The organism is Pseudarthrobacter sp. MDT1-56, assembly GCF_059383555.1.
This window is the reverse complement of record NZ_JBWZCK010000009.1, coordinates 114,426-229,768: the sequence shown is the minus strand read 5'-3', so window position 1 is coordinate 229,768 and position 115,343 is coordinate 114,426. Positions and strand designations below refer to the sequence as shown.

The 115,343-nt window shown below is 68.4% G+C and carries 87 protein-coding genes and 1 tRNA gene (2 of these 88 cut by a window edge); 44 read left to right on the top strand and 44 right to left on the bottom strand.

Features of this window, described 5'->3' with window-relative positions:
- A protein-coding gene (locus AC50YC_RS14205; RefSeq protein ID WP_494954137.1) for a DUF885 domain-containing protein crosses the window boundary here: on the top strand, positions 1–901 show its 3' portion. 809 nt of this gene lie to the left of the window's left edge; the window shows 901 of its 1,710 coding nt (coding positions 810–1,710); its start codon lies beyond the left edge, outside the window; the stop codon is at positions 899–901.
- Between the two features lie 169 nt (positions 902–1,070).
- A complete protein-coding gene (locus AC50YC_RS14200; protein WP_354173185.1) occupies positions 1,071–2,513 on the top strand; it encodes a dicarboxylate/amino acid:cation symporter in 1,443 nt (480 codons plus the stop codon).
- A gap of 76 nt (positions 2,514–2,589) precedes the next feature.
- Here the strand turns inward: AC50YC_RS14200 and AC50YC_RS14195 are convergent, their stop codons facing one another.
- Entirely contained in the window at positions 2,590–3,156 is a 567-nt protein-coding gene (locus tag AC50YC_RS14195) for a hypothetical protein (protein WP_494954136.1), read from the bottom strand.
- Between the two features lie 236 nt (positions 3,157–3,392).
- On the opposite strand from AC50YC_RS14195, the gene AC50YC_RS14190 reads away from it, so the two are divergent.
- Complete coding sequence (locus tag AC50YC_RS14190) at positions 3,393–4,148, top strand: TetR/AcrR family transcriptional regulator (protein WP_494954135.1); 756 nt, start codon at positions 3,393–3,395, stop codon at positions 4,146–4,148.
- Between the two features lies 1 nt (position 4,149).
- Positions 4,150–6,690: an MMPL family transporter gene (locus tag AC50YC_RS14185; RefSeq protein ID WP_494954134.1), complete on the top strand. Its 2,541-nt coding sequence runs from the start codon at positions 4,150–4,152 to the stop codon at positions 6,688–6,690.
- 202 nt (positions 6,691–6,892) lie between these two features.
- Here the strand turns inward: AC50YC_RS14185 and AC50YC_RS14180 are convergent, their stop codons facing one another.
- Positions 6,893–8,452 (bottom strand): HNH endonuclease, encoded by a 1,560-nt coding sequence (locus AC50YC_RS14180; protein ID WP_494954133.1) that lies wholly within the window; start codon positions 8,450–8,452, stop codon positions 6,893–6,895.
- A 342-nt stretch (positions 8,453–8,794) separates the two neighbouring features.
- Here AC50YC_RS14180 and AC50YC_RS14175 point away from each other — a divergent pair, with 342 nt between their 5' ends.
- From AC50YC_RS14175 to AC50YC_RS14165, 3 genes are all read left to right on the top strand, one after another.
- Complete coding sequence (locus AC50YC_RS14175; protein WP_494954132.1) at positions 8,795–9,472, top strand: Maf family protein; 678 nt, start codon at positions 8,795–8,797, stop codon at positions 9,470–9,472.
- Positions 9,473–9,629: 157 nt separating this feature from the next.
- On the top strand, positions 9,630–11,450 hold the full coding sequence (locus tag AC50YC_RS14170; protein ID WP_494954157.1) for an acetyl/propionyl/methylcrotonyl-CoA carboxylase subunit alpha: 1,821 nt from the start codon (positions 9,630–9,632) through the stop codon (positions 11,448–11,450).
- 67 nt (positions 11,451–11,517) lie between these two features.
- Entirely contained in the window at positions 11,518–12,249 is a 732-nt protein-coding gene (locus tag AC50YC_RS14165; RefSeq protein WP_494954131.1) for a glutamine amidotransferase, read from the top strand.
- 155 nt (positions 12,250–12,404) lie between these two features.
- Here AC50YC_RS14165 and AC50YC_RS14160 read toward each other — a convergent pair whose 3' ends face one another.
- The gene (locus AC50YC_RS14160) at positions 12,405–13,817 is read right to left on the bottom strand and encodes an MFS transporter (RefSeq protein WP_494954130.1); all 1,413 of its coding nucleotides are present in this window, start codon (positions 13,815–13,817) and stop codon (positions 12,405–12,407) included.
- Positions 13,818–14,105: 288 nt separating this feature from the next.
- Here AC50YC_RS14160 and AC50YC_RS14155 point away from each other — a divergent pair, with 288 nt between their 5' ends.
- Genes AC50YC_RS14155 through AC50YC_RS14145 form a run of 3 tightly spaced genes read left to right on the top strand, consistent with a single transcriptional unit; the run spans position 14,106 to position 19,304 of the window.
- Positions 14,106–15,542 carry an MFS transporter gene (locus AC50YC_RS14155; protein ID WP_494954129.1) on the top strand — a complete coding sequence of 479 codons (1,437 nt, stop codon included), beginning with the start codon at positions 14,106–14,108 and terminating at the stop codon, positions 15,540–15,542.
- A 1-nt stretch (position 15,543) separates the two neighbouring features.
- Positions 15,544–17,751, top strand: a complete 2,208-nt coding sequence (locus tag AC50YC_RS14150) for a molybdopterin oxidoreductase family protein (RefSeq protein WP_494954128.1) — start codon at positions 15,544–15,546, stop codon at positions 17,749–17,751.
- Positions 17,748–19,304: an FAD-dependent oxidoreductase gene (locus AC50YC_RS14145; protein ID WP_494954127.1), complete on the top strand. Its 1,557-nt coding sequence runs from the start codon at positions 17,748–17,750 to the stop codon at positions 19,302–19,304. The genes AC50YC_RS14150 and AC50YC_RS14145 overlap by 4 nt, the downstream gene beginning before the upstream one ends.
- Positions 19,305–19,341: 37 nt before the next feature.
- Here the strand turns inward: AC50YC_RS14145 and AC50YC_RS14140 are convergent, their stop codons facing one another.
- Both AC50YC_RS14140 and AC50YC_RS14135 read right to left on the bottom strand, forming a co-directional pair.
- Positions 19,342–19,605, bottom strand: coding sequence for a hypothetical protein (locus AC50YC_RS14140; protein WP_494954126.1), 264 nt, complete (start codon positions 19,603–19,605; stop codon positions 19,342–19,344).
- A 172-nt stretch (positions 19,606–19,777) separates the two neighbouring features.
- Positions 19,778–20,038, bottom strand: coding sequence for a hypothetical protein (locus AC50YC_RS14135; protein WP_494954125.1), 261 nt, complete (start codon positions 20,036–20,038; stop codon positions 19,778–19,780).
- A gap of 276 nt (positions 20,039–20,314) precedes the next feature.
- Between AC50YC_RS14135 and AC50YC_RS14130 the strand changes: the two genes are divergently transcribed.
- The 3 genes from AC50YC_RS14130 (at position 20,315) to AC50YC_RS14120 (ending at position 21,542) form a co-directional block, all read left to right on the top strand.
- Entirely contained in the window at positions 20,315–20,503 is a 189-nt protein-coding gene (locus AC50YC_RS14130) for a hypothetical protein (protein WP_494954124.1), read from the top strand.
- On the top strand, positions 20,469–20,783 hold the full coding sequence (locus tag AC50YC_RS14125; protein WP_494954123.1) for a hypothetical protein: 315 nt from the start codon (positions 20,469–20,471) through the stop codon (positions 20,781–20,783). The genes AC50YC_RS14130 and AC50YC_RS14125 overlap by 35 nt, the downstream gene beginning before the upstream one ends.
- Positions 20,784–20,849: 66 nt before the next feature.
- Positions 20,850–21,542: a hypothetical protein gene (locus tag AC50YC_RS14120; RefSeq protein WP_494954122.1), complete on the top strand. Its 693-nt coding sequence runs from the start codon at positions 20,850–20,852 to the stop codon at positions 21,540–21,542.
- 21 nt (positions 21,543–21,563) lie between these two features.
- Here AC50YC_RS14120 and AC50YC_RS14115 read toward each other — a convergent pair whose 3' ends face one another.
- Positions 21,564–22,103, bottom strand: coding sequence for a flavodoxin domain-containing protein (locus AC50YC_RS14115; RefSeq protein ID WP_494954121.1), 540 nt, complete (start codon positions 22,101–22,103; stop codon positions 21,564–21,566).
- 179 nt (positions 22,104–22,282) lie between these two features.
- On the opposite strand from AC50YC_RS14115, the gene AC50YC_RS14110 reads away from it, so the two are divergent.
- Complete coding sequence (locus AC50YC_RS14110) at positions 22,283–23,740, top strand: benzaldehyde dehydrogenase (RefSeq protein ID WP_494954120.1); 1,458 nt, start codon at positions 22,283–22,285, stop codon at positions 23,738–23,740.
- Between the two features lie 54 nt (positions 23,741–23,794).
- On the opposite strand, the gene AC50YC_RS14105 is transcribed toward AC50YC_RS14110, so the two are convergent.
- Both AC50YC_RS14105 and AC50YC_RS14100 read right to left on the bottom strand, forming a co-directional pair.
- Positions 23,795–24,520 (bottom strand): hypothetical protein, encoded by a 726-nt coding sequence (locus AC50YC_RS14105; RefSeq protein WP_494954119.1) that lies wholly within the window; start codon positions 24,518–24,520, stop codon positions 23,795–23,797.
- A 19-nt stretch (positions 24,521–24,539) separates the two neighbouring features.
- Positions 24,540–25,955, bottom strand: a complete 1,416-nt coding sequence (locus AC50YC_RS14100; RefSeq protein WP_494954118.1) for an NAD(P)H-quinone dehydrogenase — start codon at positions 25,953–25,955, stop codon at positions 24,540–24,542.
- 117 nt (positions 25,956–26,072) lie between these two features.
- Between AC50YC_RS14100 and AC50YC_RS14095 the strand changes: the two genes are divergently transcribed.
- Positions 26,073–26,891 (top strand): purine-nucleoside phosphorylase, encoded by an 819-nt coding sequence (locus AC50YC_RS14095; RefSeq protein ID WP_494954117.1) that lies wholly within the window; start codon positions 26,073–26,075, stop codon positions 26,889–26,891.
- A gap of 4 nt (positions 26,892–26,895) precedes the next feature.
- Here the strand turns inward: AC50YC_RS14095 and AC50YC_RS14090 are convergent, their stop codons facing one another.
- Positions 26,896–27,372: an RrF2 family transcriptional regulator gene (locus AC50YC_RS14090; RefSeq protein ID WP_494954156.1), complete on the bottom strand. Its 477-nt coding sequence runs from the start codon at positions 27,370–27,372 to the stop codon at positions 26,896–26,898.
- A 137-nt stretch (positions 27,373–27,509) separates the two neighbouring features.
- Here AC50YC_RS14090 and AC50YC_RS14085 point away from each other — a divergent pair, with 137 nt between their 5' ends.
- Complete coding sequence (locus AC50YC_RS14085; RefSeq protein WP_494954116.1) at positions 27,510–29,255, top strand: phospho-sugar mutase; 1,746 nt, start codon at positions 27,510–27,512, stop codon at positions 29,253–29,255.
- Between the two features lie 16 nt (positions 29,256–29,271).
- Here AC50YC_RS14085 and nirD read toward each other — a convergent pair whose 3' ends face one another.
- Positions 29,272–29,649, bottom strand: coding sequence for a nitrite reductase small subunit NirD (gene nirD / locus AC50YC_RS14080; RefSeq protein WP_494954115.1), 378 nt, complete (start codon positions 29,647–29,649; stop codon positions 29,272–29,274).
- A 269-nt stretch (positions 29,650–29,918) separates the two neighbouring features.
- Between nirD and nirB the strand changes: the two genes are divergently transcribed.
- The 6 genes from nirB (at position 29,919) to AC50YC_RS14050 (ending at position 36,974) form a co-directional block, all read left to right on the top strand.
- The gene (nirB, locus tag AC50YC_RS14075) at positions 29,919–32,618 is read left to right on the top strand and encodes a nitrite reductase large subunit NirB (RefSeq protein WP_494954114.1); all 2,700 of its coding nucleotides are present in this window, start codon (positions 29,919–29,921) and stop codon (positions 32,616–32,618) included.
- A gap of 2 nt (positions 32,619–32,620) precedes the next feature.
- A complete protein-coding gene (gene cobA / locus AC50YC_RS14070) occupies positions 32,621–33,655 on the top strand; it encodes a uroporphyrinogen-III C-methyltransferase (RefSeq protein ID WP_494954113.1) in 1,035 nt (344 codons plus the stop codon).
- Between the two features lie 5 nt (positions 33,656–33,660).
- Positions 33,661–34,860 carry a uroporphyrinogen-III synthase gene (locus AC50YC_RS14065; protein ID WP_494954112.1) on the top strand — a complete coding sequence of 400 codons (1,200 nt, stop codon included), beginning with the start codon at positions 33,661–33,663 and terminating at the stop codon, positions 34,858–34,860.
- Between the two features lie 148 nt (positions 34,861–35,008).
- Complete coding sequence (locus AC50YC_RS14060) at positions 35,009–35,869, top strand: FAD-dependent oxidoreductase (protein ID WP_494954111.1); 861 nt, start codon at positions 35,009–35,011, stop codon at positions 35,867–35,869.
- A gap of 74 nt (positions 35,870–35,943) precedes the next feature.
- On the top strand, positions 35,944–36,654 hold the full coding sequence (deoC, locus tag AC50YC_RS14055) for a deoxyribose-phosphate aldolase (protein ID WP_494954110.1): 711 nt from the start codon (positions 35,944–35,946) through the stop codon (positions 36,652–36,654).
- Between the two features lie 62 nt (positions 36,655–36,716).
- Positions 36,717–36,974, top strand: a complete 258-nt coding sequence (locus AC50YC_RS14050) for a hypothetical protein (protein ID WP_494954109.1) — start codon at positions 36,717–36,719, stop codon at positions 36,972–36,974.
- Positions 36,975–37,039: 65 nt separating this feature from the next.
- Here the strand turns inward: AC50YC_RS14050 and AC50YC_RS14045 are convergent, their stop codons facing one another.
- The 3 genes from AC50YC_RS14045 to AC50YC_RS14035 form a co-directional block, all read right to left on the bottom strand.
- Positions 37,040–37,870, bottom strand: coding sequence for a metal-dependent hydrolase (locus tag AC50YC_RS14045; protein ID WP_494954108.1), 831 nt, complete (start codon positions 37,868–37,870; stop codon positions 37,040–37,042).
- 6 nt (positions 37,871–37,876) lie between these two features.
- Positions 37,877–41,569 carry a transcription-repair coupling factor gene (mfd, locus tag AC50YC_RS14040; protein ID WP_494954107.1) on the bottom strand — a complete coding sequence of 1,231 codons (3,693 nt, stop codon included), beginning with the start codon at positions 41,567–41,569 and terminating at the stop codon, positions 37,877–37,879.
- 192 nt (positions 41,570–41,761) lie between these two features.
- Positions 41,762–46,807 carry a peroxidase family protein gene (locus AC50YC_RS14035; RefSeq protein ID WP_494954106.1) on the bottom strand — a complete coding sequence of 1,682 codons (5,046 nt, stop codon included), beginning with the start codon at positions 46,805–46,807 and terminating at the stop codon, positions 41,762–41,764.
- A gap of 331 nt (positions 46,808–47,138) precedes the next feature.
- Here AC50YC_RS14035 and AC50YC_RS14030 point away from each other — a divergent pair, with 331 nt between their 5' ends.
- From AC50YC_RS14030 to AC50YC_RS14020, 3 genes are read left to right on the top strand one after another with little or no spacing between them, the layout of a single operon-like run.
- Positions 47,139–48,674 carry an SDR family oxidoreductase gene (locus AC50YC_RS14030; protein WP_494954105.1) on the top strand — a complete coding sequence of 512 codons (1,536 nt, stop codon included), beginning with the start codon at positions 47,139–47,141 and terminating at the stop codon, positions 48,672–48,674.
- 48 nt (positions 48,675–48,722) lie between these two features.
- Complete coding sequence (locus AC50YC_RS14025; RefSeq protein WP_307459001.1) at positions 48,723–49,220, top strand: DUF2505 domain-containing protein; 498 nt, start codon at positions 48,723–48,725, stop codon at positions 49,218–49,220.
- 3 nt (positions 49,221–49,223) lie between these two features.
- Complete coding sequence (locus tag AC50YC_RS14020; RefSeq protein ID WP_494954104.1) at positions 49,224–49,445, top strand: SCO4848 family membrane protein; 222 nt, start codon at positions 49,224–49,226, stop codon at positions 49,443–49,445.
- Here AC50YC_RS14020 and sufU read toward each other — a convergent pair.
- The 11 genes from sufU to AC50YC_RS13965 all read right to left on the bottom strand — a co-directional run bounded on the left by sufU (position 49,442) and on the right by AC50YC_RS13965 (position 67,736).
- Positions 49,442–49,909: a Fe-S cluster assembly sulfur transfer protein SufU gene (gene sufU / locus AC50YC_RS14015; RefSeq protein WP_494954103.1), complete on the bottom strand. Its 468-nt coding sequence runs from the start codon at positions 49,907–49,909 to the stop codon at positions 49,442–49,444. The two genes, AC50YC_RS14020 and sufU, sit on opposite strands and share 4 nt — an antisense overlap.
- A 12-nt stretch (positions 49,910–49,921) precedes the next feature.
- Complete coding sequence (locus AC50YC_RS14010) at positions 49,922–51,274, bottom strand: SufS family cysteine desulfurase (RefSeq protein ID WP_494954102.1); 1,353 nt, start codon at positions 51,272–51,274, stop codon at positions 49,922–49,924.
- A gap of 59 nt (positions 51,275–51,333) precedes the next feature.
- Positions 51,334–54,006 carry a LuxR C-terminal-related transcriptional regulator gene (locus tag AC50YC_RS14005; RefSeq protein WP_494954101.1) on the bottom strand — a complete coding sequence of 891 codons (2,673 nt, stop codon included), beginning with the start codon at positions 54,004–54,006 and terminating at the stop codon, positions 51,334–51,336.
- A gap of 117 nt (positions 54,007–54,123) precedes the next feature.
- Positions 54,124–56,859 carry a LuxR C-terminal-related transcriptional regulator gene (locus AC50YC_RS14000; protein WP_494954100.1) on the bottom strand — a complete coding sequence of 912 codons (2,736 nt, stop codon included), beginning with the start codon at positions 56,857–56,859 and terminating at the stop codon, positions 54,124–54,126.
- A gap of 911 nt (positions 56,860–57,770) precedes the next feature.
- Positions 57,771–60,485, bottom strand: coding sequence for a LuxR C-terminal-related transcriptional regulator (locus AC50YC_RS13995; RefSeq protein ID WP_494954099.1), 2,715 nt, complete (start codon positions 60,483–60,485; stop codon positions 57,771–57,773).
- Positions 60,472–63,216, bottom strand: a complete 2,745-nt coding sequence (locus AC50YC_RS13990; protein ID WP_494954098.1) for a helix-turn-helix transcriptional regulator — start codon at positions 63,214–63,216, stop codon at positions 60,472–60,474. Before AC50YC_RS13990 ends, AC50YC_RS13995 begins: the two co-directional genes overlap by 14 nt.
- Positions 63,217–63,405: 189 nt before the next feature.
- Complete coding sequence (gene pth / locus AC50YC_RS13985) at positions 63,406–63,993, bottom strand: aminoacyl-tRNA hydrolase (RefSeq protein WP_494954097.1); 588 nt, start codon at positions 63,991–63,993, stop codon at positions 63,406–63,408.
- Between the two features lie 118 nt (positions 63,994–64,111).
- A complete protein-coding gene (locus AC50YC_RS13980) occupies positions 64,112–64,714 on the bottom strand; it encodes a 50S ribosomal protein L25/general stress protein Ctc (RefSeq protein ID WP_494954096.1) in 603 nt (200 codons plus the stop codon).
- Positions 64,715–64,975: 261 nt separating this feature from the next.
- Positions 64,976–65,956 carry a ribose-phosphate diphosphokinase gene (locus AC50YC_RS13975; RefSeq protein WP_479827123.1) on the bottom strand — a complete coding sequence of 327 codons (981 nt, stop codon included), beginning with the start codon at positions 65,954–65,956 and terminating at the stop codon, positions 64,976–64,978.
- A gap of 5 nt (positions 65,957–65,961) precedes the next feature.
- Entirely contained in the window at positions 65,962–67,452 is a 1,491-nt protein-coding gene (gene glmU, locus AC50YC_RS13970; RefSeq protein WP_494954095.1) for a bifunctional UDP-N-acetylglucosamine diphosphorylase/glucosamine-1-phosphate N-acetyltransferase GlmU, read from the bottom strand.
- A 212-nt stretch (positions 67,453–67,664) separates the two neighbouring features.
- Positions 67,665–67,736 (bottom strand) — tRNA-Gln (locus tag AC50YC_RS13965).
- Positions 67,737–67,952: 216 nt separating this feature from the next.
- Here AC50YC_RS13965 and AC50YC_RS13960 point away from each other — a divergent pair.
- Positions 67,953–68,552: a TetR/AcrR family transcriptional regulator gene (locus tag AC50YC_RS13960; RefSeq protein ID WP_494954155.1), complete on the top strand. Its 600-nt coding sequence runs from the start codon at positions 67,953–67,955 to the stop codon at positions 68,550–68,552.
- Between the two features lie 399 nt (positions 68,553–68,951).
- Here AC50YC_RS13960 and AC50YC_RS13955 read toward each other — a convergent pair whose 3' ends face one another.
- From AC50YC_RS13955 to AC50YC_RS13935, 5 genes are all read right to left on the bottom strand, one after another.
- Positions 68,952–70,781: an ABC-F family ATP-binding cassette domain-containing protein gene (locus AC50YC_RS13955; RefSeq protein ID WP_494954094.1), complete on the bottom strand. Its 1,830-nt coding sequence runs from the start codon at positions 70,779–70,781 to the stop codon at positions 68,952–68,954.
- Between the two features lie 95 nt (positions 70,782–70,876).
- The gene (locus tag AC50YC_RS13950) at positions 70,877–71,839 is read right to left on the bottom strand and encodes a 4-(cytidine 5'-diphospho)-2-C-methyl-D-erythritol kinase (RefSeq protein ID WP_494954093.1); all 963 of its coding nucleotides are present in this window, start codon (positions 71,837–71,839) and stop codon (positions 70,877–70,879) included.
- Positions 71,840–71,920: 81 nt separating this feature from the next.
- Entirely contained in the window at positions 71,921–72,832 is a 912-nt protein-coding gene (rsmA, locus tag AC50YC_RS13945; protein WP_494954092.1) for a 16S rRNA (adenine(1518)-N(6)/adenine(1519)-N(6))-dimethyltransferase RsmA, read from the bottom strand.
- 172 nt (positions 72,833–73,004) lie between these two features.
- Complete coding sequence (locus AC50YC_RS13940; RefSeq protein WP_494954091.1) at positions 73,005–74,165, bottom strand: resuscitation-promoting factor; 1,161 nt, start codon at positions 74,163–74,165, stop codon at positions 73,005–73,007.
- 305 nt (positions 74,166–74,470) lie between these two features.
- Positions 74,471–75,364 (bottom strand): TatD family hydrolase, encoded by an 894-nt coding sequence (locus AC50YC_RS13935; RefSeq protein WP_494954090.1) that lies wholly within the window; start codon positions 75,362–75,364, stop codon positions 74,471–74,473.
- A 296-nt stretch (positions 75,365–75,660) separates the two neighbouring features.
- Between AC50YC_RS13935 and AC50YC_RS13930 the strand changes: the two genes are divergently transcribed.
- From AC50YC_RS13930 to AC50YC_RS13920, 3 genes are read left to right on the top strand one after another with little or no spacing between them, the layout of a single operon-like run.
- Positions 75,661–76,761, top strand: coding sequence for an AAA family ATPase (locus AC50YC_RS13930; protein WP_494954089.1), 1,101 nt, complete (start codon positions 75,661–75,663; stop codon positions 76,759–76,761).
- Positions 76,762–76,774: 13 nt separating this feature from the next.
- Positions 76,775–78,280: a DUF58 domain-containing protein gene (locus tag AC50YC_RS13925; protein ID WP_494954088.1), complete on the top strand. Its 1,506-nt coding sequence runs from the start codon at positions 76,775–76,777 to the stop codon at positions 78,278–78,280.
- Positions 78,277–80,802 (top strand): transglutaminase TgpA family protein, encoded by a 2,526-nt coding sequence (locus tag AC50YC_RS13920; RefSeq protein ID WP_494954087.1) that lies wholly within the window; start codon positions 78,277–78,279, stop codon positions 80,800–80,802. Before AC50YC_RS13925 ends, AC50YC_RS13920 begins: the two co-directional genes overlap by 4 nt.
- 27 nt (positions 80,803–80,829) lie before the next feature.
- Here AC50YC_RS13920 and AC50YC_RS13915 read toward each other — a convergent pair whose 3' ends face one another.
- Positions 80,830–82,329 (bottom strand): NAD-dependent succinate-semialdehyde dehydrogenase, encoded by a 1,500-nt coding sequence (locus tag AC50YC_RS13915; protein WP_494954086.1) that lies wholly within the window; start codon positions 82,327–82,329, stop codon positions 80,830–80,832.
- 204 nt (positions 82,330–82,533) lie between these two features.
- The gene (gene rsmI, locus AC50YC_RS13910) at positions 82,534–83,355 is read right to left on the bottom strand and encodes a 16S rRNA (cytidine(1402)-2'-O)-methyltransferase (RefSeq protein WP_494954154.1); all 822 of its coding nucleotides are present in this window, start codon (positions 83,353–83,355) and stop codon (positions 82,534–82,536) included.
- A 266-nt stretch (positions 83,356–83,621) separates the two neighbouring features.
- On the opposite strand from rsmI, the gene AC50YC_RS13905 reads away from it, so the two are divergent.
- The gene (locus AC50YC_RS13905) at positions 83,622–85,334 is read left to right on the top strand and encodes a dolichyl-phosphate-mannose--protein mannosyltransferase (RefSeq protein WP_494954085.1); all 1,713 of its coding nucleotides are present in this window, start codon (positions 83,622–83,624) and stop codon (positions 85,332–85,334) included.
- Between the two features lie 58 nt (positions 85,335–85,392).
- A complete protein-coding gene (locus tag AC50YC_RS13900; protein WP_494954084.1) occupies positions 85,393–87,222 on the top strand; it encodes an AMP-dependent synthetase/ligase in 1,830 nt (609 codons plus the stop codon).
- An 87-nt stretch (positions 87,223–87,309) separates the two neighbouring features.
- On the opposite strand, the gene AC50YC_RS13895 is transcribed toward AC50YC_RS13900, so the two are convergent.
- From AC50YC_RS13895 to AC50YC_RS13875, 5 genes are all read right to left on the bottom strand, one after another.
- Positions 87,310–88,710, bottom strand: a complete 1,401-nt coding sequence (locus tag AC50YC_RS13895) for a TIGR01906 family membrane protein (RefSeq protein WP_494954083.1) — start codon at positions 88,708–88,710, stop codon at positions 87,310–87,312.
- 192 nt (positions 88,711–88,902) lie between these two features.
- Positions 88,903–90,165: a L,D-transpeptidase gene (locus AC50YC_RS13890; protein WP_494954082.1), complete on the bottom strand. Its 1,263-nt coding sequence runs from the start codon at positions 90,163–90,165 to the stop codon at positions 88,903–88,905.
- Between the two features lie 211 nt (positions 90,166–90,376).
- Complete coding sequence (gene ahcY, locus AC50YC_RS13885; protein WP_494954081.1) at positions 90,377–91,864, bottom strand: adenosylhomocysteinase; 1,488 nt, start codon at positions 91,862–91,864, stop codon at positions 90,377–90,379.
- Positions 91,865–91,987: 123 nt separating this feature from the next.
- The gene (locus tag AC50YC_RS13880) at positions 91,988–92,260 is read right to left on the bottom strand and encodes a Trm112 family protein (protein ID WP_494954080.1); all 273 of its coding nucleotides are present in this window, start codon (positions 92,258–92,260) and stop codon (positions 91,988–91,990) included.
- An 82-nt stretch (positions 92,261–92,342) separates the two neighbouring features.
- Positions 92,343–92,732: a DUF3499 domain-containing protein gene (locus AC50YC_RS13875; RefSeq protein ID WP_494954079.1), complete on the bottom strand. Its 390-nt coding sequence runs from the start codon at positions 92,730–92,732 to the stop codon at positions 92,343–92,345.
- A gap of 106 nt (positions 92,733–92,838) precedes the next feature.
- Between AC50YC_RS13875 and AC50YC_RS13870 the strand changes: the two genes are divergently transcribed.
- Positions 92,839–93,375: a metallopeptidase family protein gene (locus tag AC50YC_RS13870; protein ID WP_494954078.1), complete on the top strand. Its 537-nt coding sequence runs from the start codon at positions 92,839–92,841 to the stop codon at positions 93,373–93,375.
- A gap of 19 nt (positions 93,376–93,394) precedes the next feature.
- On the opposite strand, the gene AC50YC_RS13865 is transcribed toward AC50YC_RS13870, so the two are convergent.
- From AC50YC_RS13865 to AC50YC_RS13855, 3 genes are read right to left on the bottom strand one after another with little or no spacing between them, the layout of a single operon-like run.
- The gene (locus tag AC50YC_RS13865; RefSeq protein ID WP_494954077.1) at positions 93,395–95,053 is read right to left on the bottom strand and encodes a DUF5719 family protein; all 1,659 of its coding nucleotides are present in this window, start codon (positions 95,051–95,053) and stop codon (positions 93,395–93,397) included.
- On the bottom strand, positions 95,046–98,423 hold the full coding sequence (locus tag AC50YC_RS13860; protein WP_494954153.1) for a glycosyltransferase: 3,378 nt from the start codon (positions 98,421–98,423) through the stop codon (positions 95,046–95,048). Before AC50YC_RS13860 ends, AC50YC_RS13865 begins: the two co-directional genes overlap by 8 nt.
- The gene (locus AC50YC_RS13855; RefSeq protein WP_494954076.1) at positions 98,423–98,965 is read right to left on the bottom strand and encodes a WhiB family transcriptional regulator; all 543 of its coding nucleotides are present in this window, start codon (positions 98,963–98,965) and stop codon (positions 98,423–98,425) included. Before AC50YC_RS13855 ends, AC50YC_RS13860 begins: the two co-directional genes overlap by 1 nt.
- Before the next feature lie 349 nt (positions 98,966–99,314).
- On the opposite strand from AC50YC_RS13855, the gene AC50YC_RS13850 reads away from it, so the two are divergent.
- A complete protein-coding gene (locus AC50YC_RS13850; RefSeq protein WP_494954075.1) occupies positions 99,315–100,019 on the top strand; it encodes a TIGR03089 family protein in 705 nt (234 codons plus the stop codon).
- Between the two features lie 43 nt (positions 100,020–100,062).
- Here the strand turns inward: AC50YC_RS13850 and AC50YC_RS13845 are convergent, their stop codons facing one another.
- On the bottom strand, positions 100,063–100,644 hold the full coding sequence (locus AC50YC_RS13845) for a GtrA family protein (protein ID WP_494954074.1): 582 nt from the start codon (positions 100,642–100,644) through the stop codon (positions 100,063–100,065).
- Between the two features lie 299 nt (positions 100,645–100,943).
- Between AC50YC_RS13845 and AC50YC_RS13840 the strand changes: the two genes are divergently transcribed.
- From AC50YC_RS13840 to AC50YC_RS13820, 5 genes are all read left to right on the top strand, one after another.
- Positions 100,944–102,092 carry a 5-(carboxyamino)imidazole ribonucleotide synthase gene (locus AC50YC_RS13840; protein ID WP_494954152.1) on the top strand — a complete coding sequence of 383 codons (1,149 nt, stop codon included), beginning with the start codon at positions 100,944–100,946 and terminating at the stop codon, positions 102,090–102,092.
- Between the two features lie 95 nt (positions 102,093–102,187).
- Positions 102,188–102,712, top strand: coding sequence for a 5-(carboxyamino)imidazole ribonucleotide mutase (purE, locus tag AC50YC_RS13835; RefSeq protein WP_307459415.1), 525 nt, complete (start codon positions 102,188–102,190; stop codon positions 102,710–102,712).
- A gap of 10 nt (positions 102,713–102,722) precedes the next feature.
- Positions 102,723–104,369 carry an LCP family protein gene (locus AC50YC_RS13830; RefSeq protein WP_494954073.1) on the top strand — a complete coding sequence of 549 codons (1,647 nt, stop codon included), beginning with the start codon at positions 102,723–102,725 and terminating at the stop codon, positions 104,367–104,369.
- Between the two features lie 56 nt (positions 104,370–104,425).
- Complete coding sequence (gene manA / locus AC50YC_RS13825; protein WP_494954072.1) at positions 104,426–105,718, top strand: mannose-6-phosphate isomerase, class I; 1,293 nt, start codon at positions 104,426–104,428, stop codon at positions 105,716–105,718.
- Between the two features lie 4 nt (positions 105,719–105,722).
- Complete coding sequence (locus tag AC50YC_RS13820) at positions 105,723–106,715, top strand: lipid II:glycine glycyltransferase FemX (RefSeq protein ID WP_494954071.1); 993 nt, start codon at positions 105,723–105,725, stop codon at positions 106,713–106,715.
- Positions 106,716–106,932: 217 nt separating this feature from the next.
- Here the strand turns inward: AC50YC_RS13820 and galE are convergent, their stop codons facing one another.
- Together galE and glpX are read right to left on the bottom strand one after the other, a co-directional pair.
- The gene (galE, locus tag AC50YC_RS13815) at positions 106,933–107,907 is read right to left on the bottom strand and encodes a UDP-glucose 4-epimerase GalE (protein WP_494954070.1); all 975 of its coding nucleotides are present in this window, start codon (positions 107,905–107,907) and stop codon (positions 106,933–106,935) included.
- A 103-nt stretch (positions 107,908–108,010) separates the two neighbouring features.
- A complete protein-coding gene (gene glpX / locus AC50YC_RS13810; RefSeq protein ID WP_354173350.1) occupies positions 108,011–109,033 on the bottom strand; it encodes a class II fructose-bisphosphatase in 1,023 nt (340 codons plus the stop codon).
- A gap of 206 nt (positions 109,034–109,239) precedes the next feature.
- Here glpX and AC50YC_RS13805 point away from each other — a divergent pair, with 206 nt between their 5' ends.
- The 3 genes from AC50YC_RS13805 to AC50YC_RS13795 all read left to right on the top strand — a co-directional run bounded on the left by AC50YC_RS13805 (position 109,240) and on the right by AC50YC_RS13795 (position 112,110).
- Entirely contained in the window at positions 109,240–109,977 is a 738-nt protein-coding gene (locus AC50YC_RS13805) for a DUF4245 domain-containing protein (RefSeq protein ID WP_494954069.1), read from the top strand.
- Positions 109,978–109,986: 9 nt separating this feature from the next.
- Positions 109,987–110,601 (top strand): carbonic anhydrase, encoded by a 615-nt coding sequence (locus AC50YC_RS13800; protein ID WP_494954068.1) that lies wholly within the window; start codon positions 109,987–109,989, stop codon positions 110,599–110,601.
- A 72-nt stretch (positions 110,602–110,673) separates the two neighbouring features.
- Positions 110,674–112,110 (top strand): class II fumarate hydratase, encoded by a 1,437-nt coding sequence (locus AC50YC_RS13795; RefSeq protein WP_307459110.1) that lies wholly within the window; start codon positions 110,674–110,676, stop codon positions 112,108–112,110.
- A 105-nt stretch (positions 112,111–112,215) separates the two neighbouring features.
- Here AC50YC_RS13795 and AC50YC_RS13790 read toward each other — a convergent pair whose 3' ends face one another.
- Positions 112,216–112,884 carry a vWA domain-containing protein gene (locus tag AC50YC_RS13790; protein WP_494954067.1) on the bottom strand — a complete coding sequence of 223 codons (669 nt, stop codon included), beginning with the start codon at positions 112,882–112,884 and terminating at the stop codon, positions 112,216–112,218.
- Between the two features lie 150 nt (positions 112,885–113,034).
- The gene (locus tag AC50YC_RS13785; RefSeq protein WP_494954066.1) at positions 113,035–113,595 is read right to left on the bottom strand and encodes a prepilin peptidase; all 561 of its coding nucleotides are present in this window, start codon (positions 113,593–113,595) and stop codon (positions 113,035–113,037) included.
- A 59-nt stretch (positions 113,596–113,654) separates the two neighbouring features.
- Here AC50YC_RS13785 and AC50YC_RS13780 point away from each other — a divergent pair, with 59 nt between their 5' ends.
- The 3 genes in view from AC50YC_RS13780 to AC50YC_RS13770 are tightly spaced (at most 48 nt apart) and all read left to right on the top strand, a layout consistent with a single transcriptional unit that may run on beyond the window.
- Positions 113,655–114,497 (top strand): hypothetical protein, encoded by an 843-nt coding sequence (locus AC50YC_RS13780; protein WP_494954065.1) that lies wholly within the window; start codon positions 113,655–113,657, stop codon positions 114,495–114,497.
- Between the two features lie 48 nt (positions 114,498–114,545).
- Complete coding sequence (locus AC50YC_RS13775) at positions 114,546–115,196, top strand: GNAT family N-acetyltransferase (protein WP_494954064.1); 651 nt, start codon at positions 114,546–114,548, stop codon at positions 115,194–115,196.
- A 48-nt stretch (positions 115,197–115,244) separates the two neighbouring features.
- Positions 115,245–115,343, top strand: partial view of a hypothetical protein gene (locus AC50YC_RS13770; RefSeq protein WP_494954063.1) — the start only. The gene runs 432 nt beyond the window's last position; 99 of the gene's 531 nt are visible here — the first part of the coding sequence; the start codon lies at positions 115,245–115,247; its stop codon lies off the right edge, out of view.

The following is a 115,343-nucleotide window of genomic DNA, read 5'->3' as shown; positions in this document are numbered from 1 at the left end:
GGGTGTACAGGAACTCGACCGCCTGATCGCCGAACAGGAGCGGGTGGCCGAGGAAATCCGCCCCGGCGCCACGATCGAGGAAGCCAAGGAGATCCTAAACAACGACCCCGCCCGGCAGCTTAAGGGCACCGACGCCCTCCGGGTATGGATGCAGGAGCTCTCCGACCGGGCCGTGGCCGACCTCGCGGGTGTGCACTTCGACATCCCGGACGTGATGAAGACCCTGGAATGCAAGATTGCCCCGACCGACGAGGGCGGCATCTACTACACCGGCCCCTCGGACGACTTCAGCCGGCCGGGCCGCATGTGGTGGTCCGTCCCGCCGGGCGAGGACACCTTCACCACCTGGGCCGAGACCACCACGGTTTATCACGAAGGTGTCCCGGGCCATCACCTGCAGGTAGCGACCGCCACCTACCGCCGCGAGTTGCTGAACAAGTGGCGCCGGAATGTCTGCTGGACCTCCGGGCACGGCGAAGGCTGGGCACTCTACGCCGAGAAGCTGATGCAGGAGCTGGGCTACCTCAAGGATCCGGGCGACCACATGGGCATGCTGGACATGCAGCGGATGCGGGCCGCCCGCGTGGTGTTCGACATCGGTGTCCACCTTGAGCTGGAGGTGCCCGAGCGTTGGGGGTCGGGCACCTGGACTCCGGACAAGGGGTACGGGTTCCTCCAGCAGAACCTCGCTATCAGCGAGGGCCAGCTGAGTTTCGAGTTCACCCGCTACCTCGGCTGGCCGGGCCAGGCGCCGTCGTACAAGGTGGGCCAGCGGCTCTGGGAGCAGATCCGCGCCGAGCTCGAATCCCGCCCCGGCTTCGAGCTGAAGGCCTTCCACACCAAGGCGCTCAATATCGGCTCCGTCGGCCTCGACACCCTCAAGCGCGCGTTGCTGGGGTAAGGCGGGCCCCGAGGGAGACAATTGCCACACCGAGGGCTGGAATAACTTCACAATCGGGCTATTTTTCCGCGGATTCCCGGTGGTCCAACGCCCGGGGCCGAAATGGTGCCGCGTCTTATTTCTCAACATGCGTTCGCCGTGATAGGCCCCCCGGACCTAGCGTGATCCGGTGAGCACTCAGACAAGCACCCCCGCACCCGCCGGAAAGACCGGCTTCCAGCTGCCCAAATGGGCCGGCTCGTTCGGCTTCCAGATCATCGCCGCCCTGATCGTGGGCCTGGGACTGGGCCTGCTGGCCAAGTACACGGGCAGCACCAAGGCGAGCCCCAACGCCCTCGGCGCCACCCTGCAGACCATCGGCTCGAGCTACGTCTCGCTGCTGCAGACCGCAGTGGTGCCCCTCATCTTCACCGCCGTCGTCAGCTCCATCTCCAACCTGCGCGCCGTCTCCAACGCCGCCCGGCTGGCCTGGAACACGCTGCTCTGGTTCGCCATCACGGCACTGATCTCCGTACTGATCGGCATCGGACTGGGCGTGTTCCTGCAGCCCGGCGCCAACACCGGCATCACCCAGGAAGCCAAGTACGCCGGCAAGTCCGGTGACTGGTGGGCGTTCCTTACCGGCCTGTTCCCGAAGAACTTCCTGGGCCTCGGCGCCAGCACCACCGTCACCGAAGGCGTCGCCACCACCGCGGTGAGCTTCAACGTCCTGCAGATCCTGGTGATCGCGATCGCCGTCGGCATGGCAGCACTCAAGGTGGGCAAGGCGGCCGAGCCGTTCCTTAACCTCAACGCCTCCGCCCTCGCCGTGATCCAGAAGGTCCTCTGGTGGATCATCCGGATCGCCCCGATCGGCACCGTCGGCCTGATCGGCAACGCTGTGGCGATCTACGGCTGGGACACCATCGGCTCCCTGGGCAAGTTCACCTTCGCCATCTATGTGGGCCTGGCCCTCGTGCTGTTCGTCGTCTACCCCGTCCTGGTCCGCGCCCACGGCCTGTCCATCAAGCAGTACTTCTCCGGCGTCTGGCCGGCCGTGCAGCTGGCCTTTGTCTCCCGCTCCTCGGTGGGCACCCTGCCGTTGACCCAGCGCGTGACCGAGCGCAGCCTGGGTGTCCCCCGCGCCTACGCCTCCTTTGCCGTCCCGCTGGGCGCCACCACCAAGATGGATGGCTGCGCCGCGATCTACCCCGCCATCTCGGCAATCTTTGTGGCCCAGTTCTTCGGCATCCAGCTGGACTTCACACAGTACCTGCTGATCGCCCTCGTCTCCGTGCTCGGCTCCGCCGCGACCGCCGGCACCACCGGCGCCGTCGTGATGCTGACCCTGACGCTCTCCACGCTGGGACTGCCGCTGGCCGGCGTCGGGCTGCTGCTGGCGATCGACCCGATCCTGGACATGGGCCGCACCGCGGTCAACGTGGCCGGGCAGGCCCTGATCCCCACGATCGTGGCCAAGCGCCAGGGCATCCTCGACGAGTCGCTGTACAACGCACCGCGCACCGGTGACCCGTTCGTGGACGACGCCGACACCGCCGCCGTCGACCCATCCGCTGCCGCTGCCCCCGCGGCGTCCCCAGACGGCCGCGAGCTGGCCGACGCCAGAGCGTAACGCCAGAAACCAAAGCAGAAGTCCCCGGGAGGCTCCCGGGGACTTCTGTGGTTTTTACCGCGTCAGGCGGCGGGGCCTACCGTCCGCCTCCGCCGATCACACCCTTTTCGACGGCTTTGGCGACGGCCTCTGCCTCGGCCTGGGTCAGGGTTCCGTCAGCGACCGCCGTGTCGAGTTTGGTCTTCAGCGCCGCAGCGCGGTCAGCCTGGGCCGCGGTCCGCAGCTCCTCCAAGGCCGCGGTGACCTTGGATTCCTCAATCCCCAACGACTCCGCCAGCGACTTCGCCAGTGCCGCGTCCCTGGTGGCGTGGTCCGGCTTGGTGCCCTCAGCCGGCGGGGTGGTCGGCTTGTTCGCTTCGCGGAAGGCCTGCAGGGCCTCGGTCACCTTGGCCTCGTCGACGCCGAGCTTGGCAGCCAGCTCGGCAGCCTGGGCGGTGCCGCGCTCTCCGCCACGGCCGTGGCCATGGCCGCCGCGCATGCCCTGACCATCGGTGGTTCCGGGCGTTGCCTCTGCCGAAGCGCTGGAGCTGGGGGTGGGGGTCGGAGTAGTGGCAGCTGAGGCCATCCCGGTCACTCCAAGTCCGGCGCCCAGGGCCAGAGCCCCGGCCGAGATGGCGAGCGTCATTCTCTTCGTACGTGACATATGCTGTCTCCTGGTCTGCAGCCTGGTGACCGCTGCGATTAGTGGTTGTCTCTTCCAAGACGTAGTTCAAGTCTCGGCCGGACCGTTCTGCGGGAGCTGTTCGGAACCTTTCATCTTCCTGTGAAGGCTGGGCGGCGGCCACCGGGCAGGGATGTGGGGCGGCTTGTCTGCTTCTCTACCGGACCGGCCGCCGGTAAAAGTTGCCCGGAGTGCAAACATGCACGTAGTGTAATTGTGTGCCCACATCCCCCGCTTCCGGCGCGGCCGCGCCCCCGGCGTCCCACCCGCCAGCCGACGGACCGTCGCGCCGCGAACTGAACAAAGCCGCCACGCGCCAGGCCATCACCGACGCCGCCCTGGCGCTGCTCCGGTCCAACGGCCCCGGCAATTTCACCGTCGAGGACATCGCCGACGCCGCCGGCATCTCCCGCCGCACCTTCTTTAATTACTTCAGCAGCACCGAAGCGGCCATTGCTGCCGTCACCTTCGGCTTCCTGGACAAAGCACTCAAGCAGTTCCGGCGGCGCCCGGTCGGGGAACCGTTCCTGGAATCGGCCCGGGCAGCCCTTGTGGAACTCGCAGACCCGATGACGGTGGCGCCGCTGGCCGAGCTGTACAGCCTCGGCCAGGCCAATCCGCAGCTCAGCCGGTCCGAGCTGGAAGCCTGGGACCACTGCACCGCCCAGATCATCACCGCGGCCCGCGAGCGCCGCGCCAACGGCGTCGAACTCGACGAACTGTACCTCCGTGCCCTGGCCGGGTCAGTCATCTCCTGCGGCAAAGCCGCCATGGACGTCTGGTTCCTGCGGTGCGGCGGGTCCCTCACACCGGAATCCCTGTCCACCCTCCGGCAGCTGCTGATTGATTCCATGGGCCTGCTGGGCTCCGGGTTCGCCCGCCCCGACGCCGCCCCCTCAACCGCCCAGGCCACCACCCCGGCCGACGACTCCACGCCCACCTCCACCGCCACCCCTTCCCCAGATCGGCACTGACATGGCCCAATTGCTCTACCGCCTCGGCAAGTTCTCCTACCGCCACCGCTGGCTCGTCATCTCCCTGTGGCTCGCAGTCATGGTGGCCGTCGGTGGAGCGGCAGCCGCCTTCCACGGCACCCTGTCCAATAACTTCCAGATCCCCGGCACCGAAACCCAGCAAATGGCGGACAAGCTCAAGACCGAGCTTCCCTCGTCCTCCGGCGGCTCCGCCAGCGTGGTGTTCGAAGCCAACGACGCCCAGTTCAGCCAGGCGGGCAAGGACGCCGTCAGCGCAGCGCTGACCAAGCTCGAAACCCTCCCGGACGTCCAGGGCACGGTAGACCCGTTCGCCACCCAGGCACAGCTGGACCAGGCCGCCACCGACCTCGCCGCCGGCAAGGAGCAGTCCGCGGCCGGCAAGGCCCAGCTGGAGGCATCCGCTGCCGAACTCGCCGCCGGAAAAGCCCAGCTGGACGCTGCCGAACAGCAGATGGCGGCCGCCGGTATGCCGGCCGCTGCGATCCAGGCACGGCTCGGCCAGCAGAAGGCAGCCCTCGCCGAAGGTCAGGCGAAGCTCGACGCCGGCACTAAGGAACTGCAATCCGGCGAGGCGAAGCTGGCCCTCGGCGCCCGCCAACTGGAAGCCTCGCAGGGCCTCCGCTTCGTCTCCGAGGACGGCAAGGCCGCGATCGCCCAGGTCCAGTTCAAGACCTCCATCAACGGCCTCAACCCCGAGGTCCGCCAGGAAGTCCAGGACATCGTCAAGGAGGTGTCCGCCGCCAACGTCACCGCGCTGCCCAGCAAGGAAATCAGCGAGGACATCTCCGAGCTCTTTGGCACCGCCGAGATTATCGGCATCGCGGTTGCCGCCCTGGTCCTGATCATCATGCTCGGGACCCTGATCGCCGCCGGACTTCCGCTGCTGATGGCCGTCGTTGGCGTCGCCGTTGGTGTGGGCGGCACGTTCGCCCTCAGTGGCGCCGTGGACATGAGCTCCATCTCCCCGATGCTGGCGCTGATGCTCGGCCTCGCCGTCGGGATCGACTACTCGCTGTTCATCGTCAACCGGCACCGCGGCCAGCTGCTCTCCGGCATGGACCCCGAGGAGTCCGTGGCGCTGGCCACCGGCACCTCCGGCAACGCTGTGCTCTTCGCCGGGCTGACCGTCATCATCGCCCTCGCCGCCCTCGTGGTCCCGGGCCTTCCGTTCCTGGCCGTAATGGGCCTCTCGGCTGCCGCCACGGTGGCCGTCGCCGTCGTCGTGGCCCTGACCCTCACGCCGGCCGTGCTCTCCCTGATAGGCCGGAAACTGATTTCCAAGCGGGCCTGGGCCAAGGCAGAGCAGCACAACGCCGCCCCCGGCCACGAAACCGAGGACAGAGCCAAGGACGAATACCGCAGCATCCACGGCTGGGGCGGCATCGTCACCAAGCACCCGTGGCTGGCACTGCTGGCCGGAGTGGTCCTGCTCGGTGTCGTGGCCCTGCCCGCCAGCCAGCTGCGGCTCGCACTGCCGGACGCCAGCTCCGAGCCGGTCGCCTCGCAGGCCTTCAGGGCCTACGACGTCACCAAGCGGAGCTTCGGTGAGGGAATGACCGGTCCGATCATCGTGGTGGGCGACCTCCCCGAGGGACTCAGCGAAGCCGAGGCGCAGGCTACGCAGTTCGACGTCGCGGACATCCTGCGCGAGACCGAGAATGTCACCGCCGCCGTGCCGCTGGCCCTGAGCGAAGACCGCCGCACCGCGGTGTTCCAGGTCATCCCGAACGAAGGCCCGGCCAGCGCCAGCACCGTCCAGGTGGTCTCGGAACTCCGCGCCGAAAAGGCCCAGATCAAGGACACCACCGGCGTCAGCATCGGACTCACCGGACAGACCGCGGGCAACGTCGATGTGTCCACCAAACTCGGTGACGCACTGCCGCCGTATCTGGCGATCGTGGTCGGCCTCTCGCTGATCCTGCTGCTGCTGGTCTTCCGGTCCATCTGGGTTCCACTCCTGGCCACCGGCGGGTTCCTGCTCTCACTCGCCGCCGCCTTCGGTGCCGTCGTCGCCGTCTACCAGTGGGGCTGGCTCGGAGCCATCTTCGGCGTCGAGAACCCGGGCGCCGTGCTGAGCTTCCTGCCGATCATCCTGATCGGTGTGCTGTTCGGCCTGGCCATGGACTACCAGGTATTCATCGCCTCCGGCATGCGCGAGTCGTACATGCACGGCGAATCGGCCAAGCACGCGGTCCGCTCGGGCTTCAGCCACGCAGCTGCCGTGGTGACGGCAGCCGCGATCATTATGGTCAGCGTGTTCTCGGGCTTCATTTTCTCCCACTTGAACATGGTCCGGCCGCTCGGTTTCGCCATGGCCTTCGGTGTGCTGATTGACGCCTTCGTGGTCCGGATGACGATCGTCCCGGCCGTGATGTACCTGCTCGGCGAAAAGGCCTGGTGGCTGCCGCGCTGGCTGGACCGCATCCTGCCCGACGTAGACGTTGAAGGCGCCAAACTGCGCAAACACGAGGCTGCCGTCCCCGGTCCCGTGGCGGAAGCCGCCGAGGCCGCCGTGCGGTAGCCGTCACCGGCTGCCCGTAAAGGTTCGACAAGCCGCCCGCTGATCATTTTGATCGGCGGGCGGCTTTGTTGTGGCGCAGGTTCGGCGAGAACGGCGGCCGACGACGACGGCACCGCCGCGGACTAGTCGGAGGCCGACGGCTGGACCGTCCAGGCAGACCAGCGGCGCTCCACCGTTGTTTGTTCAGGCTGCGGGTGTTTGTTCAGGCAGCACGTTGCCTTTGCCTTCGGGCGCGGTGGAGGTCCTTGGCTCTTTGGCGGCGGTGGCGGCGTTGGCTCGGGCTCTTTGCCACGGCAATGTCCAGGTCCAAGTCCAGGTCCAAGTCCAGGTCCAGGTCCAGGGCCGGTTCCGCGTGGCGGGCAGGGGTTCCCGGCAGTGGCGGGGCGGTGGATTGGTAGCTGTGGCCGGTGGGGGTGGTGACGTCGAGGGTGTGTCGGGGGCCGGGGCGTGGCCGGGAACTCCAGCCGGGGGTTTCTTTGGTGTGGTTGCAGGCTTCGCAGAGCCCGGCGCCGTTGCCGTGGGTGGTGGTGCCGTTGTGGTGCCAGGGGACGATGTGGTCGTAGTGGCGGATCGGGGCGTCGCAGTAGGGCGTGCGGCAGGTGTCGTCGCGGGCGGAGAGGAAGCGGCGGAGTCCGGGCGGGAAGAACCGGGCCCGAGAATCCAGCGCGGTCAGCTCGCCGGTGCCCGGGGCGGTGTAGAGCCGGCGCAGCCAGATATTCATGACCTGGTCCCCGGTGCTGTCGCCGGTCTGGCCGCCCGTTTCCGCCGCACCCGCGACCGCTCCCGCACCCGGGACGGCTCCCGCACCCGTTGCCGCATTGCCCGTTCCCGTGCCCGTTTCCGTGCCGGGGTTTGTGAGTAGTGCGCGGGCCCAGCCGGCGGGGACGATGCCGTAGCCGGGAAGGCGGGCCGGTTCGCTGTGGCCCTGGAGGAGGGTGCGGTCGGTCATGACGAGCTGGATCTCGATCCCGCTGATCCCGCCGGGGGTTCCGGTGGTGCGTTCGACCAGGGCGTCGGCCATGAGCTGGCCCCGGGTCCCGGGGTCCCCGGCGGCCCGGAGGGTGCCGGCGTGCCGGGTCAGGGCGGCGTAGACGGCGACACCGGCGGCGACGGGGAGCAGGGCAGTGAGGTAGCACATGGTGTCCGGGGCCGGGCGGAGGCTGACGTGCCGTTCGGTCGCGGCGTGGGAGGCGCGCTGGGTCACGGTGCGCGGGTCCCGGCGGTACGCGGCGGCCCGGGCCGCGGCAATGATTCCCCGGTCCCCGGCGCCGTCGAACGTCCCCGTATCGGGCGCGAGCTCTTCGTCGACCGCGGCCCGTTCCTCCGCGGACAGGCACGCGGTTTCCCGCACGAGGAGGGTGGCGCGCCATTCGTTGAGCTGCCCGGCCTCCAGGGCCGCGAGGGTGTGGGGCATCTCGGTGACGAGGGCTTTGGCCAGGCCCAGGAGCCGGCCGCCACGGGCCGGTGATTCCCGCCGGGCCAGGGCGATCTGCGCACCGACCCCGGCACCCAGCTCCGCCACCGGCACCCCGGCGTCGGCCTGTTCGCGGCGCTGGATCACATCGAAGGCCACGGACAGGCGGGCCTGGCGGGCAGCCAGGGCAGACTTTCGGTCTTCCAGGGCCCGGATTTCAGCAATCAAACGCGCACCATCCAGCTCAGGCACGTCCCCGGACGGCCGGACAGCGGCCAGCGACCGGGCCACATCCATGACCGTCACGTCTCCTGGCTGAGCCACTTCGGGCCCCTGATTGCCGTCCATGGAAACACACTTTCGGGCACCTCGGACAATAAGACGCCGGCTGATCCGCACAAGGCATTTCCACGATTTGCCCGCCCGATTGCCACCGCTGGGACGCCCGCTACAGCAACGCGGGGTCACCTAGCGCCCATAATCCGCCGTCGGATGGGCCGGAAATGACCCCGCGTTGGCGAAGGCGGAGCTCTTGGGCAAAGTAACCTCCTCAAGCGCGCGGCCGCACATCGCTATCACGCTGCGGAGTTCGTCTTTCGGTCCTTGGTTCCCGTCCATGTACCAACGCTCCCATCGACCTCTGACAAAAAGGGCACGGCAACGACGGGCCCCAGGAACTAGGCTGGAGCGGTGACCCGCCTTATTCTTGCCTCCCAGTCCCCCGCCCGCACCAAGCTGCTCACCGACGCCGGCATCCGGCACGAAATTCTCGTTTCGGACGTCGACGAGGACGCCGTCCAGGCCCGCTACGGCGTCACCGACCCGCACGACACCGCCCTGCTGCTCGCCCGGGCCAAGGCCGAGGCCGTCGCCTCCCTGCCCGAGGCCGACGGCGCCCTGGTGATCGGCTGCGACTCGGTCTTCGAGTTCGACGGCGAGGCGCACGGCAAGCCGTACACGGCCGAGGTCGCCAGGGAACGGATGCTCCGGATGAGCGGCAGCAAGGGCGTGCTGCACACCGGCCACTGGCTCGTCGACTGCCGCGACACCGAGGACTCCGATGAATCCGGGACAGCCGGCTCCGGCGCAACCCTCGGGCACGTCACCTCGGCCGAGGTCCACTTCATGGAGATGAGCGCTGAAGAAATCAACGCCTACATCGCCACCGGTGAGCCGCTGCAGTGCGCCGGCTCGTTCACGATCGACGGCTACGGCGGGGCCTTCATCCGCAAGGTCGACGGCGACCCGCACGCCGTCGTCGGGCTGTCCATTTCCACCCTCCGCGGGCTGCTGGGCCAGGCGCAGGTGGGCATCACGGAACTGTGGACCACCGGCGCCGCGGATCCCGCACTGCTCCGGGCCGAGTGAGCCAATTCGCAGGCCTTTGTAGCAACCCTACAAAGGTGGGGCGCTTTACCCGCGGAATCCGCAAGTAATATCGGCGGAACCCACAAAACCGCGCTAGGCTCCCTGAAGGAAAGAAGGAGACGCCTTGTCAGCAAATTCGGAGCAGTCCGCAAATCCCGTGCAGCGATCGGCCCAAGAAGGCACCGCAGCAGTCACCCATCCGCTGAGCAAGGTGCTGATCGCCAACCGTGGCGAAATCGCCGTGCGCATCATCCGTGCCGCACGCGACGAAGGCATCTCCTCCGTGGCGGTCTACGCGGATCCGGACCGCGACGCCCTGCACGTCAAGCTCGCTGACGAGGCCTACGCCCTGGGCGGCAACACCGCCGCCGAGTCCTACCTCGTGATGGACAAACTGATTGAGGTGGCCCACCGCTCCGGTGCCGATGCCATCCACCCCGGCTACGGCTTCCTGGCCGAGAACGCCGAGTTCGCCGCCAAGGTGATCGACGCCGGTATCACTTGGATCGGGCCCTCCCCCGCCGCGATCTCCGCCCTGGGCGACAAGGTCCAGGCCCGCCACATCGCCGAAAAGGTCGGCGCCCCGCAGGTTCCCGGCACCGCCGACCCGGTCGAGTCCGCGGAGGAAATCCTCGAGTTCGTGGACAAGTTCGGCCTGCCGGTCGCCATCAAGGCAGCCTTCGGCGGCGGCGGACGCGGCATCAAGGTAGCCCGCACCCGCGAGGAAATCCCCGAACTGTTCGAATCGGCCGTCCGGGAAGCCGTCGCCGCCTTCGGACGCGGCGAGTGCTTTATCGAGCGCTTCCTGGACGCCCCGCGCCACGTCGAGACCCAGTGCCTCGCCGACGCGTACGGCAACGTTGTGGTCGTCTCCACCCGCGACTGCTCGCTGCAGCGCCGCAACCAGAAGCTCGTCGAAGAAGCACCGGCCCCGTTCCTCACCGAGGAGCAGAACCGCCGACTCTACGAATCCTCCAAGGCCATCCTCAAGGAGGCCGGCTACCTCGGCGCCGGTACCTGCGAGTTCCTCGTGGGCCAGGACGGCACCATCTCCTTCCTGGAGGTCAACACCCGGCTCCAGGTGGAGCACTGCGTCTCCGAGGAAGTCACCGGAATCGACCTGGTCCGCGAGCAGTTCCGGCTGGCCCGCGGCGAGGAACTCGGCTACGGGGACCCGGAAGTCCGCGGCCACTCGATCGAATTCCGCATCACCGGCGAGGACCCGGGCCGGAACTTCATGCCCGCGCCGGGCACCATCACCCTGTTGAAGAACCCGACCGGCCCCGGCGTCCGGATCGATTCCGGCGTGGAGCAGGGCGACGTCATCAGCGGCAACTTCGACTCGATGCTCTCCAAGCTGATCGTCACCGGTGCCACCCGCCCGCAGGCCCTGCAGCGCGCCCGCCGCGCCCTCGAGGAGATGGTGGTGGAGGGCATCCCCACCGTCATTCCGTTCGACCTCGCCGTCGTCACCAACCCCGACTTCGCCCCCGCCGATGGCCCGTTCAAGGTCCACACCCGCTGGATCGAGACGGCCTTCGTCAACGACATTCCCGCCTGGACGCCGACCGGCACCGAGGCTGAAACGCCCGACGCAGGCGAACGCCAGCGCGTCGTCGTCGAGGTCGGCGGCAAGCGCCTTGAAGTCGTCCTCCCGGCGTCTCTCGGCACCGGAGGCGGCGCGGGCGCCGTCAAGCCGGCCAAGGCCAAGAAGCGGGCCCGCGGCGGCGCCGCCGCGACGGCAGCCAGCGGCAACGCCCTGACCTCCCCCATGCAGGGAACCATCGTGAAGGTGGCGGTGGGCGAGGGTGACCTCGTTGCCGAAGGCGACCTTGTGGTGGTGCTCGAGGCGATGAAGATGGAACAGCCCCTCACCGCGCACCGCGCCGGAATCGTGATCGGACTGTCCGCCTCGGCCGGCGAGACCGTCTCCGCCGGCGCCATCATCGCGCTGATCGAGGACAACGCCGCCGAGTAACAGCACGAAGGGTGGGACACAGGCGCGCCTCTGGCGCCCCCGTGTCCCGCCCGTGCAGACTTGGTCTGTGAAACCATTTCTGCTCCTCGCCTCCCGGGCCGAGGACGCCGCCGCCGAGGACGAATACGAAGCCTACCTGCGCTACGGCGGGCTAGAACCCTCGCAGCTGCGGCGGATCCGGATGGAAGCCGCTCCGCTGCCCCAACTGGACCTCTCCGAGTACTCCGGGGTGATTGTGGGCGGCAGCCCGTTCACGTCCAGCGACCCCGCCGAGCAGAAAAGCGACGTCCAGCACCGGGTGGAGCACGAGCTCGCGGCCTTGCTGGACCGGATCGTACCTGCGGACTTCCCCTTTTTCGGTGCCTGCTACGGGGTCGGCACCCTGGGCCGGCACCAGGGCGCCGTGATCGACCGGACCTACGGCGAAGGGCTGGGCGGTGTGACCATCAAGCTGACCGAAGAAGGGCTGGTGGATCCCCTGCTGCGGGGGCTACCGGAGAGCTTCACGGCCTTCACCGGCCACAAGGAGGCCTGCACGCTGCTCCCCCCGCACGCGGTGCTGCTGGCCAGTTCTGCTGCCTGCCCGGTGCATATGTTCCGGATCAAGTCCAACCTGTACGCCACGCAGTTCCACCCCGAGCTCGATGCGCAAGGGTTGGTCACCAGGATCGATATTTACCGCCATGCCGGTTACTTCCCGCCGGAATCCGCCGAAAGGCTGATGGAGGATGCCCGGCGGTTCACGGCCACGGAATCGATGAAGATCCTGCGGAACTTCGTGGAACTTTACGCGCGCTAATCCCGGGCCGTTGCCAGGTGTTCCGACGCTCCTGCCCGGTTCCTTTCCCCGCACCCTCCCGCAGACATGGAAATGCCCGGTGTGTTCAGTGAACACACCGGGCATTTTTCGTCGGTAACCGGGCTGGAGCGTCAGCCCCAGCCCGGGAACGGGCGTCAGGCGACGTTGTTGGTGTACTCCAGGTCGCGGGTTTCCTTGCTGACGAACAGTGCGATCAGCGTCAGCACCGCCATGGAGGCGAGGTAGACGCCGACCAGCACGGGGCTGCCCTTGCCGATTTCCCAGAGCCAGACCGCGATGAACGGGGCCACGGCCGCACCGAGGATGCTGGAGAAGTTGTAGCTGATGGCGGAGCCGGTGTACCGGACGTTCGTCGGGAACAGCTCCGGCAGCAGCGCACCCATGGGCCCGAAGGTCAGCCCCATCAGGGAGAAACCGATGATCAGCAGGGCCATCGTGCCGACGAAACCGGCGCTGAACAGCGGAACGAAGAGCAGTCCGAAGGCGAAGATGCCGAGGGTCACGGCGATCAGCATCTTGCGGCGGCCGTACTTTTCCGCCAGCGGGCCGGAGACCAGGGTGAAGATGCCGAAGAACACGACGCCGGCAATCAGCATCCAGAGGAAGTCGTTGCGGGTGTAGCCCAGGCCGGGGACGAACGCGGCGGCCGCGGCCTCGGTCATCGGCTTGCCGGCCTTCTCCGCTGCGGCCTTCGCGGCGTCCAGGCTGGAGGCCCGGGTGCCGTAGGTCAGCGTGAAGGTGGTCATCAGGTAGAACAGCACGTAGGTGGCGAGCATGATGAACGTGCCCAGGATCAGGTTGCGCCAGCTGGACTTGAAGACGCGGGCCAGCGGCAGCTTGGCGACCTCATTGGACTCCAGGACCTTGGTGAAGGCCGGGGTCTCGATCAGCTTGAGCCGGACGTAGAGGCCGATGATGACCATCACGGCACTGAGCAGGAACGGCACACGCCAGCCCCATTCCATGAAGGCCGTCGGCGACAGGGCGTAGCTGAAGACCAGGAAGATCACGTTGGCGATGATGAAGCCGATCGGCGCACCCAGCTGCGGGAACGTGCCGTAGATGGCGCGCTTGTTCGCCGGGGCGTTCTCGGTGGCCAGCAGGGCGGCACCGCTCCATTCCCCGCCGAGGGCAAGGCCCTGGGCGAAGCGCATGACGACCAGCAGCGCCGGCGCCCAGAACTCCCAGCCCGGGACGAGCGCCGTCGGGAGGCAGCCGATGAGGAAGGTGGCAATACCCATGGTCAGCAGCGACGCCACCAGGGTGCCCTTGCGGCCGAACTTGTCACCGAAGTGGCCAAAGATGATGGACCCGAGCGGACGGGCGATGAACGCGACGCCAAACACGGCGAACGAGCTCAGCAGCTGGGTGGTCTCGTTCTGGCCGGGGAAGAACAGCCGGGGGAAAACGAGCACTGCGGCGGTGGCGTACACGTAGAAGTCGTAGAACTCAACGGTGGTGCCGACCAGGCTGGCGACGATGACTCGGCCGCGCGAGTTCACCGGCTGGGCGGACCCCTGCTCTGCGGAAGTGGCGGTGGATGACATGTAATAGCGCTTTCATGAAGACCGGACCGGGGCTGAAGAAAAACCGTCCGGATGGGGATAAGTAGGATTACATATTAGTTCCCGAAGTCCACTCGTTGGACAAGCGGTCCACTATTTGGACGTTTGATTTCGTCTCACGTGGTGGTCATCACACTACGCCCCGCTGGGGCCCTCACCCCGCCACCAACGCGCCGATAGGCAAACGTCACAGCACGTTAACAAACGGCGAGGGTCCCGGAAACGCGGATTACCTACTTTTGAGGGACAACATCCCCCAAGGAGGTCCCCGTGACTGCTGAACGCACTGCAGATGCCCCAACCGGCATTTCCCCCGGCATTTCCCCCACTCCCAACGCCGGCACCACCCTCGGCGGTCCCGCCCTTGAGTACCGTCCCGGCCGCTGGATTGCCAACTGGGATGCCGAGAACAAGGAACAGTGGGAGTCCCAGGGACGCACCATTGCCCGCCGCAACCTGAACTGGTCCATCTTCGCCGAGTTCCTCGGCTTCGTCGTCTGGCAGCTCTGGTCGATCGTGGTGGTCCAGCTGCCCGCGGCCGGCTTCACCTTCACCACCTCGGAAATCTTCTGGCTGATCTCCATGCCCAGCCTGGTCGGCGCCACCCTCCGGATCCCGTACACCTTTATGGTCCCCCGCTTCGGCGGCCGCAACTGGACCATCGTCTCGGCCCTGCTGCTGCTGATCCCCTCGATCGGCCTGGCCCTGTGCGTCTCCAACCCGGAGACCCCGTTCGGCACCATGCTGTTCGTGGCCGCGCTGGCCGGCTTCGGCGGCGGCAACTTCGCCAGCTCGATGGCCAACATCACCTTCTTCTACCCGGCCCGCGAGAAGGGCTGGGCGCTGGGGCTGAACGCCGCCGGCGGAAACCTCGGCGCCGCCGTCGCACAGCTTGCCGTCCCGATTGCCATCACCCTGCTGGCCGCCGGCACCGTGAACCTGCCCATGGCCGGCTGGATGTGGGTCCCCTTCATCCTGATCGCCGCGTTCGGCGCCTGGAAGTACATGGACAACCTCACCAGTGCCAAGGGCGACGTCGCGGGCTCGCTCGCCGCGCTCAAGGAACCACACCTGTGGATCATGGCGCTGCTGTACATCGGCACCTTCGGCTCGTTCATCGGCTTCGCCGGGGTGTTCCCCAAGCTCATCAAGGACTACTTCCCGGCGTTCTCCTCCATCGGAGTCGGCACCGTGGCCCTGTCCCTCGCCTTCCTGGGCCCGCTGGTCGGCTCGCTGGCCCGCCCCTACGGCGGACGCATGGCGGACCGCATGGGCGGCGCCCGGATGACCGTCGCAGCCTTCGCCGCGATGGCCGTCATCACCCTGACCATGGTCTGGACCCTGCCGCTGAAGAACTTCTGGCTCTTCCTGGGCCTGTTCCTGCTGCTCTTCACCGCCAGCGGCTTCGGAAACGGTGCGACCTACCGGATGATCCCGATCATCTTCGCCACCTCCAGCCGGGCAGCAAAGTCCGGCGCCAGCACGGTCACCACCCAGCGCCTCGCCTCCTCGGCCCTCGGCCTGATCTCGGCCATCGGCGCCTACGGCGGCTTCGTCATCCCGCAGGTCCTCAATGCCTCCAACAGCGCCAGCGGCTCCTACACCCCCGCGTTCTACGGCTTCGTCGGGGCCTATGTCCTGATGCTGGCCGTGTGCTGGTTCTGCTACATCCGCAACGCCAACCGAAACGCGATGGGACACGTCTAACATGACCAACGGCGCCGACACGCACTGCCCCTACTGCGCTCTGCAGTGCGCCATGACGCTCACCACCCCAGCGGCTCTGACCCCGGCTCCCCAGCCGGGGTCAGACCCCGTGCCGGAGCAGCCCGCCGCCGCACTCCTGGACGTCGCCGGGCGGGATTTCCCCACCAACCGCGGCGGGCTGTGCCGCAAGGGCTGGACCTCGGCGTCGCTGCTGAACCACCCCGGCCGCGTCACCGAACCGCTGCTCAGGGGCGCCGACGGTGTCCACCGCCCGATCGGCTGGGACGAAGCGCTGGAGCGCATCACCGCCGCGGTGAAGTCCACCCGCGCCCGCCACGGGGCGGACGCCGTCGGAGTCTTCGGCGGCGGCGGGCTCACCAACGAGAAGGCCTACCAGCTGGGCAAGTTCGCCCGGCTGGCCCTGGGCACGTCGCGGATCGACTACAACGGCCGGTTCTGCATGTCCTCCGCCGCCGCGGCCGGGATGCGCGCCTTCGGCCTGGACCGCGGCCTGCCCTTTCCGCTGGAGGACCTCGATTCCGCCAGCAGCATCCTGATGCTCGGCTCCAACGTCGCCGAGACGATGCCGCCGTTTGTGCAGCACCTGCAGGGCGCCCGCGACGCCGGCGGCCTGATCGTGGTGGACCCCCGCCGCTCCGCCACTGCGGCATTTACCTCCGACGGCGGCGGCCTGCACCTGCAGCCGCTGCCCGGCACCGACCTCGCCCTGCTGCTGGGCCTTTCCCACGTCGTGATCCATGAGGGCCTGGCCGACGCCGGCTACATCGCGGCCCGCACCACCGGCTACGAGGCCCTGGTCCGCAGCGTCGCCGCCTACTGGCCTGAGCGCGTGCAGTCCCTCACGGGCGTCCCGGCCGGACTGATCCGGGACACCGCGCGCCGGCTTGCCGACGGCTCCCGCCGGGGCGGCAGCTACATCCTCACCGGCCGCGGCGTGGAACAGCACGTCGACGGCACGGATACCGCCACCGCCGCCATCAACCTCGCCCTGCTGCTGGGCCTGCCCGGCTCCGCGCGCAGCGGCTACGGCACGCTCACCGGCCAGGGCAACGGCCAGGGCGGCCGCGAACACGGCCAGAAAGCGGACCAGCTCCCCGGCTACCGCAAGATCACTGACCCCGCCGCCCGCGCCCACATGGCCGCCGTGTGGGGCGTGCCGGAATCGCTCATTCCCGGCCCCGGCCTGCCCGCCGTGCAGCTGCTGAAGTCCCTGGGACAGCCCGACGGCGTCCGGTGCCTCTTCGTGCACGGCGCCAACGTGGCGGTTTCCGCGCCGGACGCCAACGCCGTGATCGCCGGGCTGCGGAGCCTGGACTTCCTGGTGGTCTGCGATTTCTTCCTCTCCGAGACCGCCGCAGAGGCGGACCTGATCCTTCCGGTCACCCAGTGGGCGGAGGAGGAAGGCACCCTGACCAACCTTGAGGGCCGGGTGCTCCGCCGCCGCCGGGCCCTCGCTCCCCCGCCCGGGGTCCGCAGCGAGCTGTGGATCATGACCCGGCTGGCCGAGGCCCTGGATGCCCCGTCAATGTTCAGCGAGGATCCGGAGACCGTTTTCGAGGAACTCCGGCTCGCGTCCTCCGGCGGCCTGGCCGACTACTCCGGGATCGACTACGCCATGCTGGACCGCGGGGAGGCCGCGTACTGGCCCTACCCCGCCGGCAGCACGGGCACCCCCCGGCTGTTCCTGGACGCCTTCGCCCACACGGACGGGCGGGCGGTGTTCACCCCGGTGACGCCCCGCCGTCGTGCATCTTCTGCTTCCGCCGACGCCGCAGCCGCGGACCGGGCCGGCGTGCCGATGACCCTGATCACCGGGCGGCTGATGGAGCATTACCAGTCCGGTGCGCAGACCCGGCGGGTGGCCGCGCTGGCCGCGGCCCAGCCGGAAGCGCGGCTGCAGATCCATCCGGCGGCCGCCGCCGCGCAGGGCATCGCCGACGGCGACGTCGTCTCGATTTCCAACGGGCGCGGCGAGGTGTCCTGCCGCGCGGAGCTGAGCACGGACATCCGGCCCGAGACGGTGTTCCTGCCGTTCCACTTCCCGGAGCTGGAGAGCGCCAACCGGCTCACGGAGGCGGCCACGGATCCGATCTCCGGGATGCCCGAGTTCAAGTTCAGCCACGTCCGGGTCCGGGCCGCCGCCGCAAATCTCCGCGCCAATGAACTGCAGAAGGAAGGTGCGTCATGACTGAGCGCATTGTTGTTGTGGGCTTCGGCCCGGTGGCCGCGCGGCTGGTCGACGAGCTGATGCCGGCGGTCCGCAGCGGACTCGCGCACCTGACGGTGGTCGGCGAGGAGGCAGAAGCCGCGTACAACCGCGTACTCGTGGCGGATCTCGGGGTCGGCCGGACCACGGCGTCGGCCCTGGCCCTCTCCGACGCCGCCGCGCTGGTTGCCGACGGCGTCGACGTCCGGCTGGGCGTCCGGGTCCGCCGCGTGGACCGCGCCCGGCAGCAGCTGATCCTCAGCGACGGCACCTCCCCCGGTTACGACCGGCTGGTCTTTGCCACCGGTTCCCGCCCGGTGATCCCCAACCTCACCGGACTCAACCCTGACCCCGCCGCGCCGGTGCTGCCTGCCGGCGTCACTGCGCTCCGGGACCTGCGCGACGCTTCCGTGCTGCAGGCGGCGGTGGCCGGCGGCAAGCGCGTGGTGGTGCTGGGCGGCGGCGTGCTGGGCCTGGAGACGGCCCTCGCCGCGGCCGAGGAGGGCGCCACTGTGACGGTGGTGCACAACGGCCCGCATCCGCTGGGCCGCAACATCGACCGCGGCGGCGGCGCCGTGCTCGCGGCTTCCCTGCGGAACTGCGGCGTGCGGGTGGCCGGCAACGCGCGGTCCACCGGAGTGGAGCACAACGCGCCCGACGGCGGCTTCTCGGCGCTGCTGCTCGATGACGGGTCCGCGATCGACGGCGACCTGCTGGTGCTCTCCTGCGGCGTGCGGCCTCGGACCGAGCTGGCGGAGGGCTGCGGGCTCTCCACCGGTGCCGGGATCCTGGTGGACCACAAGTTGCGGGCCCACCATGAGCCGCACATCTTCGCGATCGGCGACTGCGCCGAGGTCCGCTGCCCCGAGCCTGACTGCACTGAGTGCCGGACGGCGCGCGGTCCGTCCGGGCTGGTGGGCCCGGGCTGGCGGCAGGCCGAATGGCTCGCCGAGTACCTGACCCTGCTGGCCTCTGGAACTCCGGACGCTGAGTTGCTGCCGGCGCTTCCGGCGGAGCTGCCGGGCGTGGTAGTGCTCAAGGCGCGTGGCATGAACATGGCAGTGGCCGGGGATGTGTCCGCAGAACCGTGGGACGAGGAGGCTCTGACTGCCGGGGCCGTGAATGGCCGGGCCAGGCTGCAGATCGCCCAGTGGGCCGATCCCGAGCACGGCCGCTACGTGAAGATGACCACCCGCGCCGGGGTCCTCGAAGGCCTGGTGTCCGTGGGCATGCCCCGCACCGCGGCCGAGTTGGTGCAGCTCTTCGAGCGCGGCGCCGAGCTTCCCGCGGACCGGTCCCTGCTGCTGCGCCTCGACGGGCCGGACCATGCGGCCGACGCCGGCGCCGCCGACCCCGAGCGCACCGTGTGCCGGTGCGCGGGGGTCAGCGGAACCAGGATCGCCGCTGCGGTGACCGACGGCTGCGGGACGGTGGCCGAGGTCTCAGGCGCCACCCGCGCCGGGACAGGCTGCGGCGGCTGCCATGACGACATCAAGGGGATCATCGAAAAGCACTTTCAGGGGGCCGTGGCGTAGCGGTCCTGAATCCGGATAGACCGGCAATTTCCGGCTCTTATCCGAATTTTTCCATAACCTGGCTCAACAGGGCCGCCAGTGCCGGGCCGGAGATCGCCAGAAGTACCCCAATCAGAACGACCGAAACCAGCGTGATGGTCAACCACATCTTCGCGTCTCCGCGCTCTGCGTGGTCGTCACCAGAGAGATTCTTCTGTGATCGTAACGGCCGCGTGGCGGACGGCCTTGGCAACTTACTGAACGCCAAAGCCAGAAGCGACATTATGATTCTGCTGCTCTTCACGTTGTCCTCTTCTCCCATACCTCTTAGCACCTCAGGGCCCATGGGCAGCCCGTGCCTCGCATTCTCGTCCAGCGTGCTTTGGTTTTCCTTGGGTCCATGGCCCAGGAGGTACGGCACCAGGAATGCCTTCAAGGCGGTTAGCGCGGACATAGCTGAGGCACAGCGGAGGAAACAACTCGCACTGCTGAGATCAGTCAGAGGGATGGTTCGGCAGGCGCTCGGGATGCCGGGGGTCCTTGCCGCGTTCCCTCCAGTATTCGTCCCGTTGCCACAACGAAAACCGAGTGGCCCATAGGGTCAGAATGATGGTTCCAGTAGCGAGGATGGCCACTTTGATCCACACCCACGGTTCGGTATCTATCGGCAGAAGGGTCAGGATCACCATGACCGGCGTGAAGACCATCATGTAGCGAGTGAGATGGCTGAATCTCCGCTGCACTTCTTCGGACACAGGTGTTGAGGATTGACCCCAGACACGTAGGGCTCCTGGTGACATATATGAACTGCACCATTAACAGCACCAATCCGGTAGGCCCCTAGCGCGGAGGCACTCTCCAGCCCGTTCTCGCTGCGGTTCACGCCCCAAAATTGCCTACTTACCGGGCAGCGCGGATATGTGAGCAATCAATACTTTTCCAGCCGCGAAGCGGGCCTCTCTCCCCTTGGCCGGCCCGCCCCTGTCGGCGTGTACTGAACCGAGAACCGGCACATCCGCAGGAGGCACCCCGTGAACGTCCCCATCATTCTGGCCCTCGGCGCGATCGTAGTGGTCGCCGTCGTGCTGGGTATTGTCCTCGCACGGGAAAAGGATCCGCAGCGGCGTGCGCCGGCCCTGACCGCTCCCCTGTTGCTCGCCCTCGCGTCCGCCTTCATCGCGGCGTGTGTGGCTCGCCTTCGACCCTGCCGCCCTGCGTGAATTCATCAGCGAGAACGGACCGGTGATAGCGGTCAGCGTCGTCGCCCTCTCCTTCCCGGCCGCCGTGCTCGGCCTGAAACGTACCGCGCTGGCCGGCTGGCTGCTCGTGGCCCTGGGCGTATTGCCGCTGCTGATTGCGATCATCGGACGGTCGGGCCCGATCGCATCGCTCACGGCGGCAAGCGTTGTTCCGCTGATCTGCGGGATCGTCTATCTCGTGTCCGTCAGGATGGCGAGTGGCAGTCCGGCGTCGGGAAATGCACGGGCAGCCGCGGCCTGAAGACGCCCATAAACCTTTGCGTAACAGGAATCGGGCGGGGAACGGATGGCGGGTAGCATCGGGGCCATGAGCGCCGACGACGACGACATCACCGAAGAACTCCTGACCGACGCCGACAAGCTGACCGGGCTGAGCCTCGAACTGCTGGGCCTTGACCCGCATCCGGATGACATGACTCCGGAGCAGCGGCTCCTGTTCGACCCGGAGGACCTGGAAGAAATGGCCGCCGTCCCGGCGGAAGACTGTCAGAAGTCCGTACGCCAGACCCGCCTGCTGGCAGGCCTGCTGTGGAACTCGTCGAGCATCCTCATCGACCAGCTCTTCCGTGATCTGGGCACCCTCAGCAAGCTGGACGCCGCCACCCCGCCCGACATCGCCGGAACCTCGGTGCTGTCCTCGCTGCCGCCGCAGTTCGCCGGCAGCTACGACGCGAAATTCACCCAGAAGTTCATCGTCGTCGCCGCCGACCTGACGGCGTCCCTGGTCCGTGGCTGGACTGCCCCCGGTTGCCTCGCCGCCGAACTCGCCGTCCGGTGCCTTCTCGATCAGGCGGAAGTCACCGAGGACATCTACGAACTCGATCTCCCGGAGGAGTGGCGGGCGCAGGTGGAGGAAGTCCTGCTGGAGGACGCGGACAGCGAAGCGCTGTTCTCGGACAGCCCGGACGTTCTTGAGCACGACGCCGACCGGCTGGGCTTCGAGCACTGGTTCAAACCCTTCGCCCCCGGGGACACGGTCCCGCCCTACGCCTGCTCCTGATCCTGATCCCCAGGCCTGCCCCTAGCCCGCCGGGGCAGCCAGTCCTGCCAGGAAGTCCTCGATAAACCGCCGGACGCCGTCCCACTCGGTGTAGACGTAATCGCGGGTGCTATCCAGGTCAGGGGACCCTTTGTCCTTGGTGATCTTCTTCATGAGCTGGCGTTTGAGGAAGTTGTAGTGGGTGTACAGCAGCGCGCCGGCGAACAACCCGACGTGCGCGGGCCGCCACCCCGTTTCCTCCTCGAACATTTCCACGTAACCCTCCGCGCTCTGCTCGTCCCCGTGGACGGCCAGGCTGACCGACACCAGGGCTGACGGCAGGCGATCAAGCTCCCCGCGGTTCTTCTTCACAAAGTCGGTCACGAAGCCCTCGTGCTTCCCCATGTGCACCGACGCCGCCACGATGACGCCGTCGTAGCCGCCCGGCAGGGTGTGCTCCGAGTGCTTGAGGTCCGCCGTTTCTGCCTGGTGACCGTGGGCCCGGACCAGCTCTGCCATGTACTCCGCAATCTGGGCGGTCTGTCCTTCAACGCTCCCGTAGGGGATATAGATCTTGGCCATGTTCCACTGTGTCCTCGCACCACAGTGAAGAAGTAGGGCCGAACGTCACCGACGTCCCGAAAGCGCACCGCACCCTTGACGGCGGCGCCCCTACAGCATGTGATGTAGGAAGGCTCCGGTCCGGTTCACAGTCGACCGGCCGGCGCAGTACGACGTATTCCCCCACGAAAGGACAGGACATGTCCCTGCTCGACGCCTCCCTCTGGGAGGGCAAGATCCACCTCAACGGCTGGCGCCCGGGAGGCGGCGGGACGGCCGACGCCGTCGAGCCCGCCACCGGCGCGACGCTGGGCAGCTATGGCCTCGCCTCCGTGGACGATGTCCGTGAAGCCGCCACCACAGCGGCAGCCGCCCAGAAGGACTGGGCGAAATTGAACCCCGAGGACCGCGCCGCCGTGCTGCGCCGCGCCGGGATGCTCTGGGAGGAGCACGCCGCCGAGATCCAGGACTGGATCGTGCGCGAGTCCGGCGGCATTCCGCCCAAGGCGGGCCTGGAAACGCACATCGCGGCCAACGAATGCTACGACGCCTCGGCGCTGCCCTCCCTCCCGGCCGGGGATGTGCTGACCTCGAACGAAAACCGCTGGTCCTTCGCCCGCCGGCGTCCGGTCGGCGTCGTGTCCGTGATTGCGCCGTTCAACTTCCCGCTGATCCTCTCCATCCGCGCGGTCGCCCCCGCGCTGGCCCTCGGCAACGCCGTGCTGCTCAAGCCCGATCCCCGCACGGCGGTCTGCGGCGGGGTCACGCTGATACGGATCTTCGAGGAGGCCGGGCTGCCGCCGGGGCTCCTGTCCCTGCTGCCGGGCGGGGCCGACATCGGCGCCGCCGTCGTCGAGGCACCGGAGGTCAGCGTTATCGCCTTCACCGGTTCGACGGCGGCCGGGCGGAAGATCGGCGAGACGGCTGGGCGGCTGCTTAAGCGCGCGCACCTGGAACTCGGCGGCAACAACGCCCTGATCGTCCTGCCGGGCGCGGACCTGCCCAAGGCCGCCTCCGCGGCGGCGTTCGGGTCCTTTATGCACCAGGGCCAGATCTGCATGACCGCCGGGCGCCACATCGTCCACGAGGACATCTACGAGGACTATGTCAGCGCCCTCGCGGAGAAGGCCTCGCATCTGCCGGTCGGAGATCCGAAGAGCGGAACTGTGGCATTGGGCCCGATCATCGACGGGAAACAGCTGCACCGGATCGACACGATCGTCCAGGACTCGGTGCAGGCCGGAGCCCGGCTGGCAGCCGGCGGCACGCACGACGGCAACTTCTACCGGCCCACCGTCCTCGCCGACCTCGACGTGGCCAGCCCGGCGTGGAAGGACGAGATCTTCGGCCCCGTGGCCCCGGTGATGAAGTTCTCCACCGTGGAGGAAGCCGTGGCCCTCGCCAACGGCAACGAATACGGCCTCTCGATCGGCATCCTGGGCGATGTGGGCATGGCGATGATCATCGCGGACCAGCTGGACTCCGGCAAGGTCCACATCAACGAACAGACAGTGTCCGACGAGGCGAACGCACCGTTCGGCGGGATGAAGAGCTCGGGCAACGGCTCCCGGATCGGCGGCCACCACGCCAACATGGAGTCCTTCACCGAAATCCAGTGGCTCACGGTCCGGCCGGACATCGCCCCGTACCCGTTCTAAGGCTCGGAAGAGGGAGGACCGGGCGGCAGCTGCCGCCGGGTCCTCCCTTCTCGTTCAGTGCTCCGCGGGAAGGTGCGTGGCGGGGTCGAAGGGCTCAAACACTGACGAGCCGATCATGAAGATGCCGCGCTGCGGGATCCAGAAGTCCCCGAGCCTGTCCTGAACGGGCTGCGCCGATTCCTGTCCCAGGTTGTGCCCGCGCAAGTGCGCTGTGCTCTCGCGGACAAACCACAGCTGCCGCGGGCGGGCACCGAAAATCTGCCCGTTGGGCACCCTGCCCGTCAGCCCGATGTGTCCGGCCCCGAGCACCGGGCCGGCGACAGCCCCCATGGCGCGCAGGAATGTCCGGTTGCGCCACAGCCGCTCCGGGACCGACCCTGCCACCGCCGACATGAGCCGGGTGATCGGCGTCGCGGCCAGCGTCACGTCCCAGCTCAGGTCCACGCCGTCTCCGACCTCCACGCTGAAGGAGTAGTCGTTCCGCCACCGGATGGAGATCCCGCCGGTCGACGCCGACCCGAGGGCGCTGCCAAAGTAGCGGGGACAGGAGGACCTCGGGGCTGCTGTGCTGTGCATCGTCCAGACACCGGCAGGGTCGCGGATCCAGACCGAGTTGTAGCCCGGGCCGACGGATGAAACGGGAAAATGCCGCAGGGCCAGGATGTAGCCGGAGCTGAACGGAACGCCCATCACGCCGTACCCGGCAAACCGTTCTTCCGGGCCGGAGGGCAGCGCCGGGTGGCGTTCCACGGACTCAACAAGGGTGCGAGGACTCTGCATGGCTACCGCCTCCGTTGTGCTACATGTGGACGTGCAGGCGCCGGGCCGCTTCGGAGATCGAACCGCTCAGCGAGGGGTACACGGTGAAGGTGCTCGCGACGTCGTCGACGTGCAGCTTCTGGGTGACCGCGAGCGAGATCGCGAAGATCAGCTCCGAGGCGTTCGGACCCACCACGACACCGCCGATCACGGTGCCGGAGCCCTTGCGGGCAAAGATCTTGATGAAGCCGTCCTTGTGGTTGCGCATCTTGGCGCGCGCGTTGCTGCGCAGCGAAAGCTTCACGACGTCGGCCTGGTACTTGCCGGATTCGATCTCGGCCTCGGAGACGCCGACGTTCGCGATCTCGGGCGAGGTGAAGATATTGGACGCCACCTGGTGCAGCTTGAGCGGGGTCACGCTGTCGCCCAGGAAGTGCGCGATCGCGATCCGGCCCTGCATCGCAGCCACGGACGCGAGTGCCAGCACCCCGGTGCAGTCGCCCGCGGCGTAGATGTTCGGCGCGGTGGTGCGGGAGACGCCGTCGACCTTGATGTGGCCGCTCTCGGTGAGCGCCACGCCGGCCTCCTCAAGGCCGATCCCGGCGGTGTTCGGGATGGAGCCGACAGCGACCAGGCAGTGGCTGCCGGTGACCTTGGAGCCGTCGCCGAGGGTGACGATGACGCCGTCCTCGGTGCGTTCCACGGTCTCGGCGCGGGCGAGGGACAGCACCTTGACGCCGCGGCGTTCGAAGACGCCTTCGAGCACCTCGGCGGCGTCGGTGTCCGAGCCGGGCAGCACGCGGTCGCGGCTGGAAATCAGGGTGACCTTGGAACCGAGGCCGTTGTAGGCGGAGGCGAACTCGGCGCCGGTCACACCGGAGCCGACCACGATCAGGTCCTCGGGGAGCTCGTCCATGTTGTAGATCTGCGCCCAGTTCAGGATCCGGACACCGTCCGGGCGTGCGGTGGGCAGCTCGCGCGGGTGGGCACCAACGGCCAGCAGGATCGCGTCCGCCTCGACGATTTCCGTGCCGTCGGCGGTGAGGACCTCAATGGTGTGGCTGTCCAGCATTTTGCCGGAGCCGAGCATGATCCGGACATCCTGTTTCTCAAGGCCCTTCTGGATGTCCAGGGACTGCTGCCGGGCCAGCCGCAGCAGGCGGTCGTTGATGTGCTTGAGGTCCGCGCGCATCGTGGGGGTGCAGTCGCCGCCGTCGAGGTCGAACTTGACGCCGAGCTCGCCGGCCTCGCCGACGCGGGTCATCAGGTCCGCCGTGGCAATCAGGGTCTTGGAGGGCACGACGTCGGTCAGTACCGCGGAGCCGCCGAGCCCCGCCCGTTCGATGATGGTGACCTTCGCGCCAAGGGAGGCGGCGACCATGGCAGCTTCGTAGCCGCCGGGCCCTCCGCCCAGGATTGCGATGCGGGGTGAGCTGAAATCGGGATGCGTAGTCACAATCAGCCATTGTCCACCATCCGGACCGGCACCACCAAGAATCCGGGACCGCACCGCGCGGGCACGGTGTGGGGCGGCGTGCTGGGCAGCACGCCGCCGGCAAGATAACTTGTACCGGTGAGTACAACAGAATTCCTGAACACGGACCCCTTCGACGCTGCCCGCGCCGCCGCCGACTACATCGCCGAAGAGACGGGGATCGACGCGCACGACGTCGCCCTGGTGCTCGGCTCGGGCTGGGGCGACGCCGCCGAGCTGATCGGCGCGACCACCGCTACGCTCTCCGCGGACGAGGTCCCCGGCTTCTCCTCCCCCTCGGTGGTGGGCCACGTCGGCACCATCCGCTCCGTGCTGACCAAAGAGGGCAAGCGCGCCCTGGTTCTGGGCGCCCGCACCCACTACTACGAGGGCAAAGGCGTCCGCGCCGTCGTCCACGGGGTCCGCGCCGCGGCCGCGGCCGGCTGCAAGACCCTCGTCCTTACCAACGGTTGCGGCGGACTTAACGAGGACTGGACACCCGGCACCCCCGTGCTGATCAGCGACCACATCAACCTCACCGCGACCTCCCCGCTGGAAGGCGCCACCTTCGTGGACCTCACCGACCTCTACTCGGCACGGATCCGCGCCCTGGCCCGCGAAGTCGATCCCACCCTGGACGAGGGTATTTACGCCCAGTTCACGGGCCCGCACTACGAAACTCCGGCCGAGGTGCAGTACGCCAAACGGATCGGCGCGGACCTGGTGGGCATGTCCACCGCGCTCGAAGCCATCGCCGGCCGCCACGCGGGCATGGAGGTCTTTGGCATCTCGCTCGTGACCAACCTCGCCGCCGGCATCAGCCCGGTGCCGCTGAGCCACGAGGAAGTCCTCGAATCCGGCCAGGCCGCGGGCCCGCGCATCTCCAAACTGCTGGCGGAGATCATCGCGAAGCTCTGAGGCGTCAGCTTCCCGGCGCCAGGTAGCGCACCGCTTTTGCCTTGTCCTGCGGGAACCGCCGTTCCATCGAATCCGCGATCCCGGCGATGGTCTGGCGTGCCAGCGCCTGCCGCCAGGCGAGTTCGGCCTGGCGCATGGCCTGGGAGATCAGGCAGGTCCGGACGAAGTTCTGCTCGGAGTCGGAGTCCGGGACGTTGGCAAGGATGCCGTCGCAGCGGAACACCGGATCGGGGCCTTCCAGGGCCAGGACAATATCCAGGACGGTCACGTTCTCCGGCCTGCGTGCCAGGTGGAAACCGCCGCGCGGGCCGGAGACGGAGCCGAGGATCCCGGCGCGCACCAGCGCCTGGAGTTGTTTGTTGAGGTAAGCGCCCGGGAGCTTGTAGTACTCCGCCAGCCGGGCGCTGTTGACCGCTTCGCCGGCCGGTGTCCACGCCATGTTGACGCAACTGTGTACGGCCCATTCCACCCCACGGCCCATCTTCATATTCCAGACGCTACGTGTCCGGAAAATTGGCTGTCAAGGGTTGCGGGCCAGGACGTCTGTGATTGATCTGTAAGTCGGCCTCTCGCTTGTCGGGGGAGGCATCCGCGGCGAATGACGCTAGTTTTGTTCCTATGACGTCTTCTGCTGCCGAACTCACCCGCCTGCTGAGCGACGCCCGGTCCTGGGCGGCCCAGGACCCGGATCCCGCCACCGCCGCCGCCCTGACCGAACTGGTCCGGCTCGCCGACGACGGCGCCGCGGCGGCACGCCAGGAGCTCGCCGACAGTTTCAGCGGCACCCTGCAGTTTGGCACCGCGGGCCTGCGGGCGGCCCTCGGCCCCGGCCCGAACCGGATGAACCGCGCCGTGGTGCGCCGCGCCGCCGCGGGGTTCACCGCCTTCCTGACCGGCGCCGTTGCCCAGGCCGCCCCCGGCACCCGGCCGCGCGCGGTCGTCGGCTACGACGCCCGGCACAACTCGGACATCTTCGCGGAAGAAACCGCGGCGATCCTCACCGCCGCCGGCGTCGAAACCTTCCTGATGCCGTCCGCGCTGCCCACCCCGCTGCTCGCCTATGCGGTGCGGGCCCTGGAGTGCGACGGCGGCGTGATGGTCACCGCCAGCCACAACCCGCCGCAGGACAACGGCTACAAGGTCTACCTGGGACGCCACGCCGTCGAGGAGAGCGGACGCGGCGCGCAGATCGTGGCGCCGTACGATGCCCTGATCGCGGCGGAAATCGACGCCGTCGGTGAGCTCTCCGGCGTCGTCCTGGCCACGGAGGGCTGGACCGTACTGGATCCGTCGATCGCCGCCGACTACGAGGCCGCCGTCGCCGCTCTGGCCAAACCGGAGCATTTCCCGGCCCGCGGGCTCAAGATCGTCCTGACCCCGATGCACGGGGTGGGCGGCGATACCGCCGTCGCGGTGTTGCACGCGGCCGGTTTCGCCGACGTCACCCTGGTGAGCGAGCAGGCCGAACCGGACCCCGACTTCCCCACCGTGAACTTTCCCAACCCCGAAGAGCCCGGCGCCCTGAACCTGGCCCTCGAAACTGCCGCCCGCGTGGAGGCGGACCTTGTGATCGCCAACGATCCCGACGCGGACCGCGCTGCGGTCGCCGCGAAGGATCCGGACACCGGCGCATGGCGGATGCTGCGCGGCGACGAGGTCGGCGCCCTGCTCGGCGCGCACATCGTGGCGCGGCTGGCGGCCGGCGGCAGCGCAGAAACCACGGCCGGAGTTTTCGCGAACTCGATCGTGTCCTCGCGGCTGCTCGCCAGGATCGCTGCCGCGGCGGGCTACGCGCATGAGGAGACCCTTACCGGCTTCAAGTGGATTGCCCGTGTTCCCGGGCTGCTGTACGGCTATGAGGAGGCGCTGGGTTATTGCGTCGCGCCCTCCCTGGTCCGGGACAAGGACGGGATCTCCGCGGCGGTGCTGATTGCCGAGTTCGCGGCGGCGGCGAAGGCCGACGGCAAGACCATCTTCGATACGCTCGACGAGTTGTACCTGGTCCACGGGCTGCACGCGTCCGACCAGCTCAGCATCCGGGTCGCGGACCTGGGCCTGCTGGACGCCATGATGAACCGGCTGCGCGTCAGCCCGCCGGAATCCTTTGGCGGCTCCGCCGTCGAAACCGTCACAGACCTCGCCGAGGGCAGCGCACAGCTGCCGCCCACCGACGGCCTGCTGTACCTGACGAAGGATTCCAGCCGCATCATCATCCGCCCCAGCGGGACCGAGCCTAAGCTCAAGTGCTACCTGGAGGTCATCCGCAGCGTCGGCTCGGCCGCCGAACTGCCCGAGGCGCGGCACGAGGCACGCGCCGCGCTCGACGCCGTCCTGGTGGACGTCCGCGAGGCGCTGGGACTCTAACGCCCCGGGTCAGCCGCTAAAGCTCGACCTCAATGTACCCGCCCACAATCCGGGTACCGAAGGTTGGGAGCCTCAGTGCTGGCGTGCCCAGGCACTCCCCCGTCCGGAGGTCGTAGACCTCCTTGTGCAGCGGCGAGGCAACGGTCTGGCGCGAACCGCGGGACCCGGTGATTCCGCGGCTCATCACGTGCGCGCCGGTGGCCGGATCCTCCTGGCCGACGGCGTAAACCTCACCGGACACGGTGCGGAACAACGCCACCTGCCGCCCCGCGATCAGCGCGGCCTCGCCCCAGGCCGGTTCCAGGTCCGTCACGGCGCACACGCGGTGCCAGCCGGTCCCGAAGCCGGGGTGTTCAACAAAGCTTTGTGCTGCGCTCTCAAGTACGGCAGTCATTTCGGCCCCTCTCTGATACATCTTTCCCGGGCTCAGCCGCTCCTGCGGCCATATACCCAAGCTAGGGCCGGGGTGTAACAGCAGCGTGCAGTTAATGTGTCCGGCGGGTAAAAGAGACCTCACCCGGCCGGAAACGCGTCCGTGATGCAGAAGTTAAGATCACGAAACATAAGGGAAACTGAAGCGAAACTGCGCTTGCCTAGTCTGGGTGGACACCTCGATTGAGAAGGCCGCGATGCACCGACTGCGGCCCATGCGAAAGGCCCACCGTGACCGGACAGACTTCAAGCCCCCAGAATCAGGGCGCAGAGCGCGCCACAGCACCGCGCCGCGTTGTGGTTGCCGGCGGCGGCCCTGCTGCCCACCGTTTCGCCGACGCCATGCACGCCCGGGGCCTGGACGGCTGGAACGTCACCGTCCTCACCGAGGAAGCCCACCTCCCCTACGACCGGGTCGCGCTGAGCAGGGCCCTCACCGACGCCGACGTCGACCTCACCCTGGGCAGCGCCTCGATGTGGGACCACGAGGCGCTGACCCTGCGAACCGGCGAGCGCGTGACCGGCATCGACACCGCGGGCAAGACCGTGACCACCGCGGCCGGCACCATGTACCCGTATGACGAACTGGTCGTCGCGACCGGCTCCGACGCAGCCCGGCTGCCGATCCCGGGATCCGAACTCACCCACGTCTACCGCACGCTGGAAGATGTCTGGGCCATCAACAAGGCGATCGCCGAACTGACGGAGAAGCTGGGCCGCAAGGTCACCGCCGTCACCATCGGCGGTGGCCTGCTGGGCCTGGAATCCGCCGCCGGCACCGAACAGCTCGGCGCCACCCCGATTGTCATCAACGGCTCCCCTTGGCTCATGAACACCCAGCTGGACCAGGGCGCCGGCCAGGCCCTGGGCCGCCTGATCGAAGCCAAGGGCTTCACCGTCCACGGCGGCGTGTTCCCCTCCGAAGTCCTGTCCGACGCCGACGGCCAGGTCACCGGGGTGCTGATGGCTGACGGCCGCATCATCGACGCCGACCTTGTGATCGTCGCGATCGGCGTCAAGCCCCGCGATGAGCTGTTCCGCGCCGCCAACGGCCCGGCGGTGGAAGGCACCGCGGCGGAGGATACAGCCCCGCTGTTTGATCTCGGCCCGCGCGGCGGCGTTGTGATCTCCGACGGCTGTGAGACGCAGGTCCCCGGCATCTGGGCGATCGGCGAGGTCGCCAACTTCGGCGGCATGTGCCTGGGCCTCGTGGCTCCCGCCAACACCATGGCGGAAATCGTCGCGGACCGGCTGCACGGCGGCGACGCCACCTTCCCGGGCTTCGACACCGCCACCAAGCTCAAGCTCTCCGGCGTCGACGTCGCCAGCTTCGGTGATGCCTTCGCCCGGACCGAGCACGCGCTGGAAATCGTCTACGCCGACCCGGCCCGCGGTGTTTACCAGAAAATTGTCACCACGGACGATGCCAAGACCCTGCTGGGCGGCATCTTCGTCGGGGACGCCACGCCGTACACGTCCCTGCGCCCCATGCTGGGCCGCGAACTGGCCGCCGAACCCGGCGCCTACCTCACCGCGGCCGGCGGCGGCGACGCCCCGGAGACCCAACTCCCGGACGACGCCATCCTGTGTTCCTGCAACAACGTGGCCGCCGGCGGCATCCGCGACGCCATCAACGGCTGCGGCGCCTGCGAGGGCAACGCCCCGGTCCGGGAACTCGGCGAGCTGAAGGGCTGCACCCGCGCCGGCACCAGCTGCGGTTCCTGTGTTCCGATGCTCAAGAAGCTGCTGGAAACGGAACTGACCAAGTCCGGCGTCGAGGTCTCCAAGGCCCTCTGCGAGCACATCGAGCTGTCCCGCCAGGAACTCTTCGAGACCATCCGGGTCCTGGAGCTGACCTCTTTCGAGGAGGTAATGGCCAAGTACGGCACCGGTTCCGGCTGTGACATCTGCAAGCCGACCATCGCGAACATCCTGGCCAGCCAGAACAGCGCCTACGTCCTGGACGCGGGCCGCGGCACCCTGCAGGACACCAATGACCGGGCCCTGGCCAACATGCAGAAGGACGGGACCTACTCCGTGGTGCCGCGCATCGCCGGCGGTGAGATCACCCCGAAGAAGCTCGGCGTCATTGCCGCCGTGGCGGAGAAGTACAACCTTTACACCAAGATCACCGGCGGCCAGCGGATCGACATGTTCGGCGCCCGGCTGGAGCAGCTCCCGGAAATCTGGAAGGAACTGGTCGACGCCGGGTTCGAGTCCGGCCAGGCCTACGGCAAGAGCCTGCGCACGGTGAAGTCCTGCGTCGGTTCCACCTGGTGCCGTTTCGGGGTCCAGGACTCGGTGGCCATGGCCATCCAGTTGGAGCTGCGCTACCGCGGCCTCCGCAGCCCGCACAAGCTCAAGATGGGTGTCTCCGGCTGCGCCCGGGAATGCGCCGAAGCCCGCGGCAAGGACGTCGGCGTGATCGCCACCGCGGATGGCTGGAACCTCTACGTCGGCGGCAACGGAGGTGCCACCCCGGCGCACGCCCAGCTGCTGGCCAAGGACCTCGACGACGAAACGCTGTTGAAGTACATCGACCGCTACTTCATGTACTACATCCGTACCGCGGACCGCCTGCAGCGCACGGCGCGGTGGCAGGAGGAGCTTGCCAGCGGCATCAAACACGTCGAGGACGTGGTGGTGCATGACACCCTGGGCATCGCCGAGGACCTCGAAGCCGCCATGGCCAAGCACGTTGACACCTATGTGGACGAGTGGGCTGACACGCTGAAGGATCCCGAACGCCTGCGCCGGTTCCGGTCCTTCGTCAACGCCCCGGACCAGAAGGACGATTCCATCACCTTCGTCCCCGACGAGCGCGGCCAGATGCGCCCCGCCACCGCCGAGGAAAAGGCGCTGGCCAGCCAGCAACCGGTACTGCTCGCCGCCAGCATCCCGGTCCGTGCAAGCGACAAGAACGAGGTATAACCATGCAGCTCAGCATCAATCTCACCGGACGCGAAGTCCTTGTCACCGGCTCGGACACCGCCGCCCGCCAGGCAGTCCGCCGCTACCGGGCGGCCGGCGCCGTCGTCTCCCGGCTGAGCAGCCCGGCTGGTGCCCGCCACGACGGCCCGCTGCCGGAGCGTCCCTTCCTGGTCGCCGCGGTCGACGACGGCCAGCCCGGCTGGGAGGCGCTGCTGGACCGCTGCCGCGAAACCGGCATCCCGGTCGCGGTGGAACCTGCCGCCGGCCCCGCCGGCCATGTCACCCTGGTCGGCGGCGGTCCCGGAACCACCGAGCTGCTGACGGTCGCCGCGGTCAAGGCACTGCGGGACGCCGACGTCGTCTTCTACGACCGGCTGGCCCCGTATCAGGAGCTGCCCGCGCTGAGCACGGCCGAGCTGGTGGATGTGGGCAAGCGCCCCGGCCACCACCCGGTCAGCCAGGCCGGTATCGAGGACCTCATGGTGGACGCTGCCCTGTCCGGGAAGAACGTGGTGCGGCTCAAGGGCGGCGACCCGTACGTGTTCGGCCGCGGCGGCGAGGAAGTGGCCTCCTGCGTAAAGGCCGGTGTGCCCGTCCGGGTGATCTCCGGCGTGACGAGTGCCATTTCGGTCCCGGCTGCGGCCGGGATCCCGGTGACGCACCGCGAGGTCAGCCACATGTTCACGGTGGTCTCCGGCCACGCCCCGCTGACCGAGAAGGAGCACATGCACCTCGCCGGACTGGGCGGGACCATCGTGGTACTGATGGGCATCGGGACGCTGCACCAGCTCGTCGCCGGGCTGCGCCGGGCGGGGATGCGCGCGGACATGCCGATGGCCGTCGTCGAGCGCGGTTACCGCCCCGGCCAGCGGACCACCATCGCCGAGCTGGGCACCATCACGACGGCTGCTGCGGAGTGCAGCAACCCCGCCGTACTGGTGATCGGCGACGTCGTCCGGGTGGCCGAGGCCAACCGGGGCTGCGCGGAAGCCGAAGCCGAGCTGGACCGCCTCGCCGCGTCCCTGATGGGAGCGTGAAGGCCGTGAGCGCGCTCAACGCGATCGCCCCGGCCGGGCTGCCCGGCCCCAGCCCCGACCCGACGCCGGCAGCCGCGGCGGAGACCATCGCGGATCCTGTCGCGGTAACTGCGGAGCTGCCGCTGGAGGGCTTCCGGATCGGGGTGACCTCGCACCGCCGGTCCCAGGACCTGATCGAGGCCCTGGAACGGCGCGGCGCCGAGGTGCTGCATGCGCCGGCGCTGAAGATCGCGCCCGTTCAGGAGGACGTGAACCTGATCGAGGACACCCGGGCCATCATCGCTGCACGACCCGAGCTGTGCATCGCCACCACCGCCTACGGCATGCGGCGCTGGTGCGAGGCGGCGGACACCTTCGGGATCGGCGAGCAGCTGCTGGAAACCCTCGGCGCCACCCGGATGTTCGTCCGCGGGCCCAAGGCCCGCGGCGCCGTCCGCGCGGCCGGACTGGCCGACGTCGGGATCAGCAGCGACGAAACCACCGCCACACTGGTGGACATGCTCCTGGCCGAGGGGGTGCGCGGCAAGACCGTCGCGGTGCAGCTGCACGGCTACACCGATGTGCGCCAGCTCGAACGCCTCCGGATGTCCGGCGCCACGGTCCTGACCGTCACCCCGTACCGCTGGGTCAAACCCGACGGCGCGGACCGGCTGCCGCGGCTGATCGAGGCCGCGTGCAGCGGCAACCTGGACGTGCTGACCTTCACCAGCGCCCCCGCAGTGGATGCCATGTGGAGCACCGCGCATGAGATGGGCCTGTACCAGCAGCTCGTGGAGAGCCTGAAGACCACGGTGGCAACCGCCGTGGTCGGCCCAATCACGGCGCAGCCGCTCATTGATGCCGGACTGCAGCCGCTGGTCCCGGACCGGTTCCGGATGGGCGCCCTGATCCGGCTTGTTGTGGAGCACCTTGCCCTCAACCACGTCCGCCGCCTGGACACGGTCTCGGGCCGCGTGGAACTCCGTGGCCGCTCGTTGCGGATCGACGGCGAGTCCGTGGAGCTGGCTCCCGCCCCGCTCCTGCTCCTGCGGGCCCTCATGGGCGCCGGCGGCGCGGTGCTGTCCCGCGAGTCGCTGTCCGAACTGCTGGAACTCCGCGGTTCGGTCCATGCCCTGGACATGACGGTCAGCCGGCTGCGCTCCGCCCTGCCGGACGGCCGGCTCGTGGAAACCGTGGTGAAACGCGGTTACCGGATCAGGGTGTGACCCACGGCATTACTGGCGGGTAAACATTGGCGAACGGGCGGCGAAAATCCCGCAACACCGGGGAAACACGCCGGAAAGATCACCCGCCTACGCTGGGTTCATCAAGCAGTCAGGCCACACCACGGGCCACCAGCGAAAGGGCCTCACCATGTCCGCCACCCCCACCGTTTCCGCCGATTCCCAGACCCGGCCCCGGATCGTCATCGCCGGGGCCGGCCCTGCCGCGCAGGCCCTCGTCCGCCAGCTCACCCGGACCCCTTTCGCCGGCGGGATCACGATGCTCAGCAACCGGGACGACGCCCCCGAGGAGCTGCTGGAACTCGCCGCCCTCCCGCAGGTGTCCGTCCGCTTCGGCCAGCCGGCGAGCTACATCGACCCGGACAGCCGCTACGTCACCACGGCGGACGGACTGGAATTCAGCTACGACCAGCTGGTCATCGCGACCGGGTCCTCCCCCGCCGGCACGCCGCTAGCAGGGGAAGGCCGGTGCCTGAACTACTCCACCATCGACGACGCCGCCCGGCTGGGCGAGGCCGTCAAGGACGTCACCCGGGTCCTGGGCCGGCGTCCGCTGGGCATCCTGGTTGGCACGGGGACGGCCGCGGGCCAGGCCGAGGCCGTGCTGCGCGCCCGCGGCGTGAGCCCTATCCGCACCACCCAGCGGCCGGCATCCGTCGTTCCGACCCTCGCCGGTTCGGCACTCGCAGCCGCGGGGATTGTGTTCGAGGACGGCTCCAGCATGGCCGGGGACCTTGTGGTTCTGGCCGAGGAGCCGATTGCCCGCGACGCCCTCGCGGTCAGCGCCGGCCTGAAGACGGCACGCCAGGGCGGGATCGTGATCGGCCGTGACTTCCGCACGTCCGTCCCGGGAATCTGGGCCATCGGGGATGCCGCCGTGTTCGACGGCGTCCGTCTGGGACTGCTGGTGGCCGCGTCCTCCGCCGCCTCGGTCTGCGCCTCCCAGCTGCTCCGGGCCGGACTCGCGGAGCCCCTCGCCGAGGCTGCCTGAACCCGGCGCGGACGCCCTCCGGAGGGAGGCCTGTTGTGGCAAGATGGACACCTGAGAAGCCACGAAGGGACCCCATGAGCAACGAAGCCGCCGCGACTGCCGGAAGCACCACCCCCGCTAACATTGCCTCCTACATTGACCACACCCTGCTCAAGCCGGAGGCAAGCGAGGCCGAGATCCTCAACGTCTGTGCCGAGGCCGCCGAGTACCGGTTCAAGTCCGTGTGCGTCAACCCGGTGTGGGTCAAGACGGTCAAGAAGGCCCTGAAGGGCTCCGGTGTGCTGACGTGCTCCGTAGTCGGCTTCCCGCTGGGCGCCACCCCCAGCGACGTCAAGGCCTTCGAGGCCCGCGGCGCGGTGCTGGACGGTGCCGAGGAAGTCGACATGGTGATCAACATTGCCGCGGCCCGGGCCAACGACAAGGGCGCCCTGGTCGATGACATCACGGCCGTCGCCGAGGCCGTGCACGACGGCGGCGCCATCCTGAAGGTCATCATCGAGACGGCGCTGCTGGACGACGCCCAGAAGGTGCTGGCCTGCGAGGCGGCCGTGGCGGCGGGCGCCGACTTTGTGAAGACCTCCACTGGTTTCAACGGGGGCGGGGCGACCGCCGAGGACGTCGCGCTGATGCGCCGCACCGTGGGCCCGGACCTGGGCGTCAAGGCCTCGGGCGGGGTGCGTTCACTCGCTGACGCACAGGCTATGATTGCTGCAGGTGCAACACGAATTGGCGCCAGCTCCGGCATCGCGATCGTCAAGGGTGAACAGGGTTCCTCCGCGTACTGACTGCTATCCGATACAACCGTAGCCGCCACAGTTTTGAGCCCCACGGGGCCGAGGAGGAACGAATGTCCAGCAAGATCACCACCGCCACGACGCCGCAGAACGAGACTGCCAGCACGACGCCGCAGAACGAGAACAGCCTCGGCTCCAGCGTCGTCCTGTTCGCCGTGATGATGGTCCTCTTCTTCGCATCCCTGTACTCGCTGAGCTTCCTGACGCTGGGCAACCCGTGGCCGATGGCCGTCTGCCTCGGCCTGTTCGCCCTGGCATTCTGGATTCCCCAGACCGTCACCGGCCGCTCGGATTCCGCGGGCGAATTCTAAACACACCTGTTCTTAAACGACTGAAGCTCCGGACTTCCGGAGCTTCAGTCGTTTAAGCGGGGATACTACACGGCGGCGAGCACCCGGATGAGGCTCTGGACCAGGCCGGTCCCCAGGGCAACGGCGTCCGGCCAGTGCAGCTTGGCCAGGGCCAGCACCGCGCCGAACATGCCGATCATGGCATAGGCGCTGACCGGGATCAGCACGAACCATTCCCGCCGCGAGCCGGCACGGCCCAGCAGGGGGATGGAGAACGCCCCGTTGGACTTCCAGACGTTCCTGAGCAGCGGCAGTTTCCGCAGGAGCTTCGGCGGCTTGATCACGATGGGCCAGAGCAGCGGCACTCCCCCGGTGGTGATCATGTCCCCGACGATGTGGACCAGCACCCCGGTCAGCATCGAGACCGGCAGCCAGGTCCACTGGTGCGGCGCGAACCAGGTCACCAGCCCGGCCATGGCGAGGGCGAAGACCCAGTTGCTGATCCAGCCGTACTTCGGGAAGAGTTTGAGGGCTTTGGCGGCGATGTTGATCAGGAACATGCACAGCAGCCCGGCGCCCACCGACAGCAGCCCCCAGTCCGTCTGCAGCTGGAGCTGCCCGGCCAGGGCCGCGAGCAGCACAAAGAACGCCGCGCCGAGCAGGGAATGCGTGCCCTGCCGGTGCCCGCCGGAGACATTCTCGATGCCCACGGCGATCACGTTTGAGAGCGGCGGCAGCGAATGCGCCACCGTGCTGGAACGGTGGTCCCAGTCGCAGACCAGGGCCGTCCCCGCCGTCGCCATCCCGCCGATCACAATCCCGGTCGCGTCCAGCGGATACCAGCCCAGTGTGTACGGCCCCGTCGAGGCAATAGCCACCCACGCCGCCGCTCCCGACGCGGCGTGGTGTCCTCCCATCACCCTTTATTTCACCGACGGTGCTGCAGCGACAGCGGAGTCGGAGAAGATATTGCGGATGACGCCGTTGGCCCACTCGAGGATCTCGGCGTCCTGCAGGTCCCGGCCGCCGATCCGGGCGGTCTTAGGCTTGGGGATGAGCACCGCGTCCAGGGCCGGCTTGGCCTGCGCACCGGGGTACATCCGGGTGAGCCGCATGAGCTTGGACTCCGGCAGCTGCGCCGGGGAGAACTTGATGAAGTTGCCCTGCAGGGCAACGTCGCTGAGCCCGGCCTCGCGGGCGCCGACCCGGAAGCGCGCCACGTCGATCAGGTTCTTCGCCGGCAGCGGCAGCTCGCCGTAGCGGTCCACGAGTTCCGCGAGGACCTCGTCGATCGCCTCGTAGGTGATGGCCGAGGCGAGCTTGCGGTACGCCTCGAGGCGCAGCCGTTCGCCGGGCACGTAGTCGTGCGGCAGGTGCGCATTGACCGGCAGCTCGATCTTCATCTCCGCGGCCTTCTCCTCGGCCTCGCCACGGTACTCCGCGACGGCCTCGCCCACCAGGCGGATGTAGAGGTCGAAGCCGACACCCTGGATGTGGCCGGACTGCTCCCCGCCGAGCAGGTTGCCGGCGCCGCGGATCTCGAGGTCCTTCATGGCCAGCTGCATGCCGGCGCCGAGTTCGTTGTGGGTGGCGACGGCCTTGAGCCGTTCCAGCGCCACCTCGCCCAGCGGCTTTTCCGAGGGGTACAGGAAGTACGCGTAGGCGCGTTCGCGGCCGCGGCCCACGCGTCCGCGCAGCTGGTGCAGCTGGGACAGGCCGTATTTGTCTGCCCCGTCCACGATCAGCGTGTTGGCGTTGGAGATGTCCAGGCCGGTCTCAATGATGGTGGTGCAGACCAGCACGTCGAAGCGTTTCTCCCAGAAATCCACGATGATCTGCTCGAGCCGGCTCTCGGACATCTGCCCGTGCGCCACCTCCACCCGGGCCTCCGGGACCAGTTCGCGGATCTTCGCCGCGGTACGGTCGATCGTGGACACCCGGTTGTGCACGAAGAACACCTGGCCCTCGCGCATGAGCTCGCGGCGGATCGCCGCGGAGGTCTGCTTATCCGTGTACGGGCCCACGTAGGTCAGGACCGGGTGGCGTTCCTCCGGCGGGGTGGCCAGCGTGGAGGTCTCGCGGATGCCGGTGAGCGACATTTCCAGGGTCCTCGGAATCGGGGTGGCGCTCATCGCCAGGACGTCCACGTTGGTGCGCATCTTCTTGAGCGCTTCCTTGTGCTCGACGCCGAAGCGCTGCTCCTCATCGACGATCACCAGGCCGAGGTCCTTGAACGCGAAGTCCTTGGACAGCAGGCGGTGGGTGCCGATCACGACGTCCACGGAACCGCCTTTGACGCCTTCGGCGGTCTCCTTGGCCTCCTTGCCGCTCTGGAAGCGGGACAGCGGCTTGACCACCAGCGGGAAGCCGGAGAAGCGTTCGGTGAAGGTCTCGTAGTGCTGCTGGGCGAGCAGCGTGGTGGGCACCAGCACGGCGACCTGCTTGCCGTCCTGGACGGCCTTGAACGCCGCGCGGACCGCGATCTCGGTCTTGCCGTAGCCGACGTCGCCGGAGATCAGCCGGTCCATCGGGATCTCCCGTTCCATGTCCGCTTTGACCTCGTTGATGGTGGTCAGCTGGTCCGGGGTTTCCACATACGGGAAGGCTTCCTCGAGTTCGCGCTGCCACGGGGTGTCCGGGCCGAAGGCGTAGCCGCGGGAGGCCATCCGGGCCGAGTAGAGCCGGATCAGCTCGCCGGCGATTTCCTTGACGGCCTTGCGGGCCTTGGACTTGGTGCTGGCCCAGTCCGCGCCGCCCATCTTGCTCAGCGCCGGGGTGTCCCCGCCGACGTAGCGGGTGACCTGGTCCAGCTGGTCGGTGGGCACAAAGAGCCGGTCGCCGGGGGCGCCGCGCTTGGACGGTGCGTACTCCAGGACGAGGTATTCGCGCACCCCGTCCCCGCCACCCGCCACCCTGCGCTGGATCAGCTCCACGAACCGGCCGATGCCGTGCTGTTCGTGCACCACGGAGTCGCCGGCCACGAGCTGCAGCGGGTCCACGGCGTTCCGCCGCTTGGACGGCATCCGGCGCATGTCCTTCGTGGAACCGGCGGAGGTCCGGCCCAGCAGGTCGGCCTCGGTCAGCAGGGCGAGCTTGAGCGGCTCCAGGACAAACCCGCGTCCGACGGCGGCCGTGGTCACCTCGATCAGCCCGGCCTGCGGGTCGTCGTCGAGGGTGTCGACCCGGGCGCAGGGGATGTCGTTGTCGTGGAAGAGTTCGGCGAGGCGCTGGGCCGGGCCGGGGCCTTCGGTGACGACGACGATCCGCCACTGCTCCCGCACGTGGGAGCCGATGAAGTCCATCATTTCGGCGACGTCGCCCTGGTAGCCGCGGGGTTCGCGGGCGTGCAGGTTCAGGACGTCGACGTCGGGCAGCAGTTCCTCGTCGGTGGCCAGCGAGGTGATCGACCACCAGGACACCTCGTGCTCGAGGGCCGCGGAACGGGTTTCGGTGAGGGAACGGAAGCTGGCCGAGTGCAGGGCCGCCGACGCCGCGGAACTCAGGTCCAGAGGTGCTGTGCCGCCGTCGGAGGCCGTTGACCAGGCCGCCTCGAGGAATTCCTCATTGGTGGCGGCGAGGTCGTGGGCGCGGGTCCGGACCTTCTCGGGTTCGATCACGACCGCCATCGAGCCGGCCGGGAACTGGTCCAGGAACGGCACCATGGCGTCCACCAGCACCGGGGCCAGGGACTCCATGCCTTCCACGGCGATGCCGCCGGCGATCTTCTCCAGCATGTCCGCGGCGGCCGGCAGCTGTGCTTTCAGCGTCGCGGCGCGCGACATCACGGAGGGCGTGATCAGGATTTCGCGGCACGGCGGGGCGTGCAGTTCGGTGGGGTGGTGCACCCCGGGCGCGCTTAGCGAGCGCTGGTCGGCCACGGCGAACCAGCGCATCTGGTCCACTTCATCGCCGAAGAACTCCACCCGGAGAGGGTGGTCCTCGGTGGGCGGGAAGACATCCAGCATGCCGCCGCGGACGGCGAACTCGCCGCGCCGGGTCACCATGTCCACGCGGGCGTAGGCGGCGTCGGCGAGGCTCCGGACGACGTCGCTGAACGGGACCTCCTGGCCCACCTTCAGGGTGACCGGGACGAGTTCGCCCAGTCCCGCCACGATAGGCTGCACGACGGCGCGCACCGGGGCCACAACAACCCGCAGCGCGCCGCTCGTGGAGGTTTCGGGGTGCGCGAGCCTGCGGAGCACCGACAGGCGCCGGCCCACGGTGTCCGAGCGCGGGGAGAGCCGTTCGTGCGGGAGCGTCTCCCAGCTGGGGAATTCGGCGACGGCGTCGGCCGGGAGGAAGGCGCGCAGCGCCTCGGTGAGGTCCTCGGCTTCACGGCCGGTCGCGGTGATGGCCAGGACGACGGGAGCGAGGCCGCCGCCACCCGCCGCCGCGGTGTCGTCCGCTGCTGTGTCTTCTGTGTTTTCCGCTAACGCGGCCAGCCCGTCGGCCATTTCCGCGAGCAGCGCCGAGCGCAGCCCGGCGGGGGCGCTGATCTGGTAGTCCTCACTGCGGGCGTCGAATCCACGGGCGGCTTCGGACCGGACGCGGGCGTAGTTCCGGTCTTCGGCGAGGACACGGCGCAGACCGGTGAGAGAGGGGCCGTTGAGGCTCATAGCTGTTGCTCCTGAAGGGATCACGGGGTGCAGGCAACACGAATAGCCGAAATTCGTGAGAATCCCGGGTCCCCCCAGCCTACCGCGCGGCCCGGAGGCAGGTCCGCAGGGGGCGGATGGTCCGCAGGGCACAAAGGAAGGTCCTCCGCATCCCGAACGGGATGCGGAGGACCTTCCGTGTGGAGCTGACGGTTAGAGGATGGCCGTCATGGGGCTCCAGCCACCGCCGAGGTCGATGCGGGTGGACCAGTCACCGGCACCGTCGTTCGGGTAGAGCCAGAGTTCCCCGGTGGTGTCGCGGGCGATCACATCAGGGAGTCCGTCGGAGTCCATGTCGCCGGGAGCGGTGATCGCGTTCAGGGTGTTCCAGCCCGTCCCGAGGCTTTCCCGGGTGAACCATTCGTTCTGCCCGTTGCCCGGGTAGAGCCACAGTTCACCGCTGCTGTCCCGGGCGATCAGGTCCACCTTGCCGTCGGTGTTGAAATCCCCGGGGGCCACGATGGAACTCATGATGTTCCATCCGGCGCCCAGGTCAACGCGCGTCAACCAGTCACCGGCCCCGTCGTTCGGGTACAGCCACAGCCGCCCGCTGCTGTCCCGGGCAATCAGGTCCGGCCGGGTGTCGCCGTTGAAATCTCCCGGGGCCACGATGGAGGTCATCACGTTCCAGCCCCCACCCATGTTCTGGCGCTGGAGCCAGTCGCCGGTCCCGGTGCCCCGGTAGAGCCACAGTTCCCCGCTGCTGTCCCGGGCGATGACATCGGCATCGCCGTCGCCATTGAAATCTCCGGCACTGACGATCGACGTCATCACATTCCAGCCGCCGCCCAGGTCGATCCGGGTGAGCCAGTCACCCGTCCCCGTGCCCGGGTACAGCCACAGCTGCCCCGAAGCGTCCCGGGCGATCACATCCGTGTTGCCGTCACCGTTGAAATCGTTCAACCGCATCGACGCCGGGGGAACCGCGGGGGTCACCTCGTTCGATGCCGCGGACCGTGGGCTGGTACCTCCGGCATTGACTGCCTCAACCTGGAAGTTGTAGGCGGTGCCGTTGGTCAGGCCGACCACCACGAGGTTTGTCTCCGTGGCGGCGATGCCTTCGATGGTGGTGACGTCGGTGTCCCCGGTGCGGACCACGACGTTGAGCGTATCGGCACCCTCGGGTGCCGCGAAGCTCACCGTTGCGGTCGTATTGCCGGGGGCGGCGGTGGGGGCGGCAGGAGCCGCCGGCGCCTGCACAACCGCCGGGATAATGTCGATGGTCTGGTCCGAGAACCGCAGTTTTTCAACGTTGGTGATCCGGTCCGTGCCGTCTTCTGCCCGGCCGCCGACGTGTGTCACCGTGGTGACGCCGTCGACGGTGCTGATGTCGTACTCGTCCATTACCCCGGAGAAAGCGGCCGTGTCGACATCGGCTTCGCCCGGGCTGGAAAGGATTTCCCTGACGATCCTCACATCGCCGGGATCGATGTTGCCGGCCATGATGTCGGCCTGGAGCTCGGTCAGGGTCGTGACGGTCCGGGTTTCCTGACCCTGGCCGTCGACGATGCTGAGCCGGACGTTGAGCCACTTGTCGCCGTCGATGATGTCATCGGCGCCGTTGCCCCAGATCTCGTCGCTGCCGGAGCCGCCGATGATGATGTTGCCGGCACCGAAGGTGGTGGCACCTGCAGGCAGCAGGTCCGCCAGGCCGTTGATCCGCGCGATGCCGGCCGCGTCCAACTCGTTGCTCAGGCCGTCGACGTTGACTTCGGTGTTGGGGACAGACGGAACCTCGTCGTCGCCGCGGAGCACGTCATCCTTGTCCCAGCCGGAGAGGGCCTCGACGAGGAGGAAACGGTCCTTGAGGGCGTTGGGCCCGTCCACGATGATCTGGCGCATGTCGGAATCGGCCGGTTCGATCGAGCGGGCGTGCGTGACCCAGTCGAAGCCGAAGACCCCGTGGTTGCGTTCGATGCCGGGGCCGGCGACCATAACGTCGTCGCCGCCTTCAGCGTCGTAGTCGTCTTCACCGGAATCGCCGATCAGGACGTCATGGCCCGGAGCGTTGATGTCGTCGAAGAAGGGTGCGCCGCTGTCGCCCTGCAGCAGGTCGTTGGAGTTTCCGCCTTCCTGCCAGTCATCGCCGCCGCCGCCGAACACTGTGTCCGGGCCGTCGCCGGAGAGGACCAGGTCGTTGCCTTCGCCGGCGAACGTTTCGTTGCCGTTGAGGCCGCCGTTGGAGAAATCGTCGCCCTCACCGGACATGATGATGTCCAGGCCGGGTCCGGCGTCGATCGCGTCATTGCCGGGTCCGCCCTTGAGCACGTCGTCACCGTGCGAATCCGTGATGCGGTCGCGTCCGTCGCCGCCCAGGACGGTGTCGGCGCCATCGTTGCCTTCGATGATGTCGTCGCCGTTGTTGCCCCAGACCGTGTCGTTGTCGATGCCGCCCCAGATCCTGTCGACTGCCAGCGCGGGGTCCGCGTTGTCCCGGCCGTTGAACGTGGACTGGGCGTTGAGCCCGGGACGGTCGACGGTGTTGCTGACGCGGTACCGGATGGTGCCGTCCGCCATCCGCATGAGGAGTGCGGATTCATCGCAGGCCGAGGCCGGATCATCGGCAACCGAGTTACCGGTGGTCGCGGTGATGTTGGCCATTTCGAACTCGCAGTCCGCGACGCCGAACACATCAGCCTTGAGGGCAGAGGCGTCGGTGTTTCGCATGATGAGCTCCGCGAGGGAGTTGCCTTCCAGCTGGGTCCGCAGGTTCAGGCCCGAGGTGCGGGAGAGGTAGTAGAGGCGGTCCCCGTCCTGGAGGTCCGTCATCTGGCGTTCAAAGATGTAGTTGAAGGTCGAGCCCAGCAGACCGCCGAAGAGGTTCTGGTACTCGGCGAGACCGCCCACCCACAGGTCGACGCTGCCCAGCCCGGTGGCCCCGTCCGCCCAGGCGCCCGAGCTGTTGACGAACTCGAAGGAGTCCGTGGGAGTCAGCGCATCCGCCGTATCCATGTCGAAGAGCCGCTGGGCAGCCGCCCGCTTGTCAACGATCGACGTCGCGGCCGTGATAGTCGGGTGCGTGCCGTAGGCAGCCATGAAGTTCACCACGGAGTCCGGGTGCTTGAGGTTCTGGCCAAAATCCACCCAGCTGGTGTACGGCTTCAGCGAGGACTCGCCGGTGCTGGCGTACAGCTGGGAGCGGAAGTTGTTCAGGGACGGAACGCCGGTTTCCCGGCCGCGGGCCAGGTTCAGCGAGGCAAGGTCCAGGGGCAGGCCCAGGACGTTGTTCCGCAGGGTGTCGGTGACGAACTCGTCGAGTTCGGCGCCCACCTGGTCCGTCATGCCCATGGCGATGGCGCCGGCGGCCTGCTTCGGGCTCAGGGTGCCCGCCGTGCTGGAGTAGTAGGCGGTGGGATTGAGGAAAGCGTCCAGCAGCGGCATTCCGATGTCCGTGCCGCTGTTGGTCTTCCGGTCGATCGTCTCGGTCAGCATCGAGTGCCCGAACCGGTAGGTCGCGTGCGCGAACTCTGCCTTGATCGCGGGATCGATCCCGGTGTCCGACTGGGTGAACACATTGAAGGGGTTGATGCCGGGCTGGATCTTGCGGGCAAAGTCCTCGAAGACGATGTGCTGGTATTCCATCTCCGTGACATACCGTGCTGCCTGGAACAGGCGTTCACCGTTCCATTGGCCGTTCGGGAGCTTCCACTCGTTCAGGTCAATGTTCTGCGTGGTGACGAGGTCCTGCATGTAGGTGACCAGCCGGTTGTGCTCCGAGTGGAACACCTGATGGATCGCCGTCAGGCCGATGTTCTCGTTGACCCGTCCGTCGCCGGCAACGAAGTGCTCGGCCAGCTGTTCGTCGTCGTAAGTCCCCGGCAGCGCAAGGGGCTGGGTGACCGGGTTGAGATCACCGTCGCCGTCGGCGGTCAGGGGCAGTCCGGTCCGGGAGCTGAACGGCGCCGCGTTGTGCGCGATGTCGTCCAGGAAAGCGATGCCGATGCGCTCGACGTCTGCCGGCGGTGCGACAGGGTCGGCCAGGTTGCCTTCAACCCGGCCGGAGGCGGTCTCGTACTGCGGGAGTCCGTTGGGCCCGCGCAGGAACCGGCCGTACTGGTCGGTCGCGATCTTGGGGATATCGGCGACGTCATAGTCCGACAGCTTCAATCCCAGGAGGTCGTCTGCCTGCGTCTTGATGTCCGCCCAGGTGGCCATGCCGCCCGGTTCGCCCTCGATCAGCTCGCCGGTGGCCGCCGGCTTGTTCCCGTCCAGAACGTATTCCCTCAGGAACACCTGATGGGACGGGTGGGACGCGTAAGTCTGGCTCTGGTCGACCCAGGGCGAGTCGGTGTTGGTGGCATCCTGGATATCGTCCGCGGTGCCGAGTTCGCCATCGGGACCGGCCTGGTTCTCCGCCCGGCTCAGCAGCATGAAGTTCGTGCGGCCACCCGGAACGTACAGCGGGTCGTCCTCAGCAAGCGGCATCATCACCTGGTGCTTGGTCTTCTTGGTGAAATCGACGCCGTGATCGAAGAACTGCCCGAACAGTGCGAACATGCCGTTGTAAGGCGGCGAGAGCCCGAAGTCAGTGGTGACGTTCGGGATGTCCAGCGTCGCACCCTCGGGCACGCAGTTTTCCGGCAACCCGTTGCCGTCACAGGGCACGGCGGTCGGGCTGTCATTGACCGTGCGGTGGGCCTTGCCGGAGGCCGCCACGGCCGCCGGGTTGGTGGCGGTCTGGTCCACGATCACGTTGCTGACAAAGCGCGGACCGTTGTCGGTCACGTTCGCGTTCACGGACTGGTAGCTCTGTCCGCCGGACGAGGTGCGCCACTCCGGATCAGAGAGCCTGGGGAATGCCCTGCTCGCCGAACCGAAGTCGTCCTGGCCGGCCACCAGGTTGTTTTCCGTGCCGTCCACCGTGCGGAGACCGTAGGGCAGCAGCGGGTTGGCGATCTGGTTGGGTCCGGAGCCCATGAGCGGCTGACCTGCCACATCATTACCCTGGGCGTCCTCCTTGGTGGCATGGTTTTCGGCGATCTTGATCTGCTTCAGGATGAACCGCATGTCGCCTGCGTTGAGTGTGAAACCCTGACCCGTCGGCGCCGCGGAAACCGCCGGCGCCAACACGGACGGGACGACCCCGGCACTGAGCAGGAGAGCGAGCGCACCGGCCGCGACTTTGCGCGTAACGCCTGGTGCCGTCCCTCGAGCCAGGGGGCCGCCGTCCCTCCCCCGGGTCTTGCGATGTTTCGCCATGATTTGTTCCTCCATCGAGTCGTACCGGCTCCCCCCTCAACGTGGTCGCTCGGTTCACTGGATGGCGCCAGCTTCGTCCTGGGGCCTTGGGAAATTCTTGGGACCCGTGAGCCGGAAGATGCAGCAGTAGCAGTTGTGAGCTTTAGGGAGCAGGTGGCTCAGGATGCAGGGGGTGCAGAAGGGAGCTGAAGATCAGGGTGTTGGCAGTGAGGTTTTGCCTGCTGGGACACGGACCTGCCGGCCCAGGCGACCGCCGGGCTAGGCTGGCAAGATACACGGCCGTCCGAACGGCCCGGCGCTCCGAATGCTTCATAGACGACAAGGAGTCACCATGACCGCCACCCCCGAATCCGCACAGACCCCGCCGGCACCGAATGGCAAGCCACGAACGGTGCTGGTCACCGGCGCGACCGGCTACATCGGCGGCCGGCTGGTCCCCCGGCTGCTGGAAGCCGGGCATATCGTGAAGGTCCTGGTCCGCACGCCGGCCAAGATCGCCGGCGTTCCGTGGCTGGCCGACGTCGAGGTCGTCCAGAGCAGCCTCGACGACGGCGATGCCCTGCGAGCGGCCCTGGATGGCGTCGACGTGCTCTATTACCTCGTCCATTCCATGGCGGCCGGATCGGGCTTTGAGTCCAAGGAAAAGGCGATGGCCGAGACTGCGGCGCGGGCCGCAACCGACGCCGGCGTGGACAGGATCGTTTACCTGGGCGGCCTGCATCCCGCCAACGCCGAACTCTCCACCCACATGAGATCCCGCGAAGCCGTGGGCAAAGTCTTCCTGGACAGCCCGGTCGACGCCATCGTTTTCCAGGCAGGCGTCGTGATCGGCTCCGGCTCGGCGTCGTTCGAGATGATCCGGCACCTGTCCGAGACGCTGCCCTTGATGCCCGCCCCCAGCTGGGTGCGCAACAAGATCGAGGCGATCGCGGTTCGGGACGTGCTCCACTACCTCGTCGGGGCCGCATCGCTCGAAGGCCAAATCAACCGTACCTTCGACATCGGCTGCCGCCAGGTCCTCAGCTACGCGGGCATGATGCAGGAGTACGCTGCGGAGGCAGGCCTCCCGCACCGCGTGGTGCTGGCGCTTCCCATCCCCGCTCCCAAGCTCGCGGGCATGTGGGTCGCCTTGACCACGCCGATTCCGCTATCGATGTCCCTGCCGCTCGTGGAGTCCCTCCAGCACGACGCCGTCTCCCGGGAACACGACATCGACGCGTACATCCCGCCGCCGGAAGGAGGACTCACCCCTTACCGCGGGGCGGTGGCCCTCGCCCTGGGCAAGGAGCGCGACGGACAGGTGGAAACCACCTGGGCCAGTGCGGGCGCCGACGCCGATCCGCTCCCCTCCGACCCCGAGTGGGCCGGCCACCTCGTCTACCTCGATGAGCGCAGCTACTCCAGCGACGTCGATCCCAAACACGTCTGGACCATTATCGAAGGGATCGGGGGGCAGAACGGCTGGTACTCCATGCCCCTGGCCTGGCGCGTCCGCGGCTGGCTGGACAAGCTCACCGGCGGAGCCGGGCTGCTGCGCGGCCGGCGGCACCCGCACCTGCTCGCCGAAGGCGAAGTGGTGGACTGGTGGCGGGCGGAGCGGATTGATCGCGGCCGGCTGCTCCGGCTGCGCGCCGAAATGCGGGCGCCGGGCCGGGCCTGGCTGGAGCTGTCGGTGGAGCCGGAGGGAACCGGCAGCCGTTACCGCCAGCGGGCCATCTTCTTCCCGAAGGGCCTCAGCGGGCGCCTGTACTGGCTGGCGGTGCTGCCGTTCCACAGCCTGATCTTCCCAGCCATGTCGCGGAACATCACGGCCGCGGCGAAGGCCCTGCAGGACCAGGAATCGGAGCCAGCCGGGCCCACCGCGTAGGATGTTTGGAGCCCGCAACGAGCAGTTCCACCCCCACGGAGGACCCCCATGGCATTGAGTGCATCCACCAACCTTCCGCACCACGTTGACCGCGTCACCGCTGTTTTCGTGAATGAGGACTTCCTGCGCCACACGAGTGAACTCGTCGGCGGCACCCTTGAATCGTTCTCCGTCGATGGCGACACCGCCGGCGCCTTCAGCACCACGACCGTGCGGACCATCCCGACCAACCGGATGCCGGACATTGCCCGGAAGTTCGTCGGCGAAAGCCTGAAGGTCACGCAACTCGAGAGCTGGGACGCCCCCGCCGCCGACGGTTCCCGGCTGAGCAACATCACGCTGAAAGTCTCGGGCGCGCCGCTGGACGTCAATGCCGTCCAGCGCCTCGTCTCCGACGGCGGCAGCACCCGGATCGAGCTGGAGGGCACGGTGACGTCCTCGGTGCCATTCCTGGGCGGCAAGATCGCCGAAGCGGCCGAACCGATGGTGGGCAAGGCCCTGAACATCCAGTCCACCCAGGCGCAGGCCTGGCTCGAGAGCCACTAGCTCATGGAGCTGCCGGCAATCCTGGCCGTCGTTCTGATTGTGGCCGGCGTCTGGTCCCTCGTTGTCTGGCCGCAGTTCCTGCGCCGGGTCATCAAGGACCCACGGTCGCGCGACACGAACGGCAAAGCCACCCGCTTCCTCACCGTCCACATCGTCCTGGTCAGCGTCTCGATGCTGCTCGGGGCGGCGACGGCGGCCATCGGGATTGCCGGCCTGCCCGGCTAAGAGCTGGTGCTGGACGCCACGGCCTGGGCCAGGGCGTCTTCGGCCGCCACCCAGGAAATCATGGCGCACTTCACCCGGGCGGCGTATTTCGAAACACCTTCAAAGGCGGAGGCGTCGCCGAGGATTTCGGGATCCGCGGCGAGTTTGCCCCGGGACCGCAGCACGTCCCGGAAGTTGTCGATGACCGCCGTAAAGCTGCCGACGTCCATCCCCTCGGCCAGCTCGGCGAGCACCGAGGCAGAGGCCATGGAAATCGAACACCCGGCGCCGTCCCAGCGCAACTGGGCGACCTTTCCGTCAGACACCGCCACGCGGACGGTGATCTCATCCCCGCAGACGGGATTGAGCTGGTGGGACTGCCCGGACGACGCCCCCGCCGGAGCCGGCGTCTCCGCCAGCCCGCTGCCGGTCCGCAGTTTGGCGTGTTCCAGAATGATCTGCTGATACAGCTGTTCAAGGCTCATGCGGGTAAGTCCTTAGGCTCCAAAGTAGGCGCGGACCCCGGCGACAGCCTCAAGGAAAGCGTCCACATCAGACGTTGTGTTGTACAGGTAGGTGCTGGCCCTGGTACTGGCCGTCAGGCCCAGGCGCCGGTGAAGCGGCTGCGCGCAGTGGTGGCCCACCCGGACGGCAATGCCCTTGCTGTCAAGGAACTGTCCGACGTCGTGCGCGTGCACACCGGCGACGTCGAAGGAGGCGAGGCCGATCCGTTCCTGCCCGGGGGCCGGCCCGAGGACCCGGATGCCGGGAATCGATGAGAGACCGTCGACAAGGCGCTGTCCGAGCAGGGATTCCCAGGCGTGGATGCGGTCCATCCCCGTCTCGGTGAGGTAGTTCGCCGCCGCGGCGAGCGCGATGGCCTGGGAAACCTTCTGGGTCCCCGCTTCGAAGCGCTGCGGGGCAGGCAGGAAGCCCGCGCGTTCCATCGTCACCGTGGTGATCATCGATCCGCCGGTGAGGAACGGCGGCAGCGCGTTCAACAGTTCGGACCGGCCGTACAGCACACCGATCCCGGTGGGTCCCAGCATCTTGTGTCCTGAGAGGACCGCGAAGTCGACGCCCAGCTCCTGCACGTCCAGCGGCAGGTGCGGCGCGGACTGGCAGGCGTCCAGCACGGTCAGCGCACCGACCTGGCGGGCCATCCCCACAAGGGTCTTGACCGGGTTGATGGTGCCCAGGACATTCGAGGCGTGGCTGAAGGCGAGGACCCGGGTGGCCGGGCCGATGATGCCGGCGGCGGCGTCGAGGTCCAGCGCACCGGCGTCGTCGACGGGGATGAAACGCAGAGTCGCGCCGGTTCGCTCCGCGAGCTGCTGCCACGGGATGAGGTTTGCGTGGTGCTCCATCTCGGTGACCACAATCTCGTCGCCGGCCCCCAGCGCGAAACGCGCCGCCGGCCCGGCGGCGCCGGGCAGGGACGAGTTCAGGAACGCGTAGCTGAGCAGGTTCAGGCCCTCGGTGGCATTAGAGGTCCAGACGATCTCGTCGGCGCCCGCGCCCAGAAAGGCAGCCAGGGTTTCGCGGGCATCCTCGAAGGACTCCGTGGCCTCCACGGCCAGCAGGTGCGCACCGCGGTGAACGGCGGCGTTCCGCTGTTCATAGAACTCCTGCTCGGCCTCTATGACGCTGATCGGGTTCTGCGACGTCGCCCCGGAGTCAAGATAGATCAGGGGGTGCCCGCCCATGGGCCTGGACAGGATGGGGAAGTCGTTGCGGATCCGCAACACCTCGTCGTCGGCCAGGGCTGGCGAGAGCAGGGCCCGGGACTCTGACGTCGGCACAAAAGCCACGCTGGCCTCCTCGGATCGGGTGGAATGGACTCCTTTCATCATCCCACGGAACGGCGCACCACCATTCTGCCGGTGCTGCCGCCGCGCCCCGCTGAGGCCTAGGGCCGATGGGAGTCTCCGCCGGTGTCAATGAGGTCGACCCGCCGGCTGACGCCCAGTTTGGCGAACACCCGGTAAAGGTGTCCTTCCACGGTCCGCTGCGACACGCAGAGCTGCCTGGCTATCTCGGCGTTAGTGGCTCCGCCGGAGACCAGGTCCAGGATTTCGGTTTCCCTGGCGGTGAGTTCCGCATCCTGTTCCGGACGGACCAGGTCAATGTGGGCAGCCATTCCGGCAGCGGTCATCCGGTTCTGGATCTTGCGCTGGACAGCCAGCAGTTTCCGCTTGTCCGTGGTTTCGGCGAGGCAACGTTCCGCTTGTTGCGCCGCTTCGAGAGCCAGCAGCACAAAGCCGGCGCGGAGCGCCTTGTCACTGATCCTGACGAGTTCGGCGTCGTCAGCATGAAGCACCGCGAGTGCGTAGTCGTGCAGCATGCCGGCCTCCCGCCCTTCAACCGCGAGGCTGCTTCGGGCAAGACCATCCGCGGCCGCCGTGTCCCCGCGGCGCACGGCCAGTCGTCTGATGTCCGTCTCGATCCCCCGCAAACCCTGCCGCTTGGCCTCCTCCGCCAGCCCCGCGAGCCTCCTGCTGCCCTCGGAAACATCGCCGGCCGCGGTCGAGTACGCCTCGGCGAGCAGCGGGATAGCCCCTGGCCCGCGGTACCGGGACAGCCGGAAGGCGGTCGCGTGCTCCTCGGCCTCCCGCACGTGACCCACCACGGACGCGGCGTACGCTGCGACCGAATGGGCGAAGGGCAGCAATTCCCAGGGATCGGCAATCGTGAGATCCTCGACGCCGAGAACGAGTTCGGCGATTCCCTCGGGCATCCGCCCCTGACGGACACGGGCGAGGCCCCTCATCAAGTGCAGGATGCCCCCGCTGAGCAGCAGCCGCGACGGATAGTCCGCCTCGTACTCATCGAGGGCTTCGGCGAGCGCTTCCCACTCCCCCGCCCAGTTCAGGCTCAGGCTGTAGCGCACCAGGAGGTCTTCATAGACAAGGGGCAAGGCCAGGCCGGCGCTTTGCGCCCCCTGCCAGGCCTCGCGGGCCAGCCCCAGGCCGTCCACCACCCGGCCTTTGGCGCAGAGCAATTCGGCGAGCAGCGACTCAGCCGGGATCTTGATCTCCTGCCGCTCACCGGCGGCCGTAACCAGGCGGCTCAGCCCGCCTTCGCGGTCCTCCTGGCTGCCGTTCAGCGGGCTGCCGGCGGTCCCCGCCGCCAGGGCAATCGCGGCCAGATCCAGCCATGATGGCCCCGCTCCGGCGTCGCCGCGGAAGGCCCGCTGGCCGCTGGGCGGGAGCCCGACGTCGGCCGGTGCGGCTCTGCCGTCCGGTGCCGCGACGGTTCCCGGCGTCGTCGTTCGTCCGGCCAGCCGGGCGGACAACAAGGCCGCCAGATAGCGGGAGTTCCCGTTCGGGATGGGGTCCGCGAGTTGCAGGAATTTTGCGGACTGCTGGGAGTCACCCAACAAGTACCGCGCATAGGCCATCTGCAACCGGGCTTCGGGAAGCTTCGCGGCGTCGGAAATTGCCTGCGCCGTCCTCAACGCGGTCCGGGCGTCGAGGGCGACGTTGGCGGTGCACGCCGCTTTGAGGAGTTCGTCCGGCGGCACGGCGGCTCCGCAGTCCAGCGCCCACCGGACCCGGTTCAGGAAAGCGTCCGGGGGCACGGACCCTGCCGGAGGCAGTGAGACGAAGCTGGCACGCAACCCGGCGCTCTTTCCCGCCGGAACCCAACGGCGGATGATCTCCCCGATCAGCGGACTCGCGGGACGGACCGTGCGGTCGGCGCCTCGTGACACGCTGATGATACCGGCCCTTTCCAGGGCGTCGACTGCCTTCGGTCCGCCGAACCCCAACAGCTGGCCAAGCGACAGCGGTCCCGCCAGTGCCACTATCGCCGCGGCTGTCCGTTCCTCGGGGGACATCGCCCGCAGCTCGTGACCGATCAGGTCGGCCACGGGAATGTCGGCCAGGCCGGGAGATGAGATAAGGAACCAGGTGCCGTGGCGCAGCGCCAGGGCTCCCGTGTTCCGGGCGTGTTCGATCAGGGACAGCAGCATGAACGGGTTACCGGCCGACGCATCTGCGAACAGCGCGCTGGCCCACGGCGAGACATCGGCGCGGAGCACTTGCTCGCAGAGCTGGTGCACCTCGGCCCGGGTGAGCGGCTCGAGGTCAAACTTCGCCACGATCCCGTCGTCCCAGAGCGCCAGGAATTCCTCGGGGATCAGCAAACCCGGCCGGCACGTGGCCAGGATGCTGGCAGCACCGGTCGCTACGGCCTGGGCAACCAGCTGTGTTGTCCCGCGATCCAGGCACTGCGCGTCATCGATCACGAAGAGCGGTTTGCTCGGCTGGGACTTGATGCTGTCCGTAACCGCCTTGACGACGGCGGCAAAGGAATCCAGATCGTGGGCGGGCAGCTCCCCCAGGTACGGCGAGAGCGCCCCGAAGGGTACGGCGGACAATGCCGAAGTTGCGGCGAGCCGGATTACGGCCGTGTGGGGCCGGAGGTCCCGGATGACCGCCCTGGAAACTGCGGTCTTCCCGGTGCCCGGGTTACCAACGATGAGGGCGCCGGAGGTGACGCCGTCGCGCAGGCATTTGACGATGTCCTTGACGACGCCGGACCGGCCAACCAGGGTGGCGGACTCAGTCAGGCTTTCCACCTGCGGGCCTCCCTGCGGCAGCTCGGGCAGCACTCCGGCTCCCGGACCGCCCGGAGACGAGGTCGCCGGGTCCGCCCGGATCGCCCGGATCGCCGGGAGACGAGGGCACCCGTTCGATTAGCCGAGGCGGGCGTGTTCCACTGGCCCGGAGATGACATCTTTGAGTTCCGACCGGCTCGCGACGTGCAGTTTCGCATACACCTGGTAGAGGTGCCCCTCGACGGTGCGGACAGATACGTGCATCTCGTCAGCGATCTTCCGGTTGGACGTACCCGCGGCCGCCCTGACCGCCACCTCCGATTCGCGGGCTGTCAACGTCGAGGTCAGCAGTGAGAGCACGCCGTTTCTGGGGTTGCCGAACCGGTCCTCCAATGACTGCTGGGTACGCTGGGCCATCCGCAGGGAGATCCGGTTCCCGGCCTCGTTGGCACAGCTGACTGCTTTCCTGGTCACGTCCCTGGCGAAGACCGCATGGCCTGCCGCATCGGCGTCCTTCGACGTCGCCAGCAGCTCCTCGCTGTCGGCATCCGCCAGCCCTTCCGCAAGCCGCGAGCACAGGCTGGCGAAGTGCCCTGTGACCTGCTCCGCGAGGCCACTGAGTTTCTGGCTCGCCTGGCGGTCTCCCAGCCGGGCCACCGCTGAGAGGAACTGCAAGCCGGTTGCGAGCGCCAAGGCGTCCGTGTCAACGTCAGCTTCCAGCTTCAGTGCGCGGAGGGCCTCGGTCTTCTGCCCGATTTCCGCCTTGGCAGACAGTTCGAAGTACCGTGCGATGCGGTTCACGAGCCATGATGCCCGGGGCTGCGGCTCCTCGGCTTCCACCAGCAGGGCACCGGCTTTTTCCTCGTCTCCCTGGAGCGCGAAGGCGTAGGCACAGGCTGCGGCTGCGAGTCCGGCAACAGCGTCCGGATCGTGCACCTTGAGCTGCCAGACCCCGGACTGCAACCGCTGAACAGCCCCCGTGAGATGACCACGGTGGAGGTCCACGATCCCCTGGCCGATCTCGAACATACCGCCAAGCCGGGCTTGCTGGTCCCAGGTTTCCGCGGTGTCGGCGAGGATGTCTGCTGCCTCCCGGAACTTCGCGGACAACAGCAGGAGCAACAGGAACCGTCCGCGGATTTCACGGATCGACGAGTCGGAAAGATCGAGAGTGCCGGCGGCAACAATTACTTGCCGGCCGAGGCCGACCGCGCCCAGGACGTCGCCGGTGACAGCCTTCGCCTCACACAGCAGGCTCGCGGCCACGATCTTTGATTCGCTGCCGAGGTCGGTGGAGTCCGCATCGTCGAACATTTGCAGGATGTCGCCATACCGGCCTTCGAAGGCGGCCAGCTCGGCATAGGCAAGTCGGACCCGGTCAGCTACGGAACCCGGGTCCGCCCCGGTGTCCCCGGACACCGTGAGCCGCAACTCAATGTCCTGCAGCCTGGCCAGGGCGCTGGCCGGTGTTGCGGGACTGCGCCTGTCCAGTTCAGCCCACAGCAGCTGCAGCGAGGCCCACTCATCCAGTGCCAGTCCGTCACCGGCCCGCTGTTCCACGTCAGTCAGGACGCGGCGGGCTGCGTCGTCATTGCGCAAGGCGATGAACGCCCGTGCAGATTCGACGGCGACTTCCGCCAGTTTCTCCCCGCCCGCGATTTCCCGGGCAAACCTCAGGGCGGACTGCGGGTCGGAGGCCTTGTTTGCGAGCCGGGCCGCGGCCAGGGCCAGCCTGGGATTTACCTCTTCCCCGCAGTCCAGCGCCCAGGCGACCGCCGTGGACCCCGTGAACTCGTTGAGGTCCTGGTCCTGGAGCACAGCTCCCAACCGGCGCCGAAGCTCGGCACTGCGGCCGGGCGGCACCACGCTGGCAACGATGCCGGCCGTGACCGGGTTGGCGATGCTCACCATGGGCGGGTGGTCATGGCTGACGCGGATCAGCGCCCGCTCCTGCAGGGTGTCTATGTCCTGGGCCCGGGCCACGCTCATCAGGGTCTGCAGAGGCAGAGCTCCGGCGAGCGACAAGAGCTCGAAGACATCACGCTGGCCCGGGCTGAGCCGGTTCAGGCGGGCCTTGAGTACATCCCGGATTTCACCGGCCAGAGCCACCGGCTTGTCCCCCAAAACCCAGGAGTTCTCGTGCCGGACGATAATTCCGAGCTTGATCTGCTCCCGTGCCAGTGAGTGCAGGAAGAGCGCGTTGCCGCCACTGGCGTTCCAGAGGGCGCGTGCCGCGGTGTGGGAGAAATGCCCGCCGTACTCCTGGGCAAGGCTGTCGGCCGTTTCACGGAAGTCGAAGGGGCCCACATCCACCCGGCGCAGCAGATCGTCCTTCCAGAGTCCCATGATGTCGCTGCCCAGATTGGGCAGGTCAACGCACGCTGCAAGCAGCAGGACGTGTCCGCCGGCGCAGAGCTGGGCCACCATCATGGTGGACAGCTCATCGAGATCATGGGCGTTATCGACAAAGAGCACGACGCTGCGGCCCTGGGCCCGGGTATGAAGCAGCTGGGTCAAGCCCCGCAGCACCATGAGGGGGTGCTCAAGGTGGGAGGCATCGAGCTCGTTAAGCAGTACGCTCAGGGCGCCGTACGGGAGTTTGGACGAAATGGAACTGCCACGGACCTGGACCACCAGGTAGTCGTCCCCCAGCTGTTCAAGGGCCCGCTGGGCAATAAAGGACTTTCCAGCCCCGTGTTCCCCCACGATGACAGCCCCGCAGCCCGATCCCGTCGTCAGCGCCGCCACCACATCCTTTACGGTTTTGTGCCGTGCATAGCGCTTCTCGGGCCGCCCCTTCCCCGGACGTTGGGCGGCTGACATCACATCTGTTATGCCGCTGCCCGCAGGCACACCGGCTTCTTGCTGAAACATGAGAGAGACCTTCGCAATCAAAGTTTTGACTACCGATAAGTCCAACTTATTGACAGCAGTAAATTTAGGGATGCGTAGGTGCTACTCGATTACCAGCGTGAACACGGGACCTGGGCTACGTGGGTGTACTCAGGATCTGCGGGCCGGAAACCGCTCAGACCCAAGTAGTCCGGCCCGTTCCGCCGGCCGCATGGCGGGACGCTCTGCCAGCCGGGTGTCCGTGTCACCGAAGGCTTGGGAGGGTGCCGCGCGCGGCATGATCCTGCTCCCGCCATCACAGGTCTGGCACGGCCGCCCGTCCTGCGGGCGGCCGAGCCAGGACTGCGGCCACTGAAAACTTAGGGAGCCGACGGCGGCTGGGGGGAGGAACCTCGGTCTCAGAAGGTTCCGACGCCGTCGGCTCCGTCAAAGGGGTTCACGCACTTGGCGGGAACCATTCGGGAGACCTGTTCGGAGCGGATTTAGTGTCTGTTGCACCAGGGTGAGCCATCGTTCCCCACGCAAGCGATTCTGGCAGCTTCGTCGCAGTGCCCGGACCTCTTCCGCGTTGATGGTTCCACGTTTAGCATCCTTTGTCGGTAGTGTTGCCGGGTAATTCCTGGTGCTGGGTGGTTCCTGGTGCTGAATACAATCTAGCGAACCGGACGGCTGCCGCACACCGGTAGTGCGTACTCGAATTCGTGACCGGTTCGGATCGAACCTGTGGTCGAGGGTACTTGCCGCGGAGGCCGGCTCGCGACGCTAGAGCGGTCCGGCTACGCGGTCCCCATACCCGGGCAACCTGATACCTACTTGCCGGCCACCCCGATCTACGCACGCCGGTATGGGCAACGTCAGTGATGCCTGACGGGACGGGCAGCCACGGGCGGCAGGAGCCGGGAAACCGGCCCGGGCCGGAGAATTCCCGGCGGCTAGGAGGAGGATACTCCCGGCAACTGGTCCCGGCCTTTGATGTTGAGCTTGGCGTAGCTGCGGTAAAGGTGGCCCTCGACTGTTCGGATGGATACCTGCAGCTCGGCGGCGATCTGGCGGTCGCTGAGGCCTCGCACCGCCAGTGCCACGATGTCGCGCTCCCTGCGCGTCAGCAGGCCAAGGGCGTCGGCTTCGGTTTCGTGTTCCTGGCCCGCGAGGCTGTCTGCCCTGTCCAGGCACCGTTTCCGCTGGGACATCGCCATGCGTTCCCGGAGGGTGTCGCCGGCCGCCCGGTACCCGGTCGCAGCGGCATCATAGGCGAGCGCCGCGAAGCCCCACAGTTCGGCGTCTTCGCAGCTTTTACCCGCTTCCAGATAGTCGGCGGCCAGGTCGGTGCTGACCGCCGCAGCATAGTGGGAAATCGCGGCGGCCCGGGGGCCCTCCAGTTCGGGTTGAAGTTCGAGCAGCCGGGCGGCCGCGTCCCGGTCCCCCAGCGCCAGGCAGAACGCAAGTGAGTCGAACTCCAGACCTGCTGTCGAATCGTCGCCGTGGGGCCGGCCCAGCGCCCGCAACTCGTCGACGGCCCCCGGGTAGTTGCCGAGGCGGGCCTTGCCGTAGGTGACTGCCATCTGCGATAGGACGCGCAGGTAGCGTGAGACCGCCCGTGGCGCGGCTTCGTAGTCGGCGAGGAATGCTGCGGCTTTGTCCTTGGCGCCGACTTCGGCGGCGGCGGCGAAGGCCATCGAGGAGGTGAAGGCGAAGAGTTGCTGGGGATCCGCGAGCCGCAGTGATTCCAGGGCTGCACTGAGGGTGCCCAGGGCCTGGATGGCCCTGCCCTGGTAGAGCAGGATGATGCCGTGCGCGGCATGGACTCCGCCGCCGAACGAGATGAGGTTGGGTCCCTGCCCGGCGACCACACCAGCCAGCAGGTTTTCGGCGGCTTCCCAGTCGCCACCGTGGATCACGGCCGCTGCTGCCCGCGCCACGAGGAACTCAGCGAGGAAATACAGTTCGTCGTGTCCGGAGCCCGCAGTTTCCAAGGCCTCGGACACCGCCGCGAACGCCTGGACCGCTTTGCCCTGCACAAGGAGCCGTTCCGATGTCAGCGCCAGCCTGAACGCGGCCTCCAGGTCGTTGGCCGGCGGAGGTTGCGGGCCTGCGCCGGCCTCGGCTTCCGTGCCGGCACCGTCGGGGTACTCCCCCGAAAGCGCGAACACCATGGCGTGAATGGTCGCATAGCGGTCCCGGGTTGCCGCGAGGATTCCAGCTGCATCGTCCGGGTTGTCCCTGGCCAGCTGCTCCCCCGCCTCCAGAAGGGCACCGGCGCGGTCCATGATCTCAGCCGGTGCGTGGCCGAGGGCGGCCTGCACCGCAGCCCACATGAGGGTTCCTGTGAGCAGGACAGCCACGCTAAGCCCCTTGGCGAAGTCGGCCTCCAGGATGTCCCGGGCGGCCGCGTAGTCCGAGGTGTTGAAATAGGTCCGTGCCACCACGGCCCGCGCGGCCACCTGCAATTCCGGGTCCTTGACCAGTGCGGCGGCTTTGCGTGCGAGGTCGTCCTCGTAGAGCCGGCTGGCCAGGACGGCCGCCTGCAGCAGCTGCCGGTCCTCGACCTCTGCTCCGCATTCAATCGACCAGCTCACCTGGCGCAGCAGGCCTTCTGCCGACGTCGGTTCGTTGTCCATGAGCTTCAGGAGGCTCTGCCGGAGCTGGAGGCTGCGGGCCGGCGAAATCAGGTTGCGCAGCGTGTCGCCGTAGATGGAGTGCCAGAGCCTCAATTGCGGGTGCGGTGCCGGCGTGACCCGGATCATCTCGTGTTCGATCAGGGCGGCCACCGGGTCTTCTCCCACCGTGGACTCAATCAGGTCACGGGACACGGGCTCGGCCAGGGCAATCAGGTTCAGGGCCTGGCGTTCTTGTGGGGAGCGCCGGAGCAACTGCCGGCGTACGACGTCAGTCAAGCGGTCCCCGTGGCTGTTGAGCGGACGTGCCAGCAGCCATACCCCGTTGCGTTGCAGCAGCGTGCCGTCGCTCTTCGCGTCGTCGATGAGGCCGCTGAGCAGCAGCGGGTTTCCCTCGGAGGCTTCCCAGAGGATTTCGGCAGCGCTGGGCAGGATCTGGGGACCCAGCGCGCTTTCGAGGAGGTCGTTGGTCTGCTGTTGGGTCAGCGGGCGGAGGTCGAGGCGTTCCGCAATGCCCTCAAACCACAGCTGCAGCAGCGGTTCCGGCAACCCCGGCCGGGTGGCCGAGGCAACGAGAAGTTTCGCCCAGCCGGCAGCGGCGAGTTCCACGAGGATTCCGGCGGTGGATTCGTCGAGGTCATGGGCGTCGTCCACGACCAGCAGCAGGGGCTTCTGGGACGCCCGGCGCTCTTCCTCCAGCCGCGCCCAGAAGGTCCTGAGCACCGCCAGTTGCGAGGTGGCCTCCTGGACGGGCAGCCCGACTATAAAAGGACCCAGCACGCCGTATGGCACATGCGCCAGCGAAGGGCTGCCATGGATGCGGACCGGCGTCACGGCTGTCTGCAGTTCGGACACCACAGCGTCCAGGAGGGTCGATTTGCCGATCCCGCTGTCGCCGAGCAGCAGGACCGCAACGTGGGTGCTGCCCTGGATGGCTTCCACCGCCGACCGCAGGTCCTCCGTCCGCCCGGTCAGGGCTTTGGGTACTTCCGCCGGCTCGGGGGCGGCTGAGCGGTGACTAGATGAGTCCAAGCAGATCACTTCGCGAAGAAACTCCCAGCTTGGTGAACACCTGGTAGAGGTGTCCTTCCACTGTCCGCACTGAAATGCCGATGGCCAGGGCAATGTCCTTGTTGGAGACGCCGTTGCCGGCGAGGGTGGCAATCTGCCGCTCCCTGTCTGTGAGCAGCGGCCCCTTGTTCCTGGGGATGATCGGCAGCGCAGGCAGGGTATCCGCGAGACCTTCAAGGATGGCGTGGGCGGCGCTGGCCTTCCCGCTCAGCCCCGCGGCCTTGGCGAAGTCGAAGGCGAGGGCGGCGCACCTGGCCTGGACGGCGTCGAGTTCCATGGCCGCGGCCTGGCTGGCGGCCTCCAGCATCACGGCGGCGTCCTTCTTGCGGCTGCCCACGGCAATCGTCCGGGACAGCTCCGCGAGGGGCCCCTGCCGCAACGCCGCGATGTCCTCCAGGAACTGGAAATCCTTGGTGGTGCCGTTGACCGTCGCGCCGAGCATAAAGATGCCCGCCAGGGTGAACCGGCCTGCCCGGTAGTGTTCCTCGGCCGTGCGGACCAGGCGGTCCTTCGCCTCCGGATCTCCCAGCCAGCGCGAGGCCATGTCCATGCAGAAGTCGGCGGAGCTGCGGACCGCGAACCGGGCGGGGCCGTCTGCCGACCGTGCCCGGTCCAGGTAAACGGTGGCCTGGACCGAATTCCCGGTTTGGGCGTAGGCGAAGGCAGTGGCTGCGTAGGCCTGCCGCAGCGAGTGCAGGCTGGCCCGGACCTCGAGCTGTGCAATCGCGGCCAGGAGCGGGTCCAGGGCCAGGTAGCCGCGGCCGGCGTAGACATAGGCAAGACCGACGGCCAGGTCCGTGGGCGCGCTGCCCGAATGCAGCCCGTGGCCGGCACGGCCGCTGGCGTCCTTGAGCATGTCGATGCTCTGGCGCCAGTGTCCGGACAGGAGCAGCACGTTGAAGGACCGCCAGGCAAAGTTTTCCCGGATCCGGGGAACGTTGGACCATTCCCCCAGCTGGCCGCCGATCTCACGCATCAACTTGCGGGCGTCGACCTCCTTGCCCGTCATGCAGAGGGCTTCCATCAGGATGATGCCGGACCTGAGCCGGTGCACCGGATTGACGTCGTCCAGCTCCGAGGAGGCCACGGCGCTGAGCCGGTCCATCATTGGCGCGTAGTCGCCGACGAAGGAGAGGTAGTTGAATTCGCAGAGGTCCAGGCACAGCCCGGCACGGGTGAGCTCCTGCGCTGACGCCGCCGGCTGCTCCCCGGCGAGCTCGTGGAGTCGCAGCCGGGCCTGCCGGAGCAGCTCGGGGACCTGTCCGCTCCGGTCCTGGAGCCAGGACATGCAGTCCGCTTTAGCGGCAATCAGTTCCGCGTACGCTTCCGCACCGAGGGCGCCGAGCTGGGCCTCGGACACATCGTCCAGGGCCGCCATAGCCTGCAGGGGAAGCCCCAGTTGCAGGTAGGCTGCGGATTTCTGCAGCTGGCCCTCCGTCCATTCCGGGTCCTCAGGGCTCAGGCTTCCGGCGCATTTGAGCGCAAACTTCGGGTCAAAGAGTCTGACGGCGGCGCCGGCAGCCGCCACGGCGTGGGCGGGTGCCAGGGGCGCATCGCAGTCGTGGGTCCAGGCCGCGTACGCCAGCAGGTCCTCGACGGTCAGCTCGTTGAGCTCGTCCTGCTGGTGCCCCGGCACCTTGTCCCGCAATTCCAGCCTGCGCTCCACGCTGAGCCAATTGCGGACGATGTCACCCAGGTAGCGGTCCCCGAGCGAAACGAGGTGCCGGCCCGTCCGGTCGACAACGATCTGACCCGCGTCTTCCATGTCCGCGATGACGCCGGGGCTGTACATCCGCGCGAGCCGGGCCAGGGGCAGGGTGCGGGCACAGGAGAGTACCTCGATGAGTTCCCGGGCCACCGGCGTTTCGCGGGCATACCTGGCCCGGACGATGTCTTCCAGCGCGGTGCGCCCGTCAAGGACCACCTCATCCACCAGGGTCCAGACAGATCCTGAGAGCACGAGGTTGCCCCGTTCGATCTGCTCCGAGACGACGGCCTGCAGCAGGGTCGGGCTGCCGCCGACAAGATGGTGCAACTGGCTTGCGAGGGCGCTGGACACCCTGTGCCCAAGCGCTGCCTTGAGCACCTCCAGGGTTTCGACCTCCGTGAGGTTCGCGAGCCGCACCTCGGCCAGCTGCCCGGAGGTAAGGAGCCAGTAGAAGTCCGGGGGCAGGTCCGTCGTGCGCTGGGCGGTGGCGACGAGCCGCGCGGTCCGGGTCTGCACCAGATTGAGCAGCACCCCGGTGCTCAGTTCGTCCAGGCTTCCGGCGTTGTCCAGCAGAATGACGCACTTGCGCCCGGCCGCGTCGTCGCGGATCAGGGACGTGATGCCGTGCAGGATGGCTGTCGGCGAGCCGAGGGAGCTTTGTGGCAGGCGGGCGAGCGTAAATGCCAGGCAACCGTAGGGCGTCGCCGAGCCCGGTCCGGAGGTGCGGAGCTGGAGGGTGTAGACGTCGGCTCCGAAGCCCGCGACCGCGGCGCGTCCTACCTGGGTTTTCCCCACCCCGCGGTCACCGGTGATGACCACGCCCATGCGGTCCTCCGCGAGCAGGGCGCTGCGAACCCGGTCGGCGTCGGCGTTGCGCGCGAGACCGGACCACCTGTGCCGGTCCAGGGGACCGGTCGCAGGTTCTTCTTCGGCGGGTGCCAATGTAGTGGAAACATTCCCCCAGCCCAGCGAATCCCTCGACATTTTGTTTCCTTCGTACCGCTTTGCGGACAGCAAACCTGAGACCGTCCGCCTAGAAGTAGCGTATCCCTATCCCCCGACATGAGAGTAGAGCGATCATATCGGCATTTCAGGAAGCAAGGAAAGAAATTTGAGGGTCGGCGGCGGCGCGTTACGTGGTCCGCCGCGGCTGGAGTCCCCTGGGTTTTCCGGCTAGGGCGTCTTCGCCGGGTGGAACTGCTGCTGCGCCGCGAGCAGGCCTTCGCGGACCAAAGCTTCCGCGGCGTCCGCCGCGGTGTCGATCAGGAAGGGCAGTTCCTTCTTCTCGGAACCGGAAAAGTCCTTCAGCACGAAGTCTGCGGTGTCCATCCTGCCCGGTGGGCGTCCCACGCCGACCCGGACCCGCAGGTAGTCCTTGGTGGCGAGGGCCTTGGAGATATCGCGCAGCCCGTTGTGGCCTCCTTCGCCGCCGCCCAGCTTCACCTTTACCGTATTAAAAGGAATGTCGATCTCGTCGTGCACGGCTATGACCCGGCCGGGCTCGACGTCGTAGAACTTGCTGAGCGCCGAGACCGGGCCGCCGGATACGTTCATGTAGCTCAGCGGCTTGGCCAGTACCACCCGCGGGCCGCCGATGCCGAGGCGGCCTTCCAGGACCTGGGCCCGGGACTTGTGGGACTTGAAGCCGCTCCGGATCCGGGCAGCAAGTTCGTCGAGGACCATCTGTCCGACGTTGTGCCGGTTGTGGGCGTATTCGGTTCCCGGATTGCCGAGGCCTACGATCAGCCAGGTGTCAGTCATGGTCAGTCCTTCGGTGTGGCGGGCCGGTTCCGGGCAGCGGGGGCCGGCGTTGCGCGGCGGAGACGACGGTGGCCGGGTCCCAGCAGGGACCCGGCCACCGGAGGATGCGCCGGAACTACTACTCGGCGGCTTCTGCGACCGAAGAACCTTCGGTGGTGTCAGCGGATGCTTCTTCCTCGGAGACCTCGGTGGCCTCGGAGATGTGAACGACGAGGGACTCGGCGTCGGCCAGCAGGACAGCGCCCTTCGGCAGGACCAGGTCGGAAGCGTGGATGTGCTCGCCGGCGGTGCGGCCCTCGATGCTGACCTCGATGGCGGTCGGCAGGTGGGTTGCCTCGGCCTCGAGGGAGACGGTGGTCATTTCCTGGTTGAACACGTTGCCGGGAGCCAGCTCGCCGGTGACGTGCACGGGAACGTCAACGTTGACCTTTTCGCCGGTGCGGACGGTCAGGAGGTCGAGGTGCTCGATGATCTGCTTGATCGGGTCGCGCTGGATGTCCTTGACCAGGGCGAGGTGCTGTTCGCCGTTGATGTCCAAGGTCAGCAGCGCGTTGGCGACGCGGACGGCCAGCGTGGTGGACTTGGCCGGCAGAGTGATGTGGATCGGGTCGGCGCCGTGGCCGTAGATGACGGCCGGAATCAGGCCCTCCATGCGGGCGCGGCGGGCGAAGCCCTTGCCGAATTCGGTGCGTACTTCTGCTGCGAGCTTCTGCTCAGACATGGGTATCTCCTAGTGGACTAGCGGTGTTCAGCAAGGGCGGAGGTCTGTTTGCGACCTTCAACGCCGGGCAGCCGGTGGGCCGCCCTTCCGAAGGGAGATTCAGACCCAGTCGATAACGGAGACCAGCAGTCCGGTTGGCCGTGAATACGGCTGACCGGCGCTCTCCCTCGCCAAGGTTTCGGTTCAAGGCTACCAGCGCGGGGCCGCTATCATGAAAACGGCCCCGCACCGGCGGACGGCTGAGCATGCTCAGCCGAGGGGTCAGGCGTTGCCGTCAAACAGGCTGGTGACAGAGCCGTCGTCGAACACTTCGCGGATGGCGCGGGCGATCAGTGGTGCGATGGACAGCACGGTGAGCTGCGGGAAGCGCTTGCTCGCGTCAATCGGCAGGGTGTTCGTGACGACAACCTCGCGGGCGCCGGATTCGGACAGCCGCTGGGCCGCGGGATCGGAGAAGACGGCGTGCGTTGCCGCGATGATGACATCCTTGGCGCCGGCATTCTTGAGCACCTGGACCGCGCCGGAAATGGTTCCCCCGGTGTCGATCATGTCGTCGATCAGCACACAGGTGCGGCCCTCGATCTGGCCGACGACCGTCTTGGACACCGCCTGGTTCGGGACGGTGAGGTCGCGGCTCTTGTGCACGAACGCCAGCGGCGCGCCGCCGAGGCGCTCGGCCCACTGCTCGGCCACGCGGACGCGGCCGGTGTCCGGGGAGACCACCGTGATGTCGTCGGCGCCGACGCGGGTGCGGATGTAGTCAGCGAGCAGCGGAATGGCCATGAGGTGGTCGACGGGACCGTCGAAGAAGCCCTGGATCTGCGAGGTGTGCAGGTCCACGCTCATGATGCGGTCGGCGCCGGCGGTCTTGTAGAGATCGGCGATCAGGCGTGCCGAGATGGGCTCGCGGCCGCGGCCCTTCTTGTCCTGCCGGGCGTACGGGTAGAACGGCGACACCACGGTGATGCGCTTGGCGGAGGCCCGCTTGAGCGAATCGATCATGATGAGCTGTTCCATCAGCCAGTTGTTCAGCGGTGCCGGGTGCGCCTGGATAACGAACGCGTCCGTGCCGCGCACGCTCTCCCCGGCACGGACGTAGATCTCGCCGTTGGCGAAGTCGTAGGCATCCAGGGGCAGCAGTTCGGTTCCGAGCTCCTTGGCGATTTCCCTCGCCAGCTCAGGATGCGCGCGCCCAGCGGCAAGCACCAGCTTCTTCTCGCCGCGTGCCGTAATTTCGCTCATTTTTGCTAGCCCTCTTCTGTAGATGCCGGAGTACTGGAGGAAGTCGTGGTGGCGCCGGCGGCCACGGCCAGGGACGCGGAAACGGAGCCCGGGCGGTTCGCCAGGACCCAGCCCTCGGTGTTCTGCTGCTGGGCCAGGGAAAGGACCAGGGCACCGGGCGGAACATCGCGGCGGATCACGGCGCCGGCGCCGCTGTAGGCGCCGTCACCAACCTGGACGGGAGCAACGAAGACGGTGTTGGAGCCGGTGCGGACGCCGGAACCAATGACGGTGCGGTGCTTCTTTTCGCCGTCGTAGTTCGCGGTGATGTTTCCGCAGCCGATGTTGGTGTCTTCACCGATTTCCGCGTCGCCGGCGTAGCCCAGGTGGGACAGTTTGGAGCCGCGGCCAATGGTGACGTTCTTGGTCTCGTAGAAGGCGCCGATCTTGCCGGTTTCACCGAGGACGGTGCCGGGGCGCAGGTAGGTGAACGGGCCGACGCTGGCCTTGGCGCCGATCGTGGAGCCGGAACCGTGCGTGCGGATCACCTTGGCGCCCTCCCCCACCTGGACATCGGTGAGGGTCGTGTCGGGGCCGACGACGGCGTCGCGCGCCACCGTGGTGGTGCCGTGGAGCTGGGTGCTGGGCAGCAGCCGGACGTCCTCGTCGAGGGTGACGGTGGCGTCGATCCAGGTGGTGGCCGGGTCGACGACGGTGACGCCTGCGCGCATCCAGGCTTCGACGGTGCGCCGGTTGAGTTCCGCGCCGAGGGCCGAGAGCTGGACCCGGTCATTGGCGCCCTCCACCTGCCAGCGGTCCTCGGTCACGACGGCGGCGACGCGGCCTCCGGCGACGCGGGCCAGGCCCAGCACGTCGGTGAGGTACTTCTCGCCCTGGGCGTTGTCGGTAGTGACCTGGGCCAGCGAATCGCGGAGCACGGCGGCGTCGAAGGCGTAGATGCCGGAGTTGACCTCCCGGATGTCACGTTCGGCGTCGGTGGCGTCCTTGTGCTCCCGGATGCCGGTGACCGTTCCGTCCGCAGCCCGCAGGATGCGGCCGTAACCGGTGGCGTCGGCCAGGACGGCGGTCAGGACGGTGACGGCGTTGTGCCCGGCCTCGTGGCTGGCGACGAGTTCGGCGAGCAGCCCGCCGGTGAGCAGGGGGACGTCGCCGTAGGTGACGACGACCGTTCCGCTGAGCCGGCCCTGGGGGTGGAGGGCGTCGAGGGCCTCGAGGGCGGCTTCGACGGCGCGCCCGGTGCCGGGCACCTCGTCCTGGTCGACGATCAGGGCGGAGGGGTCGACGGCGGCGATGTGGGCGGCTACGAGGTCGCGTTCATGCCGGACGACGAGGGCGAGTTCCTGCGGCCGGATCGTGCGGGCGGCATGCAGCGCGTGGCCGACGAGGGACCGGCCGCCGATCTCGTGGAGGATTTTGGGGGTACGGGACTTCATCCGGGTACCGGCACCTGCAGCTAGGACGATGACGGCGGCTGGGCCGGTCTTCTCGGGGCTCACGTACGGGCTCTCCTTGCTCAGTGGCTTCGCTCATGCCGCTGCTTGGTGAATCTGGGTGGCGGGCGGCTGAGGCCAACTGGTGCACCTCTGGTTGCCGGATCCGCGCGGCTTGGGCGGGCCGGACTTCGGTCACGGCACCGGATTCATCCTACTGGACTCTCACCGGGCCGCGCCCGGCGGGTGCCGTTTCCCGGCCCCGCGACGCACAGCCGTTCCGCCCATAGGACTCGAACCTATACTCCACGGCTCCAAAGGCCGGGGTGCTGCCATTACACCAGGGCGGACCATGCCCAGGCGTTGAGCCTGTGGCACGAGAGTCAATTCTGCCATACTGCGTTGCCCTCACGTGCTGGCGTCCCGGGCCGGGCCCGGCGGCACCCCTCCCGGTGGATGATCTGGGGCATGATGGAGCTGTGAGCAACAGCGCAGGGGTGTCCGGAGGGGCGGAGGGGCGCACCGGCCGGCCCGTCCGGCCCGCCGGCTACGTACCCCGGATCCGGATGACGGGACCCCAGCGCCGCAGCCAGCTCATCGGCATCGGGCGCGGACTCTTCGCCCTGCGCGGCCTGGACGGAACGACGATCGAGGAGATCGCCGCTGCCGCAGGCGTTTCCAAACCGGTGATCTACGAGCACTTCGGCTCCAAAGAAGGCCTGTACACGCAGGTCGTTGAGTGCGAGTTCCGGATCCTGCTGAGCTCCATCGACGAGGCCCTGTCCGAGGAGGCAAAGCCGCGCGTCATGGTCGAGCGGGCCGCGTTGGCGCTGCTGAGCTACATCGAGGACCGCACCGAAGGCTTCCGCATCCTCATGCGCGACGCGCCGCCGACGCAGCCGGAAGGAGCCTTCTCCACGTTGCTCTCCCACGTCACGGCCCGCGTGGAGTACATCCTGGCCGACGAGTTCGCGCGCCGCGGCTTCACCGCAGCTGACGGCGCCATGTACGCGCAGATGCTGGTCGGAATGGTGGCGATGACGGGCCAGTGGTGGCAGGACAGCCGGACCCCGGACAAGCGCGAAGTCGCCGCCCACCTGGTCAATCTCGCCTGGAACGGCCTCACCGGCCTCCAGAAAGAACCCGAACTCCGCAGCGACGACTAAATCCCCACGGGACATGCCCTCCGTGCGGCAGCGGGCCGGGCCCTCGGGGCTCTGCCCGCCCCGGCTGGACACGCCCTCCCCTGGCCCCAGCGGATGGACATAACACCAACATGTCCAACCGTCGCCTGCACTAAGGGACATGTCCAGTGGGATTTGAGTCGACCAAGGGACATGTCCAGCCGGGGCTAGGACCCAAGGACACTAACGAACCTCACCGCGCGACGGAATACCTGGGCACCCCGCGGGACATGCCCTCCCCTGGCCCCAGCGGATGGACATAACACCACCATGTCCAACCGTCGCCTGCACCACGGGACATGTCCAATGGGATATGGGGCGACCGAGGGACATGTCCAACCATGCCGAGACACGCTGGGCATGTCCCCCGGGGCCAGGCGACTACTCGCCGAGGACTTCGAGGGCTCCGAGCCATTCGAGTTCGAGGGCTTCGCGTTCGACGGCGAGGTCCTTCAGCTTCTTGTTGAGGCCCGCGAGGTCGCCGACGGCGGAAGGGTCGGCGGCCGCGGCGGTCATCTGGGCATGGATCTTGTCTTCCTGCTGCTTGAGCTTGCCCAGCTGGCGGTCGATCCGGTTCTTGGCCTTGCGGGCGTCCCGTTTCTCGGCTTCCGACGCTCCGGCCGCGGCGGGGGCGGAACTGCCGCTGGCGGCCGTGACCGGGTTGCCGCCGCCGGTGATGGTGGAGCCGGCCAGCGCCGCTTCGCGCAGCTCCAGGTACTGGTCCACGCCGCGCGGCAGGGCGCGGATCTTGCCGTCGCCCAGGAGCGCCATCTGGTGGTCCGTGACGCGTTCGAGCAGGTAGCGGTCGTGGCTGACGACGACCAGTGTGCCCGGCCAGCCGTCCAGCACGTCTTCGACGGCGGCCAGGGTGTCGGTGTCGAGGTCGTTGGTGGGCTCATCGAGCATCAGCACGTTGGGCTCGCCCACCAGCAGGCGAAGGAGCTGCAGGCGCCGGCGTTCGCCACCGGAGAGGTCCTTGACCGGGGTCCACTGCTTCTCGTTGGTGAAGCCAAGCTGCTCCACGAGCTGGCCGGCGGTGAATTCCTTGCCGCCGACGTTGAAGGAGCGCTTTTCGCGCTCGATCACTTCGATCACGCGCAGGTCCGAGACGTCATCGAGCTCCTTGACCTCCTGGGTGAGGACTGCGGTGACAACCGTCTTGCCGCGCTTGACCTTCCCGGAGCTGGGCTCGATTTCGCCGTTGAGGAGCTTCAGCAGGGTGGTCTTGCCGGCGCCGTTGACGCCCACCAGGCCCAGCCGTTCACCGGGGGCGAGCCGCAGCGTGATGTTGTCGAAGAGCTTCTGCCCGGGGTCGCCGCCCAGGAAATCGAGGGAGACGTTCTCCAGGTCCAGGACGTCCTTGCCGAGCCGGGCGGTGGCCATCTTGCTCAACGCCGTCGAGTCGCGCGGCTCAGGGACGTCCGCGATCAGGGCGTTGGCCGCTTCGATCCGGAATTTGGGCTTGGCGGTGCGGGCCGGGGCGCCGCGCCGGAGCCATGCGAGCTCCTTCTTTACGAGCTGCTGGCGCTTGCTTTCCACCACGGAAGCGGAGCGGTCACGCTCGGCGCGGGCCAGCACGTAGGCGGCGTAACCGCCGTCGAACGGGTCCATGATGCCGTCGTGGATTTCCCAGGTCTTGGTGCAGACTTCGTCCAGGAACCAACGGTCGTGGGTGACCACGAGGAAGGCGCCCTGGTTGGCCCGCCACCGGGTCTTCAGGTGCCGGGACAGCCACGCGACGCCTTCGACGTCGAGGTGGTTGGTGGGCTCGTCGAGCATGATGACGTCGTGGTCCTCGATCAGCAGCTTGGCCAGCGCCACCCGCCGCTTCTGCCCGCCGGAGAGGGCGTGGACGTTGGCGTGCCAGTCGACGTCGGACACCAGCCCGCCCATCACCTCGCGGATCTGGGGATTGCGGGCCCATTCGTAGTCGGCCTGGTCACCGACGATCGCGGCGCCGACGGTGAGGTCGCCGTCGAGCACGTCGCTCTGGTCCAGGTAGCCGATGTTGACCTCGCTGCGCTTGGTGACCCGGCCGGAGTCCGGCGTGGCGCGCATTGCCAGCAGGCGCATCAGCGTCGACTTGCCGTCGCCGTTGCGGCCGACCATGCCGATCCGGTCGCCCTCTTCGAGCCCGAGGGTGATTCCGTCAAGAACGGTGCGGGTTGCATACGAGACCGTGAGGTTCTCGCCGCCGAGCAGGTGTGCCACTGGGAACTGCTTTCCTAGAGAAATTATGTCGAGCTAATGGGGTCAGGCTGGATCGATCCAAGCCCTTTTACGTCGTGCTGATCACGACAATCCTATTAAAGGAGCGTATCGGAGATGATGCGCGCCCCGTGAACCGGGCCGTGCACCGCCATGGCTTCGAGGCCGTGGTGCCGGAGGTCGTTTGCCAGTCCTTCGGCGGCGGCCGGGCTGTGTGCCAGCAGTGCGACCGTGGGACCGGAGCCGGACACGATGCCGGCGATGGCCCCCAGGGACTCACCGAGCCCGAGGGTGTCCCGGAGGCCCGGCGCCAGCTCAATCGAGGCGCGCTGGAGGTCGTTGACCAGCACCCGGCTCAAGGCATCGGCGTCGCCCGCCCGCAGGGCCTGGAGGATCATCGGGTCCACCGCCGTCGGTTCCTCGATCACCGCTTCTTCGGCCGCACGGAGCCGGTCAAGGGTCCGGTAGACCTCCGGGGTGGGCAGGCCGAAGTCCGCGGTCACCAGGACCCAGTCGGTCTGGGCCTTGACGAGGGCCGGCGAGAGTTCGTCGCCGAGCCCGAGCCCGACAGCGGTCCCGCCGAGCAGGGAGAAGGGCACGTCGGCGCCAAGTTCCCCGGCCAGGTGGGCGAGCTCCTCGCGCGACAGCCCGCTGTTCCACAGCGCGTCACAGGCCAGCAGGGTGGCTGCTGCGTCCGCCGAGCCGCCGCCCATACCTCCGGCCACCGGCACCCGCTTGGTGATCTCGAGGTGGACGCCGGTGGAGTGTTCCGAGACATCAGCCATGATCGCGGCGGCCTTGTAGGCCAGGTTTCGCTCATCAAGGGGAATGTCAACGCCGTCGAGGTCAAGGGTGCTCGCCGGGCTGATGCCGACGGTTATTTCGCCGGTGTCCGTGCTGGTGGCGGCGACTTCTTCGTAGAGGGACACCGCGAGGTAGACGCTGGCCACCGAGTGGTAGCCGTCGGCGCGCAGCGGTCCGACATCCAGTGAGACGTTAACCTTGCCGGGAGCCTTGACCCGGACAGTCCTCGCGGCAAAGCGCCCTCTCACTGCGTTCATGGCTCCACGCTATGGCATGGCGGGGTCAGGCTCCAAGCATGGCACCGGACCGGCGGCACCGTTACGGTGCTGCCGCCGCGTTCACGGCGCCGGCAGCGCGTGGGCTTCGGCGATCCGGGAAAACGCCGCGATGTCGATGACCTCGCCGCGGGCAGTGGGATCGACACCGGCGGCCCGCAGGCACCGTTCGGCCTCCGCAGCACTGCCGGCCCATCCGGCCAGGGCGGCGCGAAGGGTCTTGCGGCGCTGGGCGAAGGCGGCATCGATGACGGCGAAAACCTGTTCGCGGGTCGCCGTGGTGACGGGCGGTTCCCGGCGGGTGAACGCCACGAGGCCGGAGTGGATCTTGGGGGCAGGCCAGAAAACGTTCATGCCGATGACCCCGGCCTTGCGCATACTGCTGTACCAGGCCGCCTTGACCGAAGGAACGCCGTAGGTCTTGGACCCCGGCCCGGCGGCAAGCCTGTCCGCCACCTCGTCCTGGACCATAACCAGGCCGTGGCGGAGGCTCGGGAAGTGCTGCAGCAGGTGCAGGACCACCGGCACGGCGACGTTGTAGGGAAGATTCGCCACGAGCGCGGTCGGCTCGACGGGGAGTTCGGTGACGCGCATGGCGTCGGCGAGGACCAGGTGGAAGTTTTCGACGGCGTCCGGCCGCCACTCGGCGACGGTGGCAGGAAGTTTGCCAGCGAGGACCGGATCGATCTCGACGGCGACAACCGAGCGGGCGGCGTCCAGCAGGCCCAGGGTCAGAGACCCCAGCCCGGGCCCGACTTCCAGGACCGTTTCGTCCGGGTGGATGTCAGCGGCGGCAACAATTCTGCGGATGGTGTTGCCGTCGATGACGAAGTTCTGGCCCAGGTTCTTCGTGGGACGGACCCCGATCTCCTCGGCCAGCCTGCGGATGTCGGAGGCCCCCATCAGGGGTGCGGGCGTGCCGGCTGGCGCGCTAGTGGGCGCACTGCCTGGCGCGGAGGGGGTCGGTTCAGTCACCTAGGTATCCTATCCCGCCGGCCAGCCCGGGCATGGCGAAGGCCGGGTCCGAAAAACCGGACCCGGCCCTGGCCGGGCATCCGCTGCCGTGGTCAGCCGCTGCGGAAACCCTGCGAATTCGTGCTCTCGTCACATCACCGTCAGCCGAAGCTGAGGTTGTGGCGTCGCTCCCCTAGCTGGTAGCTGCCCAGCCGCAGCCCCAGGGCTGCAGGCCGCGCTGCGCGTAGACGCGGTTGGCGATATCGATCTGCTGGGCTTTGGTGGCCAGGCTCGCGTTCGGGGCGTACGCGCCGCCGCCGGCTCCGAGCCAGGTCCGGATGTCGAACTGCAGCCCGCCGTAGTATCCGTTGCCGTTGTTGACGGACCAGTTGCCGGTGGACTCGCACTGCGCGATCTTGTTCCACATGGCTTCGTTCATCATGGCAGGGGCCGCGGCGCCGGTGTTGGCACCGGCCGCCTGGGCTGCCGGCTTCGGCTTTTCCTTGGTGCCGACGGTGACCTTCTCGGTGACCGGCTGCGCGGTGACGGACTGGGACACCAGGGTGCGGGAGGCTTCGCGGCCATCGACGAGGACGAGTTTGAAACTCTTGCTGATCGTGCCTGCCACGCCTGGCTGGGTCACCTTCTTTTCGCCCTTGGTCAGGCCGGCGTCCTCCGTGGTGAGGGTTTCGAACGGCACGGCTTCGGTCGCATCTGCCGTCTGGCTGACATCCACGCGGGACACCTTGATCACCATGTCGTTGACCACCGGCGCGTTGCCCGGCTGCGAGACGCGGTCGCTGGCGCCCAGCGTGATGCCGGCGTCGGCGAGGAGCTGGCCGACGTTGGCGGCCGTCGTGGTGGTCTTGTCGGCCTTGCCGTCGGCGACGATGCTCACGGACTTCGGTGTCGAGATGGACACGAAGGAACCGGAGACGGCAAGCTGCGCGTCCTTCGGAACGGACAGCTCGGAGGCACTGGCGACGCCGAGTTCGGTCACCAGACCCTCAACTGTGGGCGACGTGGTGCTGATCGTCCGTTCCGCGCCGTCCAAGCTGACCTTGACGGCCTTGGCGAGGTTGACGTTGATCACGGAACCGTCCCGGACATTGGAGTCAGCAGCCGGAGTGATCCGGTCGGACGGCTGGAGTTCGAGGTTGGCGCCCTTTACGACCTGGCCGACGGTGCCGCCGAACGTCTGGACGGAACTCACTTTGCCGTCGACGTTGAGGGTGACTGTCTTGTTGTTGCCGACGAAGGCGACGAGCCCCAGCACCAGCGCCACGAGCACCACGAGTTGCGTGCCGACCTTGACGAAGCTGAACTTGCCATCCGATTTAAAGAACTTGACCACGATTGCCCATATCTTTTGGACCATCCGGGCACGGGGAAAAGTGCACAGGTCCACCCGCCGCGGACAGGCCTGAGGCCGCACCGGAAGGGTGCGTTGTATCAGCGGGTGCTGTGTGCACTGCCACACTCACAAACGAGAGCGCGCATATGGTTCGTTCGCCACGATGCGCGCCCTGCAGGAGTGAAATTATCCGTTGGCCTTCCCCGACCCCGGCTAATAGTTGTCCACTGTAACCGGAGCGTTATAAAGCAACCAACAAATTGTGCATACCGGGTATCTATTCGCTAGGGCGGATTCTTGTCATATCAGTCCCAGGAACCGTATGCCTGCAGGGTATTCCCGGCGATCCGGGCACAGAGTTCCGAGAGTTCCCATCCAGTCAATTCGGCCATGGCCCGGACGGTATAGGGGACCAGGTAGCTCGCATTGGGGCGGCCCCGATGCGGGTGCGGGGTGAGGAACGGGGCGTCGGTTTCAACCAGGATCCGCTCCGGCTCCGCGATGGCCAGGGCCGCCCGCAGATTGGCAGCGTTCTTAAAGGTCAGCGTCCCGGCGAAGGACATGTACCAGCCCTCGCTGTTGCAGATCCGCGCCAGCTCCTCACCGCCGGAGAAGCAATGGAACACCACCCGCTCCGGGGCGCCCTCCTCCCGCAGTACCTGCACGACGTCGTCGTGGGCGTCACGGTCATGGATCTGCAGTGTCAGCCCCAGGCGTTTGGCAATATCTATGTGGCGCCGGAAGGAGTAGCGCTGATGGGCCAGGCCCTCCCCCTCGGTGCGGAAGAAGTCCAGGCCGGTCTCGCCGATGGCCCGGATCCGCGGGTGCGCTGCGAGTGCTTCGATCTCGGCCAGGGCCTCTTCCAGTTCGCCGCGGGCAGCGTAGGCCGGCGCGTCATTGGGGTGCAGGGCGACGGCGCCCAGCAGCCGCGGATCCAGCTCGACCGCCTGGACGGTGAACCGGGACGATTCCAGGTCGCACCCCACCTGCACGGCCCCCTGCACTCCCACGGCTTCGGCGGCATCCAGGGCGTCAGCGATGCTGACCGTGACATCGACATTTGCGTGGGTGAAGTCCAGGTGGGTGTGGTTGTCCATAACCGGCACCGGAAGCGGTTCCGGCGCGGGCGGGTAGCCCTGCCTGCCGGTGCCATCGCTGCCGGGCGCACGGAACGAGAGGGGCGTCAGGGGGGTGATCATCTTCCAACCTTATCGGCGGCGCCGCGGCCGCAGGAACTGCCCCGGCGCAGGAGTTAACGCGGCCGCGCTATCTCCGGGCGGCAAGACCGGCGGAGATTTCCCCGGAACTCTCTGTCAGGCCCGGCAGTTGTGTTAGTACTCTGTTGTAAAGACTGGCTTTAGCGCTGCGAAATAATCAATGTCCAGGAACAGACGGCTAGGAATTAACGGTCAGGAACACAGGCACACCCCGACGAGTGGCCCGGCAGGCTCCATGCCGATCCGTCCCGGGAACCACCAGGGCTGAAAGGCTACCGATGGACTACCACCGCATCTCCCTAGACGAGGCTCTTCCCGAGGGGCAGGGCCGCAGGGAAGATTCCGGCGTGGCCGGGCTCCCGGTGCCCCGGCACCCGGCCCAGCCGCCCGCGGCGATGGACGCGGAGGCATTCCGTTCCGCCAGCGAGCGCATCTTGGCCGCCATCAACACCGTGATCGACGGCAAAGCCGAAGCGGCCAAGCTGGCCCTGACCGTGCTTCTGGCCCAGGGCCACCTGCTCCTTGAAGACGTTCCCGGCGTCGGCAAGACCCTGCTCGCGAAGACCCTGGCCCGCACCATCGACTGTTCCGTGAGCCGCATCCAGTTCACGCCTGACCTGCTTCCCTCCGACGTCACCGGCGTGTCCATCTACAACCAGGCGTCGAGGTCCTTCGAGTTCCGGCCCGGTGCGGTGTTTGCCAACATCGTTATCGGAGACGAAATCAACCGCGCGTCGGCCAAGACCCAGTCAGCCCTGCTCGAATGCATGGAGGAACACCAGGTCACCGTGGACGGCACCTCCTACCGGCTCGACGAGCCGTTTATGGTGGTGGCCACGCAGAATCCGATCGAAATGGAGGGGACCTATCCGCTGCCGGAGGCGCAGCGTGACCGGTTCATGGCGCGGATCTCCATGGGCTACCCGGACAAGGAGGCCGAGATGGAAATGCTGGAAACCCACCAGGCCACGTCCCCGCTGGCAAAGGTCACCCCCGCCGTCACCGCCGGCGAGGTCGCGTCCATGATCGCCACGGTGCGGCAGGTCTACGTCTCCCAGTCGATCAAGGAATACACCGTGTCCCTGGGCCGCGCTACGCGGGAAAGCGGGATGCTCCGGCTCGGCGCGAGCCCCCGGTCCATGCTTCAGCTGCTGCGCGCGGCCAAAGCCACAGCGGCCCTGGACGGCCGGGACTTTGTGCTGCCGGACGACGTCGTCAGCGTGGCTGAATCCGTCCTGGCCCACCGGATCATCCTGGACCGCAAGGCCGCGAGCGCCGGCGAGACCGCCCAGAGTGTGATCCGCGCCGTCCTGGCGAAAATCCCGGTCAGCCCGGACCTGGCGGCCGCCCCGGGTGCCACGCTGCCGAATCGCCGCTAGGGGTGGCCCGGGCGTGGCGCTGACTGACCGGTTCCCGAGGCACATCTTCACGACCCGCGGCTGGGGCCTGCTGGGCGCCGGCGTGGTGTTCCTGCTGGCAGCCCAGGTGATGGGGCGCCGGGACCTGCTGGCGCTGGCCATCCTGCTGATTGTCCTGCCGCTGCTCTCGCTGGCCGGCACCCGCGTGCTCAAACCGAATTTCAGCGTCTACCGGGAGTTCAGCCCTGCGAGCGTCGAAACAGGGGCGACGACGACGGTCCGGCTGGCGGTCGCCCGGACCGGAACCGGTTCCGGCCACGCGCTGATGGAGGAACGCCTGCCCGCCCGGTTCGGGGAATCCCCCGTGTTCCGGTTCCCCTCGCGTTCAGCCGCGGGCGGGTCCAGCCGCTACGAATACCATCTGCGCTCCGGGAAACGCGGCCAGTTCCTGATTGGGCCGGTCACAGCCGAGTTCAGCGACCCGTTCGGGCTGTCCCTGCACCGCCACGCCATCGACGACGGCGACGTCCTCACCGTGACGCCCGCCGCCGTCGAACTGCCCGCCACCGGGCTGGCCGGTGCCAGGGGGCATGACGGCGTCACCGCCACGCGCATCCGGGCCAACCCCAGCGACGACGACGTCATGACCCGGGAATACCGTCACGGGGACCCGATGCGCCGTGTGCACTGGGCCGCGACGGCACGGCACGGGGAACTGATGGTCCGCCAGGAGGAGTCCGTCACCACCCCGGAGGCGACCATCATCCTGGACCAGCGGCTCTCGGCCTTCACCCGCGGCGCCTTTTCCGCCGGCTCGACGTCGCCTCCCCTCCGCCCCGTCGGCACCGGAACTGAACACCGCGGCCCAGACCACCGCGGCGCCCCCGTGGCAGGCGGCCACGAACTCCTGACCAGCGACACCTTTGAATGGGCTGTGACAGCCGCAATGTCCATCGGTGCGCATCTTGCCGAGCGCAACTATGCGCTGCGGTTCCTCGACGCAGCCGGTGAGCCCGCGTTCCGGCATTCGCCCTCGGCCCCCGAGCCGGAGTCCGAAGAGTACAACGGGGCGCCCGGGCTGCAGTCCGTCGCCGAGAGCCTGGCCGCGATACAGCTCACCGGTCCCCACCACAACCGCAGGGACTCGACGGAGGCTGCCACTGCCCGGACGGCCGGCCGACGGCACCACTCGGGCGCGGAGGCCGGCCCGCAGCCGTTCGACGACCGGCTGATGGACAAGCTGGCCGCCCACCGGATGCGGGGGCCCGTTCTGGCTATCCTGGGAAACCTCACGCGGGCTGAGGCCCGGGCGCTGTCCCCGGGTGCCGGCTTTGCGGCAAACGCGTTTGCCCTGGTTGTCACGGAACGCACCGGGGATCCCGATGAGGTGCTCGCAGCCCTCCGGCTCGGCGGCTGGCGCGCCGTAGCCGTTTCCCCCTCGACGCCGCTGCCCGCAGCGTGGACTGCCTTCGACGACGGCGGGACCGCACCGCTGGCAGCCGCCGCCGATGTGCGGCGCGGATCGGGGGTCCGGCGATGACACTGACACCGCAGCGAAGCGCCGGCGCGCCCGCCGGACCGTCCGGGGCGGCCGGGGACCACGGCCCGGGATCCCCCCGTCCGGACTCCCCGGGGGATCCGAGCGCCCGGAAAAAGACCGGCACACAGCCGTGGCTGATGGCCCTCGCGGTGTCAGTCGCCGTCGCCGGTGCGGCCCTGAGCCTTAATGGAGTGCTGCGGGGATGGGCGTGGTACTCCCCCGTCCTCTCGACGGTCCTCACCGTGGCCTTCACTATGGCAGGACTCCGCGCGATCCGGTGGCGCAGCGTCTTCGTGACCGCCGGTGCGCTGGCGGCGCTCGTGCTGATCCTGACCTTCACGTTTTTCCGCCCGCACAGCATCCTGGGGTTCCTTCCCTCCGGTGCCACCATGACGCAGTTGGGCCGGTACCTGCGCCGGGCCAGTGAGACGGTCCTCGCGGAAAGCGCCCCGGTGGCGCCCAATGCCGGCATCGTCCTGCTGGTCTGTGCCGCCTTGGGTCTGCTGGTGATTCTGGTCGACGCCCTCGCCTATCCCCTGGCCTTGCCGGCGACGAGCGGACTCGGGATCCTGGCCATCCTCATCGTTCCCGCCATGATCAAGCCGCAGAGCGTCGGCGTGCTGGGCTTCGCGGCGGCCACCGCGGGCTACCTCATGATCCTCGGCTGCAGCCACTGGTTCGCGCCCGACGCGCGGACCGGAGCGGACACCGCACGCAACCCGGGCCAGTTCCGGCGCGGCGCCCTGACCGGTGCCGTGGCGCTGACCGTTACCCTGCTGCTCCAGCTTGTGATCCCGGGCTTCGAGCAGGGGACGTTCCCGCAGGGCTCGCGGCTGAACCCCTTCGGCCCCGCCTCGGGACTAAACCCGATGATCAGCCTCGGCAACAGCCTGCGCAGCCCCACCGGTGACGGACGGATCACCTTTGCCACCAACGCGCCCACCACCCCGTACCTGCGCTCCGTCACCGTGGACAGTTTCAACGGCGACAACTGGGCTCCGGATGATCGCGACAGCACCCGCCGGCTGGGCACGGGGAGGATGGAGTCGGGCTTCGAGTCCGCCGCCACCGAAGTCCGCGTGGTCACCGCGGTCGACACCGGCCAGTTCACCAGCCCCTACCTGCCGGCGCCCTACGCCCCGGAGGCCGTCAACGGCCTCACCGGCCGCTGGAGCTGGGATCCGGCCACGCTGAGCATCAAGGGGGTCGACGCCAACTCCCGCAACCAGCAGTATGTGGTGCTCTCGGCTGCCCCCCAGCTCACCCCGGACCTGCTGGCGCAGGCCACGGGGCCGGTGGAGGGTGTCCCCGAACAGTTCATCCGGCCGCCGGACAACGTCCCGGAGATCGTGCGGACCACCGCCCAGGCCGTGACCGAGGGCAGCACCACCGCCTACGCGCGGGCCATGGCCATCCAGCAGTACCTGCGCTCCGCCGAATTCACCTACTCGCTGCAGTCGCCGGTGCAGGGAGGCTACGACGGCAACGGTTTGTCCGTCCTGGCAGACTTCCTGAACCAGAAGAGCGGCTATTGCATCCATTTCGCCTCGGCGATGGCGGTGATGGCGCGGCTGGAAGGAATCCCCAGCCGCATTGCCGTCGGCTACGCCCCGGGCCGGCCCACCGGGGCGACCGTCTCAATTGGGGGCCAGGGTGCCCTGCCTGAATATGAGGTGGATGCCCGGGACGCCCACGCGTGGCCGGAACTGTATTTCCAGGGCTTGGGCTGGGTGCCTTTCGAACCAACCCCCTCGCGCGGCGTGGTTCCGTCCTATGCCGCGGCAAACCAGGCTCCCAGTGGCGCCAGCACGAATGAAAACAACGATGGACTCATTCCGAGCAACAGCCCGCTTCCCACACCGTCGCCCAGTGTCGCGCCGCTGCCGCTCCCAGGCGCTGCCGCCCAGCCGGACGCGGCAAGGGTATTGCTGCCCGTGCTGTACGGCGCCGGCGCGGTGCTGTTCCTCGGGTTGCTGCTGGCGTCCCCGCACCTGGCGCGCGGTGCACTGCGCCGCGGCCGGCTGAACGGTTCCGGGGTCGACGGCTCGGCGGCCTCGCGGGCCTGGGCGGAACTGCGCGACCTCACGACCGATTACGGCGTAGCGCCGCAGACCAGTGAGACGCCACGCCACTTCTCGGAACGGCTGCGCCGCGAGGGAGCCCTCGGCGAAGAGCAGGGCCTGGACGCGGACGGCCATCAGGCCGTCAGGTCCTTGACCGCGGACTTCGAGCGACGGGAATACGGCCGCCCACCGTCCGGGCCCGGGGCCGGCAGCGCGGAAGCATCAGCCGTTCCCCTGATCGCAGCAGTCCAAAGCTCGCTGCGCGCCCATGCCCGGCCGCTCGCGCGGTTCCGCGCGGAGTGGCTGCCGCCGTCGATCCTGGCCGTCTGGCGGCGTGCGGCGACGGCACCGTTCCGCGCCGCCCGCCGCGCAGCACAACGCACCCGGCGCGGCCTCGCCACGGCCCGCTCAGGGGCCCGCGAGGCACTGCGCCGGGTACGGCGGGCAGGCCGGAGCTGAGACCGCCCCGGCCTGCCGGGGTTGCTCCTAGCCGGCGTACGGGTCGGCGATACCGATGTACTGGGTGTAGAGGTATTCCTCGATGCCTTCGAGGCCGCCTTCACGGCCCAGGCCGGACTGCTTGACTCCGCCAAAGGGAGCCGCGGCGTTGGAGACCACGCCGGCGTTCAGGCCCAGCATGCCGGTCTCGAGGCGTTCGCCCATCCGGATGCCCCGGTTGAGGTCCCTGGTGAAGACATAGGCGACCAGTCCGTACTCGGTGTTGTTCGCCAGCCGGACGGCCTCGTCCTCGGTGTCGAAAGTGATGATCGGCGCGACCGGCCCGAAGATCTCCTCGGCCAGGATCCGGGTGCCCTCGGTGACGCCCTTGAGGATGGTGGGCTGGTAGAAGTAGCCCGGACCCTCGACGGCGGCGCCGCCGATCACCGCGACCGCACCGGCGGACACAGCATCGGAGACCAGTTCGTGGACCTTGGCGCGGCTCTTGGCATCGATCAGCGGGCCAACCTTGGACTCCGCCTCGGTGCCGCGGGCCGTGGTCATGTCTGCCATCTTCGCGGCGAACTTCTCCGCGAACTCGTCGGCGACGGACTCGTGCACGATGAACCGGTTCGCGGCGGTGCAGGCCTCGCCCATGTTCCGCAGCTTCGCCAGCATCGCCCCGGCGACGGCGGCATCGACGTCGGCGTCCTCGAAGACCACGAACGGGGCGTTGCCGCCGAGCTCCATCGAGGTCCGCAGCACGTTTTCGGAGGCGTCCGAGAGCAGCCGGCGGCCCACCTCGGTGGAGCCGGTGAAGGAGAGCTTGCGCAGCCTCGAGTCCTTGATCAGCGGCCCGGTCGTGGCACCGGCCGTCGAGGTGGGGATGACGTTCAGCACGCCGGCCGGCAGCCCGGCCTCCATCATCACGGCGGCGAACAGCTGGGAGGTCAGCGGCGTCAGGTTCGCGGACTTCAGCACCATGGTGCAGCCGGCGGCGACGGCGGGGGCGACCTTGCGGGTCGCCATGGCCAGCGGGAAGTTCCACGGCGTGATCAGCAGGCACGGGCCCACCGGCTTCTTCGTCACCAGCAGCCGGGACTTCCCGTCCGGGGACACCGAGTAGCGCCCGAAGGCCCGCACGGCTTCCTCGGAGAACCAGCGCAGGAACTCCGCGCCGTAGGTAACCTCGCCGCGGGCCTCGGCCAGTGGCTTGCCCATTTCCAGCGTCATCAGCAGCGCGAAGTCCTCGGCCCGCGCGGTCACGAGCTCAAACGCCCGGCGCAGGATCTCACCGCGCTCACGGGCCGGGACCTTCGCCCAGGACTCCTGCGCGGCGGCGGCCGCGTCCAGGGCGGCCGCCCCGTCCTCGGGTCCGGCGTCGGCGATGCTCAGCAGGACCTTGCCGGTCGAGGGGTCCTCCACCTCAAAGGTCTTCCCGGACGCGGCCGGGCGCCACTGGCCACCGATCAGCAGACCGGTGGGAACAGAGGCCAGCAGGGCGCTCTCGCGCTCCGCGGTAACAATGGGCTGGGCAGTTACAGTCACGGTTGACTCCCTCGTCAGCGATTCGGGGTGGATTGGATCGGATTCAGCGCTGTTCCACAGACCTTGAAAACGCGTCTCTGAAACGCGCTGATTACTGCCACGGTACTGCCGCGTTCTCCGGGCTGTCTACGCATGTCCGCACTACGTCGATCGGGGTTCGCTGTGCAGCTGCACAGCGACGGCCCCGCCCGGAGACCGGCCTGCCTAACGGGCTGCCAGCACCGCGGAATACAGCTCCCGCTTGCTGACCCGGGCGTCCTCCGCCACGGCCGCAACGGCTTCCTTGAGCCGGATTCCCTGCGCGATGAGCGCGTTGACGTCGGCCACGTGGTCTGCCGGCGTGCCCGGCTCCCGCTCTGGGGCGCCGCCCACGACGACGGCGATCTCGCCCCGCACCTCGTTGGACTCGGCCCACTCCAGCAGTTCCCGCAGGGTGCCCCGGATGACTTCCTCATACGTCTTGGTCAGTTCCCGGCAGACGGCGGCGCGACGGTCCGCGCCGAACCGCTCACGCAACGCGCGGAGCATCGGCTCCAGCCGGTGCGGGGCCTCGAAGAAGACCATGGTGCGACGCTCGGCGTCGAGGTCCGCGAGGCGGGAGGCGCGTTCGCCGGCCTTGCGGGGCAGGAACCCCTCGAAGCTGAAGCGGTCGGTGGGCAGGCCGGAGAGCGCGAGTGCGGTGAGGACCGCGGACGGTCCGGGGGCGGCGGTGACGGTCAGCCCGGCGGCCACCGCCCCTTCGACCAGGCGGAAGCCGGGGTCCGAGACGGACGGCATCCCGGCGTCGGTCACCATCACCAAGGTCTTGCCGGAGCGGACCTGGTCCAGGAGTTCGCCGGTCTTGGCGGCCTCGTTGTGCTCGTGGTAGCTGATGATCCGGCCGGCGACGGTGATTCCCAGATTCTGGACCAGCCGGTGCAGCCGCCGGGTGTCCTCGGCGGCGACGATGTCCGCCGTCGTCAGCAGCTCGACGAGCCGGTAGGTGGCGTCTCCGACGTTGCCGATCGGGGTTGCCGCCAGCACGATCCGGCCGGGTCCGCCGCTTTGGGGAAACGGTTCCGGTTCCGGCTCCGGATCCGTGCCGGTCGGACCGCCGGGTCCGGGACGTGCGCTCTCCTCGAGGTCGTCCGCCAGGCCCAGGTTGTCGCCGGGAAGATTCGGGGAGGTGCTGAGTTTAGGGTCCACAGGACCAGCCTACTGCTGGCACGGGCCACGTGCCGACGGCCGGGCCTGCCCCGGGCGGGGACGGGACCGGGGCGGCCAGGCCGGGGACCACAGCCGCAAAAGGTAGCATGGGCATCGTGACGCAGACCCCCACGCGGCCCGTCGAAGCCGGTTCCACCGGATCGGCGCCCCCAGCCCCCCGCACCGGACGCAACCTGGAGGGGCACCGCTGGGTCAGCCGCCCGGCGGAGGCGTTCACCCCCGACGCGCTCAAGGATCGCCTGATTGGCAGCATCCGGAGCTGGCGGGACTATCCGCCCTCGCTGCGGCTGTGGTTCTGGCTCATTCCGGCCATCACCGCGGCCCTGGGCGGCGTCCTGCGCTTCGTCCGGCTGGACACGCCCCGCAACCTGGTGTTCGACGAGACCTACTACGTCAAGGACGGCTACTCGTTCCTGGTCAGCGGCTACGAACGGGCGTGGCCGGACAAGGCCAACGACGCCTTTGTTGCCGGCAATCCCGGGGTGCTGCTGGAAGGCCCCGAGTACGTCGTCCACCCGCCGGTCGGGAAGTGGATGATCGCCGGCGGCATGTGGCTCTTCGGCCCGGACAATCCTTTCGGCTGGCGGTTCGGGGCGGCCCTGACCGGCACGCTGTCCATTTTCCTGCTGGCCCTCATCGCCCAGAAGCTCTTCCGCTCGCTGACCCTCGGGGCCGTGGCCGGTGTGCTGCTGGCGGTGGACGGGCACCATCTGGTGATGTCCCGGACCTCCCTGCTGGACATCTTCCTGATGTTCTGGATCCTTGCCGCTTTCGGCGCCCTGCTGATGGACCGCGACGACGGCCGCCGCCGGCTGGCCGAGCGGCTCGGCCGGCTGGCCGCAGCCTCCCCGGACGGACGTCCCAGCCTGCTCCAGCTGGCGTCCGGCCCCTGGCTGGGACTCCGCTGGTGGCGGCTCGCGGCGGGTGTCTGCCTGGGACTGGCGGTCGGCACGAAGTGGTCCGCCCTGTTCTTCCTGGCCGGGTTCGGGTTGCTGACGGTCTTCTGGGACCTGAGCGCGCGCCGGATCGCCGGAATTCATGGCTGGATCAGCGGCGGGATCCTCAAGGACGGGATTCCCGCTTTCGTCAGCATCGTCCCGGTGGCCGCCCTGGTCTACGCCGCCTCCTGGACCGGGTGGTTCCGGTCCACGGACGCGTACTTCCGCAACTGGGCCGCGACGGTTCCGTCGGCGGAGTGGGGCTGGCTGCCGAACTCCGTCCGGTCCCTGGCTCACTACCATCTGGAGGCCTACAAGTTCCACCAGGGGCTGAGCGCGGAGCACCCGTACGAGGCCAGCGCCTGGAGTTGGCTGGTGCTCGGCCGGCCCACGTCCTTCTTCTATGAATCCCCCAAGCAGGGCAGCCCGGGGTGCGATACCAGTAGCTGCACCACGGCGATCCTGTCCGTGGGCAATCCGCTGATGTGGTGGGGCGCCGCCGTGTGCCTCGGCGTGCTGCTCTTCTGGTGGGCCGGGCGGCGCGACTGGCGTGCCGGGGCCATCCTGGCCGCCGTGGCAGCCGGGTACCTCCCCTGGTTCCTGTACCCCGAACGCACCATGTTCTATTTCTACGCCGTGTCCTTCGAGCCCTTCCTGGTGCTGGCCCTCGTGTACGGGCTGGGCCTCGTCCTGGGGCGGCGCACGGATCCGCTGTGGCGGCGGCGCTCCGGGCTCTACCTCGTGACGCTCTTTGTGGTCACCGCCGTCGTCGTCTCGGCCTTCTTCTATCCGGTCTGGACCGCCGAGACCGTTACCTACCAGGATTGGCGGTTCCGGATGTGGATGCCGTCCTGGATCTAGGGCAGGATTGCAGGGGACGTCCACCGGCATCAGGCGGACCCGGAACGGAGAAACGGCTGTGAGAGAAGCAAGCACCGGACTGCTCATCGAGCTCGATCCGGGCAGCAATGTGACGGACCTGCTGCTGGAGCAGCACGCCAAGGATCCCGTGCATGCGCTGTACTCCCGCAAGGGACCGGCCGGCTGGGCCGACGTCTCCGCGCAGCAGTTCCTGGACCAGGTCCGGGCGCTGGCCAAGGGCCTGATCGCCGGCGGCATCACGCCCGGGGAAACCGTGGCGGTCATGTCCGGCACCCGCTACGAGTGGACCGTCGTGGACTTTGCCATCTGGTTCGCCGGCGGCGTCCCCGTACCCATCTATGAGACGTCCTCCGTCAGCCAGATCGAATGGATCCTGCATGACTCCGGCGCCCTGCGCATCTTTGCCGAAGACGAGGCAAAGGCGGGGCTGGTCCGTCAGGTCCTGGACAGCTCCGGCCTGCTCGGTGGCACCGTGCTCCCGGTGGTGCGGATGGACTACGACGGCGCCGCCCCGAACCTCGCCAGCCTGGCAGCGGCAGGCACCGGCGTCGGCGACGCCGAACTCGAACGGCACCGGTCCACGGCCGGGCTCGCGGACGTTGCATCCCTCGTCTACACGTCCGGCACCACCGGCCGGCCCAAGGGCTGCGAAATCACGCACGGGAACTTCGCCCTGATAGCCAAAAACATCGTGCTGTTCCTGCCCGAGATCCTGCGGCAGCCCCGCACCAGGACCCTGATGTTCCTCCCGCTGGCCCACGTCCTCGCCCGTGCCGTCCAGGTGATCTGCCTCAGTGCCGGGACCACCGTGGGCCACACCGCCAGCGCCAAAGAGCTGCTGGAGGACCTGGCCAGCTTCAAACCCACGTTCCTGCTGGTGGTACCCCGGATCTTCGAAAAGGTCTACGCCGGCGCCGCGCACAAGGCGGCGCTTGCCGGGAAGGAACGATTGTTCGGGTCGGCCGCCGCCGCCGCCGTCGACTACTCCAAGGCCCTGGACGCCGCCGCCCGGGGCAACGGTCCCGGCCCCGGACGGGTGACCCGCGCCAAGCACGCCCTCTACGACCGGTTGCTGTATCCCAAACTGCGCCAGGCCTTCGGCGGCCAACTGGGCTACACCGTCTCGGGGGCCAGCCCGCTGAGCTCCCACGACGCACACTTCTTCCGCGGCGCAGGCATCCCCGTCCTCGAGGGCTACGGCCTCACCGAAACCACAGCCCCGTGCACGGCCAACACTCCGACGCGGACCAAGGTGGGGACAGCCGGCATCCCGGTGCCCGGCACCACCATCCGGGTCGCCGAGGACGGCGAGATCCTGGTCAAGGGCATCGGCGTCTTCAAGGGATACCACAAGAACGCCGCAGCCAACGCGGAGTCGTTCGTGGACGGGTTCTTCCGCACCGGCGACCTCGGGTCCCTCGACGAGGACGGCTTCCTGACGATCACCGGGCGGAAGAAGGACCTGCTGGTCACCGCCGGCGGCAAGAACGTCGCCCCCGGACCGCTGGAGGAAAAGATCCGCGAGCACGAACTGGTCCTCCAAGCCGTGGTGATCGGGGACGGCAGGCCGTTCGTGTCGGCCTTGATCAACCTGGACCCGGAGGGCCTGGAAAACTGGTGCGCCGTGCACAAGGTTCCCGCGATGAGCCCGTCCGAGGCCCGCGGCAACGAGCTGGTCCGCGTTGCCCTGCAGCACGCGGTGGACGAGGCGAACGCCCTCGTGTCCAAGGCCGAGTCCATCCGCAGCTTCGTGGTATTGGACGCCGACTTCACGGTGGAATCCGGGCACCTGACGCCGTCGCTCAAGCTCAAGCGTGCCGCCGTCGTGCGTGACTTTGAGGGGCAGATCAACGGTATCTACGGCTGACGCCGCGGCATCACCTCGGACGCAAAGAAGCGGCCGGCACCTCGGTGCCGGCCGCTTCTGCGTTCCTGTCGTCCGGGGTCAGCGGCCCTAGACGGCGCTCGAGTGTCCCCGCACGCCGGTGTCTCTCGTCCCGGTGTCGTTTGTCCCGGTGTCTTTTGTGCCGGTGCCTGCTGCGGCGGCGTCGGCCGGGGCGGATGCCGCCGCGGCGGGAGCATCGCCGGCTTTGCCGGACCTGTTCCGGCGGAAGAGGGAGCGCTTCACGGGTGCAGCCTCGGGGGACGCAGTCTCGGTGGGAGCAGCTTCGGTGCCCGCAACACCACCGGAGGCGGCCTCGGTGGAGGCTGCCTGGGTGGAGGCTGCCTGGGTGGAGGCTGCCTCGCCGGTGTCAGCCCCAGCGGCTTTTTCCCCGGCCGGGTCCTGGACCGCTGCGCCGCGCTTCGGCAGCCCGCGGCGTTTGCGCGTCGGCCAGGTGAGGATCAGGGTGACCAGCGATGCGAGCAGCACCAGACCGGCGATCACAATCCCGCCGTCGACCCAGAACTGGGCCGGGAAGAGCCGGATCAGGGTGTCCTGCAGGGAGAAGGTCCACGTGCCGCTGGCGAAGAAGACGCTGTGGAACTGGGCGAAGAACGCCTCCCAGCCAAGCACCGCCAGCACACCGAGGCTGATGATGATCACGAGGGTGATGATGGAGCCGGCGAACAGGCCGCGCCGCACTCCCCCGGGGCTGCGGCGCCGCAAGTAGATGATGGCGATCAGGCTTAGCAGGATGAGCAGGACACCGGCGCCGAAGGCGGACAGGATAACGACCTTGACGTCGGCCATGTGGCTGACTTCGCCGTCCTCGAACAGCCGGTCGCCGCCTCGGTGGACCAGTTCGCCCAGGTAGCGCGGTCCCGCCCAGTTGCTGAGATAGTCCACAGCATAGGAGCCGTAGGTCATGCGGTCGTCGGTGCTGAAACCGTAGCCGTCGCCCGGGAAGCCGGGCCGGTTGTACTCCACCCAGAGGAACAGGGGGCTGGCGACGGCCCGGACGGCCAGCACCAGCAGGATGATCGGGAAGCACACGGAGAGCAGGACCTGCATCACGCGGGGGATCACCGGCTTGGTGTTCAGCGCGTGTTCACGTTCGGCGTTCCGCCGCTGTACCTCCTCCTCCGGGGGCCGGACCTGCAGTGCAGAGGGGGGCAGCGGCTCGCTGAAGTGGGTGGCGTTTTTCCTGGGTGCCGGTTCGACGGCGGCTTCCGCAGCCTTGCGGTCGGCGCGCGACAGCGGCTCCGGAGTGCCGCCGGCGGCCGGTGCGGCCGTGCTGCCGGCACCCGCGGCAGCTGTGCCTTCGGCACCGGCTGCGGCTGTGCTGTCGGAGGCGGCGGCACGCTGCTCCGTGGGCTTTGGCTTCATCCAGTCGAACGCGGGCTCGTCAGCGTCATCGGCCGGATCCAGCTGCGGATCCTGTCGGTTCGGAGGGGTGGGACTTGAGTCAGTCACTGCAGCTTCGCTTCCGTAGGTGTCCGCGCCGCCGGCCGGGGCCCGGCAACGCTACATATCTGCTTCCGAGCCTACCGCCAGAGCCTCGGAGTGGGCGAGATGCCACACCCCGGGCAACGCGGATTCAGGGACGGGGATTCAGGCCCCGGGATTCCAGCGTCGGTCTGGGAGCGCCCGGCCGCCGGGTTGCGGTCAGCGCTTGGCGTACTGCGCCCAGGGGATGTTCCAGTCGCCGAAGCCTTCGAGCGGTTCCACGGCCGGGGCACCGGTGTTGAGGGTCTGGACGAGGTCGCCGGTCTTCATGTTGTTGAAGAACCAGGCGGCGTCCGCCGGGAGCAGCCCGACGCAGCCGTGTGAGACGTTGGACCGGCCCACCGCGCCCCAGGCCGATTCCAGGGCCTGGTGGACGTACACGCCGGAGCTCGTCAGGCGGTTGGCGTACTCCACCGTCAGGGGCGGGTAGTAGCCCTTGTCGCCGGGCTTGAGCCCGATGCTGCCGGCGTTGAAATCGGAGTGGCGTTCCTGCTCCATGATGACGGCGAAGCCGGTTGGGGAGAGCCAGTCGGCGTCCCCCAGCGTGACCGGAGCGGTCTTGACCAGTTGGCCGTCGAAGTACACGTTCATGGTCTTGGTGATGTCATCGACGACCGCTAGGCGCTGCGGCCCGACTTTGAAGGAGACCTTGGTGTCGGAGTTGCCGATCATCTTGTTGCCGAAGTCGACGCCGAAGAGTTTCAGGTCCACGGTGATTTCGCTGTTGGAAGCCCAGAACGCCTCGGGGCGGATCCGGACGCGGCGGTCCGAATACCAGCGCCACGCCACGGCCTGGCCGGAGGAAGCCGTGACGGTGACGGCCTTCTCCATGGCTTCCTTGTTCAGCACCGGCTCGCTGAAGACGATCTCGATCGGCTGCCCGGCGCCGACCGTGGTGCCGTTGACCGGATACACAGCGGCGTCTGCCTCGTTGGCTGTGGCCACGGTGGCGAAGGTCTGGGCCTTCTTCGTCTCGCGTCCGGCCTGGTCGACGATGGTGAAGCTGTATTTGTACTTCGTGTCGAATTCCAGCGGATCCTCGGCGGTCCAGGTCGCGCCATCCGGGCTCGTGGTTCCCGGCACGGGGTCGCCACCGGCGGCCGGGACCAGCACGACGTCCTTCACGACGCCGTTGACTGCCTTGACTGAGGGGGCGGCGGCGGGGTTGACGCCCTTGGCACCGTCGTTCGGGGTCACGCCGAGCTCAACGAGCTTGACGACGGGGGCAGCGAGGCCGGACACGTTCCGCATCGGAGCCGACGCCTCGGAGGGCATGTCGGCCTGGGCCCAGCCCGGTGACGTGGCGACGCCGATGCCGCCGGCCCCCACAACTGCGCAGATGGCAAGGACGGCCAGCATTTTCCCGGTGTTGCGGGGACGGTGTCCCGGCTGCCGGCGTCGACGCCCGCTGTCTTCTGTCACTGCCATTTCCCGTGTTCCCCCACTGTTTCCCTACAAACCCACCTGTGAGTTCACGATCTCCCTATGCCAGCATAAACGAAGTGTCACCTCGCGCCGGCCCCGGCTGCGCCACGATCAGGTCACAAAAGGGGCCCCGGACCGTGGTCCGGGGCCCCCTTCGCTGCGGGAACGGCGGGATCTGCGGCGGCCTCTGCCGCTGTCCCGGCGGTTCCTAGTAGCGGTAGTGGTCCGGCTTGTACGGGCCGGATACCTCCAGGTCCAGGTACTCGGCCTGCTCCTTCGACAGCTCAGTCAGTTCGACGCCGAGGGCATCCAGGTGCAGCCGGGCAACCTTCTCATCCAGGATCTTCGGCAGCACGTAGACCTGCTTGTCATACTCCCGTTCCCCTTCCGGCTGGTCACGCTTGGTGAAGAGCTCGATCTGCGCGATCGTCTGGTTGGCGAAGGAGTTGCTCATCACAAAGGACGGATGTCCGGTGGCGTTGCCGAGGTTCAGCAGCCGGCCCTCGGACAGCACGATGATGGAGCGGCTGCCCTCCCCTGTGGCGGGATCCGCCGCGAAGACCCACTCGTGCACCTGGGGCTTGATTTCGACCTTCTTGATGCCGGGGATCCGGGCCAGCCCGGCCATGTCGATCTCATTGTCGAAGTGGCCGATGTTGCCCACGATCGCCTTGTCACGCATCCCGGCCATGTGCTCGGCCATGATGACGTCTTTGTTGCCGGTCGTGGTGATGAAGATGTGGCCCTCGCTGAGGACGGATTCCAGCTTCGCGACCTGGTAGCCGTCCATTGCTGCCTGGAGGGCGCAGATGGGATCGATTTCGGTGACGATAACGCGTGAGCCCTGGCCCCGGAAGGCCTCCGCCGCGCCCTTGCCGACGTCGCCGTAACCGCAGACGACGGCGACCTTGCCGCCCATCAGGACGTCGGTGGCGCGGTTGATGCCGTCGGGCAGGGAGTGGCGGATGCCGTACTTGTTGTCGAACTTGCTCTTGGTGACGGAGTCGTTGACGTTGATCGCCGGGAACAGCAGCTTGCCCTGCTCCGCGAGCTGGTAGAGGCGGTGCACGCCGGTGGTGGTTTCCTCGGTGACGCCCAGCAGGCGGGAGCCGATCCGGGTCCACTTCTGCGGATCCGCCTGCAGCGAGGCGCGCAGCACGTCCAGGAAGACCCGTCCTTCCTCGGACTCGTCGTCGGGGGTGGCCGGGACAGCACCGAGCGCCTCGAAGTCGGCGCCCTTGTGAACCAGCATGGTGGCGTCTCCGCCGTCGTCAAGGATCATGTTCGGGCCCAGGTCCGGGTTGCTGTCCGCACCGGGCCAGGTCAGGATCTGTTCCGCGGTCCACCAGTATTCCTCCAGGGTCTCGCCCTTCCAGGCGAACACGGGAACACCCTGGGGGTTTTCAACCGTTCCGTCGCCGACCACAACGGCGGCGGCGGCTTCGTCCTGGGTGGAGAAGATGTTGCAGGAGGCCCAGCGGACCTCGGCGCCGAGTGCCGTCAGCGTCTCGATCAGCACGGCGGTCTGCACCGTCATGTGCAGGGATCCGGCGATCCGGGCGCCCTTGAGCGGCTGGCTGGCGCCGAACTCTTCGCGCAGGGACATCAGGCCGGGCATTTCGTGCTCGGCTAGGCGGATCTGGTGGCGGCCTGCCTCGGCCAGGGAGATGTCCGCAATCTTGTAATCGAGAGTCATATGAATCCTTTTCTGTGGCCGGCGGGCAGGTCCGGGACCTGGCTGCCTGGGACGAAAGTGGAGGGACTGATCAGTGGCTGGAAAGTACTTCGGAGCCGAACGGCGCAGCGATGGGCCGGCGGCCTAGCCGGCGGTGTGCGGTGACGCTGCGTCGGCCCGGCCTGAATCCGGCTGGCCGGGCTCGCCGGCGTCGTGCTGGAAGGCAGGGGCCGCAGCGGCGGCCGGGAGCAGTTCCGGCGGGAGCAGCAGGGGGATGCCGTCCTCGATCGGGTAACGCAGCTTCACCCCGGCGGCGCCGGCCGCAGTGGTGACGAGCTCTTCGCCGTCCTGCACCAGCGGGGACCCGGTCACGGGGCACCTCAGGACAGACAACAGTTCGGGACTGATCTTCGGCATGGTGAACGCTCCCTGGTGGACGCCGCAGCAGGCGCCGGTGGCTTACGGATTTTGCAGTTCCCAGCCTACCGCCAGTTCCGGCTTACGAAGGTTCGCGCAGGACCCGCAGATGCCCCCGGCGGGTGCCCTCGGCTGCGGCCGGAGCTTCAAGGGCGGGGTGGACACTGCGCTGGCCCTGGCCGGATTCCGGCGCGGCGGGCCGGACGGCCGCCTCCCGGACAGCATTGGCCAGGGCGAGGAGATCGTCGGGGCCGGGACCGGCGGGGTTGGCAGGCATCGCCAGCCGCAGCACTTCCCACCCGCGCGGGACGGTCAGCGACCCGGCATGCTGTTCACACAAGTCATAACAGTGCGGTTCGGCATAGGTTGCCAGCGGGCCCAGAACGGCGGTGGAGTCGGCATAAACGTACGTCAAAGTGGCCACCGCTGAGTTGCGGCAGGCTGACCTCGAACAAAGACGAATTGCACCCACGACACCACAGACTACTCCCCCGGGCCGCCGGGCACCGCACGGCACGCTGACGGCGGGTCGGACGTTCCGTATCGCGTAAACCATTCGCCGGGTTTAGAGTCGAGATATGCAGTCATCGCACCAAGATCCGGGTTTTACGGTCCGCTTGGCTGAAACCGGCACCGGACGTCACGACGCCGCGGTTACCGCGGGCGGTTCGGGCGGCACCACGGTGCCGCGGGGCTTCCGCCAGCGGCGGAGGAACCGGCATGGCCGCGGGCTACGGGGCGAGCTGATGCTGCCGACGCTGCCCGGTTACCGCACCCGCTCGGATCGTTTCGACGACTTTGTCCTGGACTCGGCCGAGCGGCTGCACGACATCTGGGGCAAGCCGCTGGACGGGGTCCGGTTCGCCGTCGACGAGATTCCGCCGGGGCTGGAGCAGCTCGTGGCGGACCGCGCTCCTTCCCCCATGGGCTCTTACTCCCCCGCCACCGCGGAGGAGGGACCGGTGATCACCCTTTACCGCCGGGTCGTCGAGCAGGCCTGCGGCAGCCGCGAGGAACTCCAGGACCTGGTCCATGACGTGGTGGTGGAGTACACGGCCGAGATGCTGGGCGTGCCGCCCGAGTCACTCGATCCTGTCTACCGCCGTCGCTATTAGGGCCGCTTCCTGGAAACGGTCAGTAGCTGAGCGTGACTGGGACCTGCTCCTGGCCCGCCGCCCCGGGGGCAATGGCGACCGTTGAGATGTCCTGCTTGCCGTCCTGCTGCAGCAGGACCGCCCCATAGGCGGGATCCCCTGCGGCGGACACGAGGTAGCCAACCAGCGGCGAGCCCTCGACGTCGGACGCGATCCTGATGGACGCTGTGGTGCCGCCGGCGATGTCGGCGGCCGCGGCCGCGTGGATCTTGCCGTCCGCCGTGACCGGGGTGTAGGTAATAGTGGCCCGGCCCTCGGGAGCACCGAAAATAAGGTAGCGGTCACCTGAGCCGGGGACCGGAACGACGTGCTGGCTCCCCAGCCGCGCCGAGGCCGGTGACCACGCGAAGTCGGAGGCGTCCTCGGCCTTGAGTCCCCTGGTGACGCGGGCTGCCGCGGTGAAGGAAACGTCCGAGCTGACGGACACGGTGTAGGGCCCGGCCGGCACGCCGGAGAGCGGGACCTCGGTGACGGATCCGGCCTTCGCCGTGACCACTCCACCGCCGGGCAGGGCCTTCTGGCCGTCCCGTCCGAAGACCTTGACCGCGATCACGGCATCGGCGGAACCCGGCACCGTGAGCTGCAGGGCCGGTCCGGCATCCGCGTAGCCGGACTGGCCGGTGAGCCCCGCCAGGCCGGCGGGGTCCTGGATGTCGACGCCGGAGATCACTTGGCGCAGGGCCGGTGCGGTGGCCGGGGCGATGAACTCGACGCCGCCGGGCATCAGTCCCCGCAACACGCTTTGCTGGATGTGTGCGGCCACCGGCCCGCCGGCGCTGCGGACCCGGACGCTGAGCCGCTCCTGCCCCGGGGCAAGGCCGGCAAGGATCACGGAGCGGGTGGTGCCGGGCGCGACGAGGAGTCCCCGGCTGCCCGGGGCCTGGATCAGGCCGTCGGCGCCGAAGAGTTCGAGGCTGACCGTGGCAGGGCTGCTGGAAGCGTTGCTGAGCTTCAGCACGGCCGTCCGGCCGAGCGCGGTGTTCGCACCGACTAGCCAGAGGTCATTGCCGGGTTGCTGGCAGGCTGCGGCCGCCGAACCACGGAGGTCGCCGTCCTCGGCGGTGTAGCGCATGACGGCGCCCGCGGAGGGCTGGCGGTCCGCCTCGGCGTCGGCGCTCAGGACGGCCACGTCGTCGACACCCTGCTGGGACACGATACCGGCCAGCGGCGCGGCAGCCGAGGGCCTGGGCGTGGCCGGGCTTTCGGACGCCGGGGCGGCTTTGGCAAGTTCCACCAGGGTGCTGCCGGTCAGCGAGGCGAGCCTGCTGCCGGGCAGGACACCTGCACTGGAGCCCAGCACCAGGGCGTTGACGTCGCTCCTGGCGGTGGCGGACTCCGGGCTGAACTGCGGATCGGTGCCCACGGGGGCGCCCTCGAGGAGCCGGGCCGGGCCCGGGCAGACGCCGACGCTGCTGCCCGCGGGAACCGCCGCCAGGGGTGCCGCGATGGGCCGGCTGCTGCCGGGGCCCTGCGGAGTCAGCGCCGTGGCGGACACGAGTCCGCCGCCGGCAGCGACGAGGACGACGGCGGCGAGGACGCCGCCCAGCCGCCGTGCGCGCGCACGCCCAGGTAGCTCCGGGAGCAGCGGCACGGCTGGGGCGTCGTTGGCGGATTCGTCGGGGAAGTCGTCCCTAGGCATGTTGATGTTCCTTACGCAGGGAGCCCTCGTCCCTGGAGAGGCCGGTATTCGGCCGACGGGCAGGCATGGGGATGGCCAGCAGGACGGTCAGGCCAATGACGACAGCCTGGGCAACGCCCGTCCAGATGGCCCAGGGAGCTTCGTAGCGGAGACTGAACTGCCCGCCCTCGGCGGGCAGGGTGAAGGCCTGCGCCCAGCCGGAGGTGGTGGCGGTGAGACGGCGGCCGTCGAGCCAGGCGCTCCAGCCGGGATCGGCGCGTTCGGCCAGCACCACGAGGCGTCCTTCCGGCCCGGCGGGCACCGCGGCGTCGGCGGACACCGCCTGGGACGGGACCAGCCCGACCGTTGCGCCCGCACCGTCGACGATCCGCACGCGGTGCGCGACGGCGGCGGCCTCGATGACGGGCTGGTTCAGGGGGCTGATCCGCCAGAGCCAGCCGACGTCGGTCTTGCCGACGCCGACGAGGCCGGGGACGGCGTCCATCCGGCTGGCGGTCAGCTGGGCCGCGGTGTCGACGGACCGCAGGACCACGAATCCGACGCCGAGCTGCTCGAGCTCGGCACGGGGATCGACGCCCTGGCCGGCCACGATGGTGGCCACAACGTTGCGCAGCGAGGCCACGACGGCATCGTCGTCACGGACCGTCTCCTGGCCCGGCTCCCCCATGATCGGGCGGGCGGCGGCAATCGTGGACAGGGAGTCCAGGGTGGTACCGGCGCCGCGCATGAGCGCGGCGTCAAACGTGCCGTTTTCACCGGTGGAGATGATGAGGGTGCGGGACTGTTCCGGCCCCTCGCCGCGGTCGATGGCCGTTGCGGGGAGGGTCCGGGGCTCGGCCGGCCGCACCAGCTTGCTGGCACCCAGGGAATCCGTGCCTGGCGCTCCGGCAGCCGGCGCGGAGTGCGGCAGGACGTTCTGCGCGGCCCACACCGTCAGGCCGGCCACCGGTCCGGCCAGGAGCAGGATCATGGCGGTGACAGCGATGCCGCGGATCAGGATCCTGCGGCCCGTCGTTGCGGCGGCGGCCCGGTCGGCGGAGTCCAGCAGGCCGGCCGCGCCGAGAAGGGACGCCCCCAGGAGGGCAAAGGCCGCGGCCGACACGGCCGGTCCGGTGAAGGGAGTGACCAGGACGTCGGCGCTGACCCCGGTGGCGACCTGGCTGCTGAGCCAGCCGCCGGACAGCAGCAGCAGTGCCGCGGTCCAGAGGGCGCGGGCAATCCGGGGTGGACGGCCCGGCAGGAACAGGGCAGCCACGGCCAGGAGCAGGACGGGCAGTCCGATCAGCAGGGCGAGCAGGAGTGCCCACGGCACGGCGGACTCTGCCCCGAACACCGGAAGGCCGGTGAGGCCGCCGTCGGCCGCGAAGCGCAGCGGCTGGCCCAGGACCTGCTGCCACAGCGGTGCCGCATCAAAGCCCAGCGGCAGGCCGGGGTCTGCGAGCAGGGCGCGGGGACGGTCGATGGTGGAGGCCAGGAACGGCACGAACAACGCCAGGGTGGGGAGCAGTGCCCACCACACGGTGCGGCCGCGACGGCCCAGGAGCGTGCCGCACAGTGCCACCAGCACAACGCCGGGCAGCAGCAGCGAGGGCGCCGCCGCGGTCACGACGGCCAGCGCCAGCCCGGCCGCGGCGGCCGCGGTCCAGGAGGGGGTGCCGTTGATGCCGGGTTTCACCGGAGGCGCTTCGGTGAACCGCCGCTCGCCGGGGGCGGGCACGGCGTACCGCCCGCGTCCGGCGGCAGTGCCGGTGGCCCGCAGCAGGGCCAGCACCAGCAGCGGCATCATGACGTGGGCGACCAGGGCGCCGACGCGTCCCTGGTTGAGCGCCACCTGCAGGGCAGGCGCTGCGGCCCAGAGGAGCGCGGCGGCCAGCCGGAGCCGGCGGCGCTGCGTGAGCGCACCGGCGGCAAACCAGGCGCCGAGCGCGGAGAGCGGCATGGCCAGGATAAGCAGTGCGCCAATGGCGCTGTTGGCGTTGCCGCCGCCGAGCACACCGAGGGCCCACAGCACGTAGCCGAAGGGGTCGCCGTGGCCGGGAAGGCCTGCGCCGAGAGTGCTCCACCAGCCGGAGGCATGGTTCCAGATCTCGCCCAGCCGCAGCGAGAGCGGAATAATCGCGCCGCCGGCGACAGCGTCGGCCCGGAACAGGCTCAGCAGGCCGATCACGGAGGCCGCGGTGGTGAGCAGGATGGCGAGCAGCGCGCCGTTGCCCACCCAGCCCCGCTCGGAGGTGGTCAGTGCGGCGAAGTCGTCCGCCGAGTCGCCGGTGGGCTGTTCGGCCAGCAGGTCGTCTCCGCCCGGGTTTTCCCCGGAATCATCCGCCCCAAGGGCTTCCATCAGTGAGCGGCGGTGCGCCCAGACCTCACGCCTCGGGGTCTGCAGCCCCTTGATGACGGAACGCCGGATGCGGCGCGTCCGGGCAGCGTTACGCCGGCCCCGGGCCACGGCCGCGGGACGTGAGAGTGCACCGAATGTGGCCAGGAGCTGCGAGAAACCGTGCCCCGGATCCTTGACCGCGATACTCAGGACCAGCTTGAAGATGCTGCCCAGCAGGGCTCCGGCCGCGTGCAGCGGCACCTTCCAGGCGGGGGCGTGCTTGAGCCGCAGATGCACCTGGGCCTTGCGGGCCGCGGCCGCGTTGCCGAGGGCGTGCGGGCGGTGCGAGACGTGGAACATCCTGGCGCTGGGGACCACCACGACCCGGTGTCCGGACAGCCGGTTGCGCCAGCAGAAGTCGACGTCGTCACCGCTCCCCGGCAGGGCCGGGTCGAAGCCGCCAAGCTCCTCCCAGACGTCGCGGCGGACCAGCATGCCGGCGGAGTTGACCGCAAAGGTGTCGCTGCGTCCGTCGTATTGTCCCTGGTCGAGCTCGTCGGCCTCGATGAGGGTCAGCCGCTCGGCCCAGCGGCTGGTGGAGAGTCCGACGTCGATCAGCCGGCGCTCGGAGTGCCAGTCCAGCTGCTTGCAGCCCGCCACCGTGACCGACGGCGCGCGTTCGACGGCGCGGAGCAGCTCGGCGAGGGCCTCGGGCGCGGGGGCGGCGTCGTCATGGAGCAGCCAGATCCAGTCGACCGCGCGGCCGGCTGCACCCTTACCGGACCTGCCGGCGCCGTCCCACGGGGCGAGGGCACTGAGGCCTGCCTGCACGGCGGCGCCCATGCCACTGCGGGCCTGCTCGAAAACGGTGACGTTGGCGGTGCCGAAGGCCTGTTCGAGGAGTGTCGCCGAATGGTCACGGGAACCGGTGTCAACCCCGATGCAGGTGTCCGCGGGCCGGCTTTGAGCCGCCAGCGCCGTGAGGGTCCTGGGGAGAAAGTCACCGCCGTCGTGGGAAACCACGACGGCGGTGACTCGTACTTCCTGAAGAATTAGATCGCTCGCTTCCTAAGCCGGCGCCGCTCGCGCTCGGAGAGGCCACCCCAGATGCCGAAACGCTCGTCGTTGGACAGGGCGTATTCCAGGCACTGCGAGCGCACGTTGCACGCCCCGCAGACTTTCTTGGCGTCGCGGGTGGAGCCACCCTTCTCGGGGAAGAATGCCTCCGGGTCGGTCTGGGCGCACAGCGCGTCCGTCTGCCAGCCCAGCTCGCCTTCGTCGTCGAAGTCCTGCTGGGAGGGCAATCCGATCCATACCGGCTGCGTGGTGGTGCCCGCGTGGAGGGTCTGGAGTTCCATCGGCGGATCGTTAAGATCGTTGTCCTGGTCCGGACCTGACAGGAGTTCGTCGTGCGCCGCGAGGAAGGCGGTCGCCTGGTCCTGCAGTGTGTCTTTGGTGTGTTCGTTGTAGCGGTCCGCCGCGTCCGGATCGGCCGGATCGACATACCAGTCGCTCGGCACACCGCGTGAACGGTATTTGGCCGTGGCCTGCCCAGCAACGACGGCCTCTTCATGGATACGCTCTGCTAGCCCCATTGGCGTTCCTCTCTGATTTTGCAGCCTTTGCCTGACCCGTGGACACTCGGTTGAGTTTCGGTTTCCGCACATCGGCCTTCGATACCTAATTACACGTGTGTAAGTATCCTTCAGTCAAGCCGCGGCGGAGATAATAATCAACGTGAGGCCCAAAGCGGAGGCACGCCACGCCCGGGATTTTCGCGCAATACCCCGGAGATTGCGCGAAATAATCAGGGTGCTGAGCACTTTTGAAAAATTTAGCTGAATTTCCGGGGAACTTCCCGGCGCGTTGCAGGATACCTGCCGACCGGCACCAGGCTACCTATGGCGGAGATCACACCCGTGGCCGCCGTGGCAAGATGAATCCATGAGTATCCCGGCAATCGACCTGATGACAGCCCTGCGTTCCGGCCACTCCACCTCCCCCCGGCTTACCTGGTACGGACCGGAGTCCGAGCGGGTTGAGCTCTCCGGACGGGTGCTGGACAACTGGGTGGCGAAGACCAGCAACCTTTTGCAGGACGAGCTCGACGCCGAACCCGGGACGCGGTTGCGGCTGGATCTGCCGGCCCACTGGAAGTCCGTGATCCTCGCTCTCGCCGCCTGGCAGCTCGGCATGGAGGTCGTGTTCGACGATGCCGGGGCCGAGCTGCTGGCCACCGGCGAGCCGGGCCCCGGGGCGGCGCAAGGGGCTTTCGACGCCGTCCTGGCCGTGGCGCTGCCGGCGCTGGCAATGCGCTGGCAGGGCGAGCTGCCCACCGGCGTCGTGGACTACGCCGCCGAGGTGCGCTCCCACGGGGACGTCTTTATGCCGCACGTGGATCCGGAAGCGTCACGGCGTGCGGTCACGGCTGCCGCAGGGACGGAACACACCCACGGGGACCTGCTGGACGGCTTCGCGGCCGCGCACGACGAAGGGGTACGGCTGCTGGTGACCGCCGGGGACGGCCTGGAGCCCGCCCTGGCCCAGTGCCTGGGCGCCTGGAAGAGCGACGGTTCAGTGGTGCTGGTACACCCGGACGTCACGGTGACGGAGAAGCTGCTCGCGGACGAGCGCATCAACGGCAGCTGAGCCGGGGGTGCAGCTGAACCGGGTGGGAGCCTGCCGGCTCCCCCTAGGCCGGTGGCCCCGGACGTTCAGAGTTCTTGACGGCGGGATCCTTGACGGCGGGACTGCGCTTGACGGCGGAGCCGGGTTGCGTGTGCGGGTGCCGTTCGATGATTTCGTGGTCGTGCGAGAACTCCGGCTCTTCGTCGAGTTCCTTATTGAAGACCAGGAAGCGGTAGGCGAAGAAGCGCACCACCGTCGCGACCAGGATGCCAACGATCCCGGCGGCGAACAGCATGTTCTTGTCCGTGACGCCGAAGCCGTACTTGGCGAGGGCGGTGAATCCCGTGGAGATGCCGATGCCGATGCCGTTAATCAGGATGAACATCCCGAACTCGCGGAGCACGTTGTCCTGGCGGCGGTGGCGGAAGGTCCAGAAGCGGTTCGCAATCCAGGAGAAGACCGTCGCGATGCTGGCGCCGACAAAGCGGGCCTTGGCCTCGCTGTCGGTCATCGGACCGTGCATCAGGTAGTACGTGAGTCCGTTATCGATGATGAACGCAACGCCGCCCACCGCACCGAACTTGGCCACTTCGCGCCAGAAGAGCGAGGCGAGCCCGCGCAAGCGCTCGCTGAGTGTAGTAATCATGACCCTCCGTGGCCTTCTTGAACTGTCGGCCAGTGGGCCAACGGCCCATTTTAGCGCCGATTGCCGGGGGCGCGCCCCGGGCACCGGTCCGACGGCAGCAACTGCACAGCTCAGAAGCCGGCAGGACGCCGGTCAAAAGTCGGGGGCTGCCATCGCCAACGCTGCCGGAAAAGGGGCCCGTGGCCGCCCGGACCCCGCACCGGGACGTCCAAAAGCCGGGATATGGCGAGGTTTTCGGTAGGCTGGGACATGTGACTTTTCCTGTGATCGGTGTAGTTGGCGGCGGCCAGCTCGCCCGAATGATGGCCCCCGCGGCCACCGCCCTGGGCTTCGAGCTCCGCGTCCTTGCCGAAGGTGAGGACGTCTCAGCCGTCTCAGCCGTGGCCAATGCCCCGGTCGGTGACTACACCGACCTGGACCATCTCCTGGAGTTCTCCCGCGGCCTGGACGTGCTGACCTTCGACCACGAGCACGTCCCCACCGAACACCTCCGGTCCCTGCAGCGCGCCGGCGTGAACGTCCATCCCGGACCGGACGCGCTGGTCAACGCCCAGGACAAACTCGTGATGCGGGCGGCCATTGACAGGCTGGAGCTGCCCAATCCGCGCTGGGCCGCCGTCGACGACGTCGCCGGGCTGGTCGCCTTCGGCGAGGACATCGGCTGGCCGGTCGTCCTGAAAACCCCGCGCGGCGGCTACGACGGCAAGGGCGTGCGGATCGTGGACTCCGCGGCGGACGCCGCCGACACTGCGGACTGGTTCGAGGCGATGTCCCCGCTGCTCGCGGAGGCCAAGGTGGACTTCAGCCGCGAACTCTCAGCCCTGGTGGCACGGACACCGGACGGGGAGGCACGGGCCTGGCCCGTGGTGCACACGATCCAGGTCGACGGCGTCTGCGACGAAGTCATCGCCCCTGCGCTGGACATCCCGCTCGAGGTCGCTGCCGCGGCCGAGAACGCTGCCCTCCGGATCGCCAGTGAACTCGGCGTCACGGGGGTGATGGCCGTGGAGCTGTTCGAAACCCCCGGCGTCGGAGCAGGCTTCCTGATCAACGAACTCGCCATGCGGCCGCACAACACCGGCCACTGGACCCAGGACGGCTCGGTGACCAGCCAGTTTGAACAGCACCTCCGGGCCATCCTCAACCTGCCGCTTGGCGCCACGGACCTGCTGGGACCGGTCGTGGTGATGAAGAACTTCCTGGGCGGCGACAACCAGAATCTGTTCTCCGCCTTTCCCGCAGCCCTCGCCAGCGAACCCGCCGCGAAGGTCCACTGCTACGGCAAGGCCGTCCGGCCGGGCCGGAAGATCGGCCACGTCAACCTCGTCGGCGGCTCCGTGGCCGACGTCGACTCGGTGCGCGAACGCGCCACCACGGTCGCCAACATCATCCGGAACGGCAGGGCCCAGTCCCGCACCCCAGCGGGAGCACACGAGGAGAACGCATGAGCAGCAGCAACAGCAGCAGCACGGCCCGGCCCACGGACGCCCGGTTCCCGGCAACGGCGGACGCCGGGGCCGATGCCCCGATCGTCGGGCTCGTGATGGGCTCGGACTCCGACTGGCCCGTGATGGAGGCTGCTGCCGAAGCCCTCGCCGAATTCGGCATCCCCTTTGAGGCCGATGTCGTCTCGGCGCACCGTATGCCGCTGGAAATGATCCGTTACGGCCAGACGGCCCATGAGCGCGGGTTGCGTGTCCTCATTGCCGGCGCCGGCGGCGCCGCGCACCTGCCGGGCATGCTCGCCTCCGTCACGCCGCTGCCGGTCATCGGCGTCCCGGTGCCGCTCAAGACCCTCGACGGCATGGACTCCCTGCTCTCCATCGTCCAGATGCCCGCCGGGGTTCCGGTCGCGACCGTGTCCATCGGCGGGGCACGGAACGCCGGCCTGCTGGCAGTGCGCATGCTGGCCTCCGGGACGGATCCGCTGGCCGCCCAGCTCCGCGCCGAACTGGTAAACTTCGCCCAGGAGCTCAACGACGTCGCCACCCGAAAGGGCGCAAATCTGCGGCGCAAGGTGAGCGAAGTCTTCGCGGACGCAAACGTCGTCACCCGGGGCAGCCGTTAGGGATCGCCAGATGACCAACAGTTATGCCCCCTCCCGCCAGCCTTCGCCGCGGAACCGGACGTCTGCACCGTCCGCCACAGATCCCGTCCGGTATCCCTCGGGAGCAGGCGCGCCGGTCCTGACCAAGCGCGCCTTCCTGCTGGTCCTGATGACACTGCTGGTGCCCGGCAGTGCCCAGATTGTCGCCGGCAACCGGCGGCTCGGGCGGATGGCTCTGCGTGTCACCCTCACCGTCTGGGCGCTGGCCATCCTCGCGGCAGTGCTCCTCCTGGCATCCCGGTCAACGCTGATCAACCTGGTCACCAACCCGATCACCTCACTGCTGCTGGTCATCGGCCTGGTGGCGCTGGCGATCGGCTGGGCCGCCCTCTTCCTTAACACCCTGCGGCTGATCCGTCCCGTGCTGCTGGCGCCCGGGGTGCGCCCCGCCGTCGTGGTCGCCCTGGTGCTGGCCATGATCCTCAGCAGCGGTTCGCTCGGCTACGCCGCCTACCTGCTCAACGTCAGCCGCGATGCCATCGGCAACATCTTCTCCAACGGACCGACGATGGAGCCCTCGGAGGGCCGGTACAACTTCCTGATGATGGGCGGCGACGCCGGGGCGGACCGCACCGGCCGCCGGCCCGACAGCCTCTCAGTCATCAGCGTCGATGCCAAGACCGGCGCGACCGCCATCATCTCGGTGCCCCGCAACCTGCAGAACGCGCAGTTCAGCGAGGACTCCCCGATGCGCGCGCTTTACCCTGACGGCTACGACTGCGGCGACGAATGCCTCATCAACGCCATCAACACCGAGGTCACCAACGAACACCAGGACCTCTACCCCGGCGTTGCCGACCCGGGCGCGCAGGCCACGATGGAGGCCGTGTCCGGGACCTTGGGCATCAAGGTCCAGGCCTATGTGCTGGTCGACATGGAGGGCTTCGCCAAACTCATTGACGCCATGGGCGGCATCCGGATCAAGGCCGGCGGCTGGGTTCCGCTCAGCGGCGACATGGTGGATGAGGCCAACGGCATCCACGGCATGCCGCTCGGCTGGATCCGCGCCGGCGAGCAGACGCTCGATGGCTATCACGCGCTCTGGTACGGCCGCTCGCGCGAATTCGTCGACGACTACGCCCGCATCCAGCGCCAGCAGTGTGTCCAGCAGGCCATGCTGAAGCAACTGGATCCGGCCACCCTGCTGGCCAAGTTCGAGGACATCGCCAGCGCCGGCACCAAGGTGGTGGACTCCAACGTCTCCGCCGGCCAGCTCGGCAGCTTCGTGGACCTCGCGATGAAGGCCAAGGGCCAGGAAATGAGGCGGCTGACCATCGGGCCGCCCGACTTCGACGCGTCCTTCTCCACGGTCCCGGACTTCGACCAGATCCACCAAAAGGTCGATGCGCTGCTCGGACCCGCCCCTGAGGCGGGCCCCGCCGAAGATGGTATCCGCCAGCAGGAGCCGGCACCCGGACCGCTGTCGGCTGCCGGTGCGCTGCCCCTCGCCCAGCCCGGCACCCAGCCCGCGCCGTCGCCGTCGGACTTCACCCCGGTGACCCACACGCCGGACGGCGAGCTGATCACCGTGGAAATGCTCAACCAGTTCAAGCGCAACGGCGACGAACAGTCGATCCGCAATCTGGTGGCCACCAACGGCCAGTGCGCGCCGCTGTAGTTCCTTCCGACCAGTCTTTCCCAGCAGCCTTCCGTAACAGATAGGGACACCCGGCAGTGTACGAACTCGACAATGTCCTCCGGCCGTATGCCTGGGGTTCCACCACAGCCATCGCCGGGCTCCTCGGCAGGGCGGCGTCCGGCGGGCCGGAGGCGGAGCTGTGGATCGGCGCGCACCCGGACTCCCCCTCGGTGGCACTCAGTCAGGCCGGTGCCGGGTCGACGGGCGCCCACGCCGCGGTCGCTGACGACGGCGGACGACAGGCCCTGGATGCGCTGATCGCGGAGGATCCGGAGCACCATCTGGGCAGCGACAGCGTGGCCGAGTTCGGCCCCCGGCTTCCTTTCCTGCTCAAGGTCCTGGCCGCCGACAGCCCCCTCTCCCTCCAGGTGCACCCGACCCTCGAGCAGGCCCGGGAGGGGTTCGCCCGCGAGGAGGCTGCCGGAATCGACCGGGCGGCTGCGGAACGCAATTACAAGGACGAGAACCACAAGCCGGAGATGATCCTGGCGCTGACACCGTTCGAGGCGCTGTGCGGCTTCCGGCCGGCCGCAGACTCCCGCGCCGTCTTCCAGGTGCTGGTGGCCGATTTTGAGCTGGCCGGACTGGAACTTCCGCCGCTCGTTCCGCTGCTGCTGGAGGACCTGGCGCAGAACGATGAGCCCACGGCCCTCCGTTCGGCCTTTGAGCGGCTGATCTCCGGCGGCGAGGACGTCGCGGAGGCGACGGCCGCGATTGTGGCTGCCCTCATCTCCGGCGCCCCGACGGCCCCGTACCAGGCGGAGCTGTCCACCGTTGTGACGCTCAACGCGCAGTACCCCGGCGATCCGGGCGTGCTGATCTCACTGCTGCTCAACCGGATCTCGCTGGCGCCGGGCCAGGCCGTCTACCTGCCGGCCGGCAATGTCCACGCCTACCTGCACGGTCTCGGCGTCGAGGTCATGGCTTCCTCGGACAACGTGCTGCGCGGCGGGCTGACCCCGAAGTTCGTGGACGTGCCGCAGCTGCTGCGCACCGTCTCCTTTGAGGCCGTCGGCGTGCCGATGCTCAGCCCCGAGACGACGATGCTGGGACAGGAGGTTTTCCGGCCGCCGTTCCGGGAATTCCAGCTGCAGCGCGTCGAGCTCGAACCGGGCGCGGAGCCCGTCCCGCTGGCGCAGTCGGGAGCCGCGGTCATCATCGTGGTCTCCGGATCGGTGCTCCTGGACTCCCCCAAGGGCGAACTGCGGCTGGATCGCGGCGCAAGCGCCTTCCTGCCCGCGGCCGAGGCTCCGGTCAATGCACACGCCGCCGCCGGTGCCACCGGGACCGCCCTCGCCTTCGCCGTCACCACCGCCCTGAAAGCCTGAGACCGTGGACCACTTCCTGCAGGGCCCCGCGTGGGCTGACTTCCAACGCTCCCTGGGGCGGACCGTGCACGAGCGCTCGGGCCCCGGCTGGAGCTTCCTGGCCATCGAGGAAAGCAACCCGGCAGGGAAACTGCTCTACGCACCCTACGGCCCGGTGGCCGCTTCCCTGGCCGCGTTCGACGGCGCCCTGGCGGCGCTGACGGATCTGGCCCGCAGCTGCGGGGCCGTCTTTGTCCGCGTCGAACCGGTCGACGCCCGCTTCACGGCCGCCGACGCCGGCGCGGTCCTGCGTACACGCGGCCTCCGGCCCGCCCCGGCCAACCAGCAGCCGGAAATCAGCTGGATCGTGGACCTGGACCGGGAGTTCAAGGACGTCCTGGCGGACATGAAGCCGGTGAACCGCAACCTGTACCGGAACATCCACAAAAAGGGCGTGACGTTCCGCTCCAGCCAGGACCCGTCGGAGATCTCGGTCCTGCTGGGATTCCTGCACCTGACAGCGGCGCGCAACGGTTTCAAACCGCAGAGCGACGACTATCTCACCCAGGTCGCCCGCTCACTGATGCCGGCCGGTGCCGCGACACTCTTTATCGCCGAACTCGAGGGCGAGCCGATCGCCGCCGCCCTCGCATACGACTCCGGGGACACCCGCACCTATGCCCACGCCGCCCTGGATGACGCACACCGGAAGCTCAGCGCCGGGATCCCGCTGCTGGTCACCCTGATGGCCGACGCCAAGGACAAGGGCCTGCAGCACGTGGATCTCTGGGGCGTGGCACCCGCGGACCAGCCCGACCACAAATGGGCAGGGTTCACTTCCTTCAAAAAGTCCTTCGGCGGGCGCGAAGTCGCTTACCCCGGAACCTGGGACCTGCCCGTGCAGAAGCTGCGCTACAACGGGTACCAGCTGGCCAGGAAGGCTGCGCAGGCCGCCCGCCGCGGCGTCACAGCGGCCCGGAAACTGCCCGCCCGGCTGCGCGGCGCCCTCCGCCGCTAGCCCTTCCCACCGGACATGCACCTCCTCAGCCCCGGCCGGTGGACATAGACCCCCTATGTCCATTCCTGGGCGTGAGCACTGGGCATGTCCCGCAGTGGCAGCGCAGTCCTAATCCCGGCCGCTGGACATGCTCCTCCTCAGCCCCGGCGGGTGGACATGGAGCCACTATGTCCAGTCCTGGGCGTGAGCGCTGGGCATGTCCCCCCGGGAGGGAGCCCTAGTCTCCGGCGGAGGCGGCTTTCTTCTGCGCTTCGTACGCGCTGGCGACCATGTCCTCGACGGAGTGCCGCATCTTCCAGTCCAGGTCGCGTGCGGCCAGGGAGCCGTCGGCCACGATCCGGTCCGGGTCGCCCGCCCGGCGGGGCCCGATCTCCGGCTCGAAGTCGATTCCGGTGACCGTGGCCATCGCCGTCATGATCTGGCGGACGGAGAGCCCATCGCCGGAACCAAGGTTATAGACGCGTTCCAGCGGTGTGCCGGCGGCGAGGGCCTGGGCTGCCGCGACGTGGGAGGTCGCCAGGTCGGCCACGTGCACGTAGTCGCGCACGCAGGTGCCGTCGGCAGTGTTGTAGTCGATGCCGTTGATGCGCGGGGTCTTCCCTGCGGTCAGGGCGCGGAGCACGATCGGGAAGAGGTTGTGCGGGCTCGTGTCGTAGAGCTCGGGTGAGCCGGAGCCAACTACGTTGAAGTAGCGCAGCGAGGTGTGTTTCAGTCCCCGCGCCCTGCCCTGGTCCCGGATCAGCCATTCGCCGATCAGTTTGCTCTCGCCGTAGGGGGATTCCGGCTGAGTCGGGGTGTCTTCGGTGACGATGTCCCCGGTGGGGGTGCCGTAAGTGGCGGCGGAGGACGAGAAGACGAGTTTGTCGACCTCGGCGAGTTCCATGGCCTTCAGCAGTTCTGCCGTGCCGGTGACGTTCTGCTCGTAGGTGAGCAGCGGCTCCTGGACGGAAACGCCGGCGTATTTGAAGCCGGCGAGGTGGATCACCCCGGTCACGCCGTGGTCCAGCATGGTGCGGGCCACAAGTTCCGAGTCGAGGATGGTGCCGTGCACAAACGGAACATCGTCCGGGACGAACTCTCGGTGCCCGCTGGAGAGCGAATCAACCACCACCGCCTGCATCCCGGCCCCGCGCAGAGCGGAAACCACGTGAGAACCGATATATCCTGCGCCACCTGTTACAAGCCATGTCATGGTTCCACCCTACCCAACGCCTGCCTGCCCAGCGGCTTGGAAACGACGGATCCCGGGGCGCGAAACGCGCCCCGGGATCCGGGTGTCCTTTAGCGGGAAGCTGCTAACCCTTCCGGGCGTAGCCTTCCCACTTGCTGGCCTGGTGCTCGCCATCCACAAAGCGGATGGTCCCGGACTTGGAACGCATCACGATGGACTGCGTGAGGACCTTGTCCTTGGAGTAGCGCACACCCTTGAGCAGGTCGCCGTCGGTAATGCCTGTGGCGGCGAAGTAGCAGTTGTCGCTGGAGACGAGGTCGTTGGTCGACAGCACCCGGTCCAGGTCGTGGCCGGCGTCGATGGCCTTCTGCTTCTCGTCGTCGCTGGTGGGCCAGAGGCGGCCCTGGATGACGCCGCCGAGGGACTTGATGGCGCAGGCGGTGACGATGCCTTCCGGCGTTCCGCCGATGCCCATCAGGGCGTCGACGCCGGTGCCCGAGCGGGCCGCGGCGATGGCGCCGGCGACGTCACCGTCCATGATGAACTTGGTCCGTGCACCGGCTTCGCGGATCTCTTCAACGAGCGGGCGGTGCCGGTCGCGGTCCAGGATCATCACGTTGAGCTGGTTGACTTTGACGCCCTTGGCCTTGGCGATCAGGTGGAGGTTCTGCTTCACCGGCAGGCGCAAGTCGACCATGTCGGCGGCTTCCGGACCGGTCACAAGCTTCTCCATGTAGAAGACCGCGGAGGGGTCGAACATGGAGCCGCGCTCGGCAACGGCGAGGACGGCCAGGGCGTTGTTGATGCCCAGGGCGGTCAGCCGGGTTCCGTCGATCGGGTCGACGGCGACGTCGCACTCGGGGCCGGTGCCGTCACCTACGTGCTCTCCGTTGAAGAGCATCGGGGCTTCGTCTTTTTCGCCTTCGCCGATCACAACAACACCGTTGAAGTGGACGGTTTGGAGGAACGAACGCATGGCGTCAACGGCGGCGCCGTCGGCCTTGTTCTTGTCCCCGAACCCAACCCAGTGGCCGCCGGCGATGGCGGCGGCTTCGGTGACGCGGACCAGTTCCAGAGCAAGGTTGCGGTCCGGCTCGTCGATGCCGACGGCGAGGGACGGCGAAAGCGTGGAGTACTTCTGGGTCATTGGCGGTGGTGTCACGGGAACCTCTTCTTCGAGTGGCGATCATTGAAGCCGTGCGGACAGGATCGATCCGTCGCGGTGATTCTTAGTTTGTGATCTCGTCTGGTACTGATCATAGTCGCGGTGGAAAGCTGCGTCTTGGATTGACCGTTCCGTGAACTGCCCGCCCCCGGCCCGCCCGGCACTACCGAATGTGAGATCGGCCCGGAATGGGCGACTATAGAGGGGTGAGTGAATTGCAGGAAACGCCCCCCGCTGCCCCCGCTTCGCCTGCCGGCACCGCCGGCCGGGAAGCAGCCGGCGCGGCCGGCCAGCCGCCCGTCAAGCCCGTCCTGAGCGCCGGAGCGGCGAAACGCGCGAACGCATCGGTGATTGGCATGATCATCGCGCTGGTCCTGAGCATCGCCGCTTTCCTGCCGATCGTCCTGATGAACCCGTCACCCAAGACTGACGGCTACCGGCCGAACATCAATGTCAGCGCCGTGGCGCAGAACGCAGCCGATGTGGCGGGATTCACACCGGCTGCCCCTGATACCGGCGACACATTCCGCGCAAATTACGCCCGGTGGGAATCCGGGACGGGCAGCGGCGTCCCGACCTGGGAGGTCGGCTACCTCACCCCCAGGGAGTCCTTCATCGGCCTGGTGCAGTCCCGGCAGTCCAATCCCACCTGGCTGCTGCAGCAGGTGAAGAGTGCGCCCGTGACCGGCACCCGCAGCGCCGGGGGCCGCGACTGGGAGCTCCGCGACACCGGCAAGGGCGAGAAGAGCATGGTGCTCGCCGACGCCGCCGGTACCACGGTGATCCTGACCGGATCCGCCCAGCTGGACGAATTCACGGCATTGGCCGCAGCGGTGGTCATGGACCTCGAGAGCAAGTCCGGCACAGCGTCACCCGGAAGCACCGCGGACGCAACAGTTTCACCCTCCCCCGCCCCGTCACCGTAAAGTAGGGCCGTGGCCACTTATCTCACCCCTGCCCTTGCCTGGCGTCGCCTCCGCGAAGGCAACGAACGCTTCGTTTCCGGCGAATCGTCGCATCCCAACCAGGACGCGTCCCGCCGATCCTCCCTCGTGGAGAACCAGCACCCTTTCGCGGTGATCTTCGGCTGCTCGGATTCCCGGCTGGCCGCTGAGATCATCTTCGATCTGGGCCTCGGGGACGCCTTCGTCGTCCGCACGGCCGGTCAGGTGATCGACGACGCCGTCCTCGGCTCGCTCGAATACAGCGTCAGCGTTCTCGCTGTCCCGCTGATCGTGGTCCTCGGGCACGACAGCTGCGGCGCGGTCACGGCCACCAAGAACGCCGTGGAAACCGGACAGATGCCCGTGGGCTTTATGCGGAGCCTCGTCGAGCGCATTACGCCGTCGGTGTTGACCTCGCTGCGTAACAACCAGAGCGACGTCAACGACATGGTGGTGGAGAACGTCAAGCAGACGTCGCAGCGGCTCGTGGACAGCTCGCGGGTGATTTCTGAGGCAGTCGAGGGCGGCCGGGCAGCGGTGATCGGCCTCGCCTACAGCCTGGCCGACGGCAGGGCGGACGTCGTTTCCGGGATCGGTGAGCTCTAGGTTCCTGCCGCTGCCGGGTAGCAAGCACTTCACGGTTTTCGATGGGACGCCTCCGCCCAATAAGCTAGCCCCATGACTTCCACAGAAGAGTTGAACACCGAAGAGTTCCGCATTGAACACGACACGATGGGCGAAGTCCGGGTCCCCGTGAACGCTCTGTACCGTGCCCAGACGCAGCGTGCCGTCGAGAACTTCCCGATCTCCGGCAAGACCCTGGAACGCGCCCACATCGAAGCCCTCGCCCGGGTCAAGAAGGCCGCAGCGCAGGCCAACGCAGAACTGGGAGTGCTCGACGGCGAGCTCGCCCAGGCGATTGCGGACGCTGCCGATGAGGTCGCCACCGGGAAGTACGACGGCGACTTCCCGATCGACGTTTTCCAGACCGGCTCGGGTACCTCGTCCAACATGAACACCAACGAGGTCCTTGCCGAACTGGCAACCCGCGCGCTCAAGGCCGCCGGCAGCGACAAGGTGGTCCACCCCAATGACCACGTCAACGCTTCGCAGTCCTCCAACGATGTTTTCCCCACCTCGGTCCACGTGGCCGCCACGTCCGCGCTGATCAACGACCTGATCCCGGCACTGGGCTACCTCGCGGAGTCCCTGGAGCGCAAGGCCGTCGAGTTCAAGGACGTCGTAAAGTCCGGCCGCACCCACCTCATGGATGCCACCCCGGTGACGCTCGGCCAGGAGTTCGGCGGCTACGCCGCGCAGGTCCGCTACGGCGTCGAGCGCATCAACGCTTCCCTCCCCCGCGTCGCTGAAGTTCCGCTCGGCGGCACCGCCGTCGGCACCGGCATCAACACCCCCGCCGGTTTCCCGGAGCGCGTCATCGAACTGCTCGCCGCCGACACCGGGCTGCCGCTGACCGAGGCCCGCGACCACTTCGAGGCCCAGGCCAACCGTGACGGCCTGATCGAGGCCTCGAGCCAGCTCCGCAATATCGCGATCTCCTTCATGAAGATCAACAACGACCTGCGCTGGATGGGCTCCGGCCCCAACACCGGCCTCGGCGAAATCGCGATCCCGGACCTGCAGCCGGGGTCCTCGATCATGCCCGGCAAGGTCAACCCGGTGATCTGTGAGGCGTCCATCATGGTCTGCGCCCAGGTCATCGGCAACGACACCGCCATCGCCTGGTCCGGCACCAACGGCGCATTCGAGCTCAACGTCGGCATCCCCGTGATGGCCGCCAACCTGCTCGAATCCGTGCGCCTGCTGGCCAACACCAGCCGCGTCATGGCCGACAAGATGATCGACGGCATCACCGCGAACGTCGAGCGCGCCCGCTACCTGGCCGAGGCGTCCCCCTCGATCGTCACGCCGCTGAACAAGTTCATCGGCTACGAGAACGCCGCAAAGATCGCCAAGAAGGCCGTGGCCGAGGGCCTCACCATCCGCGAAACCGTGGTGGCGATGGGCTTCCTGGAACGCGGCGAACTGACCGAGGAGCAGCTGGACACGGCCCTGGACGTTATGTCCATGACCCGTCCGCCGCACAAGGCCTAGCACCCGGCTCCAGCCGCCGCGGCCCCTGGGCGCGGCAGTGTCCGACGGCGGCCGGCGCCTTTCCAGCGAAAGGTGCCGGCCGCCGTTCTGTTTGCTGCCGGGAGATTACGGCGGTGTCACCGCTCCCCCGGCGGCCCGTCGCTCCTCGGCGGTGTAGGCCGCCGCAGCAGCGGCATCCGCCATGCTGGCACCGGCCAGGCGGGCCTCCCGCAGCCTGCGCGTCTTGGCCGACTGCCCGGAAAAGGCCGCATCCACCTTGCCGGCCGCGTAGGTCAGCGCGTCGTCGGCCCGGATTCCCAGCCCCTCCGCCGTCAGCACGGCGTCCTGGTTGGCGCCCAGGTAGGTGAACTGCCAGCCCCACTGGCTCTGCTGCCGCTCCACGAGGGCTTTCACCATGGGGCCCGTCGCTTCCCTCGAAGCGTTCTCGTGGCCGTCGGTCAGTACCGCCACCAGCACCGTTCCGGGGCGCTGCTCTTCGGGGAGGGCGGCCAGGTCCGCCCCGGCCTCCCCGATCAGCCGGATCATGGCGTCGTGCAGGGCGGTGGAGCCGCGGGGCTGCAGGTCCAGCGGCGGTACTTCACGGATGTCCACGGCGGCGTAGACCCGTTCGTAGACGTCGTCGAACTGCGCCAGCGACAGCCGGCAGCGGCCAGGCACCGACTGCTGCTCCCGGACGAACGCGGCGAATCCTCCCACGGTGTCGTCGGCAATGGCACTCATGGATCCGGAGCGGTCCAGAAGGACGTACACGTGCGTCAACGCTGAATCTGTCATGCTTCCCCATTTCCGGTCCGGACGCTCCCGGACCAACCTTCCCAGCCGGTGGCTGGACAGGAGCAGGCTATGGCGGGGCACCGACAATAAGAGCGAACCCTACGCCGGCCCAAGATTTTGCCCCACCGCAGCTGCGTCTCCGCGGACCCGTCAGGCCGGCAGGAGGACCATGGCCGCGGCCGTGCCGGCCAGCATGAACGGCCCGAAGGGGATACTGGATTTCAGGGTGCCGCGCCGCGAAACCAGCAGGGCCAGGCTCCACAATCCGCCAAAAAGGAAGGCCGCGAAGGTCCCGGCCAGCACGTGCGGCCAGCCGAGGAACCCCAGGTACATGCCGAGCACCCCTGCCAGCTTGACGTCGCCAAAACCCATTCCCGGCGGATAAACCGCCCGCAGCAGGAAGTAGAAGAGCCACAGCGCTGCTCCCCCGGCCACCACACGGAGTCCAGGCACCCCGAAGAGCCCGGCCCCGCCGTCGGGCACGGCTGCCGAGGCCGGGGCACCCGACACTGCGTGGACCGCTACGGCACCGAGCAACAGCACCCCGGCGACGGCGTAGGCCGGAAAAACAATCCGGTCCGGCAGCAGATGGTGCCGGACGTCGATGACCGTGAGCCGGACCGCCACGACTGCCAGGTAAGCGCACGCCAGAAGCACCAGCCAGTAGGCCAGCGGGGTCACTCCGCCCAGTCCGTCCAGTCGTTGGATCACCCTCGGATGCTACTGGAAATTCCGGCAGCCAGGGCCGGGCCCGCGCGTAAACTGTGGATATGGCCGCATGGGACACCTCGCATGTGCGCGGGCCGGGCACGCCCGGGGACCCCGCGCAACAGCGGGCCGCGTTCCGGCACCTGTGCCGTTCCTCGCCGTGGAAGTGGCAGTCCCTGCGCTTTGAATACCTGGACCGGCCCCTCGCCGTCGACCCCGGGGCCGCTGAACCGGCGCCGCCACCGGATCTGGTCCGCGCGTGGCTGCGCCGCCCGGGCGCCCTGCGGCTGGAGACAGCGGACGGGCTGGTCCTGCACAGCACCACCGGCATCAATGATTCCCGCGACGTGTTCTACGTCCGCTCCACCAGGAAGACCTGGCTGCTGCCGCCCCACCTCGTCACCCCGGTCTACGACGACCGCGGCCTGGTCCGGCGCCGCCCCGAAGCAGCCTACGGCGAACCCGGTTTCGGCAACGGCCGCTTCGCCGCCGCGCTGGACCCGGTGGAACTGGCAGGCAACGCCCCCGTGCCGCTGGAGTTCCCCAACTCCAATGCCGTGGAGCTGGGTACCGTCACCGAAGTGCTGCACGAGGGCCGCCCGGCCCTGGAGGCCACCGTCACCCCGAACGCCGGCTACCGTCCCAGCCACCCCGACGCGCCGCTGTGCCGTCCGGGCCGCACGCTGGTGAGGGTCGACGCCGGCACGGGCGTTTGCGTCGCCAGCCGGTGGCTGGAGGGTGGCCGGGAAAGGCCCGGGGAGGAGGGGGACGGGCCGGAGGCTTACGGGCACTGGCTCCGGATCCTGGGCGTGGACGAGTACATGCTGGATGACCTGTTCCTCGCCGATTCCATGAACCTCACGGACGTGCGCCGGCACATCAGCTGGGAACTCCCGGCCGGCTGACGGCGCGTGTGACTGGCTGGGCGTTGCCCGCGCCGCTAGGCTTCCCGGATGACTGAGCTCGCCCGCTACTGGCCGCCTTTCGGCCTCACCCTGACCACGCCCCGCCTTGTGCTGCGGCCCATCCGCGACGAGGAGATCCCGGCGGCGGCAGAGGCGGCCCTGAGCGGCATCCACGAACCCGGCCGCAGCCCCTTCAGCAGGCCGTGGGCGGAGGCCCCGGCCGAGGAGCTTGGTCCGAACATGGCGCAGTGGTACTGGCGCTGCCGAGGGACCATGTCGCCGCAGGAGTGGACCCTCCTGCTGGGCATCTGGAACGAGGGCGAGTTCATCGGGTGCCAGGACATCGAGGCCAGGGACTTCGCCACGCTCAAGACGGTCAGCACGGGCTCCTGGCTCCGGCGAAGCGTCCAAGGCCGGGGACTTGGCAAGGAGATGCGCGCCGCCGTCGCCCTTTACGCCTTCGACTGGCTCGGCGCGGAGGTCGCGGAATCCGAGGCGGCCGCCTGGAACCGGCAGTCCCTCGGTGTCTCGCGCTCCCTCGGCTACGAACTCAACGGCGTCACCAGCGCCAACTGGGGCGGCCAACGCCAGGAGGCCCAAAAAGTCCGCCTCACCCCCGAGGCTTTCAACCGCCCCCACTGGCAGCTGAAAGTGGCAGGCCACGACGCCACGGCGAAATACCTGGGGATCGGGACCTAGAACCTCCGGCACCGGTTTTTCCCAAGCGCCGACGGTTTGAATGGCCGCATGGCCGCCACCGAGCTTGAAGGCAATCCTGCACTGCGTGTTCGCCGCCGTCGGCTGATGCTGCTGCCCATCGCTTTGCTGGGCGTCATCGGGCTGGCC

Coding starts and splice junctions, on each gene's coding strand:
- AC50YC_RS14195 (WP_494954136.1), bottom strand. CDS start 3,156: ATGTCACGTACGAAGAGAATGACGCTCGCCATCTCGGCCGGGGCTCTG.
- AC50YC_RS14185 (WP_494954134.1), top strand. CDS start 4,150: ATGGCCCAATTGCTCTACCGCCTCGGCAAGTTCTCCTACCGCCACCGC.
- AC50YC_RS14180 (WP_494954133.1), bottom strand. CDS start 8,452: ATGGACGGCAATCAGGGGCCCGAAGTGGCTCAGCCAGGAGACGTGACG.
- AC50YC_RS14160 (WP_494954130.1), bottom strand. CDS start 13,817: ATGTCATCCACCGCCACTTCCGCAGAGCAGGGGTCCGCCCAGCCGGTG.
- AC50YC_RS14150 (WP_494954128.1), top strand. CDS start 15,544: ATGACCAACGGCGCCGACACGCACTGCCCCTACTGCGCTCTGCAGTGC.
- AC50YC_RS14145 (WP_494954127.1), top strand. CDS start 17,748: ATGACTGAGCGCATTGTTGTTGTGGGCTTCGGCCCGGTGGCCGCGCGG.
- AC50YC_RS14140 (WP_494954126.1), bottom strand. CDS start 19,605: ATGGGAGAAGAGGACAACGTGAAGAGCAGCAGAATCATAATGTCGCTT.
- AC50YC_RS14120 (WP_494954122.1), top strand. CDS start 20,850: ATGAGCGCCGACGACGACGACATCACCGAAGAACTCCTGACCGACGCC.
- AC50YC_RS14115 (WP_494954121.1), bottom strand. CDS start 22,103: ATGGCCAAGATCTATATCCCCTACGGGAGCGTTGAAGGACAGACCGCC.
- AC50YC_RS14110 (WP_494954120.1), top strand. CDS start 22,283: ATGTCCCTGCTCGACGCCTCCCTCTGGGAGGGCAAGATCCACCTCAAC.
- AC50YC_RS14105 (WP_494954119.1), bottom strand. CDS start 24,520: ATGCAGAGTCCTCGCACCCTTGTTGAGTCCGTGGAACGCCACCCGGCG.
- AC50YC_RS14090 (WP_494954156.1), bottom strand. CDS start 27,372: ATGGGCCGTGGGGTGGAATGGGCCGTACACAGTTGCGTCAACATGGCG.
- AC50YC_RS14085 (WP_494954116.1), top strand. CDS start 27,510: ATGACGTCTTCTGCTGCCGAACTCACCCGCCTGCTGAGCGACGCCCGG.
- nirD (WP_494954115.1), bottom strand. CDS start 29,649: ATGACTGCCGTACTTGAGAGCGCAGCACAAAGCTTTGTTGAACACCCC.
- cobA (WP_494954113.1), top strand. CDS start 32,621: ATGCAGCTCAGCATCAATCTCACCGGACGCGAAGTCCTTGTCACCGGC.
- AC50YC_RS14060 (WP_494954111.1), top strand. CDS start 35,009: ATGTCCGCCACCCCCACCGTTTCCGCCGATTCCCAGACCCGGCCCCGG.
- deoC (WP_494954110.1), top strand. CDS start 35,944: ATGAGCAACGAAGCCGCCGCGACTGCCGGAAGCACCACCCCCGCTAAC.
- AC50YC_RS14050 (WP_494954109.1), top strand. CDS start 36,717: ATGTCCAGCAAGATCACCACCGCCACGACGCCGCAGAACGAGACTGCC.
- AC50YC_RS14045 (WP_494954108.1), bottom strand. CDS start 37,870: ATGGGAGGACACCACGCCGCGTCGGGAGCGGCGGCGTGGGTGGCTATT.
- mfd (WP_494954107.1), bottom strand. CDS start 41,569: ATGAGCCTCAACGGCCCCTCTCTCACCGGTCTGCGCCGTGTCCTCGCC.
- AC50YC_RS14035 (WP_494954106.1), bottom strand. CDS start 46,807: ATGGCGAAACATCGCAAGACCCGGGGGAGGGACGGCGGCCCCCTGGCT.
- AC50YC_RS14030 (WP_494954105.1), top strand. CDS start 47,139: ATGACCGCCACCCCCGAATCCGCACAGACCCCGCCGGCACCGAATGGC.
- AC50YC_RS14025 (WP_307459001.1), top strand. CDS start 48,723: ATGGCATTGAGTGCATCCACCAACCTTCCGCACCACGTTGACCGCGTC.
- AC50YC_RS14020 (WP_494954104.1), top strand. CDS start 49,224: ATGGAGCTGCCGGCAATCCTGGCCGTCGTTCTGATTGTGGCCGGCGTC.
- sufU (WP_494954103.1), bottom strand. CDS start 49,909: ATGAGCCTTGAACAGCTGTATCAGCAGATCATTCTGGAACACGCCAAA.
- AC50YC_RS14010 (WP_494954102.1), bottom strand. CDS start 51,274: ATGAAAGGAGTCCATTCCACCCGATCCGAGGAGGCCAGCGTGGCTTTT.
- AC50YC_RS14000 (WP_494954100.1), bottom strand. CDS start 56,859: ATGTTTCAGCAAGAAGCCGGTGTGCCTGCGGGCAGCGGCATAACAGAT.
- AC50YC_RS13990 (WP_494954098.1), bottom strand. CDS start 63,216: ATGTCGAGGGATTCGCTGGGCTGGGGGAATGTTTCCACTACATTGGCA.
- pth (WP_494954097.1), bottom strand. CDS start 63,993: ATGACTGACACCTGGCTGATCGTAGGCCTCGGCAATCCGGGAACCGAA.
- AC50YC_RS13980 (WP_494954096.1), bottom strand. CDS start 64,714: ATGTCTGAGCAGAAGCTCGCAGCAGAAGTACGCACCGAATTCGGCAAG.
- AC50YC_RS13975 (WP_479827123.1), bottom strand. CDS start 65,956: ATGAGCGAAATTACGGCACGCGGCGAGAAGAAGCTGGTGCTTGCCGCT.
- AC50YC_RS13960 (WP_494954155.1), top strand. CDS start 67,953: ATGACGGGACCCCAGCGCCGCAGCCAGCTCATCGGCATCGGGCGCGGA.
- AC50YC_RS13950 (WP_494954093.1), bottom strand. CDS start 71,839: ATGAACGCAGTGAGAGGGCGCTTTGCCGCGAGGACTGTCCGGGTCAAG.
- AC50YC_RS13935 (WP_494954090.1), bottom strand. CDS start 75,364: ATGATCACCCCCCTGACGCCCCTCTCGTTCCGTGCGCCCGGCAGCGAT.
- AC50YC_RS13930 (WP_494954089.1), top strand. CDS start 75,661: ATGGACTACCACCGCATCTCCCTAGACGAGGCTCTTCCCGAGGGGCAG.
- AC50YC_RS13920 (WP_494954087.1), top strand. CDS start 78,277: ATGACACTGACACCGCAGCGAAGCGCCGGCGCGCCCGCCGGACCGTCC.
- AC50YC_RS13905 (WP_494954085.1), top strand. CDS start 83,622: ATGGGCATCGTGACGCAGACCCCCACGCGGCCCGTCGAAGCCGGTTCC.
- ahcY (WP_494954081.1), bottom strand. CDS start 91,864: ATGACTCTCGATTACAAGATTGCGGACATCTCCCTGGCCGAGGCAGGC.
- AC50YC_RS13880 (WP_494954080.1), bottom strand. CDS start 92,260: ATGCCGAAGATCAGTCCCGAACTGTTGTCTGTCCTGAGGTGCCCCGTG.
- AC50YC_RS13870 (WP_494954078.1), top strand. CDS start 92,839: ATGCAGTCATCGCACCAAGATCCGGGTTTTACGGTCCGCTTGGCTGAA.
- AC50YC_RS13865 (WP_494954077.1), bottom strand. CDS start 95,053: ATGCCTAGGGACGACTTCCCCGACGAATCCGCCAACGACGCCCCAGCC.
- AC50YC_RS13855 (WP_494954076.1), bottom strand. CDS start 98,965: ATGGGGCTAGCAGAGCGTATCCATGAAGAGGCCGTCGTTGCTGGGCAG.
- AC50YC_RS13850 (WP_494954075.1), top strand. CDS start 99,315: ATGAGTATCCCGGCAATCGACCTGATGACAGCCCTGCGTTCCGGCCAC.
- AC50YC_RS13845 (WP_494954074.1), bottom strand. CDS start 100,644: ATGATTACTACACTCAGCGAGCGCTTGCGCGGGCTCGCCTCGCTCTTC.
- AC50YC_RS13840 (WP_494954152.1), top strand. CDS start 100,944: ATGATGGCCCCCGCGGCCACCGCCCTGGGCTTCGAGCTCCGCGTCCTT.
- purE (WP_307459415.1), top strand. CDS start 102,188: ATGGGCTCGGACTCCGACTGGCCCGTGATGGAGGCTGCTGCCGAAGCC.
- AC50YC_RS13830 (WP_494954073.1), top strand. CDS start 102,723: ATGACCAACAGTTATGCCCCCTCCCGCCAGCCTTCGCCGCGGAACCGG.
- galE (WP_494954070.1), bottom strand. CDS start 107,907: ATGACATGGCTTGTAACAGGTGGCGCAGGATATATCGGTTCTCACGTG.
- glpX (WP_354173350.1), bottom strand. CDS start 109,033: ATGACCCAGAAGTACTCCACGCTTTCGCCGTCCCTCGCCGTCGGCATC.
- AC50YC_RS13805 (WP_494954069.1), top strand. CDS start 109,240: ATGGGCGACTATAGAGGGGTGAGTGAATTGCAGGAAACGCCCCCCGCT.
- AC50YC_RS13795 (WP_307459110.1), top strand. CDS start 110,674: ATGACTTCCACAGAAGAGTTGAACACCGAAGAGTTCCGCATTGAACAC.
- AC50YC_RS13790 (WP_494954067.1), bottom strand. CDS start 112,884: ATGACAGATTCAGCGTTGACGCACGTGTACGTCCTTCTGGACCGCTCC.
- AC50YC_RS13780 (WP_494954065.1), top strand. CDS start 113,655: ATGGCCGCATGGGACACCTCGCATGTGCGCGGGCCGGGCACGCCCGGG.
- AC50YC_RS13775 (WP_494954064.1), top strand. CDS start 114,546: ATGACTGAGCTCGCCCGCTACTGGCCGCCTTTCGGCCTCACCCTGACC.